Annotated in this window: 106 protein-coding genes and 2 pseudogenes; 55 read left to right on the forward strand and 53 right to left on the reverse strand. The window is 70.1% G+C overall.

The features are described from left to right. Positions 1-468 precede the first annotated feature (468 nt). Positions 469-1344 (forward strand): alpha/beta fold hydrolase, encoded by an 876-nt coding sequence (locus tag AC6EUL_RS15275; RefSeq protein WP_156389743.1) that lies wholly within the window; start codon positions 469-471, stop codon positions 1342-1344. 61 nt (positions 1345-1405) lie between these two features. Here AC6EUL_RS15275 and AC6EUL_RS15280 read toward each other — a convergent pair whose 3' ends face one another. The 5 genes from AC6EUL_RS15280 to AC6EUL_RS15300 form a co-directional block, all read right to left on the reverse strand. Further along, the gene (locus AC6EUL_RS15280) at positions 1406-2065 is read right to left on the reverse strand and encodes an NrsF family protein (protein ID WP_056218382.1); all 660 of its coding nucleotides are present in this window, start codon (positions 2063-2065) and stop codon (positions 1406-1408) included. Next, a complete protein-coding gene (locus AC6EUL_RS15285) occupies positions 2058-2666 on the reverse strand; it encodes an RNA polymerase sigma factor (protein WP_499871190.1) in 609 nt (202 codons plus the stop codon). The genes AC6EUL_RS15280 and AC6EUL_RS15285 overlap by 8 nt, the downstream gene beginning before the upstream one ends. Positions 2667-2905: 239 nt before the next feature. Next, the gene (locus AC6EUL_RS15290; protein ID WP_499871081.1) at positions 2906-3688 is read right to left on the reverse strand and encodes a creatininase family protein; all 783 of its coding nucleotides are present in this window, start codon (positions 3686-3688) and stop codon (positions 2906-2908) included. A gap of 158 nt (positions 3689-3846) precedes the next feature. After that, entirely contained in the window at positions 3847-4230 is a 384-nt protein-coding gene (locus AC6EUL_RS15295) for a CsbD family protein (protein ID WP_056351773.1), read from the reverse strand. A 146-nt stretch (positions 4231-4376) separates the two neighbouring features. Further along, positions 4377-4589 carry a CsbD family protein gene (locus AC6EUL_RS15300; RefSeq protein ID WP_055946396.1) on the reverse strand — a complete coding sequence of 71 codons (213 nt, stop codon included), beginning with the start codon at positions 4587-4589 and terminating at the stop codon, positions 4377-4379. A gap of 449 nt (positions 4590-5038) precedes the next feature. On the opposite strand from AC6EUL_RS15300, the gene oxlT reads away from it, so the two are divergent. The 4 genes from oxlT to AC6EUL_RS15320 are packed head-to-tail and all read left to right on the forward strand — an operon-like array spanning position 5039 to position 9704. After that, positions 5039-6292: an oxalate/formate MFS antiporter gene (gene oxlT / locus AC6EUL_RS15305; protein WP_056218373.1), complete on the forward strand. Its 1254-nt coding sequence runs from the start codon at positions 5039-5041 to the stop codon at positions 6290-6292. Positions 6293-6296: 4 nt separating this feature from the next. After that, positions 6297-7061 (forward strand): fumarylacetoacetate hydrolase family protein, encoded by a 765-nt coding sequence (locus AC6EUL_RS15310; protein WP_056276461.1) that lies wholly within the window; start codon positions 6297-6299, stop codon positions 7059-7061. A 55-nt stretch (positions 7062-7116) separates the two neighbouring features. Then, the gene (locus AC6EUL_RS15315) at positions 7117-8127 is read left to right on the forward strand and encodes a ketopantoate reductase family protein (RefSeq protein WP_056218368.1); all 1011 of its coding nucleotides are present in this window, start codon (positions 7117-7119) and stop codon (positions 8125-8127) included. Positions 8128-8147: 20 nt separating this feature from the next. After that, positions 8148-9704: an acyl--CoA ligase gene (locus AC6EUL_RS15320; protein ID WP_499871084.1), complete on the forward strand. Its 1557-nt coding sequence runs from the start codon at positions 8148-8150 to the stop codon at positions 9702-9704. 72 nt (positions 9705-9776) lie between these two features. On the opposite strand, the gene gshB is transcribed toward AC6EUL_RS15320, so the two are convergent. After that, complete coding sequence (gene gshB, locus AC6EUL_RS15325) at positions 9777-10733, reverse strand: glutathione synthase (protein WP_056218363.1); 957 nt, start codon at positions 10731-10733, stop codon at positions 9777-9779. A gap of 75 nt (positions 10734-10808) precedes the next feature. Beyond that, positions 10809-11102: a hypothetical protein gene (locus tag AC6EUL_RS15330; RefSeq protein WP_056218361.1), complete on the reverse strand. Its 294-nt coding sequence runs from the start codon at positions 11100-11102 to the stop codon at positions 10809-10811. Positions 11103-11622: 520 nt separating this feature from the next. Between AC6EUL_RS15330 and AC6EUL_RS15335 the strand changes: the two genes are divergently transcribed. Together AC6EUL_RS15335 and AC6EUL_RS15340 are read left to right on the forward strand one after the other, a co-directional pair. Then, the gene (locus AC6EUL_RS15335; protein ID WP_499871087.1) at positions 11623-11835 is read left to right on the forward strand and encodes a hypothetical protein; all 213 of its coding nucleotides are present in this window, start codon (positions 11623-11625) and stop codon (positions 11833-11835) included. A 22-nt stretch (positions 11836-11857) separates the two neighbouring features. Next, positions 11858-12688 (forward strand): hypothetical protein, encoded by an 831-nt coding sequence (locus AC6EUL_RS15340; protein ID WP_499871089.1) that lies wholly within the window; start codon positions 11858-11860, stop codon positions 12686-12688. A gap of 8 nt (positions 12689-12696) precedes the next feature. Here the strand turns inward: AC6EUL_RS15340 and AC6EUL_RS15345 are convergent, their stop codons facing one another. Genes AC6EUL_RS15345 through AC6EUL_RS15355 form a run of 3 tightly spaced genes read right to left on the reverse strand, consistent with a single transcriptional unit; the run spans position 12697 to position 16274 of the window. Beyond that, the gene (locus AC6EUL_RS15345) at positions 12697-13293 is read right to left on the reverse strand and encodes a DUF1254 domain-containing protein (RefSeq protein WP_056218356.1); all 597 of its coding nucleotides are present in this window, start codon (positions 13291-13293) and stop codon (positions 12697-12699) included. Then, positions 13290-14021, reverse strand: a complete 732-nt coding sequence (locus AC6EUL_RS15350) for a DUF1214 domain-containing protein (RefSeq protein WP_499871091.1) — start codon at positions 14019-14021, stop codon at positions 13290-13292. The genes AC6EUL_RS15345 and AC6EUL_RS15350 overlap by 4 nt, the downstream gene beginning before the upstream one ends. A gap of 9 nt (positions 14022-14030) precedes the next feature. Then, the gene (locus AC6EUL_RS15355; RefSeq protein ID WP_056493131.1) at positions 14031-16274 is read right to left on the reverse strand and encodes a transglycosylase domain-containing protein; all 2244 of its coding nucleotides are present in this window, start codon (positions 16272-16274) and stop codon (positions 14031-14033) included. A gap of 302 nt (positions 16275-16576) precedes the next feature. Between AC6EUL_RS15355 and AC6EUL_RS15360 the strand changes: the two genes are divergently transcribed. Then, complete coding sequence (locus AC6EUL_RS15360; RefSeq protein ID WP_499871093.1) at positions 16577-17131, forward strand: YcgN family cysteine cluster protein; 555 nt, start codon at positions 16577-16579, stop codon at positions 17129-17131. Between the two features lie 8 nt (positions 17132-17139). Here the strand turns inward: AC6EUL_RS15360 and AC6EUL_RS15365 are convergent, their stop codons facing one another. The 3 genes from AC6EUL_RS15365 to AC6EUL_RS15375 all read right to left on the reverse strand — a co-directional run bounded on the left by AC6EUL_RS15365 (position 17140) and on the right by AC6EUL_RS15375 (position 21653). After that, positions 17140-18153, reverse strand: a complete 1014-nt coding sequence (locus AC6EUL_RS15365) for a bifunctional riboflavin kinase/FAD synthetase (protein WP_056493128.1) — start codon at positions 18151-18153, stop codon at positions 17140-17142. A 72-nt stretch (positions 18154-18225) separates the two neighbouring features. After that, positions 18226-19476, reverse strand: coding sequence for a PepSY-associated TM helix domain-containing protein (locus tag AC6EUL_RS15370; RefSeq protein WP_499871096.1), 1251 nt, complete (start codon positions 19474-19476; stop codon positions 18226-18228). Then, on the reverse strand, positions 19473-21653 hold the full coding sequence (locus tag AC6EUL_RS15375; RefSeq protein ID WP_499871098.1) for a TonB-dependent siderophore receptor: 2181 nt from the start codon (positions 21651-21653) through the stop codon (positions 19473-19475). Before AC6EUL_RS15375 ends, AC6EUL_RS15370 begins: the two co-directional genes overlap by 4 nt. A 229-nt stretch (positions 21654-21882) precedes the next feature. On the opposite strand from AC6EUL_RS15375, the gene AC6EUL_RS15380 reads away from it, so the two are divergent. Both AC6EUL_RS15380 and AC6EUL_RS15385 read left to right on the forward strand, forming a co-directional pair. After that, positions 21883-23148, forward strand: a complete 1266-nt coding sequence (locus tag AC6EUL_RS15380) for an adenosylmethionine--8-amino-7-oxononanoate transaminase (RefSeq protein ID WP_499871100.1) — start codon at positions 21883-21885, stop codon at positions 23146-23148. A 178-nt stretch (positions 23149-23326) separates the two neighbouring features. Beyond that, positions 23327-23713 (forward strand): response regulator, encoded by a 387-nt coding sequence (locus AC6EUL_RS15385; RefSeq protein WP_244472675.1) that lies wholly within the window; start codon positions 23327-23329, stop codon positions 23711-23713. Between the two features lie 12 nt (positions 23714-23725). Here AC6EUL_RS15385 and AC6EUL_RS15390 read toward each other — a convergent pair whose 3' ends face one another. The 5 genes from AC6EUL_RS15390 to rfbF are packed head-to-tail and all read right to left on the reverse strand — an operon-like array spanning position 23726 to position 28324. Further along, the gene (locus tag AC6EUL_RS15390) at positions 23726-24631 is read right to left on the reverse strand and encodes an NAD-dependent epimerase/dehydratase family protein (RefSeq protein WP_499871103.1); all 906 of its coding nucleotides are present in this window, start codon (positions 24629-24631) and stop codon (positions 23726-23728) included. Continuing rightward, positions 24628-25158: a dTDP-4-dehydrorhamnose 3,5-epimerase family protein gene (locus AC6EUL_RS15395; protein WP_056218335.1), complete on the reverse strand. Its 531-nt coding sequence runs from the start codon at positions 25156-25158 to the stop codon at positions 24628-24630. Before AC6EUL_RS15395 ends, AC6EUL_RS15390 begins: the two co-directional genes overlap by 4 nt. 4 nt (positions 25159-25162) lie before the next feature. After that, complete coding sequence (locus AC6EUL_RS15400) at positions 25163-26422, reverse strand: class I SAM-dependent methyltransferase (protein ID WP_056381766.1); 1260 nt, start codon at positions 26420-26422, stop codon at positions 25163-25165. Beyond that, on the reverse strand, positions 26419-27525 hold the full coding sequence (gene rfbG, locus AC6EUL_RS15405; RefSeq protein ID WP_244480166.1) for a CDP-glucose 4,6-dehydratase: 1107 nt from the start codon (positions 27523-27525) through the stop codon (positions 26419-26421). Before rfbG ends, AC6EUL_RS15400 begins: the two co-directional genes overlap by 4 nt. A gap of 31 nt (positions 27526-27556) precedes the next feature. Continuing rightward, positions 27557-28324 (reverse strand): glucose-1-phosphate cytidylyltransferase, encoded by a 768-nt coding sequence (rfbF, locus tag AC6EUL_RS15410; protein WP_056218330.1) that lies wholly within the window; start codon positions 28322-28324, stop codon positions 27557-27559. A gap of 300 nt (positions 28325-28624) precedes the next feature. Between rfbF and AC6EUL_RS15415 the strand changes: the two genes are divergently transcribed. Beyond that, a complete protein-coding gene (locus AC6EUL_RS15415; protein ID WP_499871107.1) occupies positions 28625-29269 on the forward strand; it encodes a MarR family winged helix-turn-helix transcriptional regulator in 645 nt (214 codons plus the stop codon). Between the two features lie 41 nt (positions 29270-29310). On the opposite strand, the gene AC6EUL_RS15420 is transcribed toward AC6EUL_RS15415, so the two are convergent. Beyond that, positions 29311-29580: a hypothetical protein gene (locus AC6EUL_RS15420; RefSeq protein ID WP_056218327.1), complete on the reverse strand. Its 270-nt coding sequence runs from the start codon at positions 29578-29580 to the stop codon at positions 29311-29313. Between the two features lie 327 nt (positions 29581-29907). Here AC6EUL_RS15420 and AC6EUL_RS15425 point away from each other — a divergent pair, with 327 nt between their 5' ends. Next, positions 29908-30804, forward strand: a complete 897-nt coding sequence (locus AC6EUL_RS15425; RefSeq protein ID WP_499871192.1) for a DMT family transporter — start codon at positions 29908-29910, stop codon at positions 30802-30804. Here the strand turns inward: AC6EUL_RS15425 and AC6EUL_RS15430 are convergent. Continuing rightward, positions 30795-31061 carry a hypothetical protein gene (locus AC6EUL_RS15430; RefSeq protein WP_056218320.1) on the reverse strand — a complete coding sequence of 89 codons (267 nt, stop codon included), beginning with the start codon at positions 31059-31061 and terminating at the stop codon, positions 30795-30797. The two genes, AC6EUL_RS15425 and AC6EUL_RS15430, sit on opposite strands and share 10 nt — an antisense overlap. Positions 31062-31466: 405 nt before the next feature. On the opposite strand from AC6EUL_RS15430, the gene ileS reads away from it, so the two are divergent. From ileS to bioD, 9 genes are all read left to right on the forward strand, one after another. Continuing rightward, entirely contained in the window at positions 31467-34448 is a 2982-nt protein-coding gene (ileS, locus tag AC6EUL_RS15435; protein ID WP_499871110.1) for an isoleucine--tRNA ligase, read from the forward strand. Positions 34449-34535: 87 nt separating this feature from the next. Next, the gene (gene lspA, locus AC6EUL_RS15440; RefSeq protein WP_499871112.1) at positions 34536-35024 is read left to right on the forward strand and encodes a signal peptidase II; all 489 of its coding nucleotides are present in this window, start codon (positions 34536-34538) and stop codon (positions 35022-35024) included. Positions 35025-35232: 208 nt separating this feature from the next. Next, the gene (locus AC6EUL_RS15445) at positions 35233-35868 is read left to right on the forward strand and encodes a hypothetical protein (protein ID WP_056218309.1); all 636 of its coding nucleotides are present in this window, start codon (positions 35233-35235) and stop codon (positions 35866-35868) included. 154 nt (positions 35869-36022) lie between these two features. After that, positions 36023-37402, forward strand: a complete 1380-nt coding sequence (locus AC6EUL_RS15450) for a M16 family metallopeptidase (protein ID WP_499871115.1) — start codon at positions 36023-36025, stop codon at positions 37400-37402. 86 nt (positions 37403-37488) lie between these two features. Continuing rightward, a complete protein-coding gene (locus tag AC6EUL_RS15455; protein WP_499871117.1) occupies positions 37489-38787 on the forward strand; it encodes a M16 family metallopeptidase in 1299 nt (432 codons plus the stop codon). A 163-nt stretch (positions 38788-38950) separates the two neighbouring features. Next, on the forward strand, positions 38951-39556 hold the full coding sequence (locus AC6EUL_RS15460) for a HupE/UreJ family protein (protein ID WP_499871119.1): 606 nt from the start codon (positions 38951-38953) through the stop codon (positions 39554-39556). Between the two features lie 103 nt (positions 39557-39659). After that, positions 39660-40595: a ring-cleaving dioxygenase gene (locus AC6EUL_RS15465; RefSeq protein WP_056381758.1), complete on the forward strand. Its 936-nt coding sequence runs from the start codon at positions 39660-39662 to the stop codon at positions 40593-40595. 146 nt (positions 40596-40741) lie between these two features. Continuing rightward, on the forward strand, positions 40742-41515 hold the full coding sequence (locus AC6EUL_RS15470; RefSeq protein WP_056176712.1) for a ferredoxin--NADP reductase: 774 nt from the start codon (positions 40742-40744) through the stop codon (positions 41513-41515). After that, positions 41512-42210 carry a dethiobiotin synthase gene (bioD, locus tag AC6EUL_RS15475; RefSeq protein ID WP_056218295.1) on the forward strand — a complete coding sequence of 233 codons (699 nt, stop codon included), beginning with the start codon at positions 41512-41514 and terminating at the stop codon, positions 42208-42210. The genes AC6EUL_RS15470 and bioD overlap by 4 nt, the downstream gene beginning before the upstream one ends. Before the next feature lie 27 nt (positions 42211-42237). Here the strand turns inward: bioD and AC6EUL_RS15480 are convergent, their stop codons facing one another. The 5 genes from AC6EUL_RS15480 to AC6EUL_RS15500 form a co-directional block, all read right to left on the reverse strand. Next, a complete protein-coding gene (locus tag AC6EUL_RS15480) occupies positions 42238-43092 on the reverse strand; it encodes a hypothetical protein (protein WP_499871123.1) in 855 nt (284 codons plus the stop codon). Next, complete coding sequence (locus AC6EUL_RS15485; protein ID WP_499871125.1) at positions 43089-45143, reverse strand: glycosyltransferase; 2055 nt, start codon at positions 45141-45143, stop codon at positions 43089-43091. The genes AC6EUL_RS15480 and AC6EUL_RS15485 overlap by 4 nt, the downstream gene beginning before the upstream one ends. Continuing rightward, on the reverse strand, positions 45140-47044 hold the full coding sequence (locus AC6EUL_RS15490) for a glycosyltransferase (protein WP_499871127.1): 1905 nt from the start codon (positions 47042-47044) through the stop codon (positions 45140-45142). The genes AC6EUL_RS15485 and AC6EUL_RS15490 overlap by 4 nt, the downstream gene beginning before the upstream one ends. Then, on the reverse strand, positions 47041-47748 hold the full coding sequence (locus AC6EUL_RS15495; RefSeq protein WP_499871129.1) for a hypothetical protein: 708 nt from the start codon (positions 47746-47748) through the stop codon (positions 47041-47043). The genes AC6EUL_RS15490 and AC6EUL_RS15495 overlap by 4 nt, the downstream gene beginning before the upstream one ends. 325 nt (positions 47749-48073) lie before the next feature. Next, positions 48074-49468, reverse strand: coding sequence for a M20/M25/M40 family metallo-hydrolase (locus AC6EUL_RS15500; protein ID WP_056276526.1), 1395 nt, complete (start codon positions 49466-49468; stop codon positions 48074-48076). A 326-nt stretch (positions 49469-49794) separates the two neighbouring features. Here AC6EUL_RS15500 and AC6EUL_RS15505 point away from each other — a divergent pair, with 326 nt between their 5' ends. Genes AC6EUL_RS15505 through AC6EUL_RS15515 form a run of 3 tightly spaced genes read left to right on the forward strand, consistent with a single transcriptional unit; the run spans position 49795 to position 53574 of the window. Then, entirely contained in the window at positions 49795-50301 is a 507-nt protein-coding gene (locus tag AC6EUL_RS15505) for a (2Fe-2S)-binding protein (protein ID WP_499871131.1), read from the forward strand. After that, entirely contained in the window at positions 50298-51311 is a 1014-nt protein-coding gene (locus tag AC6EUL_RS15510; RefSeq protein ID WP_056218278.1) for an FAD binding domain-containing protein, read from the forward strand. Before AC6EUL_RS15505 ends, AC6EUL_RS15510 begins: the two co-directional genes overlap by 4 nt. Positions 51312-51321: 10 nt before the next feature. Beyond that, entirely contained in the window at positions 51322-53574 is a 2253-nt protein-coding gene (locus AC6EUL_RS15515) for a xanthine dehydrogenase family protein molybdopterin-binding subunit (protein ID WP_056351719.1), read from the forward strand. A 60-nt stretch (positions 53575-53634) separates the two neighbouring features. On the opposite strand, the gene AC6EUL_RS15520 is transcribed toward AC6EUL_RS15515, so the two are convergent. Further along, a complete protein-coding gene (locus AC6EUL_RS15520; RefSeq protein ID WP_499871134.1) occupies positions 53635-54732 on the reverse strand; it encodes a DUF2778 domain-containing protein in 1098 nt (365 codons plus the stop codon). Between the two features lie 402 nt (positions 54733-55134). Between AC6EUL_RS15520 and crcB the strand changes: the two genes are divergently transcribed. The 9 genes from crcB (at position 55135) to AC6EUL_RS15565 (ending at position 60237) form a co-directional block, all read left to right on the forward strand. Further along, positions 55135-55503, forward strand: coding sequence for a fluoride efflux transporter CrcB (gene crcB, locus AC6EUL_RS15525; RefSeq protein WP_056218272.1), 369 nt, complete (start codon positions 55135-55137; stop codon positions 55501-55503). A 19-nt stretch (positions 55504-55522) separates the two neighbouring features. Beyond that, positions 55523-55963: an EamA family transporter gene (locus AC6EUL_RS15530; RefSeq protein WP_499871136.1), complete on the forward strand. Its 441-nt coding sequence runs from the start codon at positions 55523-55525 to the stop codon at positions 55961-55963. A 210-nt stretch (positions 55964-56173) separates the two neighbouring features. Next, positions 56174-56368 carry a hypothetical protein gene (locus AC6EUL_RS15535; RefSeq protein WP_056218269.1) on the forward strand — a complete coding sequence of 65 codons (195 nt, stop codon included), beginning with the start codon at positions 56174-56176 and terminating at the stop codon, positions 56366-56368. Beyond that, a complete protein-coding gene (locus AC6EUL_RS15540) occupies positions 56365-56712 on the forward strand; it encodes a hypothetical protein (RefSeq protein ID WP_082514032.1) in 348 nt (115 codons plus the stop codon). The genes AC6EUL_RS15535 and AC6EUL_RS15540 overlap by 4 nt, the downstream gene beginning before the upstream one ends. Positions 56713-56929: 217 nt before the next feature. Continuing rightward, positions 56930-57088 (forward strand): hypothetical protein, encoded by a 159-nt coding sequence (locus AC6EUL_RS15545; RefSeq protein ID WP_200917574.1) that lies wholly within the window; start codon positions 56930-56932, stop codon positions 57086-57088. A 177-nt stretch (positions 57089-57265) separates the two neighbouring features. Continuing rightward, the gene (locus tag AC6EUL_RS15550) at positions 57266-57550 is read left to right on the forward strand and encodes a hypothetical protein (RefSeq protein ID WP_244472726.1); all 285 of its coding nucleotides are present in this window, start codon (positions 57266-57268) and stop codon (positions 57548-57550) included. Positions 57551-57764: 214 nt separating this feature from the next. Then, on the forward strand, positions 57765-58295 hold the full coding sequence (locus AC6EUL_RS15555; protein ID WP_499871140.1) for a hypothetical protein: 531 nt from the start codon (positions 57765-57767) through the stop codon (positions 58293-58295). A 100-nt stretch (positions 58296-58395) separates the two neighbouring features. Continuing rightward, positions 58396-59292: a GGDEF domain-containing response regulator gene (locus AC6EUL_RS15560; RefSeq protein WP_056276536.1), complete on the forward strand. Its 897-nt coding sequence runs from the start codon at positions 58396-58398 to the stop codon at positions 59290-59292. Positions 59293-59553: 261 nt separating this feature from the next. Next, entirely contained in the window at positions 59554-60237 is a 684-nt protein-coding gene (locus AC6EUL_RS15565; protein WP_056276539.1) for a response regulator transcription factor, read from the forward strand. Positions 60238-60315: 78 nt separating this feature from the next. Here AC6EUL_RS15565 and AC6EUL_RS15570 read toward each other — a convergent pair whose 3' ends face one another. The 3 genes from AC6EUL_RS15570 to AC6EUL_RS15580 all read right to left on the reverse strand — a co-directional run bounded on the left by AC6EUL_RS15570 (position 60316) and on the right by AC6EUL_RS15580 (position 64229). After that, positions 60316-61725 (reverse strand): cytochrome ubiquinol oxidase subunit I, encoded by a 1410-nt coding sequence (locus tag AC6EUL_RS15570; protein ID WP_499871143.1) that lies wholly within the window; start codon positions 61723-61725, stop codon positions 60316-60318. Positions 61726-61856: 131 nt separating this feature from the next. Then, the gene (locus AC6EUL_RS15575; protein WP_056276541.1) at positions 61857-62864 is read right to left on the reverse strand and encodes an SDR family oxidoreductase; all 1008 of its coding nucleotides are present in this window, start codon (positions 62862-62864) and stop codon (positions 61857-61859) included. A 186-nt stretch (positions 62865-63050) separates the two neighbouring features. Continuing rightward, positions 63051-64229 carry a DNA topoisomerase IB gene (locus AC6EUL_RS15580; RefSeq protein WP_056218251.1) on the reverse strand — a complete coding sequence of 393 codons (1179 nt, stop codon included), beginning with the start codon at positions 64227-64229 and terminating at the stop codon, positions 63051-63053. Between the two features lie 120 nt (positions 64230-64349). On the opposite strand from AC6EUL_RS15580, the gene AC6EUL_RS15585 reads away from it, so the two are divergent. Further along, a complete protein-coding gene (locus AC6EUL_RS15585; RefSeq protein ID WP_056276544.1) occupies positions 64350-64952 on the forward strand; it encodes a hypothetical protein in 603 nt (200 codons plus the stop codon). Between the two features lie 37 nt (positions 64953-64989). Beyond that, a complete protein-coding gene (locus AC6EUL_RS15590) occupies positions 64990-65649 on the forward strand; it encodes a class I SAM-dependent methyltransferase (RefSeq protein WP_056351703.1) in 660 nt (219 codons plus the stop codon). A gap of 7 nt (positions 65650-65656) precedes the next feature. Here AC6EUL_RS15590 and AC6EUL_RS15595 read toward each other — a convergent pair whose 3' ends face one another. Next, positions 65657-66064, reverse strand: a complete 408-nt coding sequence (locus AC6EUL_RS15595; protein ID WP_056218242.1) for a DoxX family protein — start codon at positions 66062-66064, stop codon at positions 65657-65659. Positions 66065-66199: 135 nt separating this feature from the next. After that, a complete protein-coding gene (locus AC6EUL_RS15600; protein ID WP_056218239.1) occupies positions 66200-66502 on the reverse strand; it encodes a DUF3572 domain-containing protein in 303 nt (100 codons plus the stop codon). 75 nt (positions 66503-66577) lie between these two features. Between AC6EUL_RS15600 and AC6EUL_RS15605 the strand changes: the two genes are divergently transcribed. Both AC6EUL_RS15605 and AC6EUL_RS15610 read left to right on the forward strand, forming a co-directional pair. Then, positions 66578-66958 (forward strand): response regulator, encoded by a 381-nt coding sequence (locus AC6EUL_RS15605; protein ID WP_055946254.1) that lies wholly within the window; start codon positions 66578-66580, stop codon positions 66956-66958. Positions 66959-67018: 60 nt separating this feature from the next. Continuing rightward, the gene (locus tag AC6EUL_RS15610) at positions 67019-68392 is read left to right on the forward strand and encodes a PleD family two-component system response regulator (RefSeq protein ID WP_056218237.1); all 1374 of its coding nucleotides are present in this window, start codon (positions 67019-67021) and stop codon (positions 68390-68392) included. A gap of 36 nt (positions 68393-68428) precedes the next feature. Here AC6EUL_RS15610 and AC6EUL_RS15615 read toward each other — a convergent pair whose 3' ends face one another. The 3 genes from AC6EUL_RS15615 to AC6EUL_RS15625 form a co-directional block, all read right to left on the reverse strand. After that, entirely contained in the window at positions 68429-69019 is a 591-nt protein-coding gene (locus AC6EUL_RS15615) for a DUF2059 domain-containing protein (RefSeq protein ID WP_056218234.1), read from the reverse strand. A gap of 68 nt (positions 69020-69087) precedes the next feature. Further along, entirely contained in the window at positions 69088-69795 is a 708-nt protein-coding gene (gene rpiA / locus AC6EUL_RS15620; RefSeq protein WP_499871148.1) for a ribose-5-phosphate isomerase RpiA, read from the reverse strand. A gap of 188 nt (positions 69796-69983) precedes the next feature. Beyond that, entirely contained in the window at positions 69984-70484 is a 501-nt protein-coding gene (locus tag AC6EUL_RS15625; RefSeq protein ID WP_407067272.1) for a hypothetical protein, read from the reverse strand. A 237-nt stretch (positions 70485-70721) separates the two neighbouring features. Here AC6EUL_RS15625 and AC6EUL_RS15630 point away from each other — a divergent pair, with 237 nt between their 5' ends. Both AC6EUL_RS15630 and grpE read left to right on the forward strand, forming a co-directional pair. Further along, on the forward strand, positions 70722-73511 hold the full coding sequence (locus AC6EUL_RS15630; protein ID WP_499871150.1) for a [protein-PII] uridylyltransferase: 2790 nt from the start codon (positions 70722-70724) through the stop codon (positions 73509-73511). Positions 73512-73603: 92 nt separating this feature from the next. Next, on the forward strand, positions 73604-74221 hold the full coding sequence (gene grpE / locus AC6EUL_RS15635) for a nucleotide exchange factor GrpE (protein ID WP_056218229.1): 618 nt from the start codon (positions 73604-73606) through the stop codon (positions 74219-74221). 168 nt (positions 74222-74389) lie between these two features. On the opposite strand, the gene AC6EUL_RS15640 is transcribed toward grpE, so the two are convergent. The 6 genes from AC6EUL_RS15640 to AC6EUL_RS15665 form a co-directional block, all read right to left on the reverse strand. Further along, a complete protein-coding gene (locus AC6EUL_RS15640) occupies positions 74390-75349 on the reverse strand; it encodes a hypothetical protein (protein ID WP_056218226.1) in 960 nt (319 codons plus the stop codon). A gap of 116 nt (positions 75350-75465) precedes the next feature. Then, positions 75466-76143: an alpha-ketoglutarate-dependent dioxygenase AlkB gene (locus AC6EUL_RS15645; protein WP_499871153.1), complete on the reverse strand. Its 678-nt coding sequence runs from the start codon at positions 76141-76143 to the stop codon at positions 75466-75468. Between the two features lie 11 nt (positions 76144-76154). Beyond that, positions 76155-76793 (reverse strand): 2,3-bisphosphoglycerate-dependent phosphoglycerate mutase, encoded by a 639-nt coding sequence (locus AC6EUL_RS15650; protein ID WP_056218219.1) that lies wholly within the window; start codon positions 76791-76793, stop codon positions 76155-76157. A gap of 229 nt (positions 76794-77022) precedes the next feature. Beyond that, positions 77023-77820: a 4-hydroxy-tetrahydrodipicolinate reductase gene (gene dapB, locus AC6EUL_RS15655; protein WP_499871155.1), complete on the reverse strand. Its 798-nt coding sequence runs from the start codon at positions 77818-77820 to the stop codon at positions 77023-77025. Positions 77821-77897: 77 nt separating this feature from the next. Beyond that, the gene (locus tag AC6EUL_RS15660; protein ID WP_056276559.1) at positions 77898-78611 is read right to left on the reverse strand and encodes a MarC family protein; all 714 of its coding nucleotides are present in this window, start codon (positions 78609-78611) and stop codon (positions 77898-77900) included. 4 nt (positions 78612-78615) lie between these two features. Then, positions 78616-79350: a methyltransferase domain-containing protein gene (locus AC6EUL_RS15665; protein WP_056218206.1), complete on the reverse strand. Its 735-nt coding sequence runs from the start codon at positions 79348-79350 to the stop codon at positions 78616-78618. Positions 79351-79598: 248 nt separating this feature from the next. Here AC6EUL_RS15665 and gloB point away from each other — a divergent pair, with 248 nt between their 5' ends. From gloB to lpdA, 8 genes are all read left to right on the forward strand, one after another. Further along, entirely contained in the window at positions 79599-80378 is a 780-nt protein-coding gene (gene gloB / locus AC6EUL_RS15670) for a hydroxyacylglutathione hydrolase (protein ID WP_499871158.1), read from the forward strand. A gap of 146 nt (positions 80379-80524) precedes the next feature. Next, positions 80525-81268: a TetR family transcriptional regulator gene (locus AC6EUL_RS15675; protein WP_082487423.1), complete on the forward strand. Its 744-nt coding sequence runs from the start codon at positions 80525-80527 to the stop codon at positions 81266-81268. Between the two features lie 272 nt (positions 81269-81540). After that, entirely contained in the window at positions 81541-82503 is a 963-nt protein-coding gene (mdh, locus tag AC6EUL_RS15680; protein ID WP_056218199.1) for a malate dehydrogenase, read from the forward strand. Positions 82504-82610: 107 nt separating this feature from the next. Then, positions 82611-83807, forward strand: a complete 1197-nt coding sequence (sucC, locus tag AC6EUL_RS15685) for an ADP-forming succinate--CoA ligase subunit beta (protein ID WP_056276566.1) — start codon at positions 82611-82613, stop codon at positions 83805-83807. Between the two features lie 8 nt (positions 83808-83815). Beyond that, positions 83816-84700 carry a succinate--CoA ligase subunit alpha gene (sucD, locus tag AC6EUL_RS15690; protein WP_056218190.1) on the forward strand — a complete coding sequence of 295 codons (885 nt, stop codon included), beginning with the start codon at positions 83816-83818 and terminating at the stop codon, positions 84698-84700. A 193-nt stretch (positions 84701-84893) separates the two neighbouring features. Next, the gene (locus AC6EUL_RS15695; protein WP_056218187.1) at positions 84894-87866 is read left to right on the forward strand and encodes a 2-oxoglutarate dehydrogenase E1 component; all 2973 of its coding nucleotides are present in this window, start codon (positions 84894-84896) and stop codon (positions 87864-87866) included. A gap of 95 nt (positions 87867-87961) precedes the next feature. After that, entirely contained in the window at positions 87962-89254 is a 1293-nt protein-coding gene (gene odhB / locus AC6EUL_RS15700; RefSeq protein ID WP_499871162.1) for a 2-oxoglutarate dehydrogenase complex dihydrolipoyllysine-residue succinyltransferase, read from the forward strand. Positions 89255-89368: 114 nt separating this feature from the next. Continuing rightward, positions 89369-90769 carry a dihydrolipoyl dehydrogenase gene (gene lpdA / locus AC6EUL_RS15705; RefSeq protein ID WP_499871164.1) on the forward strand — a complete coding sequence of 467 codons (1401 nt, stop codon included), beginning with the start codon at positions 89369-89371 and terminating at the stop codon, positions 90767-90769. 129 nt (positions 90770-90898) lie between these two features. Here the strand turns inward: lpdA and AC6EUL_RS15710 are convergent, their stop codons facing one another. Beyond that, complete coding sequence (locus AC6EUL_RS15710; protein ID WP_499871166.1) at positions 90899-91486, reverse strand: phospholipase A2 family protein; 588 nt, start codon at positions 91484-91486, stop codon at positions 90899-90901. Positions 91487-91744: 258 nt separating this feature from the next. Here AC6EUL_RS15710 and AC6EUL_RS15715 point away from each other — a divergent pair, with 258 nt between their 5' ends. After that, positions 91745-92032 (forward strand): MTH1187 family thiamine-binding protein, encoded by a 288-nt coding sequence (locus AC6EUL_RS15715; protein WP_056218179.1) that lies wholly within the window; start codon positions 91745-91747, stop codon positions 92030-92032. A gap of 25 nt (positions 92033-92057) precedes the next feature. Here the strand turns inward: AC6EUL_RS15715 and AC6EUL_RS15720 are convergent, their stop codons facing one another. Beyond that, complete coding sequence (locus tag AC6EUL_RS15720) at positions 92058-92291, reverse strand: hypothetical protein (RefSeq protein WP_056276577.1); 234 nt, start codon at positions 92289-92291, stop codon at positions 92058-92060. Between the two features lie 307 nt (positions 92292-92598). Between AC6EUL_RS15720 and AC6EUL_RS15725 the strand changes: the two genes are divergently transcribed. After that, positions 92599-94074 carry a sensor domain-containing diguanylate cyclase gene (locus AC6EUL_RS15725; protein WP_499871169.1) on the forward strand — a complete coding sequence of 492 codons (1476 nt, stop codon included), beginning with the start codon at positions 92599-92601 and terminating at the stop codon, positions 94072-94074. A 25-nt stretch (positions 94075-94099) separates the two neighbouring features. On the opposite strand, the gene AC6EUL_RS15730 is transcribed toward AC6EUL_RS15725, so the two are convergent. Both AC6EUL_RS15730 and AC6EUL_RS15735 read right to left on the reverse strand, forming a co-directional pair. Then, positions 94100-94612, reverse strand: a complete 513-nt coding sequence (locus AC6EUL_RS15730) for an SRPBCC family protein (RefSeq protein ID WP_056276587.1) — start codon at positions 94610-94612, stop codon at positions 94100-94102. Positions 94613-94674: 62 nt separating this feature from the next. Continuing rightward, positions 94675-95628, reverse strand: coding sequence for a TAXI family TRAP transporter solute-binding subunit (locus AC6EUL_RS15735; protein ID WP_499871172.1), 954 nt, complete (start codon positions 95626-95628; stop codon positions 94675-94677). Positions 95629-95803: 175 nt separating this feature from the next. Here AC6EUL_RS15735 and AC6EUL_RS15740 point away from each other — a divergent pair, with 175 nt between their 5' ends. The 3 genes and pseudogenes from AC6EUL_RS15740 (at position 95804) to AC6EUL_RS15750 (ending at position 99207) form a co-directional block, all read left to right on the forward strand. After that, entirely contained in the window at positions 95804-97150 is a 1347-nt protein-coding gene (locus AC6EUL_RS15740) for a PQQ-dependent sugar dehydrogenase (RefSeq protein ID WP_499871174.1), read from the forward strand. A gap of 101 nt (positions 97151-97251) precedes the next feature. Further along, positions 97252-98186, forward strand: a pseudogene (locus tag AC6EUL_RS15745) (SDR family oxidoreductase). A 685-nt stretch (positions 98187-98871) separates the two neighbouring features. Then, positions 98872-99207: a hypothetical protein gene (locus AC6EUL_RS15750; protein WP_499871176.1), complete on the forward strand. Its 336-nt coding sequence runs from the start codon at positions 98872-98874 to the stop codon at positions 99205-99207. A 342-nt stretch (positions 99208-99549) separates the two neighbouring features. Here AC6EUL_RS15750 and AC6EUL_RS15755 read toward each other — a convergent pair whose 3' ends face one another. From AC6EUL_RS15755 to aptA, 7 genes are all read right to left on the reverse strand, one after another. Then, positions 99550-100026 (reverse strand): hypothetical protein, encoded by a 477-nt coding sequence (locus AC6EUL_RS15755; RefSeq protein ID WP_499871177.1) that lies wholly within the window; start codon positions 100024-100026, stop codon positions 99550-99552. Between the two features lie 20 nt (positions 100027-100046). Next, positions 100047-100256: a hypothetical protein gene (locus tag AC6EUL_RS15760; RefSeq protein WP_499871179.1), complete on the reverse strand. Its 210-nt coding sequence runs from the start codon at positions 100254-100256 to the stop codon at positions 100047-100049. 513 nt (positions 100257-100769) lie between these two features. Next, the gene (locus tag AC6EUL_RS15765) at positions 100770-101240 is read right to left on the reverse strand and encodes a glycosyltransferase (protein WP_499871181.1); all 471 of its coding nucleotides are present in this window, start codon (positions 101238-101240) and stop codon (positions 100770-100772) included. Continuing rightward, the gene (locus AC6EUL_RS15770) at positions 101237-101680 is read right to left on the reverse strand and encodes a glucuronosyltransferase (protein ID WP_499871183.1); all 444 of its coding nucleotides are present in this window, start codon (positions 101678-101680) and stop codon (positions 101237-101239) included. Before AC6EUL_RS15770 ends, AC6EUL_RS15765 begins: the two co-directional genes overlap by 4 nt. A 14-nt stretch (positions 101681-101694) precedes the next feature. Beyond that, positions 101695-102861 (reverse strand): nucleotide sugar dehydrogenase, encoded by a 1167-nt coding sequence (locus AC6EUL_RS15775; protein ID WP_499871195.1) that lies wholly within the window; start codon positions 102859-102861, stop codon positions 101695-101697. A gap of 737 nt (positions 102862-103598) precedes the next feature. After that, positions 103599-105098, reverse strand: a complete 1500-nt coding sequence (locus AC6EUL_RS15780) for a CoA-acylating methylmalonate-semialdehyde dehydrogenase (protein WP_499871185.1) — start codon at positions 105096-105098, stop codon at positions 103599-103601. Between the two features lie 32 nt (positions 105099-105130). Beyond that, the gene (aptA, locus tag AC6EUL_RS15785; protein WP_056219564.1) at positions 105131-106468 is read right to left on the reverse strand and encodes an omega-aminotransferase AptA; all 1338 of its coding nucleotides are present in this window, start codon (positions 106466-106468) and stop codon (positions 105131-105133) included. 180 nt (positions 106469-106648) lie between these two features. Between aptA and AC6EUL_RS15790 the strand changes: the two genes are divergently transcribed. The 3 genes from AC6EUL_RS15790 to AC6EUL_RS15800 all read left to right on the forward strand — a co-directional run bounded on the left by AC6EUL_RS15790 (position 106649) and on the right by AC6EUL_RS15800 (position 109123). Next, positions 106649-107197, forward strand: a complete 549-nt coding sequence (locus tag AC6EUL_RS15790) for a cupin domain-containing protein (protein WP_056219567.1) — start codon at positions 106649-106651, stop codon at positions 107195-107197. 101 nt (positions 107198-107298) lie between these two features. After that, positions 107299-108225, forward strand: a complete 927-nt coding sequence (locus AC6EUL_RS15795) for a histone deacetylase family protein (protein WP_056497195.1) — start codon at positions 107299-107301, stop codon at positions 108223-108225. Between the two features lie 70 nt (positions 108226-108295). Continuing rightward, positions 108296-109123, forward strand: a complete 828-nt coding sequence (locus AC6EUL_RS15800; protein ID WP_056275766.1) for an endonuclease/exonuclease/phosphatase family protein — start codon at positions 108296-108298, stop codon at positions 109121-109123. Here the strand turns inward: AC6EUL_RS15800 and AC6EUL_RS15805 are convergent. Together AC6EUL_RS15805 and AC6EUL_RS15810 are read right to left on the reverse strand one after the other, a co-directional pair. Further along, positions 109014-110459 (reverse strand): phospholipase D-like domain-containing protein, encoded by a 1446-nt coding sequence (locus AC6EUL_RS15805; RefSeq protein WP_499871188.1) that lies wholly within the window; start codon positions 110457-110459, stop codon positions 109014-109016. The genes AC6EUL_RS15800 and AC6EUL_RS15805 overlap by 110 nt on opposite strands. A gap of 220 nt (positions 110460-110679) precedes the next feature. Continuing rightward, positions 110680-111544, reverse strand: a pseudogene (locus AC6EUL_RS15810) (IS701 family transposase); the annotation flags it as partial.

Raw genomic sequence — 111544 nt, forward strand, 5'->3', positions numbered from 1 at the left:
GCCCGTCATAGACCACAGAGAACTCCTGCCGGCTCATTGGCACGTCCTCAACCTGGGCCATTTGCACTCCCTCGTATTTGCGAGGGAGGAGTGCAAATTGTGGTTAGGCTGTCCATCCATGAGTTGACCGTGCTGAATACGTCCTTATGGCTCTGTGGTAAAACTGATGCACCCAAGCGGGTGATCGCTCTGTAGCATGAGAACAGAAGCGGAATGAATTTGTGCCACGGCTTTGGCCCCCTCTTCAAAACGCAATTCTTCAAGCGGCATATGCCTGCTCAAATGATGGCATTTGCTCCATAAGGCTGGCGATCTGAGCAAAGCGTGTTTCGGGGCGTCGCCGGGTCGCTCGACCGGGGGCCGGGCGAAGCCCCATTCGGGGCGGCGCTCGGTCGCGTGCCGGTGCGGCCGGCCCTGCCCCATCTGGTGGCGGTGACATCGGCCCGGATGCGAGGGAGAGGCGTAACGATGATCGACCCGGCCCATTCCGCCCGCAGCTTCGCGCTGACCTTCGCCGGGCGTCGCGTGCCGACGCCCTACGACGTCGTCGGCAGCGGCCCCGAGGCCCTGCTGCTGCCGGCCCTGTCCTCGATCTCGGCCCGGGTCGAGATGCGGCCCCTGGCCAAGGACCTCGGCCATGCCTATCGCTGCCTCGTGCCGGACTGGCCGGGCTTCGGCGACCATGTCCGCGCCCGGGTGCCGATGAATCCGGAGACGATGCACGCCTTCCTCGACGCCCTGCTGGCGGCGGCCCCCGGGCCCTACGCCCTCGGGGTCGGGGCCGGCCACGCCGCCGGCTACCTCGTGGCCGCCGCCCGGCGCCATCCCGGGGCCTTCGCGCGCCTCGTCCTCGTCGCCCCGACCTGGCGGGGGCCCCTGCCCACCGCCCTGGGGCCCGAGCGCCGGGGCCTGTTCGCCGGCCTGCGCCGGGCCGTCGAGTTGCCGCTCCTGGGCGACGCCCTCTACCGCATCAACATCAGCCGCCCCGTCATCGGCCGGATGATGCGCGCCCACGTCTATGCCGACCCCGACCACGTCACGCCCGGGGTCATCGCCGACAAGCACGCCATCACCCGCCAGAACGGCGGGCGCTTCGGCACCGCCGCCTTCGTCACCGGTGGCCTCGACCCGTTCGCGAATCGCCGGGACTTCCTCGACCTGTTCGAGGCCCCCGGCCTGCCGCCGGTCCTGGTCCTGCGGCCGGAGCGGGCGCCGCGCCGCTCCGGCGCCGAGATGGACGCGCTGATCGCCACCGGCCGGGTCGCGCGGGCCTCGGTGCCGGGGGCGCTCAGCCCGCACGAGGAATATCCGGGCGAGGTCGCGGCCGCGATCCGCGCCGGCTGAGCGGCGCGGGGCGACCCCCCCGCGACCTCGACACGACCCCGCCGGTATACCGGCGCGTCCCTCAGCCCCGCCGCAGCAGGCGTCCGCCGGCGAGCCCGTTGGCCCCGATCACGAGACCGACCACGAGCGCGTGCAGGGCGAGGTCCGTCGCAGTGGCGTCGTGCGGATGGAACGGCACCAGGAGCGCCGCCGCGGCCGCCGCCGCCGAGAGCCCCGCCAGCGCCGCCGTGAGGTTGGGGCGCAGGGGACAGGCCCGCCGCAGCATCCAGACGAGGACCAGCGACAACGGAAGCGAGACGGCGAGCAGGAAGGCGACGCACCCCCCGGTCTGATGCATGTCGGCGGGGTCGGCCCCGGGGACCGCCCAGTCGCGCAGGCAGCCGGCGCCGCTGGCCCCGATCCAGAATGCGGCCGGCGCCAGGGGCAGGAGCGCCCAGGCGGAGGCGCGCCCCGGCACGCTGGTCTGGAACGCGGCGACCGCCGCCGCGACGGCGGTCAGCACCGCGCCGAGGGCGGCGTAGCGCAGATCGGCCACCGCCATGCGGATGCGCAGGGCCTCGAGATCGGCGAAGGGCATCAGGGCGAGCCCCAGCCCGACGGCGGCCGCGCACCAGGCGAGCGCCCGAAAGGCCGGCCCGGGCAGGCGCCGGACGGGCCGCAGACCGCCGGCGAGGCTGTCCATCAGGCGGTCATGCGAAGACGTGCGGGCCGTGTCAGACATCGTGGGTTCCTCGCTCGCCCGGCCGGGACGCGGCCTCGTCCCGGTCCGCGGAACCCGATCCCAGCGTCCGTCGCAGGGCCTTCAAGGCCCGGTGCAGGTTGACCTTCAGGGCACCCTTGGTGCGCCCCGTCAGGGCGGCCGTCTCCTCCAGGCTGCGCTCCTGAAGGGCGAGATGCTCCACGGCCTGGCGCTGGCCTTCCGGCAGGGCGGCGACGGCGCGGGCCAGGACCCGCTCCCGGTCGCGCGCCTCCAGGCGGTGGCCCGGCGCCGGCCCGCGATCGACCTCCGCCTCGTAGGCGATGGGGTCGTGGACTTCCCGCGGGCGGCGACTCGCCCGGCGCATCCCGTCGATGGCCCGGCGCTGGGTGATGGCGCGCAGCCAGGGCAGGAAGGGCCGGGCCGGATCGTAGGTCGCCCGCGCCCGGTGGATCGTCAGCAGCACGTCCTGCACCACATCGTCCACCGCCTCCGCCCGGACCCCCTGCGCCCGCGCCAGTCCGGCGATCACCGGAAGGCAGTCGCGTAAGAGGCGGCGATAGGCCTCCGCGTCGCCCGCCTGGGCGGCCGCCATATCGCACGCCAGAGCCTGATCCCGGCTCATGCGCTCGGTGCGCCCGCTGGCCGCCGCGGCGGGCCGGGCGACCGTCGCCCAGCCGAAGGGGTCGCGGGCCTGCGGGGGCGGCCGATCGTGTCCGGCCGGGACGGCACAGGCCATCGGGGGTGCTCCATGATCCGAGAGGTCGACATCCGGCATGTCGGCTCTCTCGCATCAGGCTTGTTCGCGCCGGGCTTCCCGGAGGTTACGGACCGCATGGGACCGACGTCACGATCGTCGCCCTCTCACTCGGCCAAGCGGAAGCGGTCGACGTCGCGCAGCAGATCGAGGAAGGCGCGGGCGCCGTGGTCGAGGGCACGATCCCCGGCTTCCGCGGTACCGAGGCGGGCGTCGCCGATGGCGCCGGCCGGGTTGAGGTCTTCCGCCCGCCAGGCGAAGGCGGCGGGACGACCCGCGCGCAGATGGGTGAAGGTCCGCTCCATCGCCAGCGTACGCGGCGTGAAATCCGCGATCTCGGAACGCCGCACCAGATCCGGCCGCAGGGCCAGCATCAGGGCGGTCTCGATACCGCCGCCATGGATGCCGTGACGGATCTCCGCCTCGGGGAACAGCCCGTCGGGATAACCGAACCGACTCCAGGCGGTGGTCACCGCCACCATGGCGTGGCGCCCGCGCAGATCCCCCGCCACGAGATCGATCAGGCCGCTGTTGCCACCATGCGAGGTCACGATGACGAGCTTGCCGCAGCCGCCGCGGCGGACGGCATCGCCGATCCCGGTCCAGGCCTGCAGGGCCGTCACGGTGGTCAGCGACAGGGTCCCGGGAAAACTCTCGTGCTCGTTCGACTTGCCGACGAGCTGGACCGGCAGGAGCAGGACGTCGAGATCATGAGCCGGCAACGTCATGAGACGCGCGAGATAGCCCTCGGCGATGATCGCGTCGGTGGCCAGCGGCAGGTGCGGGCCGTGCTGCTCGATGGCGGCGACGGGCAGCACCGCGATCGTGCGACCCATGTCGCGATCCCGGATCTCGTCCGTCGTCAAATCGGCCCATTGGCGTATCGGCATCGCCGCTCTCCTCGGGCGAAGCGATCGAGACGCTGCGCGCCATCCTGCGTGCCACGGAAACCATGCCTCATCCAAGAGGGGCTGCCGCACCGTCGAACGCGAAGCGGGCCGGGGCGCGTAAACGCCCCGGCCCCCCTCTCAGGCAATGGATCGATGATTCAGCGGGTGCGGCGCAGGAGCCAGCCGGCGCCGAAGGCGGCCGCGGCCACGAGGAGGAGGGTGGGACCTTTGTTCTCGTCGGCCCGGCGGGCAACGGCGCGGCCGCGTCGCACGGCCTCGTTCTGATAGAGCCGGCCGCGGTCCTGGAGGGCGCCCGCGATGGCCCGGCCCCTGTGGCGGGCCTCGTCGACACGGTGGGCTCCGTCGCGCTGCAGGTCATCGGCGGCATGACGGGCCCGGCCATAGGCAGACTGGACGGCACCGGCCGCCTGGTCGTAGGCGCCCTCGGCCTGCGGACGGACCCGTCCGGTCACGGCACCGAGGGCCGAGCGCCCGCGGCCCTGGATGTTCCGGATTCCACCCTCGATCTGGTCGCGGTTCATCTTGAAGATCCTTCTCGTCTCGGCCCTAGTCAGAACACCCGAACGCGCGCGGGCACTCCGGCCAGGACTGTTTCGATGATGCTGTGGGTCGGCCCGACGGCGCGATGCCTCGGCCCGTCAGGGACCGAGGCGAAGGGACGATCCGCTCAGATCTTCTTGACGGCGTCGGCGGCGCTCTGGGCCGCGCCCTTGATGCCGTCCTTGGCATCGCCGACGGTCTTCTGGGCTTCGCCCTTCAGTTCCTGAGCCTTGCCCTCGGCCTGCAGCTTTTCATTGCCGGTGGCCGAACCGATGCCTTGCTTGATGTTGCCGACGGCCTCGTTGGCGAGACCCTTGATCTTGTCCGTCGTGCTGCTCATCAAACGCTCCGTAAAGTTGGTTCCAGGCTGATCGTCCGGACGCAGGATGCCACCCGGCGTCGTCTGGCAAGCGTAACGGTGCCTGCTCCCGTTGGTTCCATATCCGACAGTTTCCCGCCTGGCCTGAGCCTGTCCACTGCACTTCTGATGTCGCACCGCAAACGTCGTCCTTTGCACTGCAAGAAATTCTACGGGCCGAATGCGCGGATTGAGCAGCATCTCAAATTTTTTCGGGGCTTAACCCAAAAATTTTGCAGACGAACCACAGGTTTGGCCGAGGTATAGCTCCTTGAATTCAAAATAATTGCCGATAAAACCGAAATCCGCAAACAAGAGTTGAGTCAAGGAAGACGCCCATGACCGCGCGTACTGCTGCGCCTGTCCCGCCCGGGACGACGTCGATCGCGCCCGCCGACGTTGCTGCAAGCCGCAGGGAGCTTGCTGCGAAAGTGGATGCGCCACCGCTCGGCCGGTGGGGACAGCTCGTCCTCGGCGTGCTCTGCATGTCGATGATCGCCAACCTGCAGTATGGCTGGACGCTGTTCGTCGATCCGATCCAGCAGAAGTTCGGCTGGGAACGCACCGCGATTCAGTGGGCCTTCACGATCTTCGTGGTGATGGAAACCTGGTTGGTGCCGATCGAGGGCTGGTTCGTCGACAAGTACGGCCCGCGCCTCGTCACCATCTTCGGCGGCGCCCTCTGCGCGCTGGGCTGGGTGATGAATTCCTACGCCGACACGCTGACCATGCTCTATGCGGCCGCCGCGATCAGTGGCGTCGGCGCGGGCGCGGTCTACGGCACCTGCGTCGGCAATGCCCTGAAGTGGTTTCCCGACCGGCGCGGCTTCGCGGCCGGCCTCACCGCGGCCGGTTTCGGCGCGGGCTCGGCCCTGACCGTGATCCCGATCGCCAACATGATCCGCGATTCCGGCTACCAGCACACCTTCTTCGTGTTCGGCCTCGGCCAGGGCTTGGTCGTCATGCTGGCGGCCCTGCTCCTCGTCTCCCCGAGCGCCGCCTTCAAGGATCGGATGCTGGCCGGCCGCACCGCGACCGTGAACACCGTCACCCGGCGCCAGTACTCGACCGCCGAGATGGTCCGGACGCCGGTCTTCTGGCTGCTCTACCTGATGTTCGTAATGATGGCCGCCGGTGGCCTGATGGCGGCCGCCTCCCTCGCTCCCATCGCCAAGGACTTCAAGGTCGCGGGGGTCGAGGTCTCGCTCATCGGCATTACCCTGCCGGCCCTGACCTTCGCGCTCACCATCGACCGGGTGCTCAACGGTGTGACGCGCCCGTTCTTCGGCTGGGTCTCGGACAAGATCGGGCGCGAGAACACGATGGTCATCGCCTTCATGATCGAGGGCGCCGGCATCCTGGCGCTCGGCATGTTCGCTCATATCCCGATGGCCTTCGTGCTGCTCACCGGGCTCGTGTTCTTCGCCTGGGGCGAGATCTACTCGCTGTTCCCCGCCACCTGCAGCGACACCTACGGCGACAAGAACGCGGCGGCCAATGCCGGCCTTCTCTACACCGCCAAGGGCACCGCCGCCCTGCTCCTGCCGATCCTGCTCATGATCCAGGCCAAGACCGGCTCGTGGCAGAACGTGTTCTACGCCGCCTCCGGCATGGCCTTCCTGGCCGGGTTCCTCGCGCTCTTCGTGCTGAAGCCGATGCGCGCCCGGTTCATCGCCCGGAGCTGACCCGATGGCACGCTGGCTCCGCTACCTCCACCACGGCGCGAGCGGCTTCGGCCGCCTCGACGGCGAGACCATCCACGTTCATGCGGGCGATCTGTTCGCCGATCCGACACCCACCGGCGCGATCCTGCTGCTGTCCGAGGTCACCCTCGACCTTCCGTGCCGACCGTCGAAGTACATCGCCCTGTGGAACAACTTCCACGCCTCGGCCGAGAAGCAGGGGCTCACCCGGCCCGATGTGCCGCTCTACTTCGTGAAGCCGGCGAGCTGTTACCTCGCCAGCGGGCAGACGATCACGGCGCCTGAGGGCTCAGGCCGGCTGCTGTTCGAGGGCGAACTCGGGATCGTGATCGGCCGGCGCGGCCGAGACCTCACGCCGGAGACGGCGGCCGCGCACATCTTCGGCTACACCTGCGTGAACGACGTCACCGCGCTGGAAGCGCTGAAAGCCGACTCGAGCTTCGTGCACTGGACACGCTCCAAGGGCTTCGACGGTTTCGGCCCCTTCGGTCCGGTGATTGCCACCGACATCGATCCCGAGGGGCTCGATGTGGCGGTGCGGGTGAACGGACGCGAGCGCCAGCGCTATCCGCTCGCCGACATGATGCGCCGGCCCGCCGAACTCGTGGCCGAGCTTTCTCGGGACATGACCCTGGAGCCCGGCGACCTCATCGCCTGCGGCACCTCGGTGGGCAGCGGCCCGATCCCCAGGGGCGCCACGGTAGAGGTCGAGATCGCCGGCATCGGCGTGTTGTCGAACGGCGTTTCATGAGACACCCGACTCCCACGAAGCGGACGTGATCAGGACAGGTTTTGAGGACACCCATATGAGCATCGCGATCGTCGGCGCCGGCGCCATCGGAGGATTTCTCGGCGTGCGCCTCGCCCATGCGGGCGAGGACGTCACCTTCATCGCGCGCGGCGCCAACCTCGACGCCATCCAGCGAAACGGCATGCGGCTGATCGAGGAGGACGGCTCCGAGATCCACGTCACGAACCTGAAGGCCACCAAGTCCATGGCCGAGGCGGGCCAGCACGACATCGTGCTCCTCACCGTCAAGGCGCATCAGGTCGGGCCGATCGCAGCCGACCTTCACCACCTCATCGGACCCGAGACGATGGTGGTGACGATGCAGAATGGCATCCCGTGGTGGTACTTTTCGCAGGGGTATGGCGGGGACCTGACGGGTACGCACCTGGAGACCGCCGATCCGGCCGGCCTCATCGCCCAGCACCTCGACCCGAAGCACGTCATCGGGTCGGTGGTGTACCCGGCGGCCGTGCTCACCGAGCCCGGCGTGGTTCAGGTGGTGGAGGGCCATCGCTTCGGCCTCGGCGAGCTCGACGGCTCGATGTCGGCGCGGGTGCAGTCCCTGGCCCAGACCTTGATCAAGGCGGGCTTTCGCGCACCGGTGACCAGCGACATCCGGGCGGAGATCTGGCTCAAGCTGTGGGGCAATCTCAGCTTCAACCCGATCTCGGCGCTGGCCCACGCCACCCTGGTGGACATCTGCCAGTTTCCCGAAACCCGGGCGCTCGCCGCCGACATGATGCGGGAAGCGGAGACGATCGCGAACCGCCTGGGCGTCACCTTCAAGCTCGGCATCGAGCGCCGCATCGCGGGGGCCGAGAAGGTCGGTGCCCACAAGACCTCGATGCTGCAGGACGTGGAGGCCGGGCGGCCAATCGAGCTCGAGGCCCTGGTCGGCTCGATCATCGAACTCGGGCGCCTCACCGACACCCCGACGCCCCATATCGACACCGTCTACGCCCTGATGCGCCTCCTCGCCCAGAGCCTGGAGCGGGCGCAGGGGCGCCTCTCCATCACGCCGGCCTGAACCCCAGACATTCGAGGACGATGACCATGGCCGAGACCGCCGCACCGACGACCGCCGCCACCACTCTCCAAGCCCTGATCCGCGCGGGGGCCAGGGAGGCCACCGCCCTGTCGAGCCCCGGTGGCGTGCCTCTGACCTTCGGCCGTCTCCGTGCGCTCACGGACCGGACGATCGCGGCCCTCAACGCGCAGGGCATCGGTCGGAACGATCGGGTCGGCATCGTCCTCGACAACGGGCCGGAGATGGCGGCCGCCTTCATCGCCATCGGAGCGGGCACGACGGCGGCCCCCCTCAACCCGAGCTACAAGGCGGACGAGTTCACGTTCTACCTCTCCGACCTCAACGCTCGCCTGCTGGTCGTCGCCGCGGGCTCCGAGAGCCCGGCCGTGGCCGTGGCCGCGCGCCTGGGCGTACCTGTGGTGCGCCTGACCCCCACCCCGGCAGAAGGCGCGGGCAGCTTCACCCTGTCTTTCGAGGACTCCACCGCAGCCCCGGCGGCCCAGGGCGGCCCAGCCCATCCCGACGATATCGGCCTCGTGCTGCATACCTCGGGCACCACCTCGCGCCCCAAGATCGTGCCCCTCAAGCAGTCGAACGTCTGCGCCTCGGCCCGCAACATCCGCACCACCCTGGCCTTCACGGCCGAGGATCGCGGTCTCAACATCATGCCGCTGTTCCACATCCACGGGCTGATCGCCGGCATCCTGGCGCCGCTCTCGGCCGGCGGCCAGGTTTGCTGCACCCCGGGCTTCAACGCCCTGAAGTTCTTCGGTTGGATGAGCGAGATCCGCCCGACCTGGTACACGGCGGTGCCGACGATGCACCAGGCGATCCTCGGCCGCGCCTCCCGCAACCGGGAGACCATCGAAGCCAATCCCCTGCGCTTCATCCGCTCGTCTTCCTCCTCCATGCCGCCGCAGGTCATGAAGGAGATCGAGGAGGTCTTCGGCGCACCCCTGATCGAGGCCTACGGCATGACGGAGGCTTCCCACCAGATGGCCTCGAACCCGCTGCCGCCGCGCCCGCACTACGCCGGCTCGGTCGGTCTCGCGGCCGGTCCGGAGATCGCCATCGTGGACGAGGATGGCGAGCCCCTGCCCGCCGGTGAGACCGGCGAGATCGTCATCCGCGGCGACAACGTGATGTCGGGCTACGAGAAGAACGACAAGGCCAATGCGGAGGCCTTCACCAAGCAGGGCTGGTTCCGCACCGGCGACCAGGGCTCGCTCTCACCCGAGGGCTACCTGACCATCACGGGGCGCCTCAAGGAGATCATCAACCGAGGCGGCGAGAAGATCTCGCCCCGCGAAGTCGACGAGATTCTCATGGACCACCCGGCGGTGTCGCAGTGCGTCACCTTCGCGATGCCGCACGACAAGCTCGGTGAGGACGTCTGTGCCGCGATCGTGCTGCGCGAGGGACACCACCTTGTCGAGAAGGAGTTGCGCGGCTTCGCCTCGGAGCGTCTCGCCGCCTTCAAGGTGCCGGCCAAGATCATGATCCTGGACGAGATCCCGAAGGGCGCCACCGGCAAGCTCCAGCGGATCGGCCTGGCGCAGAAGCTCGGTCTGGTCTGACGCCGGAACGAACGGGGCAGGTCCGGGATATCCCGGACCTGCCACACGGGGCCGTCCGAGCCTCGGCGCCCCTCAGGCCGACAGGACCTTGCCGACGCGGCCCTCGATCGCGTTCCATACCGAGACCGCCAAGTCCGGCCCGCCGAGGCGCCTGATCGCCCGAATGCCGGTCGGCGACGTCACGTTGATCTCGGTGAGATTTCCGTCGATCACGTCGATCCCCACGAGGATCAGGCCCCGGCGCTTCAGCTCCGGGCCGATGGCGGCGCAGATCGCGCGCTCGCGCTCCGTGAGATCCGAAGCCGCCGCTGCACCGCCTCGCACCATGTTCGAGCGGATGTCGTTGAGGGCGGGCACCCGGTTGATCGCGCCCATCGGCTCGCCGTCCACCAGGATGATGCGCTTGTCGCCCTCGGTGATGCGCGGCAGGAAACGCTGCACGACCCATTGTTCGCGGAAGGTCACCGAGAACAGGTCGAACATCGAGCCGAAATTCGCGTCCTCCGGCAGGACCCGAAACACCGCAGCTCCGCCATGCCCGTGCAGGGGCTTCATCACGATGGCGCCGTGCTCGGCCCGGAACGCCTCGATCTCGGCCTTGTCGCGGGTGATCAGGGTAGGGGGCATCAACTCGGGAAAATCGAGGACGAACAGCTTCTCGGGCGCATTGCGGACCTCGGCGGGGTTGTTCACCACGAGGGTCCGCGGGTGGATCCGCTCCAGCATGTGGGTTGCGGTGATGTAGGCCATGTCGAAGGGCGGGTCCTGACGCATCAGGACCACATCGACGCTCGACAGATCGATGCGCTCGACCGGCCCAAGAGTGGCGTGCGCCCCCTCCACGTCCTGCACCGTGAGGGCCTCGACGCGGGCCGTCACGACCTGACCCTGCATCGACAAGCGATCCGGCGTGTAGTGCAGCAACCGGTGTCCCCGGGCCTGGGCCTCGAGCAGGAGCGCGAAGGTGGTGTCCCCGGCGATCCGGATCGTTTGGATCGGGTCCATCTGCACCGCGACGGTCAGGGTCATGCTGTCAAACCTCTGTCTGGGAACGGGCAGCGTCGTTGCCCGTCCCGCCCGTGATGCGGTGTGCCGTGCGGCACCTTACTTCTGCGATTTCCCGCCGGTGCGGCGGTCGTAGTCGCCGATGGCCGCCTTGCACTCGGGCGACAGGCGGGCGCGGTTGCGATCCATGCAGCGCTCCGCATCCTGGCTATTGGGATCCACGCCGGCACAGAGGCGGAAATAGTCGTTGGCGCATCCCAGCTGCAGGCCCTGGTCCTCACGCTGGGCCTGGGCCGGGCTGACCGCCACCATCAGGAGGGCGAACGGCGCAATCCGCAGGGCCGTGCTGAGTCCTCTGGTCGAGCTCAAGAGTCGGGAGATAACCACGCGCATCCGGCGGTGTCCTTCAATCGAAATGGGGTGTGCGAAAGGGAAATGTGTTGGATGGGAGAGTGCGTTCGCGAAAAGTCAGGCCGTTCGAACGGAAGCGACACGGCATATCGGGCGCGACCGGCCCTTAGCAAGCGCTCCCGCCGCCGCGTGTTCCATGCCGTCGATCCCGCGTCCGGCGGGGTTCGAAGTGTCGCCGTAATGCCGATCCCGCAAAAAAAGCCCCGCTCGCCGGGCGAGCGGGGCCGAGTACAAGGGAGGAAATGCCCGCCATGGGCAGCTCACGCCGTCGCAAATAGCGGGCCATGCCATGGGCCGAGGGCGTGGCAGGGAAGCCACGCCCGACTGGCCCGCTGCGACCGAGGCACGGAAGAGAGAGCCGTTCCGGCCATCGCAAGGTTCCGTTAACCACCCCATGCTGATCTCTGACGGCATCACCCCGACACCGGAACGGCCCGGATGCGGCGGGAGCAGGCCCGGCGACGGCTCGCCTCAGAGATCGAACGGAATCGGAAACCAGCCGATGAACACCCACAGGTTGCCCGACACCGGCGGCGCCGATCGCCGCCCCGAGCGTCCGACGGCCACGGTCGTGACGTTCCCGGCTACGGCGCGCCGCTTCCGGAGAGCGGACGCGGATGCGCCGCGGGGCGCCATTCTGCTCTTCACCGGAATTCGCTACGAGCGCATGCCCGAGTCGGAAGCTCCCGCGCCGCGCCTGCGCCGCCGTTCCTGACACCCGGCCGACGCGCCCCCGCATGGTGTCCTTATTCCGAACCGGACGTCGGCAGGCCCTCCGGCTGCATGCGCTGCGCCTGATACCCCTCGCGATCCCGGCGCTCCTCGCCGGCTGCGCGCAGGAGGGGGATTTCGGGCGGCCCAAAACCGGCGCCTGGAACAGCCTGATCGAGACCACCGGGACCCTGGCGGCGCGGGAGCGCGAGGAGCCGGCCTCCGCCTTTCCCTTCACCGACGAGGAACGCGTCCTGCGCGACCGCGCCTGGCGCTTCCTCATGCCAGCGGCCGGGCACGACGCGTTCACGGACATTCTCGCCAATCTCACGCGCGCCCGGGTGCTCCCCGCCTCCTGGCGGACCGACGATCCGGCGGCCTATCACGACACGCTGATGGCACAGAGCTTTCGCTCGCCGGTCTCGCGCTACCGGCGCCTGTCGGAGGATATCGGCACCGATGCCCGGCTGATCCCGCAATTCGCCGCCCTGGCGGTGCGGGTGAAGGAGGGCGACGCCCTGCGCCTGCGCAGCTTGCCCTTCGCCAAGAGTCTGGACGACGGCGATGTGCGCCAAGCCGCCATGCGGGTGGCCGAGAACCGGTGCCTCATCGCCTGGGTCCGCTTCGAGACCGGTCGCCGCTCCCGCCGCTACCGCTATGCTCTCGAGCATCTGCTGATCGAGGCGCCAGGGCCGGAAGGCGTGTCGGTGGAAGGGACCCTGGCCGCCCTCGACGGGCGGCGTCCCCTGCTCGATCCGTTGGTGCCGCCGGAAGCCGAGGCCCGATGCGGGCTCCTGCCGGAGGCGGAGGGCGTGGTCGCGGTCGCAGCGCCGAGGCCGATCGTCGCCAAGAATTGAGGAGTGCCTCAGCCGCCGGTCTTCTCGTCGCCGGGGCTGTCGACGGTGCAGGAGACCGCCTGTACCGCCGCGTCGGCTGCCGTGCGCTGGCTTGGCAGGGCCGCGATCACCCGCACCACCACGAAGCCCCGGGTGTCGCCGGCGACGATGCGGACATCGTGGCTGACCTCGTCCTCGTCGGCATTGGCGAGCGCCTCGTCGTATTGGGACCGGGTGAGCACCACGAGGTCGAGGGCGCCGCGCACCGCCGCCTGGTCGGTCACCGCGTAGAAAGCCCCCCGCTGTCCGTGTACCGCCAGGGACAGCATCAGCGAGCCCGTACGGGCCGAAACCCGCATCGGTCCCTCGGAGAGATCATAGGCGCAGAGCCCGACCGCCACCGCCGGGTCCGGAATCGGAAGCCACGCCTCCACGGGCGGGGTGGCGTCGCCGGCCGCCACGGTGTTGATCGCCAGCGGATGGTCGAGGTTCTCCCCGGAACGCGCCCGCGACAGCGCATCGGACTCCGCCAGGCGCGGGATGAGCAGGACGGTGGCCCCGTGCACGAGGCCGGCGAGCACCAGTCCCGACAGGGTGGCGACGAGGAAGCGGCCCCGCGGGGTCATGCGGCGCACCCGATCCGGGTGATGGCCGGCACCGCCGAGCGGTCGAGGCTGCCCGCGCTGGCCGCCACGGGCGTGTCGTACAGGCGCAAGGCGAGCCGTACCGGCCCCCTGGGGCGCGGCATCGGCAGCCAGTTCCCCGGTTGGACCTCCGGCGACAGGGTGATGACGAACTGCCCGTCGGTCTCGCGCAGGATCTCGGTGGCGGTGAAGCCTTCGCGCATCGGGGCGGTGTCCGAGTCGCGTGGCCCACGCCCGGCCACCGTCACGGTCCAGGCGCGGGCCGGCGGCGTCACGCCCGCCACGCGGTAGGTGCAGGCGGCATCGAGTGCCCGTCCGGATTCGTCCTGTTCGGCCGTGAGCAGCATGCCTTCACCGATCGCCAGGGGGATCTCACCGCGCCGCGCGTTGACCGCGCGGGCGTAGGGATCCGCACCGACGGAACCGACTTTCGGCCAGGCGGTCCAGGCCCCCACCCGCACGCCGCCGAAGGGATAGCCACCTCGCGTGGCATAATCGGCGGTCGCGAGGCCAAGGCCCGCCCCCAGCGCCAGGGCGTAAAGCATCATTGTCACGGTCGAAGCCTTGCGGACGCCGCGTCGCAGCGCGCGCGTCAGGCGTCCGCCGGTCCCGGAGACCGGGCCTGCTTCCCGGCTCCGAAGCTCGGAAGAACGCGTTCGGCTCTGGTCCGGACGCAACCGCGCCACCGTCTCGGCGAATGTCATGCGCATGATCGCCGGCTACGGTGTGCCGACGCGGCCGCCAACGGCGCGAACCCCGTCCGCCACCGGGCCGGGGGCGTTCAGGGGCTCGAGGGCGGAGGTTTTCTCGGATGCCTTCAGGGAGGTCTTCTCCACCTGGCGGAACAGGCCGTTCATGCTGCCGATGACCTCGAAGGAACGCCGGGAAAGTTTGCCGGCCGCGCTCGCCGCCGCGTTCACGGGGGCCGCACTCTGCCCCGACTGCGCCACTGCACGGCCCGGATCCTTCAGGCCCGGCATGGGTTTGAGCTCGATACCCTGATGCGCGACTTCCATCACGTCATGCCAAGTCATGGCCGGCAGCGAGCCGCCCGTCATTTTGTTGGTGGAGGTGTGATCGTCGTTGCCGAACCAGACAGCGCCGACGTAATTGCCCGTATAGCCCACGAACCAAGCGTCCCGGTAAGCGTTCGTGGTGCCGGATTTGCCCGCGACCTTGATGCCTTCCAGGGCCGCGCGCTTGCCGGTGCCTTCCTCGACCACCTTGGTCAGCATGTAGTTCATGTCGGCGACCACCTGGGTCGACAGCACCTGCGGCATCGGCTCGTCGGCATGGCGGTAGATCACATCACCGGACGAGTTGCGGACCTCCATGGCCGCGTAGGGCTTGGCCCTGCGCCCGCCATTGGCGAACACCGCGTAGCCGGCGGCCTGGTCGATGACGTTCACCTCCGCTGAGCCGATCGGCAGGGAGACGGAATCGGTCAGCTGCGTGGTGATGCCCATGGCGTGGGCGGTCTCGATGATCTTCTTGCGCCCGGCGGCGGCGGCCCTGGCTTCATGGGAGATGCCCATCGCCTTGCCCAGGGCGATCGAGACTTGAATCGGGATGGTGTTGATGGATTTCGCCACCGCGACAGTGAGCGTCGTGGCGCCCGAGAACGAGCGCCCGTAGTTCTGCGGGCACCAGTTGCCGATGCAGACGGGCCGATCGACGACGCGCGTGTCCGGCCGATACAGGCCCGAGGCGAGGCCGGCGGCGTAGACATAGGGCTTGAACGACGAGCCGGGCTGGCGAAGGGCGTCGGTGGCGCGGTTGAACTGGCTCTCGCCATAATCGGCACCACCGACCATCGCCCGAAGGGCCCCGTCCGGATCGAGGATCACCATGGCGGCCTCGTCAACCTCGTACTGGTCGCCGAATCGGCGCAGGGTATTCTGCACCACCTCGTCGGCCCGGCGCTGGATGGTCAGGTCGAGGGGCGTCTTCACGGTGAGGACGCGGTCGCTGCGGAAGCGGCCCGCATCGGCCATTTGCTTGATCTCGCCGAAGGCCCAGTCGAGATAGTAGTCCGCCGTGATGTCGCGGGTCCGGGTCACCGGTGTTGCGGGGTTGCGCAGGGCGGTCTGGATCTGGCCCTCGGTGAGGAAGCCGGCCTCGACCATGTTGTGCAACACGTCGCCGGCGCGGGCACGGGCCGCCGGCAGGTTCACGTGGGGGGCGTACTTGGTCGGCGCTTTGAACAGTCCGGCGAGCATCGCGGCCTCGGCCAGGGAGATGTCCTTCAGCGGCTTGCCGAAATAATAATCCGCCGCCGCCACGGCGCCGAAAGTGCCGCCGCCCATGTAGGCCCGGTCGAGGTAGAGCTTCAGAATCTCGTTCTTGGAGAGGTGGCTCTCCAGCCAGAGCGCCAGGAAGGCCTCGTTGATCTTGCGCTCGAGGGAGCGCTCGTTCGTGAGGAACAGGTTCTTGGCGAGCTGCTGCGTGATCGACGAACCGCCCTGGGTGTTGCCGCCGCCGCGCGAGTTCGACACCAGCGCGCGGGCGGTGCCGATGGGGTCGATGCCCCAATGCTCGTAGAAGCGCCGGTCCTCGGTGGAGACCAGAGCCTTGATCATGATGTCGGGAAAATCGTCGAGCCTCAGCGAGTCGTCGTGCTTGATGCCGCGCCGTCCGACCTCGGTGCCGTAGCGGTCGAGGAACGTCACGGCGAGGTCCTGGGCCTTGAGCCAGTTGTCGCTGGTCAGGTTGAAGGCCGGCTGCGCCAGGGCAAGCATCAGGATCGCGCCACCCGTACCGAGGGTCACCCCCTCGCTGGTCAGGTCGAGGGCGAAGCGTTTCCAGCCTCGTACCGAGAAGACGTTCATGCGCTCTTGGAAGCGCTCGTAGGTCTCTCCCGCCGTGCGACCGCCGTCGTACAGGCTCGCGTTCACCCAGGCGTCGAAGGCGAGGGCGGCGTGCTTGATCCGTGTCGTGAGGGAGGTCGCTTTGGGCAGGCGCACCTGAGTTCCAGTCCTTCCGCACCCCGTTCCGGCACGACGCCGGTCCGCGCGATCCTACCAACACCCGCGCCCGGCCGCGAGGCTTCGTTCATGGGAACGCCCGACAAGGGCAAGCGTCCCGCCGCCGCAGGCCATAACCTGTTCTTAACCTTGGTGCCGGAATGGGGCGGCGCGGTGGCGCGGCGCCTCCGAACACGGCGCGGCGTCATGCCGTGCGCCGGCAACGCTTGCTCCCGGGGCCGCGTTGCGGCACAGGGGCAGATCATCCGGATCCTCGCCGCTCCCAGCCCAAGGTGTTCCCCATGCGGGACCGCTCGGCCGCGCGTTCCCCGACGCCGCAGGCCTTCCCCGAAACCATCCGTTCCGATCCCCAGACCGCTCCGACCGTGGAGCCGTTCTGGCGGACGAAGAGCCTGGACGCGATGTCGCCGGCCGAGTGGGAGAGCCTGTGCGACGGATGCGGCCGCTGCTGCCTCCTCAAGCTCGAGGACGAGGATACGGCGGAAGTCTATCACACCGATGTCGGCTGCACCCTCCTCGACGGCCATGGCTGCCGCTGCCGCGACTATGCGCGGCGCCAGAATCGCGTGCCCGATTGCGTGCGCCTGACGCCCGAGGCGGTGCGCACGATCCCGTGGCTGCCACCGACCTGCGCCTATCGACTGATCCGCGAGGGCCGCGATCTCTACGCCTGGCATCCGCTGGTCTCGGGCCGCGCGGCCAGCGTGCACGAGGCCGGCATCTCCGTGCGCGGCCGCGTCTCCGGCAACGAGGAGGAGTTCACAGCCGACGAACTCCTCTATCGGATCGTGACCTGGCCCAATCGCACGCCGGAGACCGAGGACGACGCAGAATAAGCGTGGCCTCAGGCGTCGAGCATCGAGGGGACGGCATTCTCGGCGATGATCCGGCGGGCCTCGGCCGCGTCGCGATGCATCTGGGCGATCAGGGCCTCCGCTCCGTCGAAGCGGACCTCGCCGCGGAGATAGTCCAAGAACTCCACCGCGATCGTCTGGCCATAAAGGTCGCCGGAGAAATCGAACAGGTTGACCTCGAGGAGCGGGGCGCCGCCGTCGAAGGTCGGGCGCCGGCCGTAGCTGGCGACCCCGTTTTTCACCCGACCGTCGGGCAGGCGCGCTCGCACCGCGTAGATGCCGTGGGCGAGGTTGCAGGCGGGCAGCGCCACGTTGGCGGTGGGATAGCCGAGGGTACGTCCACGCTTGTCGCCGTGGCGGACCTCGCCAGAGACGAACCAACGGTAGCCAAGGAGCGCGTTGGCCCGCGTCACCGCACCCTCGGTGAGGGCAGCCCGGATCGCGCTCGACGAGACCGGCTCCGCCCCCGTGCTCAGGGCGACAGGCGGGATGATCCGGCAACTCAGGCCCGCCTGCGTGCAGAGATCGGCGAGGACCATCGGCGTGCCCTCGCGGCCCCGGCCGAAATGGAAATCGTGGCCGATGACGACGCCCGCCACCCCGAGGTCGCGCACCAGCAGCCCCTCGACGAAGTCGCGCGCGCCGGTTCCCGCCAGGGTTGCGTCGAAGCGGCGCACGATGAGTCCGTCGAGGCCGAGATGGGCGAAGACGATCTCCTTGGCTTCCGCGTCAGTGAGACGGAACATGGGGAGATGTGGCGCGAAATAGGCGCGCGGATGCGGCTCGAAGGTGAGGACGACCGCCGGGCGGCCGGCCGCCTGCGCGGTCTCGCGCACGGCGGCGATCAGGGTCCGGTGACCGAGATGCACCCCGTCGAAATTGCCGATCGCCGCGATGGCTCCGGAAATCACGGGCGGCACCGGCTCGTCCTCGCGACAGATCGTGAAGCGTCGCTCGTGCGCGGATGCGGCGGGCGGGACAGCGGATTCGTCGCCAGACGACATCGGATCTCAGGAGTTGCAGCGTTCGGGGACGGGTGCTGTGGCGGCGGAACCTGTCGAAAACCGGTCTGGGGGTCAAGCGCGCGGGCTGAGCGCGGAGGTCGCGGTACGGCCCGCTCCCGCCTGCGCGCGCCGCGCCTTCGCCGCCCGTCGCCCGACGTAGAGCAGCACGCCCGTCACCAGGAAGAGGGGCATCATCAGGGCCGCGACGAGGAAGATCGGTGGCCCGAGGAATCCGAAGATGCGCCCGCTGTGCACGTCGAGCATGTTGCCGGCGATGCGGGCGCCGAGCGGACGCTCGCCGCCAATCTCGCGCATGAGGATGCGCCCGCTGGCCGCCTCGATCCGGGTGTCGTCGCGCCAGCCGTTCCGGTTCTCGGAGCGGATGCGGATGGGTCCGGTCCCCCCGCTTGGCAGGATCAGGGTCGCCCGGGTGAACTGGCCCGCATCCACGGTGCGGAAGGCCGTCCAGGCGGCGTCGAGGCTCAGCGCTCCGGGGCCTCCCAGCCCGTCTTCGCGCCGACCGGGCCTGCCTTCACCGCGGATCACGCCCTCCTTGGGCCCACCCGCTTTGGGCCCGCCCGCCTTGGCGTCAGAAGCCGGCGGCTTGCCATCGGCCATCCGGGTGATGGTCTCGCCGCGGGTGAGGAGGGTGGTGACGACCTCGCGATAGCCGTCGAAGGACCACCACAGCCCGCTCAGGGCGATGACGAGGTAGACCGGCAGCACCCAGGTGCCGGCCACCGCGTGCAGCGACCAGTAGGTTGGCCGGCCCCATTGCCGGAGATGGGGCTTCAGCCAGATCCGCAGGGACATCACCTTCGGCCAGCGCAGGTAGAGACCGGTGCAGAGGAGGACGAGGAGCGCGAGGACGCTCGCGCCGGTCAGGGTCCGGCCCCAGCCCTTGCCGTCGCCGGGCAGGAGCAGCCAGCGATGCAGGCGCCGGATGGTCGCGAAGGCCTCCTCCGTCCGCGCCGCGCCGCGCACCGTGCCGTCATAGGGGTCGAGATAGAGGGAGGGCGGCCGCAGGCCGGTGGCGGGATCGCGCCCGAGCCGAACCATCGCGGCGGTGGCAGCCTCGGCCGAGAACGTCAGGTTCGCCACCGTGTCGGACCGCTTGGCATGGAAGCGGGCCAGGAGGGCATCCGGGGCGAGCGGATCCTCCGCCCGGCGGGCGACCCGGATCAGGTCCGCGTCGAAGGCCTCGCCGATGGCGTCCTCGTAGCTGAGGAGCGCACCGGTGAAGCCCGCCACGGTCAGGATCAGCCCGGCCCCCAGCCCCAGCAGCCAGTGCAGCTGGAACAGGACGGCGCGCAGGTGCCTCACCACGCCACCCGCGCGGTGACGAGGGCCTGGAAGGGCTCGCCCACCGCCACCAGCAGGTTGCTGCCCCCCGACGAGGGATAATAGGTGCGGTCGAACAGGTTCTTGAGGTTGAGCTGGAGCGTGGTCGCCAAGCCGTTCACCTCGGTGCTGTAGGCGAGGAACGCGTCGCAGACGACGTAGTCGGGCAGGGCGAAGCTGTTGGCGGCGTCCCCCGGCCGGGCGCCGACGTAGCGCGCCCCGAAACCGGCTTCCAGGAAGCCGGCGCCCAGCCGCGTCGCGCCGAACTCCGTTGCCTCGGCGATGGCACCGAACTGATGCGTGAGGAAGGCCGAGGCGGTGACCCGCGGGGTGTTGAGGAGCTGCTTGCCCACCAGCACCGGGTCCTGGGTCACCTCCGCCTGGGTGAAACCGTAGCTGGCGATCACCGCCCAGTCGGGCAGGATCTGGCCGGCGACGTCGAGCTCGAACCCGCGCGAGCGCACCTTGCCGGCGGTGGTCGCCACGGTGAGGCCCTGGCCGTTGACCTGCGTCACCAGCACGTTCGCCTTGTCGATGTCGAACATCGCCCCCGTCACGGTCAGCCCGGCGGCGAGGTCCGCCTTCACGCCGACCTCGATGGAGTCTCCCTCCTCGGGCGGCAGGGCGCCGACGATGTTGGCCAGCGAGGTGTTGGGTTTGAAGGACTGCGAATAGCTCCCGTAGAGCGAGAGGGTGGGGGCGAGCTTGTAGACGAGGCCGACCCGCGGCAGGACGCGCACCCCGTCGATGTCGGTGTAGGCCACCGCCGGCGTCCCCTTGGCGCCGAACTGGTCGAAGATCTGCGTGCTGACCCCGGCGACCAGAATCCACTGGTCGCTGAGGTGCAGCGAGTCCTGCAAATACACGCTGGTATTCACTAAGCGTTCGCGCAGGTTGCTGTCGGCGGGCGAGATCACCGGCACCGCCGCGAGGGTGCCGTAGACCGGCCGGAACGGGTCGAACCCCGCCCGGTTCGGACCCCGGATGATGTCGGGCCGGCCGTAATCGATGTTCTCGTAAGTGACGCCGGCCAGGAGGTCGTGGCGCAGGCCGGCGGTGTCGAAGCTGCCGGTCAGGTCGAGGCGGGCGACATGCGCATTGAAGTCCGCGTTGCGGGTACCGTCGGCCCGGCGGGTGAGGAGGCCTCTGGCCGGAAGATAGGTGACCGGCCGGATCTGGTCCTCGTCGTAGCCGAGGTGGGAGTAGGTGTAGCCGAAATGCAACGTCCAGGCGTTGTCGAAGCGGTGGTCGACATCGAGGGTGGCGAGATGGCTGGTGGCCTCGTGCTGGCTCGAGCGCTCGTCGAAGCGCCGGTCGCGCGGCACCCGCAGGGGCCGCCCGGTGGTGGGATCGAAGATCGTGCCGCGGTCGTAGGGCACGCGGTAGTGCCCGAATTCATACCCCACCGTTACGGTAGTGTCGTCGCCCTTCCAGGTGAGGGAGGGGGCCACGACCTGGCGGCTGAGATGGCCGAAGTTGCGCCAGTAGGCGTAGCTCTGGATGTCGGCCACCATCCGGTAGGCGAGGTTGGTGCCCGCGATGGGGCCGGTGAGGTCGCCCTGGACCAGGCCGCCGTCGAAGCTCGTCCCCGTGAGGTTGAGGGAGCCGTGCGGCGTGAAGTCCGGCCGCTTCGAGACGAGGTTGATCAGCCCGCCCGGGTCGGTGATGCCGTAGAGGAGCGAGGCCGGGCCCTTGAGCACCTCCACCCGCTCGATGGCGTAGCTGAAGTTCTGCTGCAGCACGGTGCGCCGGCCGTCCCGCAGGATCGAGTCGTCGCGGAAGGTGCCGAAGCCGCGCCGGACCACGGCCTCCTGCGTGCCGCCGACGCTGTTGGTCTGGGCGATGCCGCTGACGTTGCGCAGGGCCTCGTCGAGGGAGATCACGCGCTGGTCGCGCAGCACCGCGGCGGAGACCACGGCGATGTTGGCCGGCGTGTCGAGGAGGGCGGTGTCGGCCCCCGCCCCGAAGGTCGAGCGTTTGGGCTGGTAGCCGACGGTCGCGAGTCCGTTGCCGAGGCCGGCGACGCTGAGTTCCTCGAGGGTGACGGTGGACGGCGCCTCCTGCGCCGCGCTCGCACCGGCGGACAGCAGCCAGAGGGCGCCCCCGGCCAACCGGCGGTGCCGGGACGGATGGCGGGAGGTTCGGGCGGCGCGCGGCATATCGGATCTCGGAGGAAGCAGAAGCTTCGCCGTAGTGCGCTGCAATATCATTTGCAAGATATCGTTTAAAGATTAGAACCGCTAAAAGGAATGAATATGAATAGCTTAGACAGGATATACATGGTCGATCATAAGAAGAAGGCTCATGTGTTCAGTCCCGTCGCGGGGGCGATCGGCAGCGAAGGGCCTGCTTGACCCGGCGGTCCCGCGCTCACATCCCTGTCCGATCATGACGAGCCCGCGCGAATCCCCCGGACGGCATCATCTCTGGCGCCCCTACACGCAGATGCAGGGGGCGGCCCCGCCGCTGGAAGCCGTGCGCACGCACGGGTCGCGCATCGTCCTCGCCGACGGGCGCGAGCTGATCGACGGCATCGCTTCCTGGTGGACGGCGGCCCATGGCTACAACCATCCCCACATCCGGGCGGCCGTGGCCGCGCAGCTCGAGACGATGCCGCACGTGATGTTCGGGGGGCTCACCCACGCCCCGGCGGAGCGGCTGGCGGCGCGCCTCGCGGCCCTGCTGCCCGGCGACCTCGACCACGTCTTCTTCACCGATTCCGGCTCGGTGGCCGTGGAGGTCGCCCTGAAGATGGCGGTGCAGATGTGGATCAACCGGGGGGTGGTCGGGCGCACCCGCATCCTGGCCTTCCGCGAGGGCTATCACGGCGACACCCTCGGGGCGATGTCGGTCTGCGACCCCGACGAGGGCATGCACCGGCGCTTCGGCGCCTACCTGCCGACCCAGGTCTTCTGCGACCTGCCCCGGACGGCGGCGCAGGTCGCCGCCCTCGACGCGACCCTGGCGGCCGCGCGCGAGACCCTGGCGGCGGTGATCGTCGAGCCCCTGGTCCAGGGGGCCGGCGGCATGCGCATGCACCCCCCCGAGGTGCTGGCGACCGTCGCGCGGCTCGCGCGGCGCCACGGGCTGCCGCTCATCGCCGACGAGATCTTCACCGGGTTCGGGCGCACCGGCTCCCTGTTCGCCTGCACGCAGGCCGGCATCGTGCCGGACATCCTGTGCCTGTCGAAGGCCCTCACCGGGGGCACGATGGCGCTGGCCGCCACGGTGGCCACGGGGGCCGTGTTCGAGAGCTTCCTCGCCGACGATCCCGCCGCCGCCCTCATGCACGGGCCGACCTTCATGGCCAACCCGCTCGCCTGCGCGGCGGCCAATGCCAGCCTCGACCTGTTCGACCGCGAACCGCGCCTCGATCAGGTCGCGGCCCTCGCGGGGGCCCTGGCGGACGGGCTCGAACCCCTTCGCGGGCTGCCGCACGTCGCCGACATCCGGGTCCTGGGGGCGATCGGGGTGGTGCAGTTCCGCCGGCCCCCCGATCTGGCCGATTTGAAGCGCCGCTTCCTCGCGCGGGGCACCTGGGTCCGCCCGTTCGGCGACATCGTCTACCTGACGCCCGCCCTCACCGTCCCGCCGCAGGATCTGGCCGAGCTTCTCGACGCCATGCGGACGGTGGTGCCGGCGGTCGCCCCCTGACGGCGAGGACCCTGCGTCCGGTGCAACCCACGCCCCCGTCGCTCGTTGGGATGACGTTGCGCTGGCCCCATGTCCAGGATCTCCGGTGTCCCGGATCGCGCCGTGCGGGCCCCCGGGCTTCACGCGAGGATCCCGGTCCCGGGCGGGGCCCGCGGCCAGACAGGCTGGAGGGTGCATCGTGGTGGACGAGGCGAAGGCGAACGACGACCGGCCGGTGATCCTGCTGGTGGAGGACGAGGCCCTGACGATCATGGACCTCGGCGACGTTCTCGAGAATGGCGGCTACGAGACCGTGCAATGCGCCTCGGCCGAACGGGCGCTCGGCATCATCCAGGACCGCCCCGACATCAGCGGCCTGATCACGGACGTCGAATTGTCCGGCAAGACCAACGGCTTCGAGCTCGCCACCGCGGTGTCCGAGGCCCGGCCGCAATTGCCGATCGTCATCGTCTCGGGGCGCGCGGCCCCCGATCCCGAACGGATGCCGAAGGGCGCCAAGTTCATCGCCCGGCCCTGCACCGGCGAGGACATCCTGTCCCAGCTCAAGGGCCTGCTGCCCTGCTGAGGGTCTGAGCGGTCAGCCCGGAGCCTTCCCCCGGGCCCGCCACCACGCGACGGTGTCGTCGAGCCCCTGCGCTACGTCGAAGCGCGGCAGGAACCCCACGGTCTCCGTCAGGATGCGGGTCCCGGCCTCGATGACCGGCGGCTCCGTCGGGCTCAAGGGACGGGCCCCGAAATCCAGGTGCTCGGCGCCCCCGATCCGGGCGGCGAGCCCTTCGAGGAGCGCGCGCACCGGGATCGCCGCCCCGGAGCCGATGTTCACCGGCCCGGGCACGTCCCCCGCCACCAGGGCGGCCAGGGCCGCGGCGGCATCCGCGACGTGCAGGAAGTCGCGGCGCTGGTGCCCGTGCGAGGTCGGGAACGCCGTGCCGGCCGTCAGGGCCCGGATCGCGTCCGACACGAGCCGCCCGCGGCGCTCGCCGGGGCCGTAGAGATAGAACAGCCGCCCCCAGGCGACGCTGAGCGTCTGCGTGGCGGCATAGGCCTCCAGGATGCGCCGCGTGCCGTCCTTGGCGGCGCCGTAGAGCGTCGCGGGCCGGCAGGGCGTCGTCGCCTCCTCGAAGCGGGCCGCGCCCCATTCGTACTCGGCGCAGGTGCCGGCCCCGACGAACCGGCGGCCCCCCGCCGCCGCGAAGGCCTGGGCGAGATCCAGGGTGGCCGCGACCCAGTCGAGGTTGCGCGCCGAGGTCCAGTAGCGGCCGGGCTCCGCATCCCAGGCGAGGTGGAGGCAATGGCTCGGCCGGATCTTCGCGATCAGCGCCTGCCGTTCCGCGGGCACGAGCAGGTCGGCCGCGTGCCAGGTCGCCTCCGCCGAGGGGCTGCGACCGACGCCGTGAACCTCGAATCCGCGCGCCCGCAGGGCCGGCACGGCGTGGCGGCCGACGAAGCCGGCCGCGCCCGTGACGAGGACGCGCTCCCTCACCGCACCCAGTCGGGGTAGGCGAGATCGCGCGCGGCGATCACCGTGACGGGCTCCGGCCAGGCGACGTCGAGGCTCGGATCGTTCCAGCGCAGGCCCCGGGCGCTGCCGGCCACGTAGGGGCGGTCGATCATGTAGAGCACTTCCGCGTCGTCGCTGAGCGCCTGGAAGCCGTGGCCGAAGCCCACGGGAATGTAGAGGGCGTGGCGGTTCCCGGCGCTGAGTTCGGTCCCGTAGGCCTGGAGGTAGGTGGCCGAATCCGGCCGCAGGTCGACGAGGACGTCGTGGATCGCGCCGGCCGTGCAGCGCACGAGCTTGGTTTCCGCGTGGGGCTCGGCGGCGAAGTGCAGGCCCCGCACGGTGCCGCGCCGGGCATTGTAGGAGATGCTGGACTGCGCGAAGGCGCCGATGAGGCCCCGCGCGGCGAAGTCCTCCGCGCAGGCGGTGCGGGCGAAGAAGCCGCGCGCATCGGCCTGGGGGTCCGGGACGACCCGGTACGCGCCGGCGAGCGGCAGGGCCTCGAAGCGCATGGGCTCAGAACACCGAGAGCCGTGGGATCGCCGTGACGAAGCGCCCGCCCCAGTCCCGGATGGCGGCCATCTCGCCGGCGATCTCGTCCTTCAGGTTCCAGGGCAGGATCAGGACGTAGTCCGGCCGCTGTGCCAGCAGGGCCTCCGGGGAGACCACCGGGATGCGGCTGCCCGGCAGGAGGGTGCCCTGCTTGTGCGGCGAGCGGTCCGCCACGACCCGCACCAGCTCGGGGCCGATGCCGCAGTAATTGAGGAAGGTGTTGCCCTTGGCCGCCGCCCCGTAGGCGCAGACGGTTTTTCCCGTCAGCCGCAGGTCCGCCAGGAAGGCGAGGGTGGCGCACTTGATGCGCACCACGTCCTCCGCGAAGGCGGTGTAGCCGCTCGCGTCGAACAGGCCCCCGGCGCGCTCCTCCGCGCGCACCCGGTCCACGGCGGGACCCTGCGGGTGCGCGGCCGCCGCGTGGCAGGCGAAGACCCGGAGGGAGCCGCCATGGGTCGGCCATGCCTCCACGTCGAAGACCCGCAGGCCGTGCGCCTCCAGGATCCCCGAGACGACCCCGAGGGAGAGGTAGGAGAAGTGTTCGTGGTAGATGGTGTCGAACTGGCGCTCCGCGATCATCCGCAGGAGGTGCGGGAACTCGAAGGTGGCGACGCCCTCGGGCTTCAGGAGAATTCGGAAGCCGTCCACGAAGTCGTGGATGTCGGGCACGTGGGCCAGCACGTTGTTGGCCGCCATCAGGTCGGCGGCGTGGCCCTCCGCCCGCAGGCGCCGGGCGGTCTCCGCCCCGAAGAACGCCACCTCGGTGGGGATGCCGCGCTCGCGCGCCACCGCGGCCACGTTGGCGGCCGGTTCGATCCCGAGGGCCGGGATGCCGCGGGCCACGACGGCGCGCAGCAGGTAGCCGTCGTTGCTCGCCACCTCCACGACCCGGCTGTCCGGCCCGAGACCGAAGCGGGCCTGCATGGCCGCGACGTAGGCCTCCGCATGGGCGAGCCAGCCGGCGGAGAAGCCGGAGAAATAGGCGTAGTCCGAGAAGATCGCCTCCGGCGTCTCGAAGGCTTCGAGCTGCACCAGCCAGCAGGCCTCGCAGACGAAGGCGTGGAGGGGATGGACCATTTCCCCCCGGCCGGCGCGCTCGACCGGCACGTAGGCGTTGGCCAGGGGCGACAGGCCGAGATCGGCCACGCTCCGGTGCAGGGGCGTCCCGCAGGCGCGGCAGCTTCGGGTCGGGGTCGGGGTCGTAGTCGCTGTCGGAGTCGTCATGCGGCGAGCGCCTCGTAGGCGCCGATCTGCGCCAGGGTCAGGTCGCGGGCGCACGCCCCGCCGGCCTGCGCCCTGTGCCAGGCGGCGGTCCAGGCGAGCGCCGCGTCGAGGCGCAGGCGCCGGTCCCAGCCGAGATGGGTGCGGGCCTTGGCCGAATCGACCTTGAGGAAGATCGCCTCGTGCGGATGGATCGCCGCCGACAGGTGCCACAGGGCCTCGGAGCCCCAGGCCTGGGCGAGTTCGTCGACGAGATGGGCCACCGGCCGGCAATCCTCGTCGGCCGGGCCGAAGTTCCAAGCCTCGGCGTAGCGCGGCCCGTCCGCCCCCGACAGGCATTCGGCGAGGCGGAGATAGCCGCTCAGGGGCTCGAGCACGTGCTGCCAGGGCCGCGTCGCGTGGGGCGCGCGGATCTCCACCGACTCGCCCCGCGCGAAGGCGCGGACGATGTCGGGCACGAGGCGGTCTTCCGACCAGTCGCCGCCGCCGATGACGTTGCCCGCCCGGGCGGTGGCGACCCGGCAATCCCGTTCCCTAAGGAACGAGGCCCGGTAGGCCGCCGCCACCAGCTCGGTGCAGCCCTTCGAACTGCTGTAGGGGTCGTGGCCGCCCAGCGCCTCCGTCTCGCGGTAGCCCCAGGCCCATTCACGGTTCGCGTAGGCCTTGTCGCTCGTCACCACCACCACGGCCCGGACGGAGGGCGTCGCCCGCACCGCCTCCAGCACGTGGGCGGTGCCCATCACGTTGGTGGCGTAGGTGGCCAGCGGATCGCGGTAGGCGGCGCGCACCAGGGCCTGGGCGGCCATGTGAATGACGATCTCGGGGTCCGTGGCAGCCAGGCACGCCTGCACCGCCGCCGGGTCGCGGATATCGGCGAGGTGCGAGTCGAGGCCGCGGCCGATGCCGGCCGTGGCGAACAGGCTCGGGGTGGTCTCGGGGGCCAGCGCCAGCCCGCTCACCCGGGCGCCCAGGCGTTCCAGCCACAGACAGAGCCAGCCGCCCTTGAAGCCGGTATGGCCCGTAACGAGCACCCGTCGCCCGGCCCAGAAGGCGGGATCGGGATTCGGGTCGCGCGTGCGCGGCAGAGGGAAGGGCGAGGGCTGCACGCTCTGAAACGATCTCCGGTGGGGCGCCAGACTACCAGCACTTCCAGGGCGGCGCGTCCCCCGCCCACAGGGCTTCGAGGTGGTTCTTGTCGCGCAGGGTGTCCATGGCCTGCCAGAAGCCCGCATGGACGTAGGCCGCGAGCTGCCCGTCGGCGGCGAGGCCCTCCAGGGGCTCCGCCTCCCAGACGGTGGCGTCGCCCGCGATCCGGTCGAGCACCCGCGGCGAGAGCACGAAGAAGCCGCCGTTGATCGTCGCCCCGTCCCCGGCGGGCTTCTCCCGGAAGCGCCGCACCGTGCCGTCCTCCAGCTCCAGCGCCCCGAAGCGGCCCGGCGGCGTCACCGCCGTGAGGGTGGCGAGCTTGCCGTGGGCCCGGTGAAAGGCCGCCAGGGCCGTCAGGTCCACGTCGGCGACGCCGTCGCCGTAGGTCATGAAGAAGTCGTCGTCGCCCAGATAGTCCCGCACCCGCTTCAGGCGCCCGCCCGTCATCGTGGTCTCGCCGGTCTCGATCAGCGAGACGCGCCAGTCCTCGGCGGTGCTGCGGTGGAAGTCCACGTGGCCGCGCCCGATGTCCACGGTCACGTCGGACAGGTGCAGCCGGTAGTTCAGGAAGAACTCCTTGATGACGTAGCCCTTGTAGCCGAGGCAGATCACGAATTCGCGCACCCCGTGGGCGGCGAAGATCTGCATGATGTGCCAGAGGATCGGCCGGCCGCCGATCTCCAGCATGGGCTTGGGGCGGATCACCGTCTCCTCCGAGAGGCGCGTGCCGAGACCGCCTGCGAGGATGACTGCCTTCATGGATTCCTGAGCGGTCTTCGGAAGGTCCTGGCGCGGGAACGGCCGCGCTGCGGGCGCGTGCGCCCCGTCGCGCAACGCTTAATCGAGGGGTCGCCCTTCGTCCAGGCGCGGGGACGGACGGGCCGTTTAGCCGACTTTTCCCGCCCGCCCGGGCTCCCGGGCGGGGCGCTGTCATCGCAGCTTCATACCGCCCGGTCATGCCCCGGGACGGAGGGACGTTCCCGGTTGGCGGTGGATGTGCCCGGATTGACCGGCGCGGGCCCATCGTTCGCGGGGTATGAGAGCTGAAGGGCGCGAGCGATGCGGGCGGCTGACGAGCGCGGGAGGGTCGAACCCCACGGGGACCTGACCCGCGCGGTGATGGCGTCGCTCCCCGGGGCGAGCGGTGACAGGGATGGCGAGCGGAGCATGAGCAAGTCCGACAAGCGCCTGCGGCCCCCGGGCGCGAAGAGCGTGGGCTGGGCCCTGGTCCAGGCCGCGCGCCTGCACCGCTCCCGCGTGGGCGACCGGCTAGCCAGCCTCGACCTCTTCGCCGGACAGGAACAGGTGGTCCAGGCGCTCGCCGCGGCCGGGACCATGACGATGGGCGACCTCGCCGCGACCCTGCGGGTGCGTCCGCCGACCGCCTCCAAGACGATCTCGCGGCTGGCGGCCCTGGGATTCGTCGAGCGCCGCGCCGAGGCCGGCGACGGCCGCATCGTCCGCGTGCGCCTCACCGAGACGGGCCTCGCCAAGGCCGCCGCCATCGAGCGCCTGTGGGACGAGGTCGAGGCCGAGCTCCTCGACGGGTTCGACGGCAAGGAGAAGCGCCGCCTGCGCAAGCTCCTGCGCAAGGCCGCCCGCAACCTCGCGGAGGTCTCGGGCGTCACCGGCCACGAGGTCGAGGGCGATTCCGAGATGGACGAGGACGAGGCGGACGGCTTGGCCGTCCCGGGCGCGCTGTAGCGCCGGCGGCCTCCGGACCCGGCGTCCCCCGCACCGATCTCCTAGAGCGGTCCGGCCTTCGGGGCCTTCGCCTTGCGCATCATGCCGGAGCCCGCATGCACGGCCCGCCGGCGCCGGAACAGGCGCTCGCCGGTCCGCTCCAGGACGAGGGCCAGGCGGGTGGCGGCCCGGTCGAACAACCAGACCGCCGCGCAGATCACGATGGTGATCGCGCAGCCGAGGCCGATCATGAGGCCCAGGATTCCCGGAGCGGGGAGAACCATCAGGCAGACCAGCCCGAAAGTGGCAAGCAACGGTATGGTCCGCGTCATGGATGGCCCTCCGCCAAAGACGTTCGGCCGCGAGGATGGACGGACATCGATAAGAATTGGTGCAGGCGACGCGACTCGCCGGCGCGGCCGCAACCGACGGTCGCCATCCGGTTCCGAACCGGGCGGTGCCGTGTCGGCCAGCGATGCTTCAACGCCGTGGCGAACCCGATCCCCACGCAGGTGTGCGCTCCCCCGCGTCTGCTTTAAAGCTCCCCGGTCGCGCCGTTCATACCAGGCGAAACGCCGTCGCGGATCGGGATCACGTCGTTGAGGTCACCACCAGGGGGCGGCGCGCCCACGAACCGGCGCCTGGCCGGCATCGCGCTGATGTGCGGCACGCTGGCGTTCTTCGCCTGCCTCGACGCCTCGGCCAAGACCCTGGCGAGCCTGGGCGTCGATCCGCTGCTCTCGACCTTCATGCGCTACGCGGTGAACGTCGCGCTGGTGCTGGTGGTCCTCAATCCGGTCCGGACGCCCGGGGTGGCGCGGACGAACCGGCTCGCGCTCCAGGTCCTGCGCTCGCTGCTGCTGTTCGGGTCGACGGCCCTCAACTTCCTGGCCCTGCGCCAGCTCCAGCTCGCCGAGACCCTGTCGATCCAGTTCGCGACGCCCCTGATGGTGGCGCTGCTCGCGGGGCCGCTGCTGGGCGAATGGTCGTCGCCGCGCCGCCTGGTGGCGGTGGCGATCGGCTTCCTCGGCGTCCTCGTCATCGTGCGTCCGGGCGTCGGCGCCTTCCAGCCCGCCGTGCTCCTGAGCATCGGCAACATGCTGTGCTACGCGTTCTACGTGCTGACCACGCGCAAGCTCGCGAGCGTCGATTCGACGGCCACGACGGTGTTCTATTCGGGACTGGCCGGACTCGCGCTGATGAGCCCGCTCCTGCCCTGGATCTGGACCACGCCGACGGCGTGGAGCACCTGGGCGCTGCTGATCGGGGTCGGGCTGTTCGGCACCCTCGGGCATTGGCTGCTGGTCCTGGCCCATGCCCGGGCGCCGGCCAACGTTCTGGCCCCCTTCATCTACACCCAGCTGCTCTGGTCGTTGATGCTGGGCTACCTGATCTTCGGCGACGTGCCGAACCGATGGACGCTGATCGGCGCGTCCATCGTGATCGGGTCCGGGCTCTATCTCCTGGCCCAGGAGTCCAAGGCCTTGGAATCCCGGGGGCGGCGCCGGCCGGACGGCGCGCGCGCCCCGCGGGATCCCGCATCGCCTCAGCGGTGACGGCGGTGATGGGAGTGGCGGCGGGACTTCATGCGGGTGCGGTAGGCGCGACGGCCCGGATCGATGCCGAGCGCCCCGTTCACGGTTCCCACCGCGCCGCCGACGGCGCCGCCGACGATGCCGCCCACCGGACCGGCGACCCGGTCGCCCTCGGCCGCGCCACGGCGGATGCCGCCCGGCAGGCCCTGCGCTTCGGCCGCGCCCGACAGGGCGAAGGCGGACAGGACGAGGCTGGCGGCGAGCAGAGCTTTTCTCATGGTCGTGTCTCCCAATGACGCCGCGTCTCGGTCACCCCTCGGATCTGGTCCCCGGCCGAAGCCGGACGGCGCCCGAACGCGTGAGGGACAACGGCCGAGCTTGAAAGAAGGTCCCCACGAAAGTTGGTCCGGCATGCCGGCGTCGGAAAGCTCGCTGGTCTCGCGCCTGCACCGCTGCTAGAAGCCGCCGAATGTGCGTTGATGGTGATCCACGCGGGCGGCGCGGCGTGCCGAGCGCCCCCCGGCCTCGAATTATGAGCCCGGCCTGCGCCTGAGGGCCGCCGCGGCGGTCCGATGCGAAGGCCGGGAGGGCGACGCCTCGCCTCCAGTCCGCCGGCCCCGGGGGCAGTCCTGCCCACCGACCGCCTCAACGCCGATCCGCGCCGAAGACCTCACAGACAGCCCATGAGCGACCAGACCTCTCCCGCTGCGGCCCCCGCCCGCGACTACTCGAAGACCCTGTTCCTGCCCCAGACCGACTTCCCGATGCGGGCCGGCCTGCCGGTGCGCGAGCCCCTGCTGCTGGAGCGCTGGGCCGCCACCGACCTCTACGGGCAGATCCGCGCGCAGGCCGCTGGCCGGCCGAAATTCGTGCTGCATGACGGCCCCCCCTACGCCAACGGCAACATCCACATCGGCACGGCGCTGAACAAGATCCTGAAGGACGTCATCGTCCGCGCGCAGCGTACCCTCGGCTACGACGCCAACTACGTGCCGGGTTGGGACTGCCACGGCCTGCCCATCGAGTGGAAGATCGAGGAGCAGTACCGCGCCAAGGGCCGCAACAAGGACGACGTGCCGGTCATCGAGTTCCGCCAGGAATGCCGGACCTTCGCCGCCCATTGGCTCGACGTGCAGCGCGGGGAGTTCAAGCGCCTCGGCGTCACCGGCGACTGGGACCACCCCTACGTCACCATGTCGTTCCCGGCCGAGGCCGCGATCGCCCGCGAGCTCATGACCTTCGCCATGACGGGCCAGCTCTATCGCGGCTCGAAGCCGGTGATGTGGTCGGTGGTGGAGAAGACCGCCCTGGCCGAGGCCGAGGTCGAGTACGAGGACCACGTCAGCGACACGATCTTCGCCGCGTTCCGGCCCATCGCGGGCGCGGGCCCGGATCTCGCCGAGGCCCGGGTGGTGATCTGGACCACGACGCCCTGGACCATGCCGGGCAACCGCGCCGTCGCCTATTCGCGCAGGGTCGCCTACGGTCTCTACCGGGTCACGGCGGCGGCCGACGACAACTGGGCGAAGGTCGGCGATCGCTACGTCCTCGCCGATGCCCTGGCCGCCTCGGTCTTCGCCAGCGCCCGGGTCGAGGCCTTCGAGCGCCTGCGCGACGTCGCCCCGGACGAACTCGCCGCCCTGACCCTGAGCCATCCGCTGGCCGGCCACGTGCCCGGCTACGACTTCGCCGTCCCGCTCCTCGAGGGCGAGCACGTCACCGACGAGGCGGGCACCGGCTTCGTCCACACGGCGCCGGGCCATGGCCGCGAGGATTTCGAGGTCTGGATGGCCAACGGCCGGGCGCTCGCCCAGCGCGGCATCGAGACCCGCATCCCCTACACGGTGGACGCCGACGGGGCGCTCACCGAGGAGGCCCCCGGTTTCACGGGAAAACTCGTTCTTAACCACAAGGGCGAGAAGGGCGACGCCAACAAGGCGGTCATCGCCGCCCTGATGGAGGCCGGCACCCTGGTTGCGCGCGGCACGCTCAAGCACAGCTACCCGCATTCCTGGCGCTCGAAGAAACCGGTCATCTTCCGCAATACGCCGCAATGGTTCATCGCGATGGACAAGCCGGTCGGGTCCTTGGACGGCCGCACCCTGCGCGATGTCGCCCTGCGGTCCATCGAAGAGACCCAGTGGGTACCGCCACAGGGCAAGAACCGGATCAACGGCATGGTCGGCAACCGGCCCGACTGGGTGGTGTCGCGCCAGCGCGCCTGGGGCGTCCCGATCACGGTTTTCGTCAAGCGCGGCACCCACGAGGTGCTTCGCGACGCGGCGGTGAATGCCCGCATCGCGGCGGCCTTCCAGGCGGAGGGCGCGGATGCCTGGTTCACCGATGCGGACGGCGCCCGCTTCCTCGCCCCCGACTACGATCCGGCGGACTACGAAAAGGTCACGGACGTGCTCGACGTTTGGTTCGATTCCGGCTCGACCCACGCCTTCGTGCTCGACGATCCCGAGCAGTTCCCGGGCCTGTCCGGCGTCAAGCGCAAGCGCGACGGCGGCGCCGACACGGTGATGTACCTGGAAGGATCGGACCAGCATCGCGGCTGGTTCCAGTCGTCCCTGCTCGAATCCGCCGGCACCCGCGGTCGCGCCCCCTACGACATCGTCCTGACCCACGGGTTCGTCCTCGACCCGAAGGGCCTGAAGATGTCGAAGTCGAAGGGCAACGTCGTCGCCCCACAGAACGTCATCAAGGATTCCGGCGCCGACATCCTGCGCCTGTGGGTGGCGGCCTCCGATTACGCGGACGACCTGCGCATCGGCCCGGAGATCATCAAGACCTTCGCGGAGACCTACCGCAAGCTGCGCAACTCGGTCCGCTGGATGCTCGGGTCGCTGGCGCATTTCGAGCCCGGCACCGAGATCGCCCACGCCGAGCTGCCCGAGCTTGAGCGCCTGGTCCGTCACCGGCTGTCCGAGCTCGACGGCGAGATCCGCGAGGCCTACGCCGCCTTCGACACCAAGCGGGTCGTGGCGCTCCTCAACGGCTTCATGACCGGCGACCTCTCGGCCTTCTACTTCGACGTGCGCAAGGACGTGCTCTACTGCGACCCGGCCTCCTCGCCCGTGCGCCGCGCCGCCCTTCAGGTCATCGACGAGACCTTCCGCCGGGTCACGATCTGGCTCGCCCCCGTTCTGGCCTTCACGGCGGAGGAAGCCTGGCTCGACCGCTACCCGTCCGAGGCCGGCTCCGTCCACCTGCAGACGCTGCCGGAGACGCCGGCCGCCTGGCGGGACGAGGCCCTCGCGGCCCGTTGGCAGGCGATCCGCCGCGTGCGCCGGGTCGTCACCGGCGCCCTGGAGATCGAGCGGACGGCCAAGCGCATCGGGGCGAGCCTGGAGGCGGCCCCCACCGTCCATATCGCGGATGCGGAGCTGCGGACGGTGGTGGAGGGCGTCGACTTCGCCGATGTCTGCATCACCTCCGCCCTCCGCATCGCGGCGGGCGAGGGCCCGGCCGAGGCGTTCCGCCTCGACGACGTGCGGGGCGTCGCCGTGGTGCCGGCCCTGGCCGAGGGCCGCAAATGCGCCCGCTCCTGGCGGGTCGCGCCCGAGGTCGGCAGCGACCCGGACTATCCCGACGTGACGCCCCGCGACGCCCGCGCCCTGCGCGAGTGGGACGCGGCGCATGCCGGCACGAACGCCGCGTGACGCGGATGCCGCCCCTCGCCGTCCCCCATCCCGGGGGGAGGCCCCGCCTTCCCGCGTGACGTCCTCTCCGATGACCCCCTCTCCCCCATGACCTCCTTCCGCCTGGGCCTCGTCGCGCTGCTCGTCACCCTGGTCGTCGACCAGGCCTCGAAGCTCTGGCTCTATCTCGGCACCGACCTGGTGCTGACGCAGCCCTGGCGGATCGCGCCCTTCGCCGAGTTCCTCGTGGTGTGGAACCGGGGCGTCTCCTACGGGATGTTCCAGCAGGAGGGCGGCCTCGGCCGCTGGGTGCTGGTGGGCGTGTCCTGCCTCGCGGCGCTGGGCCTGTCGCTCTGGATGCGGCGGGCGGAATCGCGCCTGCTGGCGGTGGCCCTCGGGCTCGTCGCGGGCGGCGCCCTCGGCAACGCCATCGACCGCGCGGCCTACGGCGCGGTGTTCGACTTCGTGCACCTGCACTGGCGCAGCTGGTCCTGGTACGTCTTCAACATCGCCGATGCGGCCATCGTCGCCGGCGTCGTCGGCCTCATCCTCGACAGCCTGCGGCCGGCCCCCCGGAGCACCGGGTCCGAGCTCTGAGGCTCCGCCGTCATTTCCGCCCGACCTGTGATCCGTAAACCACAGCCGGGATCGTTGTGCCGGCGAGGCTGGTGCACTGCGGTCAAGGCGCCATACGATCGCCTGAAACCGGGATCAGGCCGAGAAGGTCGGATCAGGATCGTGGCACAAGGCGATCATCCGGGCTCGGGGAACCGGGACCCACAACCGGGCGGAGAGCGGGGATAGCATGATCGGACATCGGGCTTTGCTGGTGGTGGCGGGCATTCTGACCGCCGGGAGCGCGCAGGCGCAGCAGGGCGTGTTCATGCGCGACACGCTCAGCAGCATCGGCCTGATCGAGCCCGAGAAGCCCGCGATCACCTACCGCGAGCGGGCCCCCCTGGTGATGCCGCCCAAGCTCGACGGCAAGTCCCTGCCGCCGCCGCGCCAGCCGGAAGCCTCGGCCCAGTGGCCGAAGGATCCCGAGGTCGTCCAGCGCGAGCGCGAGCGCGAGGAGGCCCGGAAGCCGATCGTCCGCGGCGCCCAGGGCCGGATGAACGACAACAACATGACGCTCTCCATCGACGAGATGCGCGGCGGACGCCGCGCCGGCGCCCAGGCGCGCACCGAGCCGGGCCGGCCCGAGGGCGAGAACGACGATCGCAACTCCTTCTGGTCGAACCCCTTCGGCCTGCGCTCCGCCGAGGTCGCGGAGCCTTCGCAGGTCGAGCCGGACCGCGACGTCCTCACCGATCCGCCCACCGGCTACCGCAAGCCGCCCCGCAAGGTCGCCAAGACCAACGGCGACCCCGTGAACAACCCGTATCGCGAGCGTGAGGAGTCCGATCCGGGCGCCTACGTGCGCGCGCGCTCCGCGAACTGAACCCCGGGTCCGGCCCGGTGCCGCAGGCGCGGCGGGTCACCGCACGAGGATCCGTTTCCTGCCCCTCCGACGCACCCCCGTGGCGCGGAGCCGGCGCAACGCCAACATGACGGATGGCCCTCGCAAGCGGCCGACCGCGGAAGGAAGAGCTTCGATGCACCTGTTCAGGAAGGACATGCCCCTCTTCGGACCCTCGCGCGGCCATGCCAGCGCGGGCCGGGCCGAAGCCGCGCCCTTCGGGCGCTCCGAGGCGGGCGGCCCTGAGGTCAGTGCCTTCGCCCTCGACAACGGCCTCGACGTCGTGGTCGTGCCCGATCACCGCGCCCCGGTCGTCACCCACATGGTGTGGTACCGCAACGGCTCGGCCGATGATCCGCTCGGCCAGTCGGGCATCGCCCACTTCCTCGAGCACCTGATGTTCAAGGGCACGGAGCGGCACCCGATCGGCGCCTTCTCGAAGGCCGTCTCGGGCCTCGGCGGCCAGGAGAACGCCTTCACCTCCTACGACTACACCGCCTATTTCCAGCGCGTCGCCCGCGATCACCTCCGGACCATGATGGAGTTCGAGGCCGACCGCATGACCGGCCTCGTCCTCGACGACGCCGTGGTGGCGCCCGAGCGCGACGTGGTGCTGGAGGAGCGCCGCATGCGGGTCGAGACCGACCCCTCGGCACAGCTCTCCGAGGCGATGGCCGCCTCCCTGTTCGTGCATCACCCCTACGGCACGCCGATCATCGGCTGGATGCACGAGATCGAGGAGCTGAACCGCACCCACGCCCTCGACTACTACAAGCGCTTCTACACGCCGGAGAACGCCATCCTGGTGGTGGCGGGCGACGTGACCCCGGACGACGTCCGCCGCATGGCCGACGACACCTACGGCCGCGTCACCCCGCAGGGCGCCCGGCCCGTGCGCATCCGCGCCAAGGAGCCGGAGCCCCGGGCGCTCCGCCGCCTCGCCGTGGCCGACCCCAAGGTCGAGCAGCCGACCCTGCAGCGGCTCTACCTCGCTCCCTCCTGCATCACCGCGCGGGACGGCGAGTGCCACGCCCTCGAACTGCTGGCCGAAGTCATGGGCGGCGGCTCCACCTCCTACCTCTACCGCAAGCTGGTGATGGAGCTCGGTGTCGCCGTGAATGCCGGCGCCTGGTACATGGGCTCGGCCATCGACGACACCCGCTTCTCCGTCTACGCGATCCCCGCCGAGGGCGTCAGTCTGGAGAAGCTGGAGGAGGAGGTCGACCGCGTCCTGTGCCGCGTCCCCTCCGAGGCCCTGGAGCCCGAGGCGATCGAGCGGGCCAAGACCCGGCTCGTGGCCGAGACGGTCTATTCCTCCGACAGCCAGTCTTCCCTCGCCCGCATCTACGGCTCGGCGCTGGCCATCGGCGAGAGCATCGAGGAGGTCCGTCGCTGGCCCTCCGACATCGAGGGGGTGACGAAGGCGCGGCTCGTGGCCGTGGCCGAGCGCTACCTGACCCCCTCCCGCTCCGTCACCGGCTACCTGACCAAGGCCCGCGAGGCCGACGCGGCCTGACGGCCGATCCCGGCCCCCGGCCGGGCCACACCATTCGGGAGGCCGCGGCGCCCGCCGCCGCGCCCCGCGCACAGCATGAGGTTCCCATGAACGTGGCCACCACCGACCTGCTCGACTCCGCCACCCGCTCCGCGACCTCGCCGACCCAGGCGGTTCCTGTCTCGGCGGCCCCCGGAATCGAGGCGTGGCACGTCGAATCCCCGGTGGTGCCGCTGATCGCCCTCGCCTTCACCTTCGAGGGCGGCGCGGCGCAGGACCCCGAGGGCAAGGCCGGCGTGGCCCAGATGCTCGCCCGCCTCCTCGACGAAGGGGCCGGCGACCTCTCCTCCGACGCGTTCCAGGAGCGCCTCGCGGCCCGGGCCATCGAGCTCTCCTTCCATGCCGGCTCCGATGCGCTGGGCGGCTCCCTCAAGATGCTGGTCAAGCACGCCGACGAGGCGATCGACCTCCTGGCCCTGGCCCTGGCCAAGCCCCGCCTCGATCCCGACGCCATCGAGCGGGTCCGGGCCCAGACCCTGGCCGGCCTGCGCTATCAGCAGAACGATCCGGGCGTGATGGCCTCGCGCCGCTTCTTCGCCGAGGCCTATGCCGGGCATCCCTATGCCCGTCCGTCCTCCGGCACGCCCGAGAGCATCGCGGCGATCACCCGCGACGATCTCGTGACGATGCATCGCCAGATCATCGGCCGCGGGGCCGTCAAGGTCGCCGCGGTGGGCGCCATCGACGCCGCGCGCCTGGCGGAGAGCCTCGACCGGGCGTTCGGCCGGCTCGAGATGGCCGCCCCTCTCAAGGCGGTGCCCCAGACCCGGATGCAGAACATCGGCGCGCGCCACGTGGTCGATCTCGACGTGCCGCAATCCGTGATCCGCTTCGGCATGAACGGCGTGCCGTGGTGCGATCCCGACTTCATCCCGGCCTATGTCCTGAATCACATCCTGGGCGGCGGCTCCTTCACCTCCCGCCTGTTCCAGGAGGTGCGCGAGAAGCGCGGCCTCGCCTATTCGGTGGGCACGTCCCTCGTCAGCCACCGCGCCGCCTCGATGACCTGGGGCTACACCGCCACCAAGAACGAGCGCGTCGGCGAGGCCCTGTCGGTGATCGGCGAGGAGATCGGCCGCCTCATCACGGACGGCCCTTCGGACGAGGAGCTGCAGAAGGCCAAGGACTACCTGACCGGCTCCTACGCCCTGGGCTTCGACACCTCGACCAAGATCGCGCACCAGCTCGTGCAGATCGCCTTCGAGGGCCTGGGCATGGACTACATCGCCCGTCGCAACGATCTCGTGGCCAACGTGACCCAGGCCGACATCCGCCGCGCCGGGGCCCGTACCTTCGCGGACGGGAAGATGCTGGTGGTCGCCGCCGGCCGTCCCACGGACTTCTGACGGATCACGAACGTTCGGGGGCGTCCGGGTTTCCGGGGGCCGTGGACGAACCGCCGCGCCCGGCCGCGGTCGCTCGGGACTGTACGCGGGCACGGCGGTTGCTAGTTTCCGCCAAGGCGGCGACGATGCTTCACCGCTGGTTTTCAAGCTCGGGACAGTCCGGATGACATCACGCCTCGCCTCCCTGCCGGCCCGCCTCGCCCTTGTGACGGCGATGGGCCTCGCCGCGACGCCGGCCCTGGCCCATCCCGGCCACGAGCCCGTCGCCGGCTTGATGCAGGGCTTCCTCCATCCCCTCAGCGGCCTCGACCACGTCCTCGCCATGGTGGCGGTGGGTCTGATCGCGGCCCGCATCGGCGGACGCGCCCGCGTCCTCGTCCCCCTGTCCTTTCTCGGCATGATGGCTGTCGGCGGCGCCCTCGGGGTCGCCGGCATCGGGCTGCCCTTCGTCGAGATCGGGATCGCCCTCTCGGTGGTGGTGCTCGGCGCCGCCCTGGCCCTGCGCCCGGCCCTGCCGCTCGCCGCCGCCATGGCCCTCGTGGGCGCCTTCGCGGTGTTCCATGGCCATGCCCACGGCGCCGAGATGCCGGAGACCGGCTCGGGCCTCGCCTACGGTCTCGGCTTCCTCGGGGCGACCGCCCTCTTGCACGCGGTGGGCCTCGGTCTCGGCCTCTCGGCCGGACGGCTCGTGCAGAGTCTCACCGCCCTGCGGGTGACCGGTGCGGCCCTCGCGGTTGCGGGCCTCGGCCTTCTCGCCGGCGCCGTCTGAGCGCCCCCTCCGACGTCGTCGAACGGCCCCCTCCCGGGGGCCGTTTCGTTTTCGGGTAGGTCGCCCCATCCGACAGGTCAGCCCGCCGCTCAGGGATCCGCCGATGCAACTCACCGGAATCCACCATCTCACCGCCATCACCGCGCAGGCGGCCGACAATCTGGCCTTCTACACACGGGTCCTCGGCCTCCGATTGGTGAAGAAGACGGTGAACCAGGACGACGTCTCGGCCTATCACCTGTTCTATGCCGACGGCCGCGCCTCGCCCGGCACCGACATCACGTTCTTCGACTGGCCGGCGCCGCCGGAGCGACGCGGCACCGACAGCATCAGCCGCACCGGCCTGCGCGTCTCCGGCGCAGACGCGATCGGGTGGTGGCGCGAGCATCTCGCCCGGCAGGGCGTGAACCACGCCGTGCCGGTGGAGCGCGACGGGCGCCTGACCCTCGATTTCGAGGATGGCGAGGGCCAGCGCCTGATGCTGGTGGATGACGGCGGCGTCGGCGAGGCCCATCCCTGGGCGCGGAGTCCCGTGCCAGGCGAGCACCAGATTCGCGGCCTCGGGCCGATCCGGCTCAGCGTGGCGCAGATCGAGCGGACCGAGGCCGTGCTCACCGAGATCCTCGGCCTGAATCACGACCGGAACTATGAGCTTCCCGAGGGCGAGGTCCGCGTCTATCGCATGGGCGCGGGTGGCCCCGCCGCCGAACTCCATCTCGTGGCCGAGCCGAACCTCCCCTCTGCGCGTCAGGGCGCCGGGGCCGTCCACCACGTCGCCTTCCGCATCCCGGACACCGACTACGCCGCCTGGGCCGACCGGCTCAAGCAGCGCCGCATGCCCTCCAGCGGCCCGGTGGACCGCTACTATTTCCGCAGCCTGTACTTCCGCGAACCCAACGGAATCCTGTTCGAGATCGCCACCGACGGGCCGGGCTTCGCCACCGACGAGCCCATGGAGACCCTGGGCGAGCGCCTCGCCCTGCCGCCCTTCCTCGAACCCCGCCGCGTCGAGATCGAGGCCGGCCTGAAGCCGCTCTGACGCGCCGCGGCAGAATTAAGAACGATTCCAAGCCACTGTGCCGACGTGCGACTGCGTAAGCGCGCCGCCTTGACGGGCCTACCGCAGGTGCGAGAAGACGCCACGCAAAGCTTCGAGATTCGAGCGAAATTCGAGACGGACCGTCGATGAGCAAGTTCAACGAGGAGCGTGTGCTGAGCGTCCACCACTGGACCGACACGCTGTTCTCCTTCCGCACCACCCGCGATCCCGCTTTCCGCTTTCGCAACGGCGAGTTCGTGATGATGGGCCTCGAGGTCGAGGGCCGGCCGCTCCTGCGCGCCTACAGCGTCGTCTCGGCCAATTACGAGGAGGAGCTGGAATTCTTCTCGATCAAGGTCCCGAACGGCCCGCTCACCTCGAAGCTGCAGCACCTCAAGGTCGGCGACCCGATCATTGTCGGCAAGAAGCCCACCGGCACCCTGGTGCTCGACAATTTGATGCCGGGCAAGAACCTCTACCTCCTCGGCACCGGCACGGGCCTTGCGCCCTTCATGTCGATCATCAAGGACCCGGAGACCTACGAGCGTTTCGAGAAGGTCGTCCTCGTCCATGGCTGCCGGCAGGTGCAGGAGCTCGCCTACGGCGAGACCATCACCCAGGACCTGCCGAACCACGAGTTCCTCGGCGAGGTGATCAGCGCCGGGCTGATCTACTACCCGACCGTGACCCGCGAGCCTTTCCGCAACCGCGGCCGCATCACCGACCTGATGACCTCGGGCAAGCTGTTCGAGGATATCGGCCTGCCGCCGATGTCGGTGGAGAACGACCGCTTCATGCTCTGCGGCTCGCCCGACATGATCCGGGACACTCGCCAGCTGCTGACCGATGGCGGCTATGAGGAGGGCAACCACGGCGAGGCCGGGCACTACGTCATCGAGAAGGCCTTCGTCGAGAAGTGAGCGGCACGCGCGCCGTCTTCATCGCCGGCGCCGGGACAGAGATCGGCAAGACCTACGTCACCGCCGCCCTGACGCGGCGGCTGCGCGCCCTGGGCCGCGACGTGCGGACCCTCAAGCCCCTGGCGAGCGGGGTCCCGCCCCTCGATGCCGCGGACTTCGCGCAGAGCGACACCGGTCGGCTTCTCGCGGCGCAGGGCCTGGCCGTGACGCCGGAGACGGTCGCCGCCTGCTCGCCCTGGCGCTTCGTCGCCCCCCTGAGCCCCGATCTCGCCGCCGCCCGCGAGGGCCGGACCCTGGCCCTCGACGACCTCGTCGGCTGGTGCCGGGCCGCGATCGCCGCGACGCCGCCCGGCGGCACCCTGCTGATCGAGGGGGTCGGCGGCGTCATGAGCCCGGTGACGGGGGAGGCGACCGGCCTCGACTGGCTCACGGCGCTCCGCCTGCCGGCGCTCCTCGTCTCCGGCTCCTATCTCGGGGCGATCAGCCATGCCCTTACGGCGGCCGAGACCCTGCACGCGCACGGCGTCCCCCTGATCGGGATCGTCGTCTGCGCCAGCCCGGACGCGCCGACTCCGCCCGAGGTCGTGGCGGCGGCGATCGCCCGGCACCAGGCCGTCCCGGTGATCGTCATCGCCCGCGACGGGGACTGCCCGGTCGACCTCGCCGATCTGGTGCGCCCGGTCTCCGCCGCCTGAACGCCCGTCCCGCGCACCGGGGGCGCCTCACAGCACCCGAAGCGCGAGCGCGCCGGCCGGGCAGAGCCGCAGCACGTGCGGGCGCTCCAGCAGCACGTCCCAGATCCGCGCCTCCGCGTAGCGCAGCAGCACCGCGCCCCCGGGGCCCGGCCCGTGGAAGCACTGTTCCAGGGCGAGGACCAGGGTGGGGCGGGGCGGATGGGGGCGCAGGGTGGTGTCGACCGCGAGGGTGAGCGCGTCGGCGGCCGAGCCCGGGAAGGCGTCGAAGCTCTGGACCAAGCCGTCGATCTCGCTTCCGTCGAGGGTCAGCACGAGGCAGAGCCGGGGCAGGAAGCTGGGGCAGGCCGAGACCGGCACGTCACGCCGCAGGGTCAGGGCGAAGCGGGGCGAGGCTTGGGCCGGATAGGTCCAGCGATGGGCCTCGCGGACCCCCTGGAAGGGCACCCATTCCTCCGGCTGCGAGGCGGACGGGGCGGTGACGCGGCCCTCCGCCCGCCCGTCCTGGCGGTAATGTACCAGGGGGTTGACCCCGGCCATCCCGACATCGGGGTAGCGGGCCACGTACATCAGGGTGCTGAAGGCGGGATTCGGGTCGAGGCCGGCCTTCGCCCCCGCCCGCAGGTAGTGCCGCACCGGGTCGAGGCGCGTCGGGCCGCTCTGGCGCTTGTAGAAAGCGGTGTCGAAATCGGCGCTGGGATCGCGGTCCTGAGCGGCGCCGCGCCAGACGTAGTGCAGGAACGGGTCGATGCCGGAGCGGGCCACGTCCGGGTTGGTCGCCCGGTAATAGGCCGCATCGAACAGGCGGGGCACGCGGCCGAGGATCACCCGGCGGATCAGGGGCGTGGCGAGGCGGACGGCGTGGAACGTCGGGCTGCGTGTCATGGGAAGGTCGACGCCTCGCACACCTGGCGCAGGACGGCGCGGTAGGCCGCGGGGTCCTCGTCGCGTCCGACCTGGGCGAGGCCGGCGCGCTGCACCTGCGTCCACGCCGCCGCGTCCGCGTGGAGATGCGCCAGCGTCTCGGCGAAGCCCCGGGGATCGTGCCAGTCGTGGACCCGGTATCCGGTGCCGTCGGGCCAGCCCATCTGCCCGGCCAGGACGGGGGTGACGACGCTCGGCAGGCCGCGCGCTACGGTCTCCAGCACCTTGTGCGGAAGGCCGGCGGCGAAGCGCGTCGGCGCGAGGGCGACGCGGGCGGCATCCAGGGCGGGGCCGATCTCGTCGAGGCGGCCGAGCACGGTGACGCCGGGCCGGGTCAGCCGCTCGGCGATGGAGGGCGCGACCGCACCGATGATGGTGACGTGGGCGTCCGGCAGGAGCGCCCGCAGGAAGTCCCAGGCCTGCCCGAAGAACCAGTCGAGCGAATCGATGTTCGGCTCCCCCTCGCGGGCGAGGGACCCGATGAAGACGAAACCCCGGCGGGCGGCGAATCCGGGCGGGTTCGGATGGGGCGCCTGGACGTGGCCGAGGACCACCGGATCGGCGACCCCGGCCCGGCGCAGCAGGCGCGCGTCGGCCGGGGAGACGCAGACCACCCGGTCGGCCGCCGCGATCGTCCGGAGCTCCAGGGCGGTCGCCCGGGCAAGGGACGGCCCCGGCGACGGCCGGCCTTTGAGGGCGTCGACGACGAACTCGCGCAGGGCGTAGAGGGATTCGGAATCGAACACCACGCGGGCGCGGCCCACATCCCGCGGGCTCAGGCCCAGATCCGCCAGGACCTCGCACACCATGCGGATGTGCGGCGGCCGGCTGACCCAGAGCACGTCGTAGGCACCGGCCCGCTCGGTGACGAGGCGGCGGAAGCCCTCCCGCCCGCAGGGCTCGATGACTTCGATCCGGTCCGAGAGATCCCGGTAGGTCGTCGCCGGCTCCTCGCGCTCGCCGTAGACCGAGCACACCGTCACGGCGTAGCCGAGATCCGCCATCGCGTTGACGATGGTGTTGGCCCGCGGCAGCCCGGCCCCGAGATCCTGATGGGGGGCGCGGTCGTCGACGTAGAGGACGCGCAGGGCGAAGGGCGCGTCGTCGCGGGGCCCGAAGCCCGTGCGCCGCGGCCCCTGCCCGAAGAGCCAGGCACCGTGCCGCTCGCGGAAGCGGACCCGGTTGCGGTCGAGGAGCGCCTCGACGTCGGCGCGCCGGACGCTGGTGCCGCTCTCCACGTGGATCGCGATCGCACGCGGCTGGTAGACGACCCGCCGTCCCGCCTGCTGGCAGCGGGCGCAGAGGTCGGTGTCCTCGAAATAGGCCGGCGCGAACAGGTCGTCGAAGCCGCCGAGCTCGGTGAACAGCTGGGCCTCGATCATCAGCAGGGCCCCGGAGACGTAGCCCGCGTCGCGGACGTAGGAGGCCTCCGGCGCGAAGGGATCGAGGCCGCCGCGGCCGGCCGGATGGGTGAGCTGCGGGTCGTCCTGGAAGCCGGCCCCGGCCTCCTGCAGGATGCCCCCGGGGAAGACCAGCCGCCCGCCGACGATGCCGACGTCGTCGGCCTCCGCGAAGGTGCGGACCAGGGCCGCCAGGGCGCCGGGCATCAGGTCGATGTCGGGATTCAGGAACAGCACGTAGCGGCCGCGGGCCTCGGCGGCCCCCTGGTTGCAGGCGGGGCCGAAGCCGGCGTTCTCCGGATTGAGCAGGATCCGGGCGGCGTCGACCCGGTCGAAGAGCGTCCGGGTCTCGGCATCGGAGGCGTTGTCGACCAGGATCACCTCGAAGGCGGGGCCGGCGAAGGCCTGGTGCCCGGCGAGCTTCGCCAGGGTCCAGGCCAGCAGGTGCCGGGCCCCGCGCGAGACGATCACGACCGAGATCACGGGCGCGGCTTCCGGCCGGAACGCGATGCGGATGTCGTTGAGAAACAACGCATTCCAGATCAGGGCGGCCTCGACCAGGGCCGCCTTTCGGCCCGCCGGAGCGTCGAGGATGTCGGGGGCCGCCATCATGGAAGGGGCTCCGGGCTCGGGACGGGGTCGGGCAGGACCGTGATGCGGCCGATGAGGTCGTCGTGCAGGAACAGGATCGTGGAGGCCTCCGGGCCTGCGCCGAGCCCCGCGAAGGTCACGGCCGCCGGCGCGCCCGGGAGGTCCGCGCGGGCGCTGGTATACGCGCTGATATACGCGCTGGAATACATCGGAATCCCGCTGGTATTCAGAGGGGTGACACGTCCGAGCGTGATCTCGCGCGTCGGCGTGCCGATCCGGAAGGCGGCGTGGGGATGCGTGCCGAATGCGAGGTGACGCGGCAGCGTCAGGGCCAGGGTCGTCCCGTCTCCGGCGGTGCCGACGCGGACCGCCTGGGCTTCCCAGTCCGCCGCGACATCCGCCAGCTGCGCCGCGAGGTCCGCCCGGAGGAGAGGGGGCAGGCGCCGGTCGCGGACCCATTCCGGCGAGAGGGCAAGCCGGAGCCCGGCCAAACCGGCGTCCGGTGATCCGGCCTCGTCCTGTCCGCGCTCGGTCTTGCCCTCCTCCGCCCTGGCGAACCAGCGCCGGCGGGCGGGGGTGTAGGGATCGGCGCCGGGCGGGGCGACGCGCTCGGTGGCGACCAGGAGGCCGCGTTCGGGATCGTCGCGCAGGTCGGACCGCAGGGAGGTCTCGCGGGTGAGGCGTCCGCCCTCGAGGAACGTGACCACCCGATCGGAATCGTTCGCGGTGGTGGAGGCGACAGACGCGGCAGCCTCAGATGGTTTCTCATCGGAAACAGAGAGCATTGCCAGCAAAGCGGTTTCGGCACGCTCGGCGCGGGCGTTATAGCCGGCAAAGAGATCCGCGCAGGCGCGGGTGAGGGCGGCGAGGCCGGCCGCGTCGTCGGCCAGCGCGAGCACCTCGGCCTGCACTGCTTCGGCGGTCGGCAGGCGGTGGGCCGGCGCCACAGGATCGAAGCCCTCGAAGCCGAGAGCGGTGCCGATGACGGGCTTGCCGAAGGACAGGGCCTCGGCGACCTTCATCTTCAGGCCGCTGCCCATGAGGATCGGCGCCACCACGAGGTCGACGCCGTCGTAGAAGTCCTCCAGCTCCGGCAGGTAGCCGGCGAGCCGCACGCCGGGCCCTGCGGTCGGGCCGAGGCTGTTGCTGATCTCGCCCGCGATGACGAGTTCGGGACGGGCCGGGGTCCAGTCCTCGCTCCAGGCCGCGGCGAAGCGCCGGATCGAGACCAGGTTCGGATCGTTGCCGTGGCCGAGGAAGCCGATCCGCTTGACCCGGGCCGGGGCCGCGAAGGGCCGGCGGGCGGCAAAGCGCGGCGGCAGCAGGTGAACCCGGCGATCGGTGATCGTTCGGAAATAGGCCGCTTCCTCGGACTGGATCGCCAGCACGATGTCGGCCCGGGCGAGGCCCGCCGCCTCGCCCGCCTGGTCGGTGTAGAAGAAGTTCGGCTCGGCCCGGAACGGACGGTATTGCCGCTGCCGGTCGGCGAAGCGGTCGTGGGTGTCGATGAGCTTGAGCACGCCCGGCGCCGCCGCCTCCAGCGCCCGCGACAGGAACACGTAGTTCATCAGGATCGCACGGGTCTCAGGGTAGGCCCGTCCGTACCAGGCGACGAAGGCGCCGACCGCCTCGGGGCACCAGTCGTCGATGGCGAAGCACCGCGACCGGGTGGTGAGCGGGATGGTCGCCGGCGGCTCGATCCGGAAGATGTGCCGGAAGAGGCCCGCCGCCGCGGCCTCGTCGGTGGGCGGGTGCTGCCCGAAGCGGCGATAGATCTGGTCCTCGTGGGCGTAATAGGCGAGGTCGACCGCGTAGCCGCCGCGCTGCAGGGCGGCGCAGGTGGTGAGCAGCCGGCGCCGGTTGCCGGCGCTGGTCGGAAACGCCGGCATCGGCGCCACCACGAGGATCGCGGGGCCGCTCATCGTCCGGCCTCGCGGCGGAGGCGGGCGGGCGTGACGGTGCCGGGGCCGAGGAGGAACGCGGTCTCGACGGTCGCCCCGCGGGGGTTGCCCCAGGCCGGCGCCAGGGTGAGGTCGATCGCGGGGGCCGGGCCGAAGCGGAGCTCGGCCGTCGCCACCCGGGCACAGCTCCAGGTGCTGCCGGCCCGCAGCAGCAGGTAGTTCGGCACCGTGGAGCCCGAGAGCGTGGCCCGGCGCGCATCGTCGCCCGCGAGGGCGAGGCGGGGCGCCGTCTCGGGCATCGGACCCTCCGCGACGGCGGGGGCCAGCAGCGGAAACAGCGTCGCCAGGGCATCGAGGGTGTCCGGCATCACGGCCGCCAGCACCGCCTCCCCGAGGGCGGCGCGCTCGGGCCGGGCCAGCTCCGCCACGGGCCGGGGTTTCGGACAGGCGATCGCCGCATCGCGAAAATGCGTCTCCAGGGTCAGGGTGCCGCCCTCCGTCAGGGCCGCCTGCCCGTCATGCAGGACGAGGAGCCCGGCGGGATCGGGCTCGGGGCCGCCGAAGCCGGTGAAGGCCCAGGTGAGCAGGCCGAGGCCGGCCGGCGCCAGGACCGCGAGGGGGATCGGCAGGTCGGTGGCGACCGGGTAGCGGCAGACGAGCACGCCCTGGCCCGCCGCGAACAGGCGACCCGCGCTGGGACTGGGAGGGGCAGGGGGGGCGGTCATGCGGCCTGGGGATTCGAGCGGAGCGTGCGTCCGCGGATTTCGAACGGTCGACGGTCACCCGATCCTCCCCGCCCGGCCGGGGCTCGCCGGCCGGCCAGGGGCGTGGGCTGCGCGGGTCCCCACGCCGGTCGGGAGAGGGACAGGGGGAGGTGGGTGCGCAGTCCGGAAAGGGCACACACCTCACCCCAACCCGCTCCTTCCCGGCGAGGGAGCCGCCTCGCGTCTCGCCCCGGTCGTCGATGGCTCGGCGTCACGCGCGTCCCCACGAGGATCGACCCGAGCTCCGGGGTGCGAGGCCGCGCGCCACGGGCGACGACGGGGCCGCTCAGCCGGCCCGCTGCCCGCCGAAGGCCGCCAGGATGCGGGCCCAGGAGCGGGTGCCCTTGTGGAAGCTGGTCAGGTCGTACTTCTCGTTGGGCGAGTGGATGCGGTCGTCGTCGAGGCCGAAGCCGATCAGCAGCGTGTTGCGGTCGAGGAGGCGCTTGAAGTCGCCCACGATCGGGATCGAGCCGCCGGCGCCGATGGTCACGGCGGGCACGCCCCATTCCTCGGCCAGGGCCGCGCGGGCGGTCTCGAGTTCGGGCATGTCGAAGGGCAGGCTGATGGCGCGGCTGCCCTTGTAGCAGATCACCTCCACCGAGCAGTCGGCCGGGATGCGTTCGCGCACGAAGGCCTCGAAGGTGCGGGCGAGCTGCTCCGGGTCCTGGTCGTCGACGAGGCGGAACGAGACCTTGGCGCTGGCCTGGCCGGCGATCACCGTCTTGGTGCCCTCGCCGGTATAGCCGCCGATGATGCCGTTGACGTCGCAGGCCGGGCGGGACTGGACCAGTTCGATCAGCATGCGGCCGCGCTCGCCGGCCGGCTCCGACAGGCCGATGGGCCCGAGGAACGTGTCCGCCGTGAAGTCGAGGCCGCGCCACTGGTCGAGCACCGCCTGCGGCGTCTCGCGCACGCCCTCGTAGAAGCCCGGCAGCGCCACCTTTCCGTCGGCGTCGTGCAGGTCGGCGATGATCCTGGACAGGACGTGGATCGGGTTGCGCGCGGCGCCGCCGAAGAAGCCCGAATGCAGGTCGCGGTCGGCGCAGGTCACCTTGACCTCGAAATAGGCCAGCCCGCGCAGGGAGGTGGTGATGGCCGGGGTGGTCGGATTCCACATGCTGGTGTCGCAGACGAGCACGATGTCGGCGCCGAGCTTGTCGCGGTTGGCCGCGACCCATTCGGGCAACCCTTGAGAGCCGTTCTCCTCGGCGCCCTCGACCAGGATGGTGACGCCGCAGGGGAGCTCGCCCGCCATCGCCAGATGGGCCCGGCAGGCCTCCACGAAGGTCATCACCTGGCCCTTGTCGTCCGAGGCGCCGCGCCCGACGATCGTCCGCTTCCCGGCGGCGTCGGTGGCGAGGCGCGGCTCGAAGGGGGGCGTCTCCCAGAGGGTCAGGGGGTCCACCGGCTGCACGTCGTAATGCCCGTAGAACAGCACGTGCGGGAAGCCGGGCTTCGGCTTATGGGCCAGCACCACCGGGTGCAGGGCGGTCTCGTGGATGCCGGTCTCGAAGCCCAGGGCCGTCAGGGTGCCGGCGAGCCAGGTCGCGGCCTCGCGGCACTGGGGGGCGAAGGCCGGATCGGTGGAGATCGAGGGGATGCGCAGGAAGGCGAAGAGCCGTTCCAGGGCGCTGTCGAGGTCGCGGTCGATGTCGTTGAGAACGGGGGCGAGCGCGATCATCGGGCGTCCTTGAGCGAAGGCGGGCGGCGGCTCCCGGGTTAGCCCATGGCGGCTGGGCCAAGCAACCTCGACCGAGCAACCTCGACCAAGCGACGGCGCCGGCCATCGGACAGCAGACGTCTCCGGCTGAAACCGACCGGCGCAGTGGTGCTCTCGTCAAACGTGAACCCGGCGCAAGGATCCCCGGCGGGAACACCAGCTTTTTGGAACTGTTATCGAGTGGACCGGGACGGGGCGGATGTTTTTTCCCCGCCGCCGCCCCTGCGAGTTTCCTCGAACACCAGCGGCGTCGCGCCTTACGCGCCGCGCAAGCCACGGATACCGCCATGCTCATCGAAAGCGGCTCCTCCCATGCTGCGAACACCATCGGCATCACCCTGACGATCAACGGCGAGAGCCGGACGCTTCAGGTCGCCCCCTGGACCACCCTCCTCGACCTCCTGCGCGAGGACCTCGACCTCACCGGCACCAAGAAGGGCTGCGACCACGGCCAGTGCGGCGCCTGCACGGTGCTGGTGAACGGCACGCGCATCAATTCCTGCCTGACGCTGGCGGTGATGAAGGACGGGGCCAGCATCACCACGGTCGAGGGCCTGGCCGGCGCCGAGGGCCTGCACCCGCTCCAGGTGGCCTTCGTCGAGCACGATGCCTTCCAGTGCGGCTACTGCACGCCCGGCCAGCTCTGCTCGGCCGTGGGCATGCTCTCCGAGGGGCACGCCCAGTCGCGGGACGAGATCCGGGAGGCGATGAGCGGCAACATCTGCCGCTGCGGCGCCTACACCAACATCGTCGACGCCATCGAGGACGTGATGCACGCGGGAGCCGCGAAATGAACCGCTTCGATTACGTCCGCCCGACCACCGTCGACGAGGCGGTGCGCGCCATCGCCTCCGGCGCCCAGGCCCGCTTCATCGCCGGCGGAACCAACCTCGTCGACCTGATGAAGTACAATGTCGAGCGGCCCGAGCGCCTCGTCGACATCACCCGGCTGCCCCTCGACCGGATCGAGGAGCGCGACGGCGGCCTCAGCCTCGGCGCCCTGGTGACGAACGCGACCGTGGCCTACGACGACCGGGTCAAGGCGCGCTATCCGCTGCTGTCGAGCGCGATCCTGGCCGGCGCCTCGGGTCAGCTGCGCAACGCCGCCACCACCGGCGGCAACCTCCTGCAGCGCACCCGCTGCTATTATTTCTACGACGACGCCACGCCCTGCAACAAGCGCGAGCCCGGCACCGGCTGCGCCGCCATCGGCGGGGTCAACCGCATCCACGCCATCTTCGGGACGAGCCCGTCCTGCATCGCCACCCACCCCTCCGACATGTGCGTGGCCCTCGCCGCCCTGGAGGCCAAGGTCCGGGTCGCCGGCCCGGGGGGCGAGCGCACGATCCCCTTCGCCGACTTCCACCGCCTGCCGGGCGACACGCCCGAGCGGGACACCACCCTCGCGGTCGACGAGATCGTGCTCTCGGTCGACCTGCCCGACGAGGAATTCGGGGCCCACCACACCTACCTGAAGCTGCGCGACCGCCTCTCCTACGCCTTCGCCCTCGTCTCGGTGGCGGCGGTGATCAAGCTCGACGGCGACACCATCCAGACCGCGCGCTTCGCCCTGGGCGGCGTCGCGCACAAGCCCTGGCGTGACGCGCAGGCGGAAGCCTTCCTGGTCGGCAAGCCGGCCACCCACGAGACCTTCGCCGCCGCCGCCAATATCGTGGTCGCCGCGGCGCACCCCCAATCCGAGAACGGCTTCAAGATCGAACTCGCGCGGCGCGCCCTCATCCGCGGCCTGTCCCAGGCCGCCGCCGGCACGCCCCAGTCTCAGTCCGACAAGCGCATCGCCTGAAGGAACCCCTATGGCCCACAGCATCAGCACCTCCGGCACCGACACCTATGTCGGCACCGCGCAGAGCCGCGTCGACGGCCCGGCCAAGGTCACCGGCCAGGCGAAATACGCCGGCGAGTTCGCCGCGCCCGACCTGACCCACGGCTACGTGGTGTCGAGCGGCATCGCCCGCGGCCGGATCCTGTCCATCGACACGGCGGCCGCCGAGGCGGTGCCGGGGGTCCTCAAGGTCTTCACCCACGAGAACCGGCCGCGCACCGCCTGGCTCGACTACAATTACCAGGATCAGGTCGCGCCTCCCGGCTCGCCCTTCCGGCCGCTCTACGACGACAAGGTCCATTACAGCGGCCAGCCCGTGGCCCTGGTGGTGGCGGAGGATTTCGGCACGGCGCGCTACGCCGCCTCGCTGGTGAAGCTCGCCTACGAGGCCGATGCGCCGACCACCGACCTGCGGACCCTGGAGGACGCGGCCTACGTGCCGCCCAAGAAGCGCTCCGGCATCAAGCCGCCGCCGGCGCCCTGGGGCGATGCGGACGGCGCCTACAAGGCCGCCCCGGTCCAACTCACCAACCACTACCACATGGCCGTGGAGCACCATAACCCGATGGAGCCCCACGCCTCGACCGTGGTCTGGGAGGGCGACGGCAAGCTCACGGTCTACGACAAGATCCAGGGCGTCTCGAACAGCCTGGGCTACATCACCGGCGTGTTCGGGATGAAGAAGGACGACGTCCACGTCCTCAATCCCTATCTCGGCGGCGGCTTCGGCTCGGGCCTGCGCCCGCAATACCAGCTCTTCCTCGCCGTCATGGCGGCGCGGGAGCTGGAGCGCTCGGTGCGGGTGACCCTGACCCGCGACCAGATGTTCACCTTCGGCTACCGGCCCGACGTGCGCCAGACCATCGCCCTCGGGGCCGAGGCCGACGGCGCGCTGACCTCTCTCCGGCACGAGGCGATCTCCGGCACCTCCGGCTTCGAGGATTACCAGGAGGTCGTCGTGAACTGGTCGGGCATCCTCTACGACTGCCCGAACGTCGCCCTCGACTACCGGCTCGCCAAGATCGACACCTACACCCCCTCCGACATGCGGGCGCCCGGCGCCGTGACGGGCGTGTTCGCCCTCGAGATCGCGATGGACGAGCTCGCCCACGAGACGGGGCAGGACCCGATCGACCTGCGCCTGCGGAACTACGCCGAGAAGGACCGCACCCAGGACAAGCCGTTCAGCTCGAAATCCCTGCGGGCCGCCTACGCGGAGGGAGCCGAGCGTTTCGGCTGGTCGGCCCGCAACCCCGAGCCGCGCTCCATGAAGGACGGGCGCGAGCTCGTCGGCTGGGGCATGGCCACCGGCATCTGGGAGTCGATGATGCAGCAGTCGAGCGCCCAGGCCACGCTGACGGCCGACGGCAAGCTCGTGGTCGGCAACCAGACTGGCGACATCGGCACGGGCACCTACACGATCCTGACCCAGATCGCCGCCGATGCGCTGGGTTTGCGGATGACGGACGTGACGACGAAGCTCGGCGACTCGAAGCTCGCCGACGCGCCGATCGCCGGTGGCTCCTGGACGGCGGCCTCCTCCGGCACGGCGGTGATGAAGGCCTGTCGCGAGATCGCCGCCCAGGTCTTCACCCTGGCCCGCGGCCTCGACGATTCGCCCCTGGCCAACGTCGACTTCGATCGCGCGGTGTTCAAGGACGGGCGCATCTCGGTGGCGGGCGATCCGTCCCGCAGCATCGCCCTCACGGAGGTGATGGCGAAGGCGGGGATGGACCAGATCGAGGCCACCGGCTCGGCCGGCCCGGATTCCAACCATTCCCAGGAATTTGCCGGCTACACGCACTCGGCCATCTTCGCCGAGGTGAAGGTCGACGAGGATCTCGGCGTGGTGCGCGTCACCCGGATCGTCTCGGCGATCGCGGCGGGCAAGATCCTGAACACCAAGACTGCCCGCAGCCAGATCCTCGGCGGCGTGGTCATGGGCATCGGTTCGGCGCTGGAGGAGGAATCCATGCTCGACCACACCATCGGCCGGTTCATGAACCACAACCTCGGCGAGTACCACGTGCCGGTGCATGCCGACATCCACGAGATCGACGTGATCTTCGTGGACGAGGAGGACAAGGCCAACCCGATGGGCGTGAAGGGCCTGGGCGAGATCGGCATCGTCGGCACGGCGGCGGCGGTGGCCAACGCGGTGTTCCACGCCACCGGCAAGCGCATCCGCGAGCTGCCGATCACCATCGACAAGATCATCGGCTGATCCTGCACCGCGGGTCCTGACGTCTTGAGAGCCGCGCACCCCGGGTGCGCGGCTCTTTTCTCAGCGCGTGGCGCGGCCGAACAGGCGCTCGGCGAAGGTCGGGCCGGCATCGCCGCGTCCCGCGACCACGACGAGGCGGCGGACCTCGCCGCGCAGGAAGGCCTGGAGGAAGCGGTTGTAGTCCCTGAACGAGACGCAGCCGTTCGAGGCGCCGCTGGGGCCCAGCATGTAGGTGTGGGCCAGGATGCCGTCGCGGCCGTGGATCGCCGCGCTGCCGCCCACCGGGTTGAGGCGGATCGCCCGCACGCCGTGGAACAGCGCCTCGCGCTCGGTGAGGTCGTAGGTGCCCGGCGGGGTCGAGCCGCGCATCCGGCGGTGGACATGGCGCGGGTTGTCCATGCTCTCGCCGAGGCCGGAATGGGCCTCGAGCCGCTCGCCGCTCGGCAGGGTCACGGTGCGGGCGGTGATGTCGTAGATGGCCGTGCCGGCGCCGACCACCGGGCTGCTCTCGATCCCCCGGCGCGGACCGGGATCGACGCTCGGGTCCACCGCCGCGTAGGCCAGGGTGGTCCGCGGCGCCGCCTCGGGCTCCGGCGCGGAGCGCGTCCCGAACACCGTGTCGAAGAACGAGCGCTCGGCCGCGGCCTCGGCGCTGGCACGGGCGACCTGGGTCCGGCGGGTGGCCAGCGCGCGCAGGGCGGGGGCCGAGCGGAGCGCCAGGCGGGCCGGCTCGGCCTGGGCCACGAGGCCGGCCGGGCGGGGCACCGGCAGCGGGATGGTCTGGGGCAGCGCCTGCGCGGTCCGGGCCGGGCTGGCGGCCGGGGCGGGCGCGGGGCGCGGCGCCGCCATCGCCAGCGTCGTCCGGGCCGCACCCGCGGGGGGCACCAGGGCGGCGCTGAGCGGGGCCGCCTGGGCCAGACCCCGGGCTGCGGGGCCGAGGGCCGGCGTCGGATCGAGCATCCAGGCAGAGGCGCTCGGCGCCGATGCGGTCGCCAGCACCGGCCGTCCCGGACCGGCCGGGACGGGCGCGTCCGGCGCGGTCAGGTGCGGGAAGGCGGCGCAGAGGAGCGCCACGGCGGAGGTCCGCAGGAGCATCGGCCCGTGGGGCCGGCGACGACGGCGGAGGCGGCGGCCGGACGGGTACACAGCGTCGTTCATGCGGGCGAACTCGGATACGCAGTTCCCGAACTGGCACAGCCTCATCTCTGCAGACCTCAAGAAAAGGTTAAGCGAAGAGGAGGGTCGTGAACGGTGCCTGTTAGGAAAACATCAACCTTAACTGGCCCTATTCAGCCGCAACTTGGTTAATCGTAGATAAACCGCGACGCATTGTGTGGAGAAATCTTCCGCCTCGCTGTTCGACACCCTGCCGGGAGCCTCCGTCCCCGCTCTTCGGCGAGCGGGCATGCGATGGGCCGGCCCGACCCCGCGACGAAATCCGGTCCGGACCCTGTGGACCTCGGGGGCAAGCCGGGCCGGGACAGCGAACCACGCGAATTTTCTGCGTATCCTCCGCGTGGGGCCGGGCCGGCGGCCGGCTGCAGGGGGATCGTACCCGCCATGGGGTTTCTCATCGTCTTTCTCGGGGCCGGCCTCGGCGGCATGGCCCGCCACGGCGTCGGGCTGGCCGCCCTGCGCTTCGGCACGGCTTTTCCCTACGGCACGATGGGCATCAACATCCTGGGCTCGATCCTGATGGGGGTGCTGGCGGGCTGGTACGCCATGCGCAGCGGCAGCCAGCCGATGCGGCTGTTCCTCGCCACCGGCGTCCTCGGGGGCTTCACCACCTTCTCGTCCTATGCCCTCGAAGGCATCCTCCTGTTGGAGCGCGGCGAGATGGCGGCGGCCATCATCTACATCCTGGGCTCGGTGGTCCTCGGGCTCGCCGGCCTGCTCCTCGGCCTGATGGTCATGCGGATGATCCTGTGAGACCGGCCGGGCCGTCGCGATGCTAAGCGCGCTGCTGCTCTCCTGGCGGTTCTGGGCCCTGCTCTCGGCCGTCTTCGCCGCGCTGACCGCCATCCTGGCGAAGGTCGGCGTCACCGGCGTCCCTCCCGACGTGGCGACCTTCGTGCGGACCGTGGTGATCCTCGCCCTCACCGGCGCGATCCTGTTCGCCACCGGGCAGGTGCCGGGCCTCGCGGCGATCCCGGGCCGCAGCGTCGGCTTCCTCGTGGCCTCGGGCCTCGCCACGGGCGCCTCCTGGCTCTGCTACTTCCGCGCCCTCGCCCTCGGGGATGCGGCGCGGGTGGCGCCCCTCGACAAGCTCAGCGTCGTGCTCGTCGCGATCCTCGGGGTGATTCTCCTCGGCGAGAGCCTCACCCTGCCGAACTGGATCGGCGTCGTCCTGATCGCGGCCGGGGCCATTCTGGTGGCCTACCGGGGCTGAGAACCGCCCGGCCCCGCGCTGTCGCAGGATCAAGCCCCGGCCAGGACGCTGCTTTTCCCGACGTATGGAATTCTTCCAAATCGAAGACAGTAGATCCTCCGCCGATCGCAAGATTCAACCTATTCCAATGTTTCGAGAATTGCTTGCCAAGCGGAGACTCAGCTTTCAAACCTCTCTCCAGAACGCGGATCGCGAGAGGAGAGCGGAATCATGGAACGCACGCTGGACTGGCTGCGCGGCACCGTGCGGATCGCCTGGTGGGACGGCTCGGCCCTCGACCTGCGGCTGCATCGCTTCGCCGACCTCATCGACGCCCTGGCGGGCGCTCCGGAAACGGATCCCGCCCTGGTGCCGGCCCACTGGCGGGAACGCCTGTCCGACCGGACCTCGGGAGCCCGGGCATGAGCGGGCAGGACGAGCGGATGGACGCCCCACCGCACCCCGCGCCGGCCTGCGCCGAGCCCGCGTCGCCCGAGGCCCATCTCGACGAGGCCCTGCGCCGCGCCTTCTGGCAGAGCCTGAACCGGGCGCCCCTGCCGGCCCTGTCGGCGCTGGAGGTGGCGGCCCGCGTCGTCGGTGCCCTCTATCGGCAGGTGGCCCAGGCCCATGAGGGGCCGCAGGGCTGCCGCTGCGGCTGGGAACCGGATCCCGATTGCGACCTCATCGTGCTGGAGGCCAACCTCGCGGCGGCCCTGATGCAGCCGCCCGAGCCCGATCTCGCCCGCATGATCCCCCTCGGGCGCGCCTGATACGGGCTCCGCTCGATCAACGTGGAGCCCGTATCCGGCAAGCCCTCGCGGCGTTTGAGCGAAGTCCAAATCCGCCATCCGGAAGGAATCAACCGGCCAGCCCTCAGGTCCAGGATCCGGTATGAGCCGGGATGGTTACGATTCCCTCATACTCCCGGGCCGACCATGGTGGTGCGAGCCCGATCTCGGCCTCGCGTCGGCGCACCGGGAGTGTGAGATGGACGGGTTCTATCGCGGCATCGAGACGAGCCTCCTGGCCTTCAGTCTCGTCCTCGGGCTCGGTGCCCTGGTCCTCTCGCACCGTGCCCTGCCGCGCCCGACCGTGGCCCAGCTCGCGGTCAGCCTGCCGATGATCTCGGTCTCGGCGCTGCCCTGAGCATTCATCCGGGCCGTACACCGAATCCCGCTCAAGGATTCATGATCGGCCGGTCCTCGCGACTGCAACCCTTCCGGCCCCTCGCGACTTAACAGTTCAAGAGGCAACGCACGCCGTTGCACGATCCTGACACGTTGAGGGCACATCCCCCGAGGGATGTGCGAGCGAGACTTTTCGATGGTAGCGAATCGACTGCGCGTATCCGCCATCGCGGGTACTCTTGTCTTGGCCGGGACATTCCTGACGGGTGCCGGTTTCTCGGGCGCTTTCGTCTCCGGCGCCCTTGCGGCTCCGGTCGCCGACCAGGGTCCGGGCAAGGCCTCCGTGGTTGCACCCACCGTCACCCCCGTCGCGGCCGTGACCGAATCGGAAGACGAGTCGGTCAATTGCAGCCGCTCGCGCAAGCGCCTCTGGGTCGAGGGCGAGGGCTGGATCGTTCGTCGCGTCACCACCTGCCGCTAGCGCGAGACCGGGAGCGCCGCGGCGAACCCGACCCTGCCGCGAGGCAGGGTTTTTTCGTATCGTGAGCCTTGTCGCCTGCCTGCCGAGGCTGCTCCGTCCCGCTCGGGGGCCCGCCTAAGCACTCTTCGACGCTGAAGGCCGCCGAGATTTCGGGAACGACGGAGGCGTCCGCCGGTTCTCGTTCGAATCGGCTAGCGTGGGAGTCCGGCGTCGCATGACCACTCGTTCGAAGATCCTGCCGCGCAGGGGAATCTCCCTCGGCATGGCCGGCCTCGCCGGTGCTCTGGTGCTCTCCGGCCTTGCCGGCACGGCGCAGGGCCAGGACCTTGCCTACGGCAGCTATCCCTATGCCGGCTACGAGAACGGCTATGGCGGGCCGCTGATCCATGGCGACTATGTCGGTGCGCCGCTCACCCGTTTCCCCCGCCCGAGCGAACTCGTGCCCAGCGCCTGGGGCTACGGGACCTACGGCATCCCCACGGTGGCGGGGATCCGCAGTGCCTCGGTCGGCACGCCGACGGTCTACGTCATCGAGGGGCAGCCCTCCGCTTCCCGCGTCGCAGCCCCCGGCCGCTCCCGGGTTCTGACGCGCGGCCGACAGGGGCGCTGGTCGGACGCTGCCGGGCCCACGCGAGCCCGGGGCCGCGGCGGCCCGTTCCAGGCTGCCGCCCCGGTTGCCGAGACGAGCGGAGGGGCCCGCGTCATTCCCGTCCGGGTTTCCCCGGCCCAGATCACGCAGCGTTAGGGCGCAGCGCCGGAACAAGACTCCGCGCCGACTTTCGCAAGCGGTTAATCTGTTCGTGCCACCTTCCGGTCAAGAACCGTGAAGGTGGTCAGGCCGCGCCATGCATATCGTCCTCGTCGACACCAGTCGGGTCGTCCTCAAGATGATCGCGGCGCTGCTCGAGCCCAACGGTCACACCGTTTCGGCCTTCACCGATTCCGCCGAGGCCCTCAACTTCGTGGAGAATACCGGCTCGGTCCGGGTGCTGATTACCAGCCTCGAGGTCCGGCCGCTGGGCGGCCTCGAACTGTGCTGGTCCGCCCGCCTGCTTGCCGAGGCCAATCGCCCCCTCTACGTCATCACCATGTCCTCGGCCCGGAACGCCCGGAACCTGGCCGAGGCCCTCGATAGCGGCGCCGACGACTTCATCGAGAAGCCGCCGGGACCGGAGGAGCTGCATGCCCGCCTGCGGGCCGCCGAGCGCCTCACCACGATGCAGAGCGAACTGATCCGCCTCGCCGACACGGACTCGCTGACGGGCCTGCTCAACCGGCGCGCCTTCCTGCAGAAATCGCGGGATGCCGCGGAGCGCGTGGGTGATCACGGCAGGATGTCGGCCATTCTCCTCGACATCGACCACTTCAAGGGCATCAACGACGAGTACGGCCATGACGTCGGCGATGCGGCGATCCAGGCCGTGTGCCGGGAACTCGCCCTCGATGGCATCGTCGGCCGACTCGGCGGCGAGGAGTTCGGCATCATCCTGCCCCACCGCTCCGGCACGGAGGCCGAGGGTGTGGCGACCCGCCTGCGCCGCTCGATGGAGGCCCTGCGCATCCGCGGCGGCCGGGTCCCGATCCGCCTCACCTGCAGCTTCGGCGTCAGCGAGTGGTCGGAGGGCGACACCATCGAGGGTCTGCTCAAGCGGGCCGACATCGCCCTCTACGAGGCCAAGACGACGGGACGCAACCGCGTCGTGAGCGCTGCCTCCGACCTCGTGCTGGCCCGCGCCGGCTGAGCCGGAACCTGTCTCGAATCGAGGGGGAACCCGGCAGCTCCCCTGTGCCGTTGCGAAACGCCCGCATTCCCGACCCGGTCGCGCGATGCGGTCGTTTACCAAAGTACCGCCGGATTTCCCGTGGGTTTTGGTCAATGTTCGGGGGATTGCACCAGAATCCAGATCGAGCCTTGGCCAGTAAAACCCTGGAACGAAACTTGATCTGAACCTCCCAGGGAACGCCGCGGTGTGTCGCGGTGGGACAATGGGGAGGGTAGCGGCATGAATGACGCCGTGGGAGTTTTGATCGTCGGCGAGCCCCTCGGGCTCGAGCCCGCGTTTCGCGCCGTCATCGAGCATGAGCCGCGCCTGCAGACCTTGAGCGAAGGGGAACTCTCGCCCGGGTCGGACGGACCGTCACGCAAGGTCGCTCTGCTGTTCGTCGGGGGGGAGCCCGAGCCGGGCCTTGCCGGCCGGATCGCGGCGCTCAAGGGCCGGGCGCCGGGCCTCGCCGTCCTCGTCGGCTTCGAGGTATTGCGGGCGGGCCTCCTGACCCGGCTGGTGGAGGCGGGCGCCGATGCCTTCATCGCCCGCTCGGCGACGCCGCGCGACATCTGCCGGGCCCTCCTCACCCTTGCCGCCAGCCCGACCGAATCGTCCCGGGACGAGGCGGCACCGGTGGCCCCGGCCGATAGCCTGACGCCGCGCGAAGCCGAGATCCTGCGCTTCCTCAGTGCCGGTTTCAGCAACAAGGAGGTGGCTCGCCGCCTGAACCTGAGCGTGCGCACGGTGGAGACCCACCGCCTCAACCTGCGCCGCAAGACCCAGACCGGGCGCCTCAAGGACCTCGTCGCCCTGGCCCGCCACCTCGGCCTCACGCCGGTGGTCGATGCCGCGCCGGTCCGTTCGACGGGCGGCGACCGCCCCCGGGGCCTGCACGCGAGCGAGTCCGTGGCCCGGCTCTGAGCCGGGCCGCGACGCCCCTCAGGCGGGCAAGACGTTTCTCAGGCGGGCAAGACCTTTTTCAGGCGAGCAAGACGTTTCTCAGGCAGGAGTCAGACTTTCGTTGACCGCGGAGAGGGGACGCTTGGGCTTCTGGGCCACGTCGCCGCCGCGCATGGCCTCCTCCAGCGGCTCCGGACCCTTGCGCAGGAGCTTGGCCAGATAGTAGCTGCCGAACCCGAAGATGAAGGCGTAGGCGATCAGGAAGGCGACCAGGGAGGTCGTCACGGCGTTGACCGTCAGGGGCGAGTGGGCGTCCGCCGTGCGCAGCTGCCCGTAGACGATGTAGGGCTGGCGCCCGATCTCGGCGGTGAACCAGCCGAACAGGACCGCGCCGAAGCCGGACGGGGTCATCAGCATCGCCGCGTTGAGGAACCAGCGGTTCGAGAAGAGCGTGCCCTTCCAGCGCAGGTAGAGGCTCCACAGGCTCAGGCCCAGCATCGCCATGCCGATCGCGACCATGATGCGGAACGAATAGAACACCGGCCAGACCGGCGGACGCTGGTCGCGCGGCACGTCCTTCAGGCCCGGCACCACGCCCGAGAAGTCGTGGGTGAGGATGAAGCTGCCCAGCCGCGGGATGCCGATCTCGAAGTCGTTCTTCTCCGCCTCCATGTTGGGGATCGCGAAGAGCAGCAGGGGCATGTTGTCCTGCCGGTCCCAGTTCGCCTCGATCGCCGCGAGCTTGGTCGGCTGCAGCTTGAGCACGGCCAGCCCATGGGTGTCGCCGACGAAGATCTGGATCGGCGTGAAGATCACCGCGAACCAGAGCGCCATGGAGAGCGAGAGCCGGGCGCCCGCCACCTTCTCGGCCGGCTCCTTGCGCGCCCGCAGGATCATCCAGGCCGACATGCCCGCCACCGCGAAGGCCGTGGTGAGGAAGCAGCCCAGGACCATGTGGGCGTAGCGGATCGGGAAGGAGGGGTTGAAGATCACCTTCCACCAGTCGGTGGCGATGGCCCGGCCGTTCTCGACGACGAAGCCGTCGGGGGTCTGCATCCAGGAATTGGCGGACAGGATCCAGAACGCCGAGATCAGGGTGCCGATCGCCACCATGCAGGTGGAGACGAAGTGCAGCCGGTCGCCGACCCGGTCCCAGCCGAACAGCATGATCCCGAGAAAGCCGGCCTCCAGGAAGAAGGCGGTGATCACCTCGTACTGGATCAGCGGCCCGAGCACGTTGCCGGTGAAGTCGGAGTAGCGCGACCAGTTGGTGCCGAGCTGGTAGCTCATCACGATGCCGGAGACGACGCCGAGGCCGAACGAGACCGCGAAGACCTTCACCCAGAACCGGTAGAGGTTCCGGTACATCGGGTCGCCGGTCCAGAGCCACTGCGCCTCCAGGCGGGCGAGGAAGCTCGCCAGCCCGATGGTGAAGGCCGGGAAGATGATGTGGAAGGCCATGGTGAAGCCGAACTGGATGCGCGAAAGCAGGAGCGCGTCGACGTCCATGGCAAACCCTCATGCGATGTGGGGCCCCCGATGGGAGGGGACCCTGGAGCAGCTATAGCGTGAAGACGCCGAAGCTGCATCCGGTTCGCGGCGGGCGACCGGGTCGCAGGGTTGTGCGGCCTCGGGGCGGCTCAGCGCCGCGGCAGCAGGCGGCGCGGCGCGCGGGCCAGGGTCGCGACCCCGAACAGCCCGAGAGCCACCACGCCCGTCAGGCCGGCGACGAGGAGATCGCGGTCGCGGCTCGTCCAATAGGCGCTGCGCGTCGTCTTGGTCCGGTCCGAGAAGCGCCCGTCGATGCCCACAGGGCCGGGCACCGGGGCGAACAGGTTGCCGGCCTTGTCGGGGGCCGGTTCGTCGGTGAGCTGGGCCGACCACATCGTGGCGGCCTTCGCATCCGCGTAGCCCGGCATCAGCGCCTGGGCGGCGGCCATCATCACCGTGCTGTGGCCGACCCAGACCTCGCGGCTCGGGTTGTCGGCCGTGGCGACGATGGCCTCGGCGCAGAGGCGCGGATCGTAGACCGGATCGGGGGCGTACTGGCCGTGGCCGGTGCGGTTGCGGGCCCAGTTGAACTGCGGGGTGTTGACGGCGGGCAGGTAGACCACGCTGAGGGAGACCTTCACGCGATCGTGGATCAATTCGGAGCGGAGGGCGTCAGTGAAGCCCGAGACCGCGAACTTCGCCGCGCAGTAGGGCGCCTGGAGCGGCGCGGCGCGGATGCCGAGGCCCGACGAGACCTGGATGATGGCGCCGCGGTCGCGCGGCTTCATGTGGCGCAGGGCCGCCAGCGTCCCGTAGACCTGGCTCAGGTAGGTCGTCTCGGTGACGCGCCGGTACTCCTCGGGCGTGATCCGGTCGGCCGGGTTCACGATGGTCGCCATCGCGTTGTTGACCCAGGCCCGGATCGGGCCGAACTCCCGCTCGATCCGCTCGGCGGCGGCATCGATCGCCTCCGCGTCCGCCACGTCGGCCGAGATCCCCAGGACGGGGCGGCCGTAGGCGGACAGGTCGGCCTCCGCGTCGCGCAGGCGGTCGGCATCGCGGGCGATGACAGCCACGGCCCAGCCCCGCCGGGCGAAGAGATGGGCGGTGGCGAGCCCGATTCCGGCGGTTCCCCCGGTGACGACCGCGACCTTCATGATGTTTCATCCTTGGTGAGCGCGTGGCGCCAACGGGTTCGGGGGCGACCTGGTGCCGGCGGGGATGCGTGCCCAAACGACACGGGGGAAGCGGGGTCGTCATGGCTGATGCCCTCCGCGACTCTCCCTCTCCCGCAGAGGGGGGGAGGGGGATGCGTCGAGGCCAAGCTGTCTTCGAGCGTCGACTCAGGCGGCTTGACCCTGTGGGGATTCCGATGCCGTCGCCCGCCGCTTCCCGGCCGTCTTCCCGGCCCGCGCGCCCGAGAGATCCCGGCCCTTGCCGTCCTTCACCTCGGCGAGGCGTGCCTGGAGCAGGCCGAGCACGGCCGCCTCCTCGGGCTTCAGCCCGGCGAGGTCCTCGCGCAGCTCGTCCTCCACCGCGTCCTTGATCTGCAGCAGGAGCGCGCCCTCGAGGTAGCAGTCGAGCACCTGAGGGTGGATGTAGCACTTGCGGCAGATGGTCGGCGTGTTGCCGAGCCGGGCGGCGACGCCCTCGATGGCGGCGCGCAGGTTCTTCTTGGCCTTGGCCTCGCTGTCGAAGGCCTCGAATTCCTGCAGCGCCAGGGCGGCCAGGACGGTCCCGGCCCAGGTCCGGAAATCCTTGGCGGTGATGTCCTGGCCCGTGATCTCGCGCAGGTAGGCGTTCACGTCCGCCGAGGTCACATCGCGCACGGTGCCGTCGGCGTCGCGATACTGGAACAGCTCCTGGCCGGGCAGGTCCTGGCAGGCCTTGACGATGCGGGCGACGCGCCGGTCCTTGAGGCCGAGGTCCCAGGTCTTGCCGCTCTTGCCCTTGAACCGGAAGGTCAGCGCCGAACCCTCGATCCGGGCGTGCCGGTCGCGCAGGGTGGTCAGGCCGAAGCTCTTGTTGGTGCGGGCGTAATCGTCGTTGCCGACACGGATCAGCGTGGTCTCCAGGAGGTGGACCACGGTGGCCAGCACCTTTTCACGGGGGAGGTCGCGCCGGCCCATGTCGGCATCCACCCGAGCGCGGATGGCCGGGAGCGCGTCGGCGAAGGCCATGACGTGCTCGAACTTGGTGAGGTCGCGGGCGGCGCGGAAATCCGGGTGGTAGCGGTACTGCTTGCGCCCCTTGGCGTCGCGGCCGGTCGCCTGGATATGGCCGTTGGCCCGCGGGCAGATCCAGACGTCGGTATAGGCCGGCGGGATCGCCAGGGCGCGGATGCGCGCCAGCGTCTTCGCGTCCCGCACCGGCTGGCCCCGGGCGTCGCGATAGGCGAAGCCCGTCCCGCTCTTCCGGCGCGTCAGCCCCGGCATCGTGTCCTCGACGTAGCGCAGGCCCGCCTCCTCGGCGGCGTCGCGCGGGTCGGCGACCGTGCCCTCTTCGTCGCGCGCCGTGGCCATGCTCCGGTTCCGTCCCTCACGGTGTCTCGTTGGCCGTCAACGGGGCCGCGCCATCCCCTGTTCCGCCATCCCCTGTTCCGCCATGGGCTGTTCCGGCGGGGGCGTGCTACAGCGCGTCCGATGGATCATCCCGCTTCCGGCACCAGGCCCCGGCGCCTCGTCCTCCTCGCCCCCGACGATGCCGGGTTCGCCGCCCGCGACCTCCCCCTGGTCGCGGCGGCCCGGGCCGCCGGGCTGTCCGCGACGGTGGTGACGCGGGTGGACGCCCATCGCGGGGCGATCGAGGCGGCGGGCGCCCGGGTGGTGCCCTTCGCGCTGGGGACCTCGCGCATCAACCCGATGGCGGCGGGCTACGAGGCGGGCCAGCTCGCCGGGATCCTGAAGGCCCTGGAAGCCGACCTCCTCCACGCCATCGGCCTCCGGGCGATCGTGGTCGGCGGCACGGCCGCGGCCATGTCGGGGATCGCGGCGCGGATCTACCAGCCCGACGACCTCGCGGCCCTGAACGCCCGCACGGATGCCGCCGGGCGCCTGACGCGCTTCGCCCTGCGCCAGGCGCTGCGGGGCCCCCTCGCCACCCGGACCACCCGATACCTCTGCGCGACCGCGGCCGAGGCCGCCGCCCTGGGGCTCGATCCGGCCGATACGGCGCTGGCACTGGCGGGCGCGGACCGGCTCTCGGCCGCCGCCGGCACCCTCTACGGCGAGTTCGCCCGGGCATGAAATGCCAGGAGGAGCGCGCCAGCATGAGCACGCCAGCATGACGCCGTCGGCCGATCCCCTTGCCTTCATCCGGGCCAACACCCGGCTGCGCCCGGTGCCGCACGCACCCGAGATCGTCCTGCACGTGGCCGACGAGGCCACCGAGCTGTGGCAGAAGACCGAGGACGAGCTGGAGGCGATCGGCCTGCCGCCGCCGTTCTGGGCCTTCGCCTGGGCCGGCGGGCAGGCGCTCGCCCGCTACATCCTCGACAATCCCGGCCTCGTGGCGGGCCGCCGGGTGCTCGATTTCGCCTCGGGCTCGGGCCTCGTCGCCATCGCGGCGGCGCGGTCCGGCGCGGATCATGTCACGGCCAGCGACCTCGACCCCTTCGCGATCCCGGCCATCGGCCTCAACGCGGCGGCCAACGGCGTGGCGGGGCAAATCGAGGCGGTGTCGCGGGACCTCATCGGCACCGATCCGGGCTCCGCCGTCGTGCTCGCCGCCGACATCTTCTACGAGCGGGATCTCGCGGCCCGGGTCACGGACTGGCTGTCCGGCCTGCACGCGGGCGGCGCCACCGTGCTGGTGGGCGATCCCGGCCGCTCCTACCTGCCGCGCGACCGGCTCACCGAACTCGCCACCTACACGGTGCCGGTGAGCCGCTCCCTGGAGGACGCCGAGATCAAACGCAGCAGCGTCTGGCGCTTCAGCGCCTGAACCGCCTTCAGAACCGGCCGCGGCGCTGCGCGTCGAGGCTCCAGGGGCCGGCGCCGGCGGCGGCGAGGTAGAGGAAGACGAAGCAGAACAGGATCGCGGCATCGCCCCCGTTGAGCGCCGGGAACGGGCTCTTGGGGTGGTGGGCGATGAAGTACGCGAAGGCCATCTGGCCCGAGAGCAGGAACGCCACCGGCCGCGTGAACAGGCCCAGGATGATGAGCGCGCCGCCCAGGGTTTCGAGGATGGCGGCGAACCACAGCAGCGACATCATCGCGGGGGCCGCTCCGCCCCCCATCCGCACGGGAAAGCCGAACAGCTTCTGCGTGCCGTGCTCCAGGAAGAGCAGGCCTGCCACGATGCGCAGGATGCTGAGGAGGCGCGGCGCCCAGGTCGTCGAGAGGCTGGCGAGGGACATGGGCGAGGGGTCTCCGGCGATGGGCCCGCCGCGCGGACGGCGCCCGCGCGAAGCCGTCGAGCCATAGCGCGGGGCAGGGGACGGGGCGAGCCTCGGAGGGCAATCCCGCGGGGATATCCGGCCGCGTGGCCCTGCCTACAGGCCGTCGTCGAAGTCCGGCGGGCCGAGGCGGCGCCAGGCGGCGGCGATGCGCTCGGGCTTGGTGTCGAGGGCCTCGGCGCAGGCGAGGAGCGTCGCCTCGTCACCCATGATATGATCGAGGATGCCCGCCAGGAAGCCGGGATCCTGTGCACTGGCCCGCAGGGTCTCGGGCGTCGCCCCGGTGGCATTGAGGAAGGCGAACAGGCGCTCGTCGTCGGTGGCCATCCAGGCGAGGGCCGCCAGGGCCACGCCCTCGGCGGAGTCGTCTCCGCCATTGGGTTTGCGTTTCGTCAACATGTATCCGCTAAATCTCCTGAGGCGGGGCATGCGTCGAACGACAATGGGCCGTCCACGCACCGGGAACAACGGGCCATGAAGAAGACCGTGCTCATCGTTGAGGACAACGAACTCAATATGAAGCTCTTCAACGACCTGTTGGAGGGCCATGGCTACGCGACGCTCAAGACGGCCAACGGCATCGAGGCGATCGAGCTCGCGCGGGCGCATCGCCCCGACCTGATCCTCATGGACATCCAGCTTCCCGAGGTCTCCGGCCTCGAAGTCACGAAGTGGCTCAAGGAGGACGACGACCTCAAGGCCATCCCGGTGATCGCGATCACGGCCTTCGCCATGAAGGGCGACGAAGAGCGCATCCGCGAGGGCGGCTGCGAAGCCTACCTGTCGAAACCGATCTCGGTGGCGAAGTTCCTCGCCACCGTCCGCCAGTATCTCGGCGACGCCAGGACCGCCTGACCCGCCCACCTCGCTCATAGCCTTCCCGATGGCCCGTAGTACGACCCTGCGCGAGGACCGATGTCGGCCCGAATCCTGATCGTCGATGATCTCTTTCCGAACGTGAAGCTCCTGGAGACGAAGCTCTCCATGGAATACTTCGACGTTCTGGCGGCGATGAACGGCCCCGACGCCCTGACGATCTGCGAGAAGGGTCTCTGCGACCTCGTCCTCCTCGACGTGATGATGCCCGGCATGGACGGGTTCGAGGTCTGCCGCCGGCTCAAGAGCAACCCCAACACGGCCCACCTGCCCGTCGTGATGGTCACCGCCCTCGACCAGCCCTCCGACCGCCTGCGCGGGCTCGATGCGGGCGCCGACGACTTCCTGACGAAGCCCATCGACGACACGGCCCTGTTCGCCCGCGTGCGCAGCCTCGTGCGCCTCAAGGCGGTGACGGACGAGCTGCGCTCCCGCGCCATGGCCTCGCGGGATTTCGGGATCGGCGACCCCCTGGCCCTCGCCGCCGCCGAGACCGGCCTCAACGCCTCGATCCTCCTCGTGGAGGACCGCCCCGGCTCGGCAGACCGCCTCGCGGCGGCCCTGGGCCAGCACCACACGCTCACGGTCGAGCCCGACCCGCACAAGGCCCTGGTGCTGGCGGCGGAGGGCACGTTCGACCTGACCCTGGTCAGCCTCGACATCCAGGGCTTCGACGGCCTGCGCCTGTGCAGCCAGCTGCGCTCCCTCGACCGCACCCGCCTGATGCCCGTGATGATGATCGCCGAGGAGCACGACCGCGCCCGGGTGATCCGGGGTCTGGAATTCGGCGTGCACGACTACCTGATGCGGCCCGTGGACCGGAACGAGCTCGTGGCCCGGGTGCGCACGCAAGTGCGCCGCCGCCGCTTCTCGGAGGCCCTGCGGGGCGCCGTCCAGGCCTCGATGGAACTCGCGGTCACCGACGGCCTCACGGGCCTGCACAACCGGCGCTACCTCGACAGCCATCTCGGCGCGCTGTTCGGCGAGGCGGCCCTGCGCAACCGTCCGGTGGCGGCGCTGATGCTCGACATCGACCGATTCAAGTCGATCAACGACACCTACGGCCACGAGGCCGGCGACGAGGTGCTCAAGGCCTTCGCCGAGCGCATCCGCACCCATACGCGCGGCATCGACATCGTGGCCCGCTACGGCGGCGAGGAGATCGTCATCATCCTGCCGGATGCCGAGGCCGAGGGGGCCTACGCCATCGCCGAGCGCATCCGCGAGCGGATCGAGGCGGTGCCGTTCTCCATCCAGCGCGACACCCGCACCGTTCCGGTGACCGTCTCCATCGGCGTGGCCTGGCGCCGGGCGGAGGATGCCGGGCCGGCCGACATGCTCAAGCGGGCCGACCTCGCCCTGTACCGGGCCAAGAGCACCGGCCGGAACCGCGTCGAAGCGGCGGCGGCCTGAAGCCGGGCCGCGCGCCGCCCGAGGCCCTGAAGCCCGCTACTGCAGCTGGTGGCCCTTCTTGGCCATCTCGGCGCGCACCCGGACCATGATGTATTCCGAGACGTCCTGGGTCCAGGTCTGCATCGCCTGGACCATCTCGTCGAGCACCTGCGGCTGGGTCTCGACGTAGCGCTTGCCGGCGGGCGAGCGGAAGAAGGTCGCGATCTCGTTCAGCTCGGCCTCGGACAGGCGCGAGGCGTAGATCCGGGCGGCGGTCTCGATCATCGCCTGCTTCTGCAGCTCCATCTCGGGCTCGAGGGAGGCCAGCACCGTATCGAGGTCCTTGGTGATCTCGGGCCGGGTCACGGCGCCTTGGCGGATGCGGTCGCTGAAGGCCGGGATGATCGAGTCGAACGAGCGGGCGATGCCGGAATTCAGCATGACCTCGCGGGCGAGGGCCAGGTGGTTGGCCGAGTAGGCCGGCGTCTGCGCGGCGGGGGTGCTCGGCGCCGGCGCGGCGGGCGGCTTGGCGCCGGGCTTGGCCGCCGGCGGCTTCTGAGCCGGGGCTTGGGCGTGCACTGGGGCCAGGGCGCCCAGGGGGGCGCTGGCGAGGACGAGGGCGGCCAGGGCGGCGAGGCGGCGGGACATGGCGGACGCTCCGGGAGGGGTTCGGCGAAGGGGAAGACGGAAAGGGAGAGGGATGGGGGCGATCGCCCTCAGACGATTCCGAGCCGGCTCACCACCGCCTGCCCGTCCCGTGCCTCGGCCAGGATGGCTCCGGTGGCGAGGCCGAGGAACAGGCCGTGCTCGACGACGCCCGGCACGGCCCAAAGGGCACCCGACAAGGCCTCGGGGTCCGGGATGCGTCCGAGATGGGCGTCGAGGATGTGGTGGCCGCCATCGGTGACGAAGGGCGCGCCGTCCCGGGCCCGCAGGACGAGCTCGCCGGTGCAGCCGCTCGCCCGCAGGGCGGCGGCCACGGCCCGGCGGGTGGCGCCGAGGCCGAAGGCGTTGACCTCGATCGGCAGGGGAAACGCCCCGAGGGTCTCGACGCGCTTGGCGGCATCCGCGATCACCACCATCCGGTGGCTGGCGAAGGCGACGATCTTCTCGCGGAGCAGCGCGCCGCCGCCGCCCTTCACGAGGCGCATCGCTCCGTCGATCTCGTCGGCGCCGTCGATGGTCAGGTCGAGTTCGGGCAGCGCTTCCAGGGTGGCGAGGCGGATGCCGGCGGCCTCGGCCGCGACCCGTGTCGCCTCGGAGGTGGGCACGCCGACGACGTCGAGGCCGGCCCGGACGCGGGCGCCCAGAAGCTCGACGAAGACGTTGGCGGTGGACCCGGTCCCGATCCCCAGCCGCATCCCGGGCGTGACCAACCCGACCGCGACCTCGGCCGCCGCGCGGCGCAGATCCGGCCCGCTCACGCGACGGCTCCGGCGGCTGGGAAGGGGCGGGCGTGCGGCATGGAACGGCTCTGGCGAAGGGCGAATCGGGCGAGGGGCGAATCGAACGGGGCGAGCCACCGGCCGGCGGACGCGCCCGGTGCCCCTAGCACGCCGGGCCGGAGGGTCCAACGCGGCGTGTCGGGGGCGGCGATCGGCTCAGGGCGCGGTCAGGGACGGGCGCTCTGGGGCGGCGTGGCGCTCGGGCCCACCCGGCCCGGGGCGGCGCCGGTGGCGGGGGCCTCGTCGGCCCCCGGGCTCGCCGGGTTCGCCTGCGCGGTGCAGACCACCGCTTCCTTCTGCAGCTGCACGTAGCAGATGCTCATCTCGCCGGTGCGGTAATTGACCCGGAACACCCCCGCCTCGCGGGTGTGGCGGGAGGCGACCAGGCCGTATTCCGACGGGGCCTGGGCGCTCGCGCCCTCGCCGGCGCCGTAGCAGACGGTGACACCGACACTGCCCACCGCGCCCTCGCGCAGGCCGTACTGGCAGGAGGTCACCTCGCCCGTGACCTTGTCGACGCGATAGACCCGGTTGAGGTCGATCTGGGGAGCCGGCACGAACTCGAAGGAGGCCGCCCAGGCCGGCGCGGCGAGGGCCGGGAGCAGGCCGGCCGTGACGACGAGGGCCCGGGCGGGGCGGGCGGACATCGGACGCAGGATCGAACGCATCGGGAGCCTTCGTGAATGCTGAGGTGCGCGGAGCGGTGGGGGTCGGGCGGGAAACGACGCGACGCTAGCGCCGGCTTACGGCGCAACCGTGGCCCGACGGCTAGGCGCGCGCGGGAACGCAGGACGCCGCGACGGCGCGGGAAGCAGATCGAAACTGCGCCGCGATCCCGCAGCTGTGCGGTGCCCGCGCGGTGATGCCGCTGGCGTCATTCCGCCAACATGCTAACGGGGTTGGCCATGTTCGACGCCGTCGCCGCCCTCCACGACATCCTCGAGAACCTGGACCGCGACGCCCGCGAGGCGACGCGCCTGCGGGCGGTCCTCGTGCCGGAGCTGCGCCGGGTGATCGAGCTCGGGCGCGCCGATGCCGAGGCGCGGCTCCTGGAGGAGCGCGACGGCATCGCCTGCGCCCAGCGCCTGAGCCGGCTCACCGACGCGGTGATCCGCACCATCCACGACGCGGTGGTGTGGCGGCTCTATCCGAACGACAATCCCTCCACCGGGGAGCAGCTCGCCGTGGTGGCCACCGGCGGCTACGGCCGGGGCACCATGGCCCCGGGCTCGGACATCGATCTCCTGTTCCTGCTGCCCTACAAGCAGACGGCCTGGTCCGAGAGCGTCGTCGAGGCGATGCTCTACGTGCTGTGGGACCTCAAGCTGAAGGTCGGCCACGCCACCCGCTCGGTGGAGGAGTGCCTGCGCGAGGGCCGGGCCGACATGACCATCCGGACCTCGCTCCTCGAGGCGCGCTACCTGTTCGGCACCCGCGCCCTGTTCGAGGAGCTCGTCACCCGCTTCGACACCGAGCTGGTGATGTGGACCGCACCGGAATTCGTCGAGGCGAAGCTGCGCGAACGCGACGCGCGGGTCTCGAAGGCGGGCGCCTCGCGCTACCTCGTCGAGCCCAACGTGAAGGACGGCAAGGGCGGCCTGCGCGACCTCAACACCCTGTTCTGGATCGCCAAGTACACCTACCGGGTCCGCGACCAGAGCGAGCTCGTGGCCGCCGGCCTCTTCACGCTGGAGGAGTACCGGGTGTTCGAGCGCTGCGACGAGCTCCTGTGGCGGGTGCGCTGCCACATGCACTTCGTCACCGGCCGGGCCGAGGAACGCCTGTCCTTCGGCCTGCAGCCGAAGATCGCCGAGCGCTTCGGCTACGAGCCGCGCGGCGGGCTCTCCGGCGTCGAGCGCTTCATGAAAGCGTATTTCCTGATCGCCAAGGAGGTCGGGGACCTCACCGCCATCGTCTGCGCGGCGCTGGAGGCGCGCCACGCCAAGCGCACCCCGGTGCTCGACCGCTGGATCGGCCGGTTCCGCGACCGCTTCCGCGCCACCGCCATCGAGGCGGAGGACTTCGTCGACGATCACGGCCGCATCAACCTGCGCGACCCGGACGCCTTCAGCCGAGACCCCGTGAACCTGATCCGGCTGTTCTGGCTCGCCGACCGGCACAACCTGCCGATCCACCCCGACGCCACCCGGGCGGCCAACCGCTCCCTGCGCCTGATCGGCCATTCCCTGCGGGCGGACGAGGAGGCCAACCGGCTCTTCCTCGACATCCTGACCTCGAAGAACTCGCCCGAGACCATCCTGCGGCTGATGAACGAGGCCGGCGTGCTCGGCCGCTTCATCCCGGATTTCGGCCGCATCGTCGCGATGATGCAGTTCAACATGTACCATCACTTCACGGTGGACGAGCACCTGCTGCGCGCCATCGGGGTGCTCTCGGCCATCGAGTCCGGGCGCACCGAGGAGGAGCATCCCCTCGCCACCCGCCTGATCAACACGATCAGCAACCGGCGCGCCCTCTACGTCACGGTACTGCTGCACGACATCGCCAAGGGCCGGCCGGAGGACCATTCCATCGCGGGCGCCGCCATCGCGGAGAAGCTCGGGCCGCGCTTCGGCCTGACGCCGGCCGAGACCGAACTGATGGCCTGGCTGGTGGAGCATCACCTGCTGATGTCGATGACCGCCCAGAGCCGCGACCTCTCGGACCCGAAGACCATCGAGAAGTTCGCCGGCGTGGTGCAGACCCTGGAGCGCCTGAAGCTCCTCACCATCCTGACGGTGGCCGACATCAAGGCCGTGGGGCCCGGCGTCTGGACCGCCTGGAAGGGCACACTGATCCGCACCCTCTACGACGAGACCGAGGTGGTGCTGTCCGGCGGCCATTCCGAGATCGCGCGCACCGACCGGGTCCGCCTGATCCAGATGGCCCTGCGCGAGCAGCTCAGCGACTGGCAGGCCGAGCTGTTCGACGCCTACGCGGCGCGGCACAACCAGGCCTACTGGCTGAAGGTCGACACCACCCGCCAGTACAAGCACGCGGGCTTCGTCAAGGCGCTGACGGCCGAGGGGCGGACGGTGGCCACCGCCACGGAGACCGACCCGGTCCGCGGCGTCACCGAGCTGACGATCTACTCGCCGGATCATCCGCGCCTGCTCGCCATCGTCACCGGGGCCTGCGCGGCCTCGGGGGGCAACATCGTCGACGCGCAGATCTTCACCACCACGGACGGCTTCGCCCTCGATTCGATCTTCATCTCGCGCGCCTTCGAGCGGGACGAGGACGAGCTGCGCCGGGCCGGCCGCATCACCGCCGCGATCGAGAAGGCGTTGCGCGGCGAGATCCGCATCGCCGACCTCGTGGCCGACAAGCACCCGCCGAGCGAGCGGGCGCGGACCTTCCTGGTGCCGCCCGACATGGCGATCGACAATGCCCTGTCGAGCCGCGAGACCGTGATCGAGATCACCGGCCTCGATCGCCCGGGCCTGCTCTACGAGCTGACCACGGCGCTCAGCCGGCTCAGCCTCAACATCACCTCGGCCCACGTGGCGACCTTCGGCGAGCGGGCGGTGGACGTGTTCTACGTCACCGACCTCACCGGCACCCGGGTGACCCAGCCCGACCGCCAGGTGGCGATTCGGACGGCCGTGATGGAAGTCTTCGCCAGCGACGTGGCCGCCCTCCGGGCCGAGGGACTCGATGCGCTGATCGACTCGCCGCCTCCGCGCGAGGCTTGAGTGGGGCCGGACGGCGCCGCGCGCTTGATTTCAGCGCGTCACCGCCTGATATCAGCGCCAACCCCGACACCGATAGTCTCTGACGAAACCACATGATGGCGAACGACATGCACGATGAGCGGCGCGACCCGGCCCAGGCGGTCGAGGAGACCCCAGGGGCCGCGCAGGCCGAGTCCGCCGGATCCGGCGAGGCGATGCAGGCCGATGCGCTGGCCTCCCTCGTGGCCGAGCGCGACGAGCTGAAGGACCGGGTGCTGCGCACCCTGGCCGAGATGGAGAACCTGCGTCGGCGCACCGAACGCGAGGTTGCCGATGCCCGCGCCTACGCGGTGACCAACTTCGCCCGCGATCTCCTGAATTCCGCCGACAACATCCGGCGGGCCCTCGAGAGCATTCCCGAAGCGGACCGAGCGAGCGCCGACGGCGCCTTCAAGGCCCTGATCGACGGGATCGAGCTCACCGAGCGCGATCTCGCCAAGACCCTGGAGCGGCACGGCGTCAAGCTGATCGAGCCGAAGGGCCAGCGCTTCGACCCCAACCGCCACCAGGCCATGTTCGAGGTGCCCGACCCGGAGGTTCCCGCCGGCACGGTCGTGCAGGTCATGCAGGCCGGCTACATCATCGGCGACCGCGTCCTGCGCCCGGCGCTCGTGGGGGTGGCCAAGGGCGGCCCGAAGCCGGCCGCCGCCAATCCGGGCGACGCCGCCTGAGCGTGGCGCCTGCGACCCTCCCCCCTCTGCGGGGGAGGGTGCCTGCGCAGCAGGCGGGAGAGGGGAAACCCTCGCTGGCACCGTCGCTCCCCTCATCCGACCCGCTTCGCGGGCCACCTTCTCCCGCGGAGGGGAGAAGGACCCTGCGACCGGGTCGAACGGTCGCCCCTACCGCAGCTGCACGCTGTCCACGACCTCGCGGAACTTCGCCAGCACACCCTCGCGCTTCTCGGCCTTCACGACGCCGACGGCGCGCAGGTAGCCGTCCGGCGCGAAGCGGATCGTCTGCGAGATGACCACCGGCGTGCCGGACGCCGTGTCCACCGCACGCGCCACGATCTCGTGCCAGTCGACGCCGTTCTGGCGGTAGCTCTGGGCCCGCTCGATCACGAAGTCCTTCATCGTCTGGTTCGAGTAGAGCGCGGCGCGCGCGAAGGCGTCGCGCTGCTCGGTGGCCGGCGGCGGCTGCACCGCCTGGGCCAGAACCAGGATCGGCTGCTCCAGGCCGAGCATCTCGTCCTTCGTGCCCTGCGTCAGCAGCACCGAATTGCCGGCGAGGACGCGCACCGGACGAAAGCCGGCGTCGTTGCCGATGCGGAAGGGCAGGGCGGCAACCTGCTGCTCCAGGGTCAGCGCCGGCCGGATGTGGATGCCGGTCAGCAGCCGCTTCATGGTCTCCTCGGTCTCGGCATCGGGCGTCGCCTGCGCGATGATGATGCCGGTCACGGTCGGATCGCCGACGAGGAGCATCCACTTCTTGATCGCCGGGGTCCCGGCCGCTTCCACCGCCGGCTGCTCACCCGTGAACAGCACCGCGTCGACGTCGCCCGCCACCTTGATGGCCTGCCGGCTGCTGACGATGAAGCCCTGGGCCTTCAGGTTGGCGTCGGTGAAGTTGGTTTCGAGGTCGGCGAAGGCGTTGGCCGGCAACTCCACCACCGAGACCGTCGCGCCGCCCTCCAGCCGCTCCAGGCCCGAGAAGCGCTTGGAGGAGACCATGTCGGAGGGCGGATCGAAGCCGAAGCGCGAACTCGGCGGGAAGACCGGATCCGCCGCCAGCGCCGGCGCGGCCAGCCCCAGGGCGAGGACCAGGAGGGAAACCGGACGAACGAGGTTACGCAGACGCATCGAATCGATTCTCCGCAAGGCCCCGGTCTCGCACCGGGCAGGTCCGCCGGGTTGCCCCTTGCGGGGCAGCCGGCGCTGAGGCTGACCCGATGGGTCGACTCAACACCCCGCCGCTGTCAAGCGCCCGAGGGCCGCGTCACGCGTCGCAGGGTCAGGTTGCAGCGTCCGCCCGGCATGAGGAAATCCGGCAGCGGTCCGGGGGCGGTGCCCTGGAGCAGGTCCGGGGCCTCCGCGACGAGGCGGTCGATTCCGTGATGGATCAGCCGTGCGGGCCCGCCGATCACGAGCGCGTCACCGGCCCGGAGGCGCACCGAGCGGGTCGGGTCCGACCGCCGGAGGCCGCCGTAGCGGAACAGGGCGGTGGAACCCAGCGAGAGCGAGAGGACGGGCGCGTCGAGGGCGTCCTCGTCCCGGTCCTGGTGCAGGCCCATGCGGGCGTCGGCCTCGTACAGGTTGACGAGGCAGGCCTCGGGCGGAGCGCCATACCCCGACAGGGCGTCCCAGGCGGCCCGCGCCGTGGGCGGGATGTCCGGCCAGGGGGTCTCCGTCACGGGATGGCGCGCCTGGTAGCGGTAGCCCGCCCGGTCGGAGACCCAGCCGAGGGGGCCGCAATTCGCCATCCGCACCGAGAAGGGTCGGTCGGTGCGGGGCATCCGCGGCGTGTAGGGCGGGGCGACCCGCAGCGCCGTCGCGAGTTCGGCGGCGAGGCGCGCCTGCGCCGCCGCGTCGAGGTAGCCCGGCCAATGGAGCAGGCCGGGAACGAGGACGATCCCGGCCGGATCACGGGACGCCATCGGTGCCGCGGTCAGACCTTGTGGTCGATGTCGTGCTCCAGCACCGTCTTGCTCTCCACCGTGGTGTCGGCCTTGAGCTGGTAGACGAGCGGGATGCCGGTGGCGATCTCGAGGCTGGCGATGGTCTTCGTGGTCATGCCGTCGAGCACCATCACCAGGGCGCGCAGGGAGTTGCCGTGGGCCGCCACCAGCACGCGCTCGCCCGCCATGACGCGGGGCAGGATGAACTGGATGTAGTAGGGCAGGACGCGCGCGGCGGTGTCCTTCAGGCTCTCGCCGCCGGGCGGCGGCACGTCGTAGGACCGGCGCCACTGGTGCACCTGGGCGTCGCCCCAGCGCTCGCGGGCGTCGTCCTTGTTGAGGCCGGAGAGGTCCCCGTAATCGCGCTCGTTCAGCGCCTCGTTGCGGATCGTCTCGACCCCCTCGAGGTCCATCTCCTCCAGGATCAGCGCGCAGGTGCGCTGGGCGCGCTTCAGGTTGGAGGTGAAGGCCACGTCGAAGCCGTAGCCCTGCTCCTTGAGCCAGCGCCCGGCATTGCGGGCTTCCTCGACGCCGAGATCCGTCAGCTCGGGATCACGCCAGCCCGTGAACAGCTTCTTGAGGTTCCATTCGCTCTGGCCATGGCGAGCGAGGACGAGAAGGCGATCCATCGGGCGATGATCCTCTTGGTCTTTGAGAGGGCACGGCCTCGGCGGAGGCACGGGCGAAGGGCGATGTTGCAGCGCAGCGAGCGCGCATCGGGCGGCTCATGCGCGCGTGAGTCTGAACGTCAGATGACGAAACGTCTCCGCCGGGTGTGGGCTCCGTCGGAAAGCCCGGAGACGTCTGACACCGGGAGACCGTCCTGAAGTCCGCGTGTCTCTGAAGCCCGAATGTCTCCTAAAGCCCGAGGACGTCGTCCATCCCGTAGAGGCCGGGCGGCTTGGCGAAGGCCCAGAGCGCGGCCCGCACGGCGCCGCGGGCGAAGATCGCCCGGTCCTCGGCATGGTGGCCGACGGTGATCCGCTCGCCCGGGCCGGCGAAGACCACGCTGTGGTCGCCCACCACCGTGCCGCCGCGGAGGGTGGCGAAGCCGATGTCGCCGGGCCGGCGCGGGCCGGTGTGTCCGTCGCGGGTGGAGACCCGGGTGTCGGCGAGCGCGACCCCACGCCCCTCCGCCGCGGCCTCCCCGAGGAGGAGGGCGGTGCCGGAGGGGGCGTCGACCTTCATGCGGTGGTGCATCTCGACGATCTCGATGTCGAAATCCTCCCCGAGGGCCGCCGCCATCCGGCGCACGAGGCCGGCGACGAGGTTGACCCCGAGGGACATGTTGCCCGAGCGCACGATGCGGGCATGGTGGGCGGCCGCCGCGAGCTTGGCGAGATCGGCCTCCTGCAGGCCCGTGGTGCCGACCACGTGGACGATGCGGGCCTGGGCGGCGAGCTCGGCGAAGAAGGTGGTGGCGGCGGGCGCCGTGAAGTCGAGGACGCCCTCGGCCGCCGCGAAGATCGGCAGCGGATCGTCCGTCACCGCGACGCCGAGGGGCGCCAAGCCCACGAGCGTGCCGGCATCCTGCCCCAGCGCGGGGGAGCCCGCGCGCTCGATGGCGCCCGACAGGGTGCAGCCCTCGGTCTCCGCCACCGCGCGGATCAGCATCCGCCCCATGCGCCCGTCGGCGCCGACCACCACGAGCCGCATCGTCCTCAGCCTCCAGAGCGTGTCGCCAACGGGCGCGTCCGCGTTGCGGTACAGCCTCCGGCCGGACCCGACAAGGATCAGCGCCCCGCCTGCGCCAGCAGGGGGCCGAGCACGTCCGTGACGCCGTTCACGGTGATCTGGGTGCCGACGCAGAGGAGCAGGAAGGCGAAGAGGCGCCCGAGCACCCGCGCGCCGACGGGGCCGATCCAGGTCACCACCCGGTCGGCCGAGCCGTAGGTGAAGCGCACGAGCACGGCGATGGCGAGCGCTGCCAGGGACATGCCCACGTAGAAGCCGATCCGGTCGGGGCCCGGTGCCGGGCGGTTGGAGCCCAGCGCGATCGCCACCGCGATGGTGCCGGGTCCGGTGGTGAAGGGCAGGGTCAGGGGAAAGAACGCGATCTCGGCCAAGTTCCCGGCCGAGTTCCCGGCCGAGTTCCCGGCCGGTTCCCGGGTCGCCTCCGCCTGCTTGCGTGCCTCTCGCGCCTCGGGCGCCGTCAGGAGGGTCCAGGCCGAGGCCGCCACCACGAGGCCCCCGGCGATGCGCAGAGCGGCCAGGGAGACGCCGAAGAAGTTCAGGATCGGCGCACCGGCCCAGAGCGTCGAGAGCATGATCAGGGCGGCGTAGAAGCCGATGCGCCTGGCGAGCTCCAGGCGCTCGGCATGGGAGTTCAGGGCGGTCACCTGCGCGAAGATCAGCGACGAGCCGACCGGGTTCACGATGGAGAACAGCGAGGAGAAGGCGAGCACGAAGCTCTGCAGCGCCGCCTCGGGCGCAATCAGACTCAGCATCCGCTCAGCCCGGTGAGGGGGCGGGCACCAGCACGCGGGCCGGTGCGAGGCGGGCCACCTTGCGCACCCGGCGCACGGCGACGGGGCGGTAGAGCTGCTTGGTGGCGTCGACCACGTGCAGCCCGGCGAAGGGCAGCGACAGGCTCGTGCCCATCCGTTCCCAGGCCCCGGCCGTGCGCAGCAGCAGCCGGTTCTCCACCGGGGGCATGTAGAGGGTCTCGGCCCAGCCCTCGGGAGAGAACTGGGTGGTGCGCATCAGCCGGGCGAGTTGCGAGCGGCTGTAGGGCTGGCCATGCCCGAAGGGGGTCGCGTCGCGCCGGGCCCAGACGCCCCGGCGGTTCGGCACCACCAGGATCATGCGCCCGCCCGGCGTCAGCACCCGCCAGACGTCCTGCAGGAGTTCGGTCGGGCTCTCGACGGATTCCAGCGCATGGACGAGGATCACCCGGTCCACGGCCGCCTCCGGCAGGGGCATCATGGTCGGGTCGGCCAGCGCCGAGCAGGAGCGGCCGCTGCCGGGCCAGTTCACCACCCCCTGCGTCGCCGGCATGAAGGCCAGCGTCCGTTCGGCGATGACGTGGACGGGGCCGAGATAGGGCGTGGCGTAGCCGAGCCCGAGGACCCGCAGGCCGGAGACCGAGCCGAGGAAGCCGTGGATCGCGCGCGCCACGATGCGGTGCGTCACCCCCCCGAGGGGGCTCGCATAGAAGGCGCGCAGATCGGTGACGTCGAGGCGCATGGCTCGGGTTTCGGTACGATCGCGCGGCTCGGGTCGGGGTCGGCTCGGAGACGCGCGACGAGAAAGGCTCACCCGCATCAATGGGGGCCGACGCCCGGCCCGACAAGCCCGGATCGGCGGAAGGCCCGGGAAGGCCGGGGGAAACGGCCCCTAGACCTGTCTCCGCCCGCACCCATCTTCGTGTGCCGCAGCGATGGTCCGCCGCGCGCCGCGCCGGCGCGGCCATTCCCCGTCCGGAAGGAAGCCCCATGACCGCCCCGAAGCCCGAGATCCGCACCTTCCTGTGCCGCAGCGACAATATCGGGGTCCTGATCCGTGATCCCGCCACCGGCGCCTGCGCCGCCATCGACGTGCCCGAGGCCGGCCCCGTGCTGGCGGCCCTCGACGAGACCGGCTGGACCCTCACCGACATCCTCGTCACGCATCGGCACGCCGACCACGTGGAGGGCATCCCGGAGGTGAAGCGCCGCACCGGCGCGCGGGTGACGGCGCCCCTGAAGGCCGGTGACGCCGTGCCGGAGGTCGACGCCACGGTCGCGGAGGGCGACGTGGTCCGGGTCGGCGACCTCACGGCGCGGGTCTGGGAGACGCCGGGGCACTGCGCCGACCATGTCACCTACTGGTTCGAGGAAGCGGGCGCGGTCTTTGCCGGCGACACCCTGTTCACCCTCGGCTGCGGCCGGGTGATGGAGGCGGAGCCCGCCACCCTGTGGCGCTCCCTGGAGCGCTTCCTGCCGCTGCCCGACGAGACGCAGGTCTACAGCGGCCACGACTACGTGCTCTCCAATGCCCGCTTCGCGCTGGCGGCCGAGCCCGGCAACGCCGCCCTCGCCGTTCGGGCCGCCGAGGCCGAGCGTGCCAGGGCGGAGGGCCGCTTCCTGATTCCCACCACCCTGGGGGCCGAGCGCGCGACCAATCCGTTCCTGCGCGCCGGCGAGCCGAGTCTCGCTCAAAGCGTGGATCTGGCCCCCGGCACCCACCCGTCGGTTGTCTTTGCCGCACTGAGGGCCTGGAAGAACCGGTTCTGAGTCGTTAAAGGGGCGTTACAGCGGGGCTGGTGCTGTCATTGATCTTGGCCTCGTTGGACGATCCGGGGGGAAAATCCGCTTCTCGCGAAGCGGCTCCGCCCAGGAGGGTCCGTCCTGTCCATCCACGAGCCCCGGTGTCCAATTTGATGCAGCCGCCCGGCCCGCCCTTCGCCTTCGGGCACGAGATCGACCTCGGCGAGAGCCGGGGAAGCGAACCTTCGGACGACCGGAAAGCCCCGGAGGGCGCCGTCCGCATCACGGTGCCGCGCGTCGCGCGTCCGGCACCGCGGGCTGCGGCTCCCCTGGCCGTCGATGCGCGGCTGCTCGCCGTCGCCACGGAGCACCTGCGGCGCCTCGGTCCCAAGCGGGTCACCGTGGTGGCCGTCGCCGCCGAAGCGGGCATGACGCATGCCAACGTCTACCGCTACTTCCCGTCGAAGGACGCGCTCCTCGATGCCGTGGCAGGGCGCTGGCTGCGCGACGTCGAGGCGGAACTCGCCCGCATCGCCGATGCGCCGGACCCGGCCGACGACAAGATCGAACGCCTGCTCACCGCCCTGGCCAGCGTCCAGCGCGAGACCCTGGTTCACGAGCCGAATCTCTTCGCCGTCCATCTCGATGCCACCGTGGGCGCCCGGCCCATCGCCCGGCGTCACCGGGTCCGGCTGCGCAGCCTGGTCGAGCGGGTTGTCGAGGAAGGGATCGGGGCCGGCGCCTTCATCGCGCGCGACCGCGAGCGGGCCATCGCCCACATCTTCGACGCCAGCTACCGCTTCACCCATCCGCTGGCGATTCAGCACGATGCCGACCTGCCGCGCGACCTCGTGGAAGCCCGCCTCGGCGCCGTGATTCTCGCGATCCAGAAGGTGCTGCGGACCGGTACCCTCTGAGGCTAAGTGACAGAATTTTTCGTCTGTCACTTGAGGCGCGCTGCCGGGCGGGATCGCTCTCCGTTCGTCTAATTCCTTATCGCGGTTACGCTTTTTCTCGCCCTCGCCGATGCGAAGGCGCCCCCGCCTTGGCCCGAACCCTGCTTTGACGTTCGTGCCTCGGTTGAAGCCCTGGGCCTTTTCGGCCACACACCGCCGCAGCAACGCGCCGGTGGTTTTCAAGCCTTCCAGCGCCGCGACCGCCACGCAAGGACCGGAGGTTCGTTTCCCCCATGGCACGCAGCAAGATCGCGCTCATCGGCGCTGGACAGATCGGTGGAACCCTCGCGCACCTCGCCGGCCTGAAGGAGCTCGGCGACGTCGTGCTGTTCGACATCGCCGACGGCGTCCCGCAGGGCAAAGGTCTCGACATCGCGGAATCCGCGCCCGTCGACGGCTTCGATGCGACCTACACGGGGGCCAGCGACTATGCGGCGATCGCCGGCGCCGACGTGGTGATCGTCACCGCCGGCGTGCCGCGCAAGCCCGGCATGAGCCGCGACGACCTGATCGGGATCAACCTGAAGGTCATGGAGGCCGTCGGCACCGGCATCAAGCAGCACGCGCCGGACGCCTTCGTCATCTGCATCACCAATCCCCTCGACGCGATGGTCTGGGCCCTGCAGAAATTCTCCGGCCTTCCCACCCACAAGGTGGTCGGCATGGCCGGCGTGCTCGATTCCGCCCGCTTCCGCCACTTCCTGGCCGACGAGTTCAAGGTCTCGGTGGAGGACGTCACCGCCTTCGTGCTCGGCGGCCACGGCGACGACATGGTCCCGCTGGTGCGCTACTCCACGGTGGCCGGCGTGCCGCTTCCCGACCTGGTCAAGCTGGGCTGGACCACCCAGGAGAAGCTCGACGCCATGGTCGAGCGCACCCGCAAGGGCGGCGGCGAGATCGTCAACCTGCTCAAGACCGGCTCGGCCTTCTACGCCCCCGCCGCCTCCGCCATCGCCATGGCCGAGAGCTACCTGCGCGACAAGCGCCGCGTGCTCCCCTGCGCCGCCTACCTCAACGGCGAGTACGGCGTCTCCGACATGTATGTCGGCGTCCCGATCGTGATCGGCGCCAACGGCGTCGAGCGCGTCCTCGAGGTCGACTTCAACGGCGACGAGAAGGCGATGTTCGACAAGTCGGTCGGTGCCGTGAAGACCCTGATCGAGGCCTGCAAGGGCGTGAACCCCGCGCTGGCCTAGTTCGACCGTCATTCCGGGCCGCCGACGCGGCGGGCTGGATCGCAACCTGTGTTTCTGGATCCCGGGTTCCGCTCTGCGGCCCCGGGATGACGTTGAGGGTCTCATCCATGAACATTCACGAGTACCAGGCCAAGGCGGTGCTGAAGGAATTCGGTCTGCCCGTCTCGCGCGGCGTGCCGATCTTCAAGCCCGAGGAGGCCGAGGCGGCCGCCAAGGAACTCGGCGGCCCGGTCTGGGTGGTGAAGTCGCAGATCCACGCGGGCGGTCGCGGCAAGGGCACCTTCAAGGGGGCGCCCGCCGGCGCCAAGGGCGGCGTGCGCGTCACCAAGTCCCTCGACGAGGTGAAGCAGTTCGCCGGCGAAATGCTGGGTCAGACCCTGGTCACGATCCAGACCGGCGAGGCCGGCAAGCAGGTCAACCGGCTCTACATCGAGGAGGGCGCCCAGATCGAGGCGGAGTTCTACCTCTCGATGCTGGTCGACCGCGAGACCGGCCGGGTCGCCTACGTCGTCTCGACGGAAGGCGGCATGGACATCGAGACGGTGGCGCACGACACGCCGGAAAAGATCGTCACCTTCTCCGTCGATCCCGCCACGGGCGTGATGCCCCATCACGGCCGCCTCGTCGCCAAGACGCTCGGCCTCACGGGCGCCCAGGCCAAGGAAGCCGGCGACCTCACCACCCGGCTCTACCAGGCGTTCACCGCCAAGGACATGAGCATGCTGGAGATCAACCCGCTGGTGCTCACCGGCGACGGCCATCTCAAGTGCCTCGACGCCAAGATCTCCTTCGACTCGAACGCCCTCTACCGCCACCCCGACATCGTCGCGCTCCGCGACGAGACCGAGGAGGACGCCAAGGAGATCGAGGCCTCGAAGTACGACCTCGCCTACATCGCCCTCGACGGCACCATCGGCTGCATGGTCAACGGCGCCGGCCTCGCCATGGCGACCCTCGACATCATCAAGCTCTACGGCGAGGAGCCGGCGAACTTCCTCGATGTCGGCGGCGGCGCCTCGGAGGAGAAGGTCACGGCGGCGTTCAAGATCATCACCGCCGATCCGCAGGTGAAGGGCATCCTCGTCAACATCTTCGGCGGCATCATGAAGTGCGACGTGATCGCCAACGGCGTGATCGCGGCGGTGAAGGCGGTCGGCCTGCAGGTGCCCCTGGTGGTGCGCCTGGAGGGGACCAACGTCGAGAAGGGCAAGGAGATCATCCGGAATTCCGGCCTGAACGTGATCCCCGCCGACGACCTCGACGACGCCGCGCAGAAGATCGTCGCCGCCGTGAAGAAGGGCTGAGAGACCCCATGTCCATCCTGATCGACGCGAACACCAAGGTCCTCTGCCAGGGTTTCACCGGCAAGAACGGAACCTTCCACTCCGAGCAGGCCATCGCCTACGGCACCAGGATGGTCGGTGGCACCAGCCCGGGGAAGGGCGGCTCCAAGCACCTCAACCTGCCGGTCTTCGACACGGTGGCGGAAGCCCGCGAAGCCACGGGCGCCGACGCATCCGTGGTCTACGTGCCGCCGCCGGGGGCGGCGGACGCGATCTGCGAGGCGATCCAGGCGGAGATCCCGCTCATCGTCTGCATCACGGAGGGCATTCCGGTGCTCGACATGGTGCGGGTCAAGCGCGCGCTCGAAGGCTCGAAGTCCCGCCTCGTCGGCCCGAACTGCCCCGGCATCGTCACCGCAGGCCAGTGCAAGATCGGCATCATGCCGGCCAACATCTTCAAGCCGGGCTCGGTGGGCATCGTCTCCCGCTCCGGCACGCTGACCTACGAGGCCGTGTTCCAGACCACGAATGCCGGCCTCGGCCAGACCACCGCGGTGGGCATCGGCGGCGACCCGGTGAAGGGTACGGAGTTCATCTCCATGCTCGAGCTGTTCCTCGCCGACGACAAGACCGAGTCGATCGTCATGATCGGCGAGATCGGCGGCTCGGCCGAGGAAGAGGCGGCGCAGTTCCTGGCCGACGAGGCCAAGCGCGGCCGCAAGAAGCCCATGGTCGGCTTCATCGCCGGCCGCACGGCGCCTCCGGGCCGTCGCATGGGTCACGCGGGCGCCATCATCTCGGGCGGCAAGGGCGGCGCCGAGGACAAGATCGCCGCGATGGAAGCGGCCGGAATCCGGGTCTCGCCTTCGCCGGCGCGCCTGGGCAGCACCCTCGTCGAGGTTCTGCGCGGCTGACACGCGCGGGACGCGGGCCTCGCGTTGGTCGACGTTCAGGTCCGCGACCCCATCTGACGAACGAGCGACGCGAGCCCGAGGAGGCCCGCGTCTTTCCCGGTACATCCGATCCCGGCCGCGATCCGCGCGGATGGGGTCGGGCAGGGGGCCTTCCCGGCGGAGGACCCCGCACAGCGGCAGGATGACCCGAACGATGGCACGCCAGGACGCGCTCGAAACCTCGTTCCTCTACGGTGGCAACGCCGCCTACATCGAGGAGCTGCAGGCGGCCTACGCCCGCGATCCGAACGCGGTCGATCCGGAGTGGCAGACGTTCTTCCGGTCCCTGAACGAGGACAAGGGGCTTGCGGAGAAGAACGCGGCCGGCGCCTCGTGGGAGCGGCCGAACTGGCCGATCCACGCCAATGGCGAGATCGTCTCGGCGCTGGACGGCAACTGGGCCACCGTCGAGAAGGCGATGGGCGACAAGATCCGCGCCAAGTCAGACACCGCGTCGGCCCCGACCAAGGGCGCCGTCATCGCCTCCGCCCCCGGGATCTCGGTGGAGCAGGCGACGAAGGATTCGGTCCGCGCGATCATGCTGATCCGCGCCTACCGCATGCGCGGCCACCTGCACGCCAAACTCGATCCTCTCGGCCTCGCCCCCCGCGGCGACCACGAGGAGCTGCATCCGCAGCATTACGGCTTCGAGGAGAAGGACTGGGACCGTCCGATCTTCCTCGACAACGTGCTCGGCCTCGAATTCTCGACCATTCGCGAGATCGTCGAGATCCTGGAGCGCACCTACTGCCAGACCCTCGGCGTCGAGTTCATGCACATCTCCAACCCGGAGGAGAAGGCCTGGATCCAGGAGCGCATCGAGGGCAAGGGCAAGGAGATCACCTTCACCCCCGAGGGCCGTCGCGCGATCCTGAACAAGCTGATCGAGGCGGAAGGCTTCGAGAAGTTCCTCGATCTCAAGTACACCGGCACCAAGCGCTTCGGCCTCGACGGCTCGGAGGCGATGATCCCGGCGCTGGAACAGATCATCAAGCGGGGCGGTGCCCTCGGCGCCGAGGAGATCGTCGTGGGCATGGCCCATCGCGGCCGCCTCAACGTGCTCACCAACGTGATGGCCAAGCCCTTCCGGGCGGTGTTCAACGAGTTCAAGGGCGGCTCGGCCAACCCGGCCGAGGTCGAGGGCTCCGGCGACGTGAAGTACCATCTCGGTGCCTCGTCGGACCGCGCCTTCGACGGCAACAACGTCCACCTTTCGCTCACCGCCAACCCGTCGCACCTCGAGATCGTCGATCCCGTCGTGCTCGGCAAGGTGCGCGCCAAGCAGGACCAGCGGGCCAAGCCCACGGTGGAGCGCACCCGCGTGGTGCCGCTGCTCATCCACGGCGACGCGGCCTTCGCGGGTCAGGGCGTGGTGGCCGAGTGCCTCGGCCTGTCCGGCCTGAAGGGCCACCGCACCGGCGGCTCGATCCACTTCATCATCAACAACCAGATCGGCTTCACCACCGATCCGCGCTTCTCGCGCTCCTCGCCCTATCCGTCCGACGTGGCGAAGATGGTCGAGGCGCCCATCTTCCACTGCAACGGCGACGACCCGGAGGCCGTCACCTTCGCGGCCAAGATCGCGATCGAGTATCGCCAGAAGTTCGGCAAGCCGGTCGTCATCGACATGCTCTGCTACCGCCGCTTCGGCCACAACGAGGGCGACGAGCCGGCCTTCACCCAGCCGAAGATGTACCAGCGCATCCGCAAGCACCCGACCGCGCTGGAGACCTACGGCAAGAAGCTCGTCGCCGAGGGCGTGGTGAGCCAGGAGCAGCTCGACGCGCGCAAGGCCGAGTTCCGCGCCGTGCTCGACGCCGAGCTGGAGGTCGCGACGAACTACAAGGCCAACAAGGCCGACTGGCTCGACGGTCGCTGGGCCGGCTTCAAGGCCGTGCGCGAGGACGTGGACGATCCGCGCCGCGGCAAGACCGGCGTGCCGGTGGAGACCCTGCGCGAGATCGCCCAGCGCATCACCACGCCGCCGCCCGGCTTCCACCTGCACCGCACGATCCAGCGCTTCTTCGACAACCGCGCCAAGGCGGTGGAATCGGGCCAGGGCATCGATTGGGCGACCGCCGAGGCCCTGGCCTTCGGCTCGCTCCTCATCGAGGGCCACCGCGTCCGCCTCTCGGGCCAGGACGTGGAGCGCGGCACCTTCTCGCAGCGCCACGCGGTGGTGATCGACCAGGAGAACGAGCAGCGCTACACCTCGCTGAACTCGATCCGTGAGGGCCAGGCCAGCCTGGAGGTCATCAACTCGATGCTGTCCGAGGAGGCGGTGCTCGGCTTCGAGTACGGCTACTCCGCGGCCGAGCCCAACGCCCTGGTGCTGTGGGAGGCGCAGTTCGGCGACTTCGCCAACGGCGCCCAGGTGGTCATCGACCAGTTCATCTCGTCGGGCGAGCGCAAGTGGCTGCGCATGTCGGGCCTGACCCTGCTGCTGCCGCACGGCTACGAGGGCCAGGGCCCGGAGCACTCCTCCGCCCGCTTGGAGCGCTTCCTGCAGATGTGCGCCGAGGACAACATGCAGGTCGCCAACTGCACCACGCCCTCGAACTACTTCCACATCCTGCGCCGCCAGCTGCACCGCGAGTTCCGCAAGCCTCTGATCCTGATGACGCCGAAGTCGCTCCTGCGGCACAAGAAGGCGGTCTCGCCGATCGAGGCGATGGCGGACGGTTCGAGCTTCCACCGCGTGCTCTGGGACGATGCCGAGCGCGACGAGGACGGCATCAGGCTCGTGAAGGACGACAAGGTCCGGCGCGTCGTGCTGTGCTCGGGCAAGGTCTATTACGACCTCTACGACGAGCGCGAGAAGCGCGGCGTCAACGACGTGTACCTGATGCGCGTCGAGCAGCTCTACCCGTTCCCCCTGAAGGCGCTCGCGGGCGAGATGGGGCGCTTCCGGAACGCCGAGGTGGTGTGGTGCCAGGAGGAGCCGAAGAACATGGGCTCCTGGGCCTTCGTCGAACCCTATCTCGAATGGGTGCTGGGCCAGGCCCAGTCGCCGGTGAAGCGCGCGCGCTACGTCGGTCGCCCGGCCTCCGCCTCCACGGCGGTGGGCATGCTCTCGAAGCACCAGGCCCAGCTCCAGGCCTTCCTCAACGAGGCGCTGGCGGTCTGACCGCCGGCCCCTCCTCCACGCTACTCGCCCCCACGTTTCGCGATCCGAGGGCGCCGCCGAGCGGCGTCCCAAACCCTCCGGACGGACACTGAACCATGGCAACCGATATCGTCGTCCCGACCCTGGGCGAATCCGTGAGCGAGGCCACCATCGGCCGCTGGTTCAAGAAGCCGGGCGACGCCGTGGCGGCCGACGAGCCCCTGGTGGAACTCGAGACCGACAAGGTCACCCTCGAGGTGAACGCGCCGGCCGCGGGCCAGCTCGGCGAGATCCTGGCCAAGGACGGCGAGACGGTGGAGCCCGGCGCGCTCCTCGGTTCGATCGTCGAGGCCGGGGCCGGCGGCGGCAAGGCCGCGGCGCCGAAGAAGGCCGAAGCCAAATCCGAGAGCAAGGCCGAGACCAAGCCGGCGGAAGCGCCCGCCCAGGAGTCGTCGGCCGGCTACGGCAACCACGGCGACGCCGCGCCCCAGGCCACCCGCGAGTCCGGCGACCACGGCCCCGCGGTCGCCAAGATGGCCCGCGAGTCCGGCATCGATCCTGCGACCCTGAACGGCAGCGGCAAGGACGGCCGCGTGACCAAGGGCGACATGCTCGAGGCCACGTCGAAGGCTCCCGCCGCGCCGACCCCGGCCCCCGCGCGGGAGGCCAAGCCCGCCGCCCCGCGCGCGCCCTCGAAGCCCGACGATGCGGCGCGCGAGGAGCGCGTTCGCATGACGAAGCTGCGCCAGACCATCGCCCGCCGTCTCAAGGACGCGCAGGACACCGCCGCGATGCTGACGACGTTCAACGACGTCGACATGTCGGCCGTGATGGCGATGCGGAGTCAGTACAAGGACATCTTCGAGAAGAAGCACGGCACCAAGCTCGGCTTCATGGGCTTCTTCACCAAGGCGGTGATCGGCGCCCTCAAGGATGTGCCGGCGGTGAACGCCGAGATCGACGGGCAGGATCTCGTCTACAAGAACTACTACCACATCGGCATCGCCGTCGGCACGGACAAGGGCCTCGTGGTGCCGGTGGTGCGCGACGCCGACGACCTGTCGATCGCCGGCATCGAGAAGAAGATCGCCGGCTTCGGCAAGAAGGCCCGCGACGGCAAGCTCTCCATCGACGAGATGCAGGGCGGGACCTTCACGATCACCAACGGCGGCATCTACGGCTCGCTGATGTCGACCCCGATCCTCAACGCGCCGCAATCCGGCATCCTCGGCATGCACCGCATCGAGGAGCGCCCCGTGGTGCGCGCCGGCAAGATCGAGGCGCGGCCGATGATGTACCTCGCCCTGTCCTACGATCACCGCATCGTCGACGGGAAGGAGGCCGTGACCTTCCTCGTGCGCGTCAAGGAGGCGCTGGAGGATCCGGCACGCCTCGTGCTCGACCTCTAAGGCCCGGCAGCTGCCGTCCGCCGGCCACGCCCCCGCGTGGCCGGACGCTTCCGCGCGCTTCGTCCATCGATGGTGGGGCATGACCCGCCGCCCAATCCAGCGAGTCAGATTCCCATGTCCTACGATCTCGTCGTCATCGGCACCGGCCCCGGCGGTTACGTCTGCGCCATCCGCGCCGCCCAGCTCGGCCTTAAGACGGCCGTGGTGGAGAAGCGGGCCGCCCATGGCGGCACCTGCCTCAACGTCGGCTGCATCCCCTCGAAGGCCCTGCTGCACGCCTCGGAAGCGTTCGAGGAGGCGGGCAAGCACTTCGCCGACATGGGCGTGATCGTGAGCGCGCCCGAGCTCGACCTCGCGAAGATGATGACGTTCAAGCAGGACGGCGTCGACGGCAACACCAAGGGCGTCGAGTTCCTGCTCAAGAAGAACGGCATCGACGCCTATCGCGGCACCGCGCGGCTGGCCGGTGCGGGGCGCGTCGAGGTGCTCTCCGAGGATGGCGGCAACCAGCTCCTGGAGACGAAGAACGTCGTCATCGCCACGGGCTCGGACGTCACGAAGCTTCCCGGCGTCACCATCGACGAGACCGTCGTCGTCTCTTCCACCGGCGCGCTCACCCTGGAGAAGGTGCCGGGCAAGCTCCTCATCATCGGCGCCGGCGTCATCGGCCTCGAGCTCGGCTCGGTCTGGCGCCGCCTCGGCGCCGAGGTCACCGTGGTCGAGTATCTCGACCGGATCCTGCCGGGCATGGACGGCGAGGTCGGCAAGCAGTTCCAGCGCATCCTCGGCAAGCAGGGCATGCAGTTCAAGCTCTCGTCCAAGGTCACCGGCGTCGCCGTCGAGGACGGGACCGCCGCCGTCACGGTGGAGCCCGCCGCCGGCGGCGAGGCCGAGACGCTGACCGCCGACGTGGTGCTCGTGGCCATCGGCCGGGTGCCCTACACCGAGGGCCTCGGTCTGGAGACGGTGGGGGTCGGCCTCGACAACAAGGGCCGCATCCAGACGGACAGCCACTACGCCACCAACGTCACGGGCATCTACGCCATCGGCGACGTCATCGCCGGGCCGATGCTGGCCCACAAGGCCGAGGACGAGGGGGTGGCGGTGGCCGAACTGCTGGCCGGCCAGTCCGGCCACGTGAACTACGGCGTGATCCCGAACGTGGTCTATACCTATCCGGAGGTCGCTTCGGTCGGGAAGACCGAGGAAGAGCTCAAGAAGGACGGCATCGCCTACAACAGCGGCAAGTTCCCCTTCACCGCCAACGGCCGCGCCAAGGTGAACCACACCACGGACGGATTCGTGAAGATCCTGGCCGACGCGACCACCGACCGCGTCCTCGGCGTCCACATCGTCGGGGCCGATGCCGGCAACCTGATCGCGGAAGTCGCGGTGGCGATGGAATTCGGCGCCTCGGCCGAGGACGTCGCCCGCACCTGCCACGCCCACCCGACGCTCACCGAGGCGGTCAAGGAAGCCGCCCTCGCGGTCGGAAAGCGCGCGATTCACATCTGAGCCATACGCCGTCCCGAGAGCGGAAACGGCCGTCGCTTCGCAAGCGGCGGCCGTTTCCGTTCAGGGCTTTGGGCCGCGAGCCGCTCGACCGTCCGGAGCCCGATCAGGGGGCTTGCTCAGGGGGCTTGGTCAAGGGGCTTGGCAGGCCATCACCTCGGCGGCCTGGGCCACGCTGAGGGCGCGTTCGCGAACCTGCCGCGAGAGGCCCGGCCGCTCGGAGACGGCGGACGCTTCCCGCTGGAGGCGGACGTTGCAGGCGCAGGACCGATGCCCGGCCGCGTCGAAGCAGGCATCGTGGCGCTGGCAGGCCGCATCGAGGTCGTCGGTGGGCGGCAGGCCCTCGCCCCGTTGGCCGGTCCCACAATAATTGCCGTGGAACAGGGCCTTGCCCGCCAGAACCTGCGCGAGATCGGCCTTGGGCAGGGGCGGCTCATCGGGTCGGTCGACCGGGGTCAGGTCGTTGGCCGGGCCACCGGCTCGGTCGGCCGAGCCGCGAAGCGCCCTGGGAATGCCGGAGTTCGGGCCGGGCTGGTTCAGGGGCTCGCCGGCCCGTCCGTTGGAATCGGCCAGGTCCGGCAAGGGCGGTGGCGGTCCTGGGCGCACCTCTTCCGCCTCGACGGCCGGTGCCTCCGTCGTGGTCTGGGCCGGTGCTTCCCGGGCCGTCAACAGCAGCAAGGCGGCGATCGCTACGGCGAGGGTGCGAAACCTGTCGGTCAAGGCTCGATCGTCTCCTGTCCCCCCAGACTCCTCCAGCGACGGCCCGGGGCGGGGATGATCCGGTCTCGGATGGATCGTCCCCGTGGGCCACGGAGGCGTCCCCGTCGGTCGGCAGATACGGCGAAGGTGGTGATTCCGTTCCACCCGCGATGATCCGCCCGTTGGCTCTGCGGTGCAGGCGATCGGCTCCCAGAGGTGATTGACAGGCCGGGGCGCGTGCGACCTCTGACGGGGTCAGCAGGCACCGGGAGAAGAATCATGAAGGTCGTGGCGGATCTGTGCATCGTTCCGATGGGCGTCGGCCCCTCGGTCTCGCCCTACGTGAAGGAGATCAAGGCGATCATCGACGCCAGTCCCCTCCATGCCGAGATGCATGCCAACGGGACCAATATCGAGGGCGAACTCGGCGATATCTGCGCCCTCATCGAAGCCTGCGAGGCCAGATTGAGCGAGATCGGCGTGCAGCGGGTCTTCTTCACCATGGCGTTCTCGTCGCGACGCGACAAGGACCAGTCCATGGCGGACAAGCTGAAGGCTGTTCTCTGACCATGACCCGCCACGGCGGGGATCGTCACGGCTTCGCTGGATCCGGTTTCGGTCGATCGAGCCTCTCGCCCGCCTCGCATTCCCGCAGGAAGGTCTCCCGGTGGGCGCTGGCGAGCCTGTTCTCGTCGGCCTGCGCCGCGCAGACCGCCTCGTCGCGCGCCTGCCCGGTGGCGGCCGGGGAGGGGGGCGGCGTCTGAGCCGAGGCCGGGGTCGCCAGCCCGAGGGCCAGGAGCAGGATGTGACGATGCCGGGTTGCCATGGGGGGTCCTTCCGTCCTGTGCGCCGTCCTGTTCGGTCCGCATGCCTGGGCAACGCGGCCGGGAGGCCCTTGATCCGCCGGCCGCCCGGACGGCGATGGTGTGTTGTCGTACGGAGAGGCAAGAAACGGAGAAAGAATTAACTGCCCCTCGGTGATGACTGGACTCTGGCGGCGGTCGTCCTCCTTGCTCCGACCGCCTCACCGCAGACCACCGATAGATGTCAGGGTCCTGACGATGCCTGAGCGACCCGTCTTGCTGCAGCGATTTCGATGGACGCATTCGGCGAGATGGCTGAGTGCCATCAACTTGCTTGCTGTCATCGGGCTCTGCGCCGTCTCGGCCTTCATGCTTTGGCAGATGCGCCTCGATGCGGCCCGGCGCTCGGAGGTGACATCGCGAAGCCTCGTGCAGGTCCTCGGGCGGGATATCGCCCGGAACATCGAGCTCTACGATCTTTCCCTGCGGGCCGTCGTCGACGGCCTGAAGCTTCCCGAGCTTGCCCAGGCCGATCCCGAACTCCGGCAGATGATCCTGTTCGATCGCGCCGCCACGGCCGAGAATTTCGGCCACACCCTCGTGTTCGACAGAACCGGGAAGCTCATCATCAGCTCGAAATCCCTCGCCCCCGAGCCTCTGAACTACGCCGACCGCGAGTATTTCCAGTACCACGTCGCCCATCCGGGCAACGAGCTGCACATCAGCCAGCCCCTGATTTCGCGTCTCACGGGCAAGCGCGTCCTCATCATCAGCCGGCGCCTGTCGGACCCGGATGGCAGCTTCGCGGGGGTCGTCCTCGGTTCGATCTACCTCGACTACTTCCGTCAGCTGTTCGCCGCCGTCGGCGTCGATCATGCCGGCACCGTCACCCTCTACGGTCCGGGTGGCACGATCATCATGCGCGAGCCCTACGACGAGGCCACCATCGGGCGGAGCGTCTCGGCCACGGACAGCTACCGGAGGTTCTTCGATGCGCCGGAGGGTCGCTTCACCGGCCCTGCCATGGTCGGCGAGGGCAGCCGCGACTTCGTGTTCACCAAGGTCGGCGACCTGCCGCTTCACCTCAGCATCGCCGTGGCGCCGGCGGAGATCTATGCAGATTGGTGGCACCGCGCCCTGGTCCTCGGGGCGGTGGTGCTGAGCCTGTGCGCGACCACCATCGTCCTGACCTGGCTGTTCGGGCGCGAGCTGCACCAGCGCAGGGTGGCGGAGCAGGCGGCCCTCGACCTCAACGTCCAGCTGGAGAAGCTGGCCACCACCGATGCGCTGACGGGCCTCGCCAACCGGCGACGGTTCGACGATGCGCTGGAACGCGAATGGCGCCGCGCGGTCCGCAACCAGCTGCCCCTCTCGCTCCTCGTCCTCGATGCCGACTACTTCAAGGGCTACAACGACCGCTACGGGCACCAGCGGGGCGACGAGGCCCTCCGGCTGATCGCGCGCTCCATCGAGGCCAGCATCGTCAATGCCTCCGACACGGCCTGCCGCATCGGGGGTGAGGAATTCGCCGTGATCCTGCCCGAGACCGACGCGGCCGGGGCGGAGATCGTCGCCCACCGCATCCGCGAGGCCGTGGCGGGCTGGAAGATCCCGCATGCGAGCAGCCCCCTCGGGGTGCTCACGGTCAGCCTCGGCTTGGCGCAGATCCCCGAGGTCCGGGCAGCCGATCCCGCCGCCTTCGTCGAGGCGGCGGACCAGGCGCTCTACGCGGCCAAGGCGAACGGGCGCAACCAGGTGCAGGTGCGGCGCCGGGACAAGGCCGGCCTGCGCCTCGCCGCAAGCTGAACCCGGGCCCGGCGGTCGCGGAGACCTATCGCGGCCTGGTCGCCGGGGCGCCGAGTTCCCGGGCGATGCCGTCGAGCCCTTGGTCGTAGACGCCCTCGATGTCGGCCCGGGCCTCGGCCTCGCCCATGCCGGCCGGGTCGAAGGTGGCGCTCCACACCACCGTCGCGCCGGTGCCGTTCGGCCGGACCTGCAGGGTGGCGTTGTAGGCCCCTACGGGCAGGGGGCCCTCGATGAAGGCGTAGCTGTAGCTCATCCCCGCTTCGTCGCGCCGGGTCTCGGCCTCGACGAGGGTGCCGAGGCCTCCGGCGACGACGAGGCGGCGGACGGGCTCGTTGTCCTCGCGGTCGGCGTCGTCCCGGGTCCCGGAGGAGTCGCAGGCGACCACCTGCGGGTGCCACAGGGCGATGGAGCAGAAGCCGCCGATGAGCGCCCACACGGCGGCGGCCGGGGCCGGGATGTCGCGGCTGCGGGAGACCTCGATCGCGCCGGCCGGGCCGGCGAGGAGCGTGAGGGCGATTCCCAGGATGGCCTGCCGCATGATCGTCCCCCCCCTGCCCGGTCAGCGCAACCGGCCGGCGGGCGGGAAGGTTGCGCCTCGCCTCAGGGGAGGGCACCGATGTCGCGCAGGTAGGCGGCGCTCGCCGGGTGCAGCCAGCCCCGGGGCACGGCCTCGACCAGGTTGCGCGGGTCGCTGTCGCCGCCCTGTGGGTCGCTTCGCGCGAGGCTCGCCTGGCTCTGCGCCAGGGCCGCCACGAAGCGCGCCACCCGCGCGCCGTCGATGTCCGGCCGGGCGAGGACGAAGCTCCAGGAGCCCACCGTCTCGATGGGCGCATGCTGCCCGGCGAAGACGTCGGCCGGAACGGTGCGGCGGCGCAGGGATGTCCCGCGTGCCAGGATGCGGTCGATCGCGTCCGGGGCCGGCCCGAAGAAGCGGGCGCCGCCGGGGGCCTCCGCCAGCGTCCGGAAGCCCGGCCACCCGAGCCCCGCCCCCCAGAGCGCCGCGGCGCGCCCATCCTGCACCATGGCCGCCCCGTCGCCGGCCCGGTCGAGGAGGATCGGCTCGATGTCGTGGTCGGGGTCGATGCCCGAACCTGTCAGGACGGTCCGGCCCATGACGGTGAGGCCGGAGGCGTGGGTGCCGAGGACGACGCGCCGCCCCCGCAGGTCCGGCACACCGTGGATCGGGCTGGCCGCCGGAACGACGAAGAGGCCCGGCGAGGCGTTCACCGGCGCGACTACGGTGATCCGAGGCCCCGACTCGGGCTCGGCCCTGAGGGCGTCATAGGCGTAGTCGCCCTGGACCAGGGCGAGATCGACGGAGCCGCCCTTCAGGAGACCGATATTCTCGGCCGAGCCCTTGGAGGGCCGCAGGGCGATGGACAGGGCGGGATCGACCGTGCGGAGCGCCTCCACCAGGGCCTGGCCGAAGGCGGGGAACGAGCCGCCGGGCGTCGCCGTCGCCAGCACGAGCCCGCCCGGCGTGCCGGCCGATCGCACCCGCTCGGACGGGACCAGCGTCGCCGTGGCCGCGATGAGGAATGAGCGCCTGAGCATGGGTCCATCCGCTGGGTCACGGGCCGCATTCAAGCGGAGGCCACGGAGCCTGCGCAAGGGGGCGCCGCACCGGAGCCGCACCCGCGCCGAGGGAGCCAAAACCGGTCTCGGGCGCTTGTTCCGATGAGACGGGGCTCGCTGGGCCCCGCGCCCCATGCCAGCTGACGAGATCCCCATGCGGACCCGATCGAAACTCGGCCTCGCGGCCCTGGCCGTCGTTCTCCTCGGCGGCGCGGCCTTCGTGCGCTTCGTCGTCTATCCCGAGCAGGCCACGCTCGAGGCCTCGGCCGGGCAGGGCGCAAGCCCGACCCTGCCGGCGCCCAACCCGACCCTGATGCCCACCGTGAACATCGCCCGCGTCGCCCGCTGGGAGAAGGGCACCAAGCCGCAGGCCGCGGACGGTCTGCAGGTGGCGGCCTACGCGGACGGGTTCGACCATCCGCGCTGGATGTACCTGCTGCCCAACGGGGATGTGCTCGTGGCCGAGGCCAACAAGCCGCAGACCGACGACCCCTCGACCGGCGTCGCGGATTGGGTGGCCGACAAGGTGAAGAGTCTGGCCGGCGCCGGCGCGAAGAGCCCCGAGCGCATCGTCCTCCTACGGGACGCGAACGGCGACGGCGTCGCCGAGGAGCGCCACGTGCTCCTGAAGGACCTGCACTCGCCCTTCGGCATGGCGCTGGTCGGGTCGGACCTCTACGTCGCCAATGCCGATTCGCTGGTGAAGGTGCCCTACCAGGCGGGCCAGACCGAGATCACCGCGACGCCGGAGAAGGTCGTCGACCTGCCGTCCGGCATCAACCATCACTGGACCAAGAACGTCATCGCCAGCCCCGACGGGCAGAGGCTCTACGTGACCGTCGGCTCGAACAGCAATGTAGGCGAGAACGGCCTCGACAAGGAGACCGGCCGCGCGGCGATCTGGGAATACACGATACCCACCAAGCAGATGCGCGCATACGCCACCGGCCTGCGCAACCCCAACGGCCTCGGCTTCGAGCCGGTGACGGGCAAGCTCTGGACGGCGGTGAACGAGCGCGACGAGATCGGCAGCGACCTCGTACCCGACTACATCACCGCCGTGCAGGAGGGCGGCTTCTACGGCTGGCCCTACAGCTACTGGGGCAACCATGTCGATGCGCGCGTGGAGCCGCAGAGGCCCGACCTCGTCGCCAAGGCGATCGCGCCAGACTATGCGGTGGGCACCCACACCGCCTCCCTCGGCATCGCGTTCTCGCAGGGGAGCCGCCTTCCGGAGGCCTGGACGAGCGGCCTGTTCGTCGCCCAGCACGGTTCGTGGAACCGCCGGCCGAAGAGCGGCTACAAGGTGATCTACGTGCCCTTCAAGGACGGCAAGCCCAGCGGGCAGCCGGTCGACGCGCTGACCGGCTTCCTCAACGCCGACGAGAAGGCCCAGGGACGCCCCGTCGGCGTGATCCTCGACAAGACCGGCGCCCTGCTGGTCTCGGACGACGTCGGCAAGACGATCTGGCGGGTGAGCGCCTCCACCCGGACCCAGTAGGCGCCTCCAGCCGCCGTCCTGCTGAGCAGCGAAAGTCCTGATGACAGAGACCAAGACCGATCCCTCGCGGCGCGCCCTCGTTGGGCGGCCTCTCCGCCGGCATGGTGGCCGTCCTGGGACATTCCGCGGAGGCACAGGAACAGGTCGCGCAGACCGACACCGCCCCGAACCCGCCGCGTAGCCATCCGAAGACCCCCTTCGAGACGCAGCAGCAGGCCTGGCCGGGGCTGGCGGGTCGGATGGTGCCGCGCCCGAACCATGGCGAAACCAGTTACACGGGGTCCGGGCGCCTCACCGGCCGCAAGGCGCTGATCACCGGCGGCGATTCGGGCATCGGCCGTGCCGCGGCCATCGCCTATGCCCGCGAGGGCGCGGACGTGGCCATCAACTACCTGCCGGCCGAGGAGCCGGATGCGGTCGAGGGGTGGGGCTCATCCGGCAGGCCGGCCGGAAGGCGGTGATGCTGCCGGGCGACATCCGCGACGAAGGCTTCTGCCGGCGTCTGGTGGCGGACGCGGCGCGCGAACTCGGCGGCCTCGATATCCTCATCAACAACGCGGTCTACCAGAAGTCCCAGGTCTCGATCCTCGACATCACCACCGAGCAGCTCGACCAGACCTTCCGGACCAACGTCTACGCGATGTTCTGGATCACCAAGGCCGCCCTCGCCCATCTCGGGCCCGGCGCGGCGATCATCAACACCGCGTCGGTCAACGCCTACGAGCCTTCCGAGACCCTGCTCGACTACGCTGCCACCAAGGCGGTGATCGTGAACTTCTCGAAGGACCTCGCCAAGCAACTCGCGGAGAGCGGCATCCGGGTGAATGCGGTGGCCCCGGGACCGTTCTGGACTCCGCTCCAGGTCTGCGGTGGGCAGCCACCGGAAAAGCTGCCGAATTTCGGCAAGGACACGCCGATCGGGCGGCCGGGGCAGCCGGCCGAACTCGCCGGCATCTACGTCCTGCTCGCCTCCAACGAGGCGAGCTACTCCACCGGCCAGGTGTTCGGCGCCGTCGGCGGGCGCGGCGGCCCCTGAAGGCAGGAGACGCGCGGCCGGCGGGCTGAACATCCCGCCGCGCCCGCCGGTCGGCGTCGGACCCGGCGCGAGAGGGCCGGCTCGGTGGCTTCGATTCGTGAAGATGCTGATGAGCCCGAACCCCGCGCGGCAAGTTCGCCGTGCCCCCCCTTTCGACAAAGCCTTCATTCCGAACCGGTGATGCCGTTTCGGTGCCGAGGTCGCGCGCCTCGTCTACGCCGCGCGTTGCGTCAGGAGCCTGGGCGCTGAAGACCCTCGCGGCCGCGTCGGCGATCCATGGAGGCGGACGGAGACAGCGATGCCCAGAGCACGGGAGCGGCCTCCACTGGGTGATCGACAGACGCGTCGGGGACGATGCAAATCCACGCGGCCCTGCCGGCGATGGTCGCTGCCTGAAGCCGGCCGCATTCTGATTGCGACAGGCCTCAGGATGGCCTCTCGGCTCCTGTGATCCGGGTGGATCCTCCGCCGCGAATGGCTCATGAGACACCCGCAATGGTCCTGGCGCCGATGGGGCTCTTCGCGGCCCGCGAGGCTCTGCCGTCAGTCAGTGCGCGATGGCCGATGCGTCGTTGCGGCGCCGACGTCCCAGGTTGAAAATGCTGCGCTACGCGCGTCGTAACGGTGCTTCGTCGGAGGGGGCGGTGCAATCCGAAGAATGCTACGCGAGCACCGGAGGTGCGCTTTGAAAATCACCCGATGCTTGCTGAACGTGGCGATAGGGCTTCTGCTTGGTCTTATCCCGGCGGGCGCCCAACTCAACATGCGCAAATTCCTCGAAGGGCACTGGGTGGGAGAGGATCTTCAGATCCGGGTCGATCAAGATGCCGTTCAGGCGAACGACAATCCGGACAAGCCCTTCGAATGGAGTCCGCTGGTCATCAAGAACGTGACGGGCGGGATGATCGTGTTTCAGATCGGTGCTCGCCAGTACATCGGCCTGATAGAGGGTCAGCAAATGACGGTCACGATTTTAGGGTCCAGTCGCTCGTACGTCTTGACCAAGAATTCCAAGCCGTGAAGCGGCCAGCACGTTGCGAAGGATGGCCCATCGTCTGATCGGGCGGCGGGAGCTTGTCGCGAGGCTCCGCATCGCAGCTGCTGCGGCCGTGGCCCGCTTCGTTCTGCATGTGGTGCGACATGCGCCGGCACCGCCCTTCGATGGCAGGCGGTGTCGCGAAGGGTGCGGCGCAGCGGATGCATGGCCATCGGCTGACGGGGCGCTTCGCACAGCCAGGATGGGATGCTGCGGTATCGCCGCGCGTTGAATAACCGAGACGCGCGTCCCTAACCTACCGCGCCGTCGACGACGTCCGCGAAGCTCGCGGTCAAGCCCGCTCCACCAAATGCCGGGACCAAACATCTAGGGGGAGCGGTACAGACCGTAGGCGAAGAAGCATCCGGCGAAGTTGGCGTAGCCGGCCGGGCCGGCATAATCGACGATCAGCTTGTCATCGACCTTCACCTTCAGCAGACCCTCGCCACCCGCCCCATCCACGAAGTAGATGGCGACCGCGTAGGGGCGATCCCGTTTCAAGGTGAGCAGCGCCTTCGGTCCCAGATCGATATGACGGCCTTGCTCCTGCGACCCTGCTGTCGGGAAGGTTGTCAAATCGACGTAGAACACCTCTTCTCGGGAGTTCCGAGTCCTGGGCTTCATGCCGATCGCGAAGGGTGGATTGCGCCAGCGCTCACCCGGGCCGGGCCGTGAATTATACTGGCAGATCCCGCACCAATCGTGCGTCATCAGCAGGCCCGGGTGAACGGTGATCGTGAAGCTCGCTCGCATCAATTTGCCCGGAGGCCGAACATCCGCCTTGCTGACGTTGAACACCGCCATTGCCCAGGCCGGTGCGTCCTTCACCCGTCCCGCATACTGACGCGCCTCACCGCTGACAGGTCGCCCTTCTGGATGCTGAAGGTTCGAACCCTCCGGCCGTTGAGCACCCTGTCCGTGCACACCCCGCCTGTGATCGGGTGGTCGTGTCGCCAGGCCGGCAACATGAACCGTACAGCGTGTCCATCCTCACTGATGCGCTGGCCGTCGGTGTGCTCGATGATGTCGCTCATGGCGCCTCGCTATGCGTTGCTGTGAGATCAGAACACCATCGCTGGACTTGCCGTCGGCCCTATAGCTGAGTCGGCGGCCGGGTGCCGTGGCTGCCGCCGATCCCGTGGTCGCTTGCCGCGCATTGGTTGGTCCGCGCGGCTGGCCCCCGCATGTCCGCTTCGCCCTCATCGAGCCGGGCGTCGCGTGAACAGACGAGCGCGTTTCGTGATGGCTGCATCCTCGCAAGATCAAAAGGCTCTCGGACACCCGGCATAGTCCACTTATGCGACCCATGTCCCGAAGACTCAACGCCCAAGTGAGCATCCGGGTGCCATATCCTTGCCGCGCATCACCTCTGTCGACAGGGTCGACCTGCCGGCGTTTCCTCCGACGCGATTGCAGTGGGGGTCATCGAAGACCGATCCCCCACCGTCTCGAACCCCCTCGGAACTCCGGAGCGCCATGGAAACCCGAGCCCCCACCGTCCGCACCGCCATCACACACATTGGGATCAACTCGGAGGGCGCCCGCAGCTAGGCGACCAAGTTCCGGACGAAGCCGACGAGTTGGCCCCGACGCTCCAGCATGTCGTTCGTGACGAGAGCGGGCTTAAGATCCCGGGACAACAGCGATCGAAGTTCCTCCTCGGTTTCAGCGGCGTGGATGCCGATTCGCGAGCGGAGCTGGGAGACGGTCGCAAGCTGGTGATCGTTCCGATGCTCGCCGAGCGCCGCTTTCCGCGGAACGATGATGATGGGCTTGCGATACTTATACGCCTTCAACACCGTGCCCATGCCGGCGTGCGCGACGAGGACGTCGCACTTTTTCACATAGTCATCGAATTCGATTGGCGAGTAGTTGGATGCCGCCTGAATATTCCGACACGTGTAAGTTCCTACCCCTGTCTGAGCCATTACCGGCTTTCCAAGATCCGGAGCGATGTCGTCCATCATCTTGATCAGACGATCGAACGGCAGCTGGGTGCCGACTGTTACGATAATCACAGCAGCTCACCGCGATAGAAGGGACCCTTCGGCGTGGCCAAGTGTTTCCACTGCGTCAGCCATTCGTGCACGATGTAGCCTGCGAACTTTCCCGACATGGAAAGCTTCTCGACATTGGCGAAGCTGTCGATCCAGATCGTCTTGGCGCCGGTCAAGCGGCCGAGGACAAGACAGATCAGCCCAGGCGCAGCTCCGGTGGAGATGATGACGTTGGGCCGGACGTTCCGGATGATCTTGATGCACTGCCAAACGCAGGTGAGCGTATCGCCGAGACGATTCCGATTGCAGTCCTTGACCACGAATCCCTGGCGATTGGCCTGCTTGAGCAGATCTTGCGTCGTGGTCACGAACACGGCGTCCTTATCTTCGAACGCCTCTGCCACGATCTGCAATTGTTCCCAGTGACCGCCCATAGAGGCGACCGCCAAAACTCTCGTCATGATTTGCGTTCCTCTCAATCGTTGCCAAAGAGATCGCGTGTGTAGATCTTGGCTTTAACATCAATGAGGTCCGACGACAGACGGTTGGCAACGATAATATCTGACATTGCTTTGAACTGGGCCAAGTCATTGACCACAGGCGAGTTGAAGAACGTCTCGTCCGCCATGGCCGGCTCGTAGACGATGACGGAGATACCTTTCGCCTTGATACGTTTCATGACGCCTTGGACGGACGAGTCTCGGAAATTATCCGATCCATGTTTCATCGTAAGACGATGGATCCCAACAGTCTTCGGCTTGCGCGCCAGAATATCGCTTGCGATGAAATCCTTGCGGGTCGAGTTCGCGTCGACAATCGCGCGCATCAGATTTTGCGGGACATTGGTATAATTGGCCAGCAGTTGCTTGGTGTCTTTTGGGAGGCAGTAGCCGCCGTAGCCGAACGACGGATTGTTGTAGTGGCCGCCGATCCGTGGATCCAGGCTGACCCCACCAATGATCTCGCGCGAATTCAGGCCGTGCTGGGCAGCGTACGTATCGAGTTCGTTGAAGAATGCCACGCGCATGGCAAGATAAGTATTCGAGAAGAGTTTGATCGCCTCAGCTTCGCTCGAATTCGTGAAGAGAACGTCGGCGTCCTTCTTGATCGCACCTTCGCCCAGCAACTCGGCGAATTTCTCCGCGCGCCTAGAATGCTCGCCAATAATGATGCGTGACGGATAGAGGTTGTCATAGAGCGCCCTGCCTTCCCGAAGAAACTCCGGAGAAAACATGATGTTGTTCGTGTTGAAACGTTCGCGGGCCGAGGCCGTGAAGCCGACCGGAACCGTGGACTTGATCACGATTGCGGCGTTCTGGTTGACGGCCAGTACATCGCTGATTGCTGAATCGACGTGCTGGGTGTCGAAGTAGTTGGTTTCTGGATTGTAGTTGGTCGGCGTCGCAATGATCACGTAATCGGCATTATTATAGGCTTCTGTTCGATCGCCAGTTGCTTTCAAGCCTAGGCTGCGATTCGCCAGATAGTCCTCGACCTCAGTGTCCACGATGGGAGAGGTCTTTTGATTCAACATTTCAACCTTGGATGGAACGACATCGAAGGCGACAACATCATTGTGCTGAGCTAGGAGAATGGCATTTGAAATACCGACATATCCAAGACCCGCGACGGCCACCTTCATCAGGCTCACCTTCCAATTCGTTCCAGCAAGCGCGATCAATAGTTTATTGCGCCGCAATACTCAAGCGCGGGGCCTTCGGAGAGTGTCCTGCTCCCCTCTCATCACGCCTTCTCCCGGCAGTCTCGGCGTGAGGTGTTGCAGGGCGTGAGCAGGCGGACGAGGCACCGCGATCTGTTTCGCGAATGCCTCTTCGCGTACGGAGAGGCGGGTCCGCGCACAACCGCCACGCGGGCCATGCCGCATCCCGGTAGCGGGCGATCTGCAGGGTTGGAAAAGGCCTGATGGCGTGCGCGTTGCGCGTCGAAACGGAATGCTTCGCCTCGTCGCTGTGACGCCTGACGCGCCGCTGAGGTGGGGGCTTTGCCGGCAAATCGCGGACCGAATGCCCTGGCTGGTCGGTGGCGCCCTGACGGCGCGAGGCGCTTATGCACGATGTCAGGAGTTGCACGGGCCGCGTCGCGGCCGATCCCATCCGGCATCGACCGCGAAGCTGAGGCCGGCGCCGCGCCCGTGTCTCCGTATCCGGCGGCTTTGCGCTTGGCCGACCATCCCGGTTAGCCCGGTTCGGAGCTGGCCGGTCCGGATCCCTCTGACGGAGCGCACCGGCACCCGCGCGGCCTCTCCGCCAGGCCTGCACGCTGACGGACGGGGTTCGCGCCGCGCCGGCCACCCGGACTGCTTGCAGCGGAGCCGAGGCCTCCGGACGCGTTCGGGGCTGGGCGACGGCTCCCGGCCTACTACTCCATGGTGGGCATGACGAAGTCGGCGCCGGCGCGGATGCCGGTGGGCCAGCGGGTCGTGATGGTCTTCAGGCGCGTGTAGAAGCGGACGCCCTCGGGGCCGTGCATGTGGTGGTCGCCGAACAGCGAGGCCTTCCAGCCGCCGAAGGAGTGGAACGCCATCGGCACCGGGATCGGCACGTTGATGCCCACCATGCCGACCTCGATCCCGTGGGCGAACTCGCGGGCCGCGTCGCCGTCGCGGGTGAAGATCGCCGTGCCGTTGCCGAACTCGTGCTCGTTGATGAGCTTGGCCGCCGTGGCGTAGTCCGGCGCCCGGGTGATCGCCAGGACGGGCCCGAAGATCTCTTCCCGGTAGATCGACATCTCCGGGGTGACCCGGTCGAACAGGGTGCCGCCGAGGAAGTAGCCGCCCTCGTAGCCCTGCAGGCTCAGGCCGCGCCCGTCGACGAGGAGCTCGGCGCCTTCCGCCACGCCCGCATCGATGTAGCCGCTCACCTTGTCGCGGTGCACCTTCGTCACGAGGGGGCCCATCTCCGAGTCCGGGTCCGTGCCCGGCCCGACCTTCAGCGCCCGCACCTTCGGGATGAGCTTGGCCACCAGCGCGTCGGCGGTCTTCTCACCCACGGGCACGGCCACCGAGATCGCCATGCAGCGCTCGCCGGCCGAGCCGTAGGCCGCGCCCATCAGCGCGTCGACCGCCTGGTCCATATCGGCGTCCGGCATGACGATCATGTGGTTCTTGGCGCCGCCCAGCGCCTGGGCGCGCTTCCCGTTGGCGGTGGCGGTGGCGTAGATATAGCGGGCGATCGGGGTCGAGCCGACGAAGCTCACCGCCGCGATGTCGGGGTGATGCAGGAGGGCGTCGACCGCCTCCTTGTCGCCGTGGACCACGCTGAACACGCCGTCCGGCAGGCCGGCCTCCTTGAGCCAGGCGGCGACCAGCAGCGCGGGCGAGGGATCGCGCTCGGAGGGCTTCAGGACGAAGCAGTTGCCGCAGGCCAGCGCCACCGGAAACATCCACATCGGCACCATGACGGGGAAATTGAACGGCGTGATGCCGGCGACCACGCCCAGCGGCTGGCGCAGGGCATGGCTGTCGACGCGGGTGCCGACGTTCTCGGTGACCTCGCCCTTGAGAAGCTGGGGAATGCCGGTGGCGAACTCCACCACCTCGAGCCCGCGCTGGATCTCGCCCTTGGCGTCGGAGAGCACCTTGCCGTGCTCGGCGGTGATCAGGGCGGCGAGTTCGTCGGTGCGCTCTTCGGCGATGCGCAGGAAGGCGTTGAGGATGCGGGCGCGGCGAAGCGGCGTGGTGTGGGCCCAGGCGTGGGCGACCGCCTTGGCGGCCGCCACCGCCGCGTTGACGTCCGCCGAGTTGGCCAGAGCGACCCGGCCGGTCTCCTCGCCGGTGGCGGGATTGTAGACCGGCGCGGTCCGGGTGCTGGTGCCGGCGACGGTCCGGCCGCCGATGAAGTGGGAGATCGCGGTGGGCATCGAGAATCCTGACGGAGGGGGAGTGGAACGATTCAGGCGGCGCGGGCGATGGCGTCGCCGAGGATCGACGCCATGGTGTCGATCTGGTCGCGCTCGACGATCAGCGGCGGCGACAGGGCGACGATGTCGCCGGTGACCCGGACGAGAAGACCGCGCTCGAAGCAGTCGACGAAGACGTCGTAGGCTCGCGCCCCGGGGGCTCCGGGCCGGGACGCCAGTTCGATGCCGGCGACGAGGCCGATGGTGCGGATGTCGATGACGTGGCTGGCACCCCGCAGGTCGTGCATGGCGCTGGCCCAATCCTCGGCGAGCTCCGCTCCGCGGGTGAGCAGACCCTCCTGGGCGTAGATGTCGAGGGTGGCGAGGCCCGCCGCGCAGGCGACCGGGTGGCCCGAATAGGTGTAGCCGTGGAACAGCTCGATCACCGCCTCCGGGCCGTGCATCAGCGCATCGTGGACGCGCCGCGCGCAGAAGACCGCGCCCATCGGCAGGGCGCCGTTGGTGAGGCCCTTGGCAGTGGTGACGAGGTCGGGGATCACGCCGAAGTAATCCGTCGCGAAGGGCGTCCCGAGGCGGCCGAAGCCGGTGATGACCTCGTCGAAGATCAGCAGGATGCCGTGCCGGTCGCAGATCGCGCGCAGGCGCTCCAGATAGCCCGTCGGCGGCAGGAGGACGCCAGTGGAGCCGGCCACCGGCTCGACGATGCAGGCCGCGATGGTCTCGGCCCCGTGCAGGGCGACGAGGCGTTCGAGGTCGTCGGCGAGTTCCGCCCCGTGCGCGGGCAGGCCCTTCGAGAAGGCGTTGCGCTCGGGATCATGGGTGTGGCGCAGGTGGTCGATGCCCGGCAGCAGCGGAAAGACGCGGCGGTTGTTGACGAGGCCGCCCACGGAGATGCCGCCGAAGCCGACGCCGTGGTAACCGCGCTCGCGCCCGATCAGTTTGGTGCGCGTGCCCTGGCCGATGGCGCGCTGGTAGGCCAGCGCGATCTTGAGGGCGGTGTCGACCGATTCGGAACCGGAGCCGGTAAAGAACACCCGGTCGAGCCCGGCCTCCGGGCCGCCCGGCGCGATGGCGGCGAGGCGCTCGGCGAAGTCGAACGCCGCCGGATGGCCCATCTGGAATGAGGGCGCGAAGTCGAGGGTGGTGAGCTGGCGCTCGACCGCCGAGGCGATGCCCTGGCGTCCGTGCCCGGCATTCACGCACCAGAGGCCGGCCGTGCCGTCGAGGACGCTGCGCCCGTCCGTGGCCGTGTAGTGCATGCCCTTGGCCGAGGCGAGCAGGCGGGGCGCCGCCTTGAACTGCCGGTTGGCGGTGAACGGCATCCAGTAGGCATCGAGCCCGGGGGCATTGGCTGCGGGGTGGTGGTCCATGGCAATCTTCAACCCAGAGATGTCGCTGTGCTCGGAAGAAGCGCCGATTGCGACGCCCGGACAAGTCCTTTTCTGCACGCAACGAAGTGCTTGAAAAGGCAAGGGCCGTGCGGGCAATGTCGGTGAATCCTGAACATCCCTAACGGGCGTTCCGCCCCAGGGGCCGACTCACGGGTTTTGATGAGCATCGATCTCGGCGCGCGCCTGCGCTTCGTCCGCACCGCCCATGGCCTGTCGCAGCGGGCGCTCGCCAAGCGCACCGGTGTCCCGAACTCGACGATCTCGTTGATCGAGTCGAACGGTGTGAACCCCTCCGTGGGCGCCCTCAAGCGCATCCTGGACGGCATTCCCATCGGCCTGTCGGAGTTCTTCGCCGTGGAGCCGGAGCGCTCGCGCAAGGCGTTCTACCGGGCCGACGAACTCACCGAGATCGGCCGGGGGCCGATCTCCTACCGGCAGGTCGGCGACAACCTGTTCGGGCGCAGCCTGCAGTTGTTGAGGGAGCGCTACGAACCCGGCGCCGATACCGGCCGGGTGCCCCTGGTCCATGACGGCGAGGAGGGCGGCATCGTCCTGTCCGGCCGCCTGGAGGTGACGGTCGATTCGGAGCGTCGCATCCTCGGACCGGGCGATGCCTATTCCTTCGACAGCCGCCGGCCTCATCGCTTCCGATGCGTCGGCCCCGTCGCCTGCGAGGTGGTGAGCGCTTGCACGCCGCCGACCTTCTGAAGGTGACGTCGTCCGGCGAACGGCCTGGGGGGAAATCTCCCCACTGGCCGCGGACCTGCGATCTGGTATACCACGGATAGACAGACGCTCGGGAGCGCCGCATGACCATCCTCTTCAGCCACGAGGCCGCCCTCGGGCACCAGACCCCGCATGGGCATCCGGAGCGGCCGGAGCGCATGCAGGCGGTCAAGGATGCCCTCGCGACGGAGGCCTTCGCGGCCCTCGACCGCCGGGCGCCGGAACCCGCGAGCCTGGAGACCGTGGCGCTGGCCCATCCCGAGGAATGGGTCCGGGCCATGGTGGCGGCCGCCCCCGCCGAGGGACTGGTCCACGTCGATTCCGATACCGTGCTGTCGCCCGGCACCATCGAATGCGTCCTGCGCGGGGTCGGGGCGGCGGTCCAGGGGGTCGACGCGGTGATGACGGGCCAGGCTCGCACGGCGTTCTCAGCCATGCGCCCACCGGGCCACCACGCCGAGCGCACCCGCGCCATGGGGTTCTGCCTGTTCAACAATGCGGCGGTCGCGGCCCGCCATGCCAAGGCCGCCTACGGGGCGGAGCGGGTGGCCATCGTCGACTGGGACGTGCACCACGGCAACGGAACCCAGGACATCTTCTGGGCGGACCCCTCGGTGCTGTTCTGCTCCACCCACCAGATGCCGCTCTATCCCGGCACCGGCGCGGTCTCGGAGGCCGGCGACCACGACACCATCGTCAACGCTCCCCTGAAGCCCGGCGCCGACGGCGAGCGCTTTCGTGAGGCGTTCACCGCGCGCATCCTGCCGCGCCTCACGGATTTCCGGCCCGACCTGATCATCATCTCGGCGGGCTTCGATGCCCATTGGCGCGATCCCCTGGCCAACCTGATGCTGGAGGCGGAGGACTTCGCCTGGGCCACGCGCCAGGTGATGGAGATCGCGGGGCAGACCTGCGACGGGCGCATCGTTTCCCTGCTGGAGGGCGGCTACGATCTGAAGGGCCTCGCCGAATCCACGGCGGCGCACGTGGCCGCGCTCATGGAGTCGTGAGGCGCAAAAACCCATGACCGCGTCCCGGCCCGGGCTTTCCGCCGGGCGTGCCTGACCCACCTATGTGCCGATGCTGAACGATCGCCGCCTCGCGCGCCTGACCGCCCGTGCCCTCCAGACCTCCCACGGGCGCCCGGGCCAAGACCGCCCCGGGCTTCGCAAGATCGTCAGCTGGAACCTCCTGCGGCGGGTCGGCGCGAATGTCGCCGGAATCGCGACGCTGATCGAGCGCGAGCAGCCCGACCTCGTGCTGATGCAGGAGGCGACCAAGGATATCGAGGCCCTGCAGGCCAAGGTCGGCGGCCACTACGCCTGGGCCCAGATGCCCGGGCGCATCCACGGCCTCGCGGTCTGGAGCCCGACGCCCTTCGCCACCCCCCCGAAGGCCATCGAGCTTCCCGCCGGCGCGATGTTCGACCGGGTGAGCCAGGTGATCGATCTCGGTGAATTCGGCGTCGCCAACGTCCACCTCTCGCACGGGCAGATGCTCAACCGGCGGCAGTTGCGCTGCATCGAGCAGAGCCTGCCGGACCGGGCCGCCGTCATCGGCGACTACAACCTGGTGGGGCCGACGCTCCTGCCGGGGTTCCGCGACGTCGGCCCACGCCTGCCGACCCACGCCATGGCGCGGGTGGTGCCCCTGCGGCTCGACCGCTGCCTCGTGCGCGGATTGACCTGCCACGGGCGCAGCGTGCTGCCGCGCGGCGCCTCGGATCACCGGCCGATCATCGTGCACCTGGCTCCCACCCACGAGATCATCCTGAAGGACACCGCGGAGCCGGAGCGCATCAAAGGTATGGCAGGAGTAATCGGACGCCTGCGTCGCGCAGCCGGACGGGGAGACCGCGCCGGGACAGGTGCTCGCGCGTCAGCCGGACGCTCATCTTCTCCTGCATGAACGCGTCGAGGTGTCGGGCGAGCCCGGAATCATAGACCTCGACGTTCAGCTCGAAATTCAGGCGGAAGCTGCGGGTGTCCCAGTTGGCGCTCCCGATGAAGCACCAGGCATCGTCGATCACGAGGAGCTTGGCATGGTCGAAGGGTGGGTCGTCGAGCCAGATCCGGACGTCGCTGCGCAGGAGGGGGTCCACATGGGCCCGGGTCGCCCAGTCGACCACCGCGTGGTCGCTGGCCATGGGAATGATGACGTCCACCGTCAGGCCGCGCAGGGCCGCCAGCGACAGGGCGCTCACCAGCACCTCGCTCGGCAGGAAGTAGGGCGTCATCAGGCGGATGCTGGTCCGGGCGCAGGTGATCGCCTCGAGCACCACGAGTTCGATCTTGCGCAGGTCCGCGTCCGGCCCCGAACTGACGACCCGGGCCTGCGTCTCGCCCCGCGCGGCGAGGGGCGGAAACCAAGCGGGGCCGTCCAGCTCCTGGTCCATCACGAAGGCCCAGTCGCTGGCGAAGGCCGCCGTAAGCTGGGTCACGACCGGCCCCTCGATCCGGAAATGGACGTCGCGTACCGGTTCCGGCGGATGGGTCGCCACCCGGTTCTCGTCGGCGATGTTGATGCCGCCCGTGAAAGCGAGGGTTCCGTCGAGGATGAGCAGCTTCTTGTGGGTGCGCAGGTTCAGGAACGGCATCCGCCAGGGCAGGACCGAGTGCATGAACCGGCCGACCGGCACGCCCCGCCGCCGCAGGCCGCCATAGACCGCGGCGAAGAAGTAGCCGCTGCCGATGCCGTCCACCAGAACCCGGACGGCGACGCCCCGGTGATGGGCATCCTCCAGTGCGTCGAGGAAGGCTCGGCCGATCTCATCCTTGCGGAAGATGTAGCTCGACAGGGCGACGGAGTGCCGGGCCTCGCGAATGGCGGCCAGCATCGCCGGATAGACCGTATCGCCGTTGCGCAGCGGCATGATCCGGTTGCCCGCTTCCAGCGGAAGGCTGGTGATGCGCCGGACTGCCTGGTCGAGGGGCTGGAACCGCTCCGGCAGAACGGGAGGCGGAGCCGGGCCACCCGCGCGCCGCGGGCTCGCTTGAGAGGGCTTGATGCCGAGCTTCTGCGCCCGTCGGGTGACCCGATTGACCCCGAGCAGGGCATAGAGCGCGCTGCCGAAGAGGGGGGCCAGCCAGACCAGGCCGATCCAGCCGATGGCCGCCCCGACCTCCCGCTTGCGCAGGAGGACATGGATGCTGACGAGGCCCGAGAGGGTGGCACCGAGAACCCAGAAGACCTCGGTCCGGATCGACGTCAGGGCGCCGATCCATGAGAGCAATGCCTGTTCCAACGCCGCTCCCGCTTCGCGATACCCTGGCGGCATACGCCAAGGTCGGTCGGAGCACCACGAGCGAGCACGGAATTTTGAGCCGGCATGGCTCAGCAATCTCCAGCGCTTTCGCAACGGATGAGCCATATGTTCCGCGCCCCAGCACTACTTGGACACTTCAACCTCTGAGGGGAGTTTGAAGCGCCTTCGACATCGCGGGCACAGGACGGGTGGGACGAGTCTAGCGAACACCGGTCCGACGATGGCCCGCCCGGCGGGCAGGCTGAGTGCGGGCGTCAAACCCGGAAGGGGGGGCGTCATTTTTTCCCGCCTCGTCCGACGATGCTCGGCGAGGCGCAGGTTCTGCAGGTAGGTGCAGGCGATACACAACATCAGCGCGTGTCGATGGAGCCCCGTCCAGGAGCGTTCCTGGAAATGATCGAGGCCGAGTTCTTCCTTGAACTGCTGGTGGGCCTGCTCGCAGATCCCGGGAGCCTTGATCGTGCCTGCCAGCGTGCGGCGCGACGTGTCGGGTGGCAGGTTCGACAGGTCATATTTGCGCTCGCCCGACGAGAGCGACTCGCCCACGAGCCAGACCTCCTCGCCCGGCAGATGCCGGTTTTTGCCCCAGACCGGACCGTCGCCGGCCCGCACCCGGATGGCGGCGAACCGGGCCGAGAGCTTGCCCTTGGTACCCTAGCGCCAGGGCAGATCGGCCCGCATGGCCTCAGCGTCCTGCGACTCCTGGTTCGGCATGGGCCTGCGGGGGCGACCCGTCGTCGGTGCGAGCCGTACGTCGGACCCGTAGACCTTCTGGTTCCTGACAATGCCCATTGCTCAGCGCAAGTCCCGCACATTCGGTCCGTGACGGAAGGCGGCGCTGATACCGCAGCCGGCCTCCGCCAGCAGCGTGCCGAAGCACAGACCCTCCGCCCTCGGGCGATCGAGTTCGGACAACGCGATCTCGCCCTTGCTCCGTGGCACGGTCGCTGGCTCGGGCACATCGGCCTGCACGCACTGCTGTGGATCGCTCGCTCGGGCCGCGGGTAGTGACAGGCTTAAAGCCACCAGCACGGGCACCTCGCCCTGCGCCAGGGTAAGCGAGA

This window comes from Methylobacterium sp. 001424705, from assembly GCF_059816145.1.

What these genes read in the sequence shown, in the direction of transcription:
- AC6EUL_RS15375 (WP_499871098.1), bottom strand. Translation starts at nt 21,653, where the DNA reads ATGCCGCGCGCCGCCCGAACCTCCCGCCATCCGTCCCGGCACCGCCGG.
- AC6EUL_RS15645 (WP_499871153.1), bottom strand. Translation starts at nt 76,143, where the DNA reads ATGGCGTCCCGTGATCCGGCCGGGATCGTCCTCGTTCCCGGCCTGCTC.
- AC6EUL_RS15345 (WP_056218356.1), bottom strand. Translation starts at nt 13,293, where the DNA reads ATGACCCCGCGGGGCCGCTTCCTCGTCGCCACCCTGTCGGGACTGGTG.
- AC6EUL_RS15630 (WP_499871150.1), top strand. Translation starts at nt 70,722, where the DNA reads ATGTTCGACGCCGTCGCCGCCCTCCACGACATCCTCGAGAACCTGGAC.
- AC6EUL_RS15660 (WP_056276559.1), bottom strand. Translation starts at nt 78,611, where the DNA reads ATGCTGAGTCTGATTGCGCCCGAGGCGGCGCTGCAGAGCTTCGTGCTC.
- grpE (WP_056218229.1), top strand. Translation starts at nt 73,604, where the DNA reads ATGATGGCGAACGACATGCACGATGAGCGGCGCGACCCGGCCCAGGCG.
- AC6EUL_RS15495 (WP_499871129.1), bottom strand. Translation starts at nt 47,748, where the DNA reads ATGACCGCCCCCCCTGCCCCTCCCAGTCCCAGCGCGGGTCGCCTGTTC.
- AC6EUL_RS15315 (WP_056218368.1), top strand. Translation starts at nt 7,117, where the DNA reads ATGAGCATCGCGATCGTCGGCGCCGGCGCCATCGGAGGATTTCTCGGC.
- AC6EUL_RS15320 (WP_499871084.1), top strand. Translation starts at nt 8,148, where the DNA reads ATGACCATGGCCGAGACCGCCGCACCGACGACCGCCGCCACCACTCTC.
- AC6EUL_RS15625 (WP_407067272.1), bottom strand. Translation starts at nt 70,484, where the DNA reads ATGCGTTCGATCCTGCGTCCGATGTCCGCCCGCCCCGCCCGGGCCCTC.
- AC6EUL_RS15730 (WP_056276587.1), bottom strand. Translation starts at nt 94,612, where the DNA reads ATGCGGCAGGCCATCCTGGGAATCGCCCTCACGCTCCTCGCCGGCCCG.
- AC6EUL_RS15535 (WP_056218269.1), top strand. Translation starts at nt 56,174, where the DNA reads ATGGAACGCACGCTGGACTGGCTGCGCGGCACCGTGCGGATCGCCTGG.
- AC6EUL_RS15275 (WP_156389743.1), top strand. Translation starts at nt 469, where the DNA reads ATGATCGACCCGGCCCATTCCGCCCGCAGCTTCGCGCTGACCTTCGCC.
- AC6EUL_RS15515 (WP_056351719.1), top strand. Translation starts at nt 51,322, where the DNA reads ATGGCCCACAGCATCAGCACCTCCGGCACCGACACCTATGTCGGCACC.
- AC6EUL_RS15450 (WP_499871115.1), top strand. Translation starts at nt 36,023, where the DNA reads ATGCACCTGTTCAGGAAGGACATGCCCCTCTTCGGACCCTCGCGCGGC.
- rfbF (WP_056218330.1), bottom strand. Translation starts at nt 28,324, where the DNA reads ATGAAGGCAGTCATCCTCGCAGGCGGTCTCGGCACGCGCCTCTCGGAG.
- AC6EUL_RS15650 (WP_056218219.1), bottom strand. Translation starts at nt 76,793, where the DNA reads ATGGATCGCCTTCTCGTCCTCGCTCGCCATGGCCAGAGCGAATGGAAC.
- gshB (WP_056218363.1), bottom strand. Translation starts at nt 10,733, where the DNA reads ATGACCCTGACCGTCGCGGTGCAGATGGACCCGATCCAAACGATCCGG.
- AC6EUL_RS15780 (WP_499871185.1), bottom strand. Translation starts at nt 105,098, where the DNA reads ATGCCCACCGCGATCTCCCACTTCATCGGCGGCCGGACCGTCGCCGGC.
- AC6EUL_RS15545 (WP_200917574.1), top strand. Translation starts at nt 56,930, where the DNA reads ATGGACGGGTTCTATCGCGGCATCGAGACGAGCCTCCTGGCCTTCAGT.
- AC6EUL_RS15500 (WP_056276526.1), bottom strand. Translation starts at nt 49,468, where the DNA reads ATGATCGCGCTCGCCCCCGTTCTCAACGACATCGACCGCGACCTCGAC.
- AC6EUL_RS15675 (WP_082487423.1), top strand. Translation starts at nt 80,525, where the DNA reads ATGCAGCCGCCCGGCCCGCCCTTCGCCTTCGGGCACGAGATCGACCTC.
- AC6EUL_RS15430 (WP_056218320.1), bottom strand. Translation starts at nt 31,061, where the DNA reads ATGAGAAAAGCTCTGCTCGCCGCCAGCCTCGTCCTGTCCGCCTTCGCC.
- AC6EUL_RS15755 (WP_499871177.1), bottom strand. Translation starts at nt 100,026, where the DNA reads ATGGCGGTGTTCAACGTCAGCAAGGCGGATGTTCGGCCTCCGGGCAAA.
- AC6EUL_RS15340 (WP_499871089.1), top strand. Translation starts at nt 11,858, where the DNA reads ATGGTGTCCTTATTCCGAACCGGACGTCGGCAGGCCCTCCGGCTGCAT.
- AC6EUL_RS15335 (WP_499871087.1), top strand. Translation starts at nt 11,623, where the DNA reads ATGAACACCCACAGGTTGCCCGACACCGGCGGCGCCGATCGCCGCCCC.
- sucC (WP_056276566.1), top strand. Translation starts at nt 82,611, where the DNA reads ATGAACATTCACGAGTACCAGGCCAAGGCGGTGCTGAAGGAATTCGGT.
- AC6EUL_RS15570 (WP_499871143.1), bottom strand. Translation starts at nt 61,725, where the DNA reads ATGGACGTCGACGCGCTCCTGCTTTCGCGCATCCAGTTCGGCTTCACC.
- AC6EUL_RS15510 (WP_056218278.1), top strand. Translation starts at nt 50,298, where the DNA reads ATGAACCGCTTCGATTACGTCCGCCCGACCACCGTCGACGAGGCGGTG.
- AC6EUL_RS15610 (WP_056218237.1), top strand. Translation starts at nt 67,019, where the DNA reads ATGTCGGCCCGAATCCTGATCGTCGATGATCTCTTTCCGAACGTGAAG.
- AC6EUL_RS15300 (WP_055946396.1), bottom strand. Translation starts at nt 4,589, where the DNA reads ATGAGCAGCACGACGGACAAGATCAAGGGTCTCGCCAACGAGGCCGTC.
- AC6EUL_RS15550 (WP_244472726.1), top strand. Translation starts at nt 57,266, where the DNA reads ATGGTAGCGAATCGACTGCGCGTATCCGCCATCGCGGGTACTCTTGTC.
- AC6EUL_RS15775 (WP_499871195.1), bottom strand. Translation starts at nt 102,861, where the DNA reads ATGAAGGTGGCCGTCGCGGGTCTTGGATATGTCGGTATTTCAAATGCC.
- AC6EUL_RS15380 (WP_499871100.1), top strand. Translation starts at nt 21,883, where the DNA reads ATGACGAGCCCGCGCGAATCCCCCGGACGGCATCATCTCTGGCGCCCC.
- AC6EUL_RS15580 (WP_056218251.1), bottom strand. Translation starts at nt 64,229, where the DNA reads ATGGCCACGGCGCGCGACGAAGAGGGCACGGTCGCCGACCCGCGCGAC.
- AC6EUL_RS15560 (WP_056276536.1), top strand. Translation starts at nt 58,396, where the DNA reads ATGCATATCGTCCTCGTCGACACCAGTCGGGTCGTCCTCAAGATGATC.
- sucD (WP_056218190.1), top strand. Translation starts at nt 83,816, where the DNA reads ATGTCCATCCTGATCGACGCGAACACCAAGGTCCTCTGCCAGGGTTTC.
- AC6EUL_RS15360 (WP_499871093.1), top strand. Translation starts at nt 16,577, where the DNA reads ATGCGGGACCGCTCGGCCGCGCGTTCCCCGACGCCGCAGGCCTTCCCC.
- AC6EUL_RS15520 (WP_499871134.1), bottom strand. Translation starts at nt 54,732, where the DNA reads ATGAACGACGCTGTGTACCCGTCCGGCCGCCGCCTCCGCCGTCGTCGC.
- AC6EUL_RS15480 (WP_499871123.1), bottom strand. Translation starts at nt 43,092, where the DNA reads ATGACACGCAGCCCGACGTTCCACGCCGTCCGCCTCGCCACGCCCCTG.
- AC6EUL_RS15415 (WP_499871107.1), top strand. Translation starts at nt 28,625, where the DNA reads ATGCGGGCGGCTGACGAGCGCGGGAGGGTCGAACCCCACGGGGACCTG.
- AC6EUL_RS15770 (WP_499871183.1), bottom strand. Translation starts at nt 101,680, where the DNA reads ATGACGAGAGTTTTGGCGGTCGCCTCTATGGGCGGTCACTGGGAACAA.
- lpdA (WP_499871164.1), top strand. Translation starts at nt 89,369, where the DNA reads ATGTCCTACGATCTCGTCGTCATCGGCACCGGCCCCGGCGGTTACGTC.
- AC6EUL_RS15740 (WP_499871174.1), top strand. Translation starts at nt 95,804, where the DNA reads ATGCGGACCCGATCGAAACTCGGCCTCGCGGCCCTGGCCGTCGTTCTC.
- AC6EUL_RS15365 (WP_056493128.1), bottom strand. Translation starts at nt 18,153, where the DNA reads ATGTCGTCTGGCGACGAATCCGCTGTCCCGCCCGCCGCATCCGCGCAC.
- AC6EUL_RS15470 (WP_056176712.1), top strand. Translation starts at nt 40,742, where the DNA reads ATGAGCAAGTTCAACGAGGAGCGTGTGCTGAGCGTCCACCACTGGACC.
- dapB (WP_499871155.1), bottom strand. Translation starts at nt 77,820, where the DNA reads ATGCGGCTCGTGGTGGTCGGCGCCGACGGGCGCATGGGGCGGATGCTG.
- AC6EUL_RS15455 (WP_499871117.1), top strand. Translation starts at nt 37,489, where the DNA reads ATGAACGTGGCCACCACCGACCTGCTCGACTCCGCCACCCGCTCCGCG.
- AC6EUL_RS15310 (WP_056276461.1), top strand. Translation starts at nt 6,297, where the DNA reads ATGGCACGCTGGCTCCGCTACCTCCACCACGGCGCGAGCGGCTTCGGC.
- ileS (WP_499871110.1), top strand. Translation starts at nt 31,467, where the DNA reads ATGAGCGACCAGACCTCTCCCGCTGCGGCCCCCGCCCGCGACTACTCG.
- AC6EUL_RS15590 (WP_056351703.1), top strand. Translation starts at nt 64,990, where the DNA reads ATGACGCCGTCGGCCGATCCCCTTGCCTTCATCCGGGCCAACACCCGG.
- AC6EUL_RS15585 (WP_056276544.1), top strand. Translation starts at nt 64,350, where the DNA reads ATGGATCATCCCGCTTCCGGCACCAGGCCCCGGCGCCTCGTCCTCCTC.
- AC6EUL_RS15790 (WP_056219567.1), top strand. Translation starts at nt 106,649, where the DNA reads ATGAGCATCGATCTCGGCGCGCGCCTGCGCTTCGTCCGCACCGCCCAT.
- AC6EUL_RS15445 (WP_056218309.1), top strand. Translation starts at nt 35,233, where the DNA reads ATGATCGGACATCGGGCTTTGCTGGTGGTGGCGGGCATTCTGACCGCC.
- AC6EUL_RS15665 (WP_056218206.1), bottom strand. Translation starts at nt 79,350, where the DNA reads ATGCGCCTCGACGTCACCGATCTGCGCGCCTTCTATGCGAGCCCCCTC.
- lspA (WP_499871112.1), top strand. Translation starts at nt 34,536, where the DNA reads ATGACCTCCTTCCGCCTGGGCCTCGTCGCGCTGCTCGTCACCCTGGTC.
- crcB (WP_056218272.1), top strand. Translation starts at nt 55,135, where the DNA reads ATGGGGTTTCTCATCGTCTTTCTCGGGGCCGGCCTCGGCGGCATGGCC.
- AC6EUL_RS15290 (WP_499871081.1), bottom strand. Translation starts at nt 3,688, where the DNA reads ATGCCGATACGCCAATGGGCCGATTTGACGACGGACGAGATCCGGGAT.
- AC6EUL_RS15540 (WP_082514032.1), top strand. Translation starts at nt 56,365, where the DNA reads ATGAGCGGGCAGGACGAGCGGATGGACGCCCCACCGCACCCCGCGCCG.
- AC6EUL_RS15555 (WP_499871140.1), top strand. Translation starts at nt 57,765, where the DNA reads ATGACCACTCGTTCGAAGATCCTGCCGCGCAGGGGAATCTCCCTCGGC.
- AC6EUL_RS15600 (WP_056218239.1), bottom strand. Translation starts at nt 66,502, where the DNA reads ATGTTGACGAAACGCAAACCCAATGGCGGAGACGACTCCGCCGAGGGC.
- AC6EUL_RS15465 (WP_056381758.1), top strand. Translation starts at nt 39,660, where the DNA reads ATGCAACTCACCGGAATCCACCATCTCACCGCCATCACCGCGCAGGCG.
- AC6EUL_RS15460 (WP_499871119.1), top strand. Translation starts at nt 38,951, where the DNA reads ATGACATCACGCCTCGCCTCCCTGCCGGCCCGCCTCGCCCTTGTGACG.
- gloB (WP_499871158.1), top strand. Translation starts at nt 79,599, where the DNA reads ATGACCGCCCCGAAGCCCGAGATCCGCACCTTCCTGTGCCGCAGCGAC.
- AC6EUL_RS15735 (WP_499871172.1), bottom strand. Translation starts at nt 95,628, where the DNA reads ATGCTCAGGCGCTCATTCCTCATCGCGGCCACGGCGACGCTGGTCCCG.
- AC6EUL_RS15400 (WP_056381766.1), bottom strand. Translation starts at nt 26,422, where the DNA reads ATGACGACTCCGACAGCGACTACGACCCCGACCCCGACCCGAAGCTGC.
- AC6EUL_RS15760 (WP_499871179.1), bottom strand. Translation starts at nt 100,256, where the DNA reads ATGAGCGACATCATCGAGCACACCGACGGCCAGCGCATCAGTGAGGAT.
- AC6EUL_RS15285 (WP_499871190.1), bottom strand. Translation starts at nt 2,666, where the DNA reads ATGAGCCGGGATCAGGCTCTGGCGTGCGATATGGCGGCCGCCCAGGCG.
- AC6EUL_RS15280 (WP_056218382.1), bottom strand. Translation starts at nt 2,065, where the DNA reads ATGTCTGACACGGCCCGCACGTCTTCGCATGACCGCCTGATGGACAGC.
- AC6EUL_RS15425 (WP_499871192.1), top strand. Translation starts at nt 29,908, where the DNA reads ATGTGCGGCACGCTGGCGTTCTTCGCCTGCCTCGACGCCTCGGCCAAG.
- AC6EUL_RS15330 (WP_056218361.1), bottom strand. Translation starts at nt 11,102, where the DNA reads ATGCGCGTGGTTATCTCCCGACTCTTGAGCTCGACCAGAGGACTCAGC.
- AC6EUL_RS15575 (WP_056276541.1), bottom strand. Translation starts at nt 62,864, where the DNA reads ATGAAGGTCGCGGTCGTCACCGGGGGAACCGCCGGAATCGGGCTCGCC.
- AC6EUL_RS15295 (WP_056351773.1), bottom strand. Translation starts at nt 4,230, where the DNA reads ATGAACCGCGACCAGATCGAGGGTGGAATCCGGAACATCCAGGGCCGC.
- AC6EUL_RS15595 (WP_056218242.1), bottom strand. Translation starts at nt 66,064, where the DNA reads ATGTCCCTCGCCAGCCTCTCGACGACCTGGGCGCCGCGCCTCCTCAGC.
- AC6EUL_RS15640 (WP_056218226.1), bottom strand. Translation starts at nt 75,349, where the DNA reads ATGCGTCTGCGTAACCTCGTTCGTCCGGTTTCCCTCCTGGTCCTCGCC.
- AC6EUL_RS15800 (WP_056275766.1), top strand. Translation starts at nt 108,296, where the DNA reads ATGCTGAACGATCGCCGCCTCGCGCGCCTGACCGCCCGTGCCCTCCAG.
- AC6EUL_RS15490 (WP_499871127.1), bottom strand. Translation starts at nt 47,044, where the DNA reads ATGAGCGGCCCCGCGATCCTCGTGGTGGCGCCGATGCCGGCGTTTCCG.
- mdh (WP_056218199.1), top strand. Translation starts at nt 81,541, where the DNA reads ATGGCACGCAGCAAGATCGCGCTCATCGGCGCTGGACAGATCGGTGGA.
- AC6EUL_RS15795 (WP_056497195.1), top strand. Translation starts at nt 107,299, where the DNA reads ATGACCATCCTCTTCAGCCACGAGGCCGCCCTCGGGCACCAGACCCCG.
- AC6EUL_RS15565 (WP_056276539.1), top strand. Translation starts at nt 59,554, where the DNA reads ATGAATGACGCCGTGGGAGTTTTGATCGTCGGCGAGCCCCTCGGGCTC.
- aptA (WP_056219564.1), bottom strand. Translation starts at nt 106,468, where the DNA reads ATGGACCACCACCCCGCAGCCAATGCCCCCGGGCTCGATGCCTACTGG.
- AC6EUL_RS15420 (WP_056218327.1), bottom strand. Translation starts at nt 29,580, where the DNA reads ATGACGCGGACCATACCGTTGCTTGCCACTTTCGGGCTGGTCTGCCTG.
- AC6EUL_RS15615 (WP_056218234.1), bottom strand. Translation starts at nt 69,019, where the DNA reads ATGTCCCGCCGCCTCGCCGCCCTGGCCGCCCTCGTCCTCGCCAGCGCC.
- AC6EUL_RS15715 (WP_056218179.1), top strand. Translation starts at nt 91,745, where the DNA reads ATGAAGGTCGTGGCGGATCTGTGCATCGTTCCGATGGGCGTCGGCCCC.
- AC6EUL_RS15505 (WP_499871131.1), top strand. Translation starts at nt 49,795, where the DNA reads ATGCTCATCGAAAGCGGCTCCTCCCATGCTGCGAACACCATCGGCATC.
- AC6EUL_RS15720 (WP_056276577.1), bottom strand. Translation starts at nt 92,291, where the DNA reads ATGGCAACCCGGCATCGTCACATCCTGCTCCTGGCCCTCGGGCTGGCG.
- AC6EUL_RS15395 (WP_056218335.1), bottom strand. Translation starts at nt 25,158, where the DNA reads ATGCGCTTCGAGGCCCTGCCGCTCGCCGGCGCGTACCGGGTCGTCCCG.
- AC6EUL_RS15485 (WP_499871125.1), bottom strand. Translation starts at nt 45,143, where the DNA reads ATGATGGCGGCCCCCGACATCCTCGACGCTCCGGCGGGCCGAAAGGCG.
- odhB (WP_499871162.1), top strand. Translation starts at nt 87,962, where the DNA reads ATGGCAACCGATATCGTCGTCCCGACCCTGGGCGAATCCGTGAGCGAG.
- AC6EUL_RS15605 (WP_055946254.1), top strand. Translation starts at nt 66,578, where the DNA reads ATGAAGAAGACCGTGCTCATCGTTGAGGACAACGAACTCAATATGAAG.
- AC6EUL_RS15350 (WP_499871091.1), bottom strand. Translation starts at nt 14,021, where the DNA reads ATGCGCATGACATTCGCCGAGACGGTGGCGCGGTTGCGTCCGGACCAG.
- AC6EUL_RS15530 (WP_499871136.1), top strand. Translation starts at nt 55,523, where the DNA reads ATGCTAAGCGCGCTGCTGCTCTCCTGGCGGTTCTGGGCCCTGCTCTCG.
- AC6EUL_RS15695 (WP_056218187.1), top strand. Translation starts at nt 84,894, where the DNA reads ATGGCACGCCAGGACGCGCTCGAAACCTCGTTCCTCTACGGTGGCAAC.